The organism is Clostridium acidisoli DSM 12555 (genome assembly GCF_900176305.1).
Taxonomy (GTDB): domain Bacteria; phylum Bacillota; class Clostridia; order Clostridiales; family Clostridiaceae; genus Clostridium_I; species Clostridium_I acidisoli.
Genome location: NZ_FWXH01000002.1, coordinates 115,344 through 230,686, shown reverse-complemented (window position 1 = coordinate 230,686; position 115,343 = coordinate 115,344). Strand labels below are relative to the sequence as shown.

Here is a 115,343-nt window from a genome sequence, read left to right as displayed (position 1 = left end):
AGGTTGTTTATATTAAGCTTACGGATGGATTAACTTATAATAATCCAAAAGTAGAGGAACAGTACAAGGCAGCTAAAGCAGTAGGTCTTAAAGTAGGTGGATATCACTTTGGAGAAAAGAACGCTCCTCAAGCAGAATATGAACATTTTAAAAGTATCTTAGATAAATATGACTGGGATCTCAAACCAGTACTAGATTATGAGGTTGGCATTCCAGACATGAATTTTGTAACTCAGTTTATGGCTCAAAATCCTAATTTATTGCTTTATGCTTCACACAACGTAGCAGATAAATGCGGCCTACCTAAAAATAAAATATGGGTAGCAGAACCCAATACTAATCCAACGTCTACAGGAGAATATGCAGGAATTCAGTATGCATGGACAGGCCGAGTTAATGGACTTCAAGGTGATGCAGATGTAGATTTATTTTCAGATTTAATTTTAGCTGGTAGTGCTTCCATAGTAGCAAAAGTTCAAGCTACTGGACCAGTGCAAAGTGGTGATCCAACTGTAAGGATAATTCAGCAGCAGTTAAATACTTTGCTTAAAAAGGGACTAGCAGTTGATAGTATAAATGGTCCTGCAACAATAGCAGCAATAAAAGAATTTCAAGGAATAATGGGACTTGTACCAGATGGCATTTGGGGTCCAAAGACAGCAGGAGCAGTAGGACAAATCTATAGTAGGCCTACTGATGGTGTTACTTATGCACATATGGAATATGCAACTAGGTATATTCAGTTTAGGTGCGGTGGATCTATTGACGGCACTTTTGGAAATCAGACTAAGATTAATGTTCAAAACTGGCAGGCAAAACATAGTTTGAGTGCTGATGGTGTGGTTGGTGCTGCCACATGGGAAAAATTACTTGATGAAAATGTATAGAGCTTAGAAAATCTAGGTTCTTTTTTAATTTAAAAAATATTGGAGGAATGAAAAAATGTTAAATCAATCAACACAAATATTAATAAATGAAATAGTAATACCAGTAGTAGGTGCTGGAGTAATAACTATTCTTGCGCTAGTAAGAAATGAAATAAAAGCTTTTTTAAATGCACATAAAGCATTTATAGAAAAGCAAGAAGTAGTATTGCAAGCTTCTATAGGAATAGAACAATATAATAAAGATAAGCAAATAGTTAAAGATGCAGTTTATGCAGCAGAGCAACTTGGCAAGGAATTTGATTGGAGAGGTGAACTTAAGCATAGTAAAGTGTTAGAAATGATAGAAGGAAAGACAGGGTTAAGTGATGAGGAAATTTATAATGTAATTAAATCTACAATTTTAGAAGTCAATGGTTTAGAAGATTTCAATATTGGTACAAAACAAGTAGCAGGAGTACAATCTACTAATAAATAGTTGAATTTTATTAATATGTTTTTTTAAAATAAAAAGTTCCATGGGAGATAGATCCTTTGGAACTTTATTAAAATGTAAATAAGAATCATGCAATAACTCAACTAAATATTTTTATGTAAAATAATAAATAGGTAAAGTTTAAGATAACGTTACCATGTATTACCAAGGATAATATGGTTTAGCAGCTATGAAAACTTGGTGATTAGAGTATACTGTCATTAAAAATAAGACACTTATTAATAACAATACACATAATACTTTATGTTTATTGAAAAACATATTTATCACGTCCTTTATTATAATATATCATATAAATTTTTCGCCAAAACTAATTAATTCTCTAGTACTCTCAATATTCCCAATTTTCAAATATAAATCTATTAGTTTATATATAAGTTTGTTATCTGTTTTTTCTTGTTTTGAAATAAGTATAGATACCTCATTTTTTATATTAGTAATTTTTTGTAGATTATTAGTAAATGTATATATATAAATTAATTCAGAAAAAAAATATTGTGCTTGTTTTTTAGCCAATGATAATGAGGTTAAAAGACATTTTTCGGATTTATTAAAATATTTAAAACACTTAAATATTTTACCTAATTCAAAATATAATCCTGCTAGATATTTATTTTCTTCATTAATATTAATCATATTATTAAGTATTATATTTAGATATTGTTTTGATTTATCGTATTCTTTAAGTTCTATATAAATTTCAGTTGCATTTATTAGAGTTATTATATACTTTTCATAATCTTTTTTATCTATACAACTTAATATTCTATCATATATATCTAAACTTTTTTGATATTCTTTTAAGTATTGAAAACAAACAGCTTTTTGTCCTATTAAGTAAGAATTCAACATATGTAAGAGTTTCCTTATTAATATCTCCGTAAGAATTTATCCAACCTAGATTTTTCATTCCAAGTAATATGTATTCTTTTATATTGTTAGGTTTATTATTTTCTCGTTTGTCTAAGTAGCCAGCATAAATTAATAACTGTTCATTATTAAGATTTAATCCAGTAGCTAATTTGACAATAGTATCTGCATCTAAGTTCCGTATGCCTCCTTTCTCAATTCTTGAAATTGTAGTGTTGCTAAGATTACTTAATTCTGAAAGTTTCCTTTGAGAATATCCTCTAAGTTCACGTATTCTTTTTATATATTCTCCGAAAGTTTCGGGTGGTAGCTTAATTAAATTATTATTCATATTAATTACCTCTAAAATATATTTTGTTAAAGTATATCATAATTTAGTTATAATAATTAAATATGATATACTTATTACAAGTTATGTATTGTTATAATAATAATATGTATTTAAGTTTGAAAAAGGAATTGATAATGTTAATGAATTTTAATTAATACATTTCTGCATAAAAATTATGAGGTTAGTGTTATTAAAAGAATTAAAAGTGCATTTCAAAAGGATAATAGTATTAAATTTAAGTGTACAAGTTATATAGATGACTTGTATATAAGTGTTAATATGTAAAATTTAATTTTTTTCTGGGAAATTAAAATAATTGTTAGTGAGGGTGATTATTTGAATAAATTTGAGACTATAATTGTAATACTTACTTCTATTATTGGCGTTATATGTACAGTTGGAAATTTTTCATTTAATTTTGGAAGATGGTTTCTAATTAAAAGAATTAACTTTACTATAGAAAATATGATAAAAAGGGGACAACTATTATAAGTTTATTTTTTATTGAATATATAGCTTTATTAGTAATAAGTGTGTTAGTACCAAATTCTAATAATAACATAAATGCAGGTATGGATATATCGACATATATTATGATGAGCTTAATATTTATATCGGTAATTTTATTTTTTGTTAGTATGATAATATTTATTAATAAGGTTAATAAATTTGTTAAAATAATAAATTTTAATAAGGGGAAATAAAATTTAATACTCCAAATTTGTGGGTTAAATATGCTATTGAAAAAGGTGAAGGGCGCGGAGACATGTTAGAGGGGACAATGGCAACATTTAATGTGTTTGACGTTGAACATGTAATGAAATTAAACAAAAAATATGAAAATTATTCACACCTAATACGGTTAAGAATCGGGGAACATATTTATTTAAAGAAAGCTCGAGATATGGAATTACCATGTTTTTGCTTTTATATATTAAAACAAAGTATGCTTCCTTGTCAAAATAAAGAAGGTAAATGTGAATTAACAACAACTATACCATCAGCATATTTTAGAGATTTTATGGATAATTTAGATGCTCATGATGTAGAAAAATAAGATGAAGATGATAAAACAGCTATTATTATGATTAAAAATTATAATGAGTTTGAACGAAGACTTATAAAAGGACTTATGAAGCTTGGATTAAAAATAAAAGAAATAATTATTACTAGTGTTAAATATATTGATTTTGAGAAATTTGGACAATATGGATGGTGGGATTTTGGTCAGAGTTCACCTATGGAGTTAGCTATTAAAGATGAAAAGCGATTTAAATTTCAAAGTGAGGCAAAGATAATAATAAATACAGACAATATAAGAATTAGAAAAATTTTAGAAAATCCAATCAAAATTGCTCCTTTAAAAGACATTGTATCAGTCTGCAATAATTATTTTGATGAAGGAATGTTAATAAAAATTCATGCGGAAATAAAAAAAGCAAATTAGGTTAGGACAGAATTTATTATTCATATCTTACAAATTTATTTTATTAAAAAGGTAGTGATTAAAATGGGGAGAATTAAATTTTATTCAGTTAGGGATATGGCTGTAGGTTATAACTTGAAAAATATAGAATCAATTTTAAAGAAGTACAATAATAAAATACTAAAATATAATATTAATGATATTGATATTAATAATATTATTGAATGTTATAATATAAAGCAATATTTTGATAGTGGTCTTAAATTGAACAGTTGGAATGTAGAGCAAATTAACTTTTTTAATTCAGTTATTAAAAAATTTTATGATATTATAGAGAAGTTTTGGTCTTTAATAAATAATGATAGTATAATTGGAGAGTATTTAAAAATAGATATTGAATACAGAGAAGATTTTTGGAAAATGTTTTCTCAATATAAAAAATATAAACATATTAGTAACCATGTATTCAAACAATTATTAAAACTAAAAGAAGTCAATATATATTCAGTCTTATATGATCAACAAATTGTAAAGTATTACGGAAATGTAATAAAAGAATATTTAATTGCAGATTCATCTATGGCAAAAATTATTTTGGATAAATATGAAATGAAAAATAATAATGAAAACATAATCTATTTGCCAAGTGAATTGACTAATTCTGAAAAAGAGGAATTAATTTCAAAGTATATTGATTTACCAATAGCACATATTAACATGTTAGAAATTATTCAAAATATAAAACCGTCCAAGGAATTAAGATTATCAGACAAGGTGAAGCTTAAGGCAAAGAGAAAAATAGAAGAGGAAAAATGTAAGTTATTTAATAAAAATTCAGGCATTTATATGGAGACAGACGTTTGCTTTTCTAATAATCAATGTGAAGCCAGAAGTATTGATATAAAGGGCAATAATTGGAAGTTTTCTTATAGTACTAAATGGATAACTGAAAATAGTGATTTTAATACATTATTGAATAATTTTATATATGTTTTTGAATTTGTTGATATGCAAATGCGTGTTAAATTTGTAAGTAAAAAAAGTGAATTGAGTGTATTTGGAAATATTTTTATAAGATCAAAACATGACTATCCGGTTGGAGTTGTATTTAATCGTAAAAATTTATTAGCATTAATGCAAATTTCAGCTTATTATAAAGAATTACAAAGAATAGGAATTAGATTTGAAGATAGTATTGAATGGTTTTTCAAAACGTATTTAAAAAATGAGTTTGGAATTAATGGTTTTACATTGAAAATGCCATCTGAAAAGGCTACATATTTAGAAAAAGCACGTAGTACATTTCCTGAATTAGAATCAATATTAAAACAATATAAATTATATGTTCAAAATGGAGAAATAGATAATGAACTTCTAGAAATGTCATCAAGAGGTGAAGATTACGGCAATTTAACTAGTTTGGTAGATAAAAAATATGTTTATGGAAAAGGAGATATTTATAAGAAGATAAAATATTTTCTCTCATCTGATCAATGTATGTTATGTTATATTAGAAGAATTGAAGATAGATATAATTGCTTTTTTGATTTAGTAAATAATGAAGAAATTTATATGAAAGATTATCAGGAATATCAAAATAACGATTTGCAGTGGCTTATTGAGCATGAAATTATAGAAGTTGATTTGTATTATAGAATTAAATGGAAAAATCCTAATATAGTACTTATTTTATATGATTTGAGTGTAAATGATGTTATAAGCTATTGGAGTTATCCATTAGAGTTTAGAAAATATTTTGATGAATTAGAGAAGAAAGGATTTATTGAATATTCGAATAAATTGTTTACATTACCAGAGCAAGAATATATAAGCTTTATCTTAAATAAGAAAAAATTTAATAATGGATATGATATTAGAAATAAATGCGAACATGGTACTCAAGCTAATAGTGAAACAAAGGAAAAAATTCACGAACAATATTATATGTATGCGTTATTGATATTTGTTATATGCATTATTAAGATTAATGATGATGTGTGTACATATGACTTAATTGAAAATGATTGCACTTAGAATATTTTTATAATAAAAAGTATATGTTAAAATAATAAAATTTTAGAAAATAGTATATAATTTTAGAAATATAAAAATATAACTTACGATATTCTTCCAACAGTCTATAAAATAATCTAAGATATATTATAATAAAGTAAAATATATCTTAGATTATAAAGTTAGAATTTGTAAGGCTTTGAAGATACATTAAGATAAATTTTAAAATTTAATGTTTTTAACATAACATATGTAATAAAATCTACAAGTTTAGTGAAGTTGTAGTATAAATATATTAGTACAAAATACAAATTGTTCAAAGTAAAGAAAACAAAAGTATGGCAAAAAATAATTTGCCATACTTTTGTCATACTAAAAATAAGAACTCTATTTTTATGCAGTTTTATCACGTTTACTGAATATGCTTATAATTCTAGTTTTATCAAGCTTTACAAGAGACTTATTTCTATTAATAAGTATTTATTTCTACAACCAATTTTTAATACAGAACTCGGCTTAAAGGCGTGGTCGCGACATGGAAAACACTAGGGTTTATAACTTAGTGTTTTTTATTTTTAAAAAGTATATCTATAGTGGATTTAAATTTTTAAAAAATAATTAATAAAACCGAAAACAAATAATTAAAAGAGGCAGCTTAATAGTTACTCCCGCAACTCTATTTTAATACAAAAAAGAACGCACCTTTCGGCACGCCCTTATATGGATAATGAATATACAAATCATGCATTTTAATTCTTGCCAATATTCAAAATTCTAAACAATAAAGTTAAAAATATTACACATATAGTAAGTATAGTAGAAACTGCAGCCACATCAATTCTAATTAAAGATTTAACTTTCATATCATCACCTCATCTGTATTTTTTACAGATAATTATAAATGTATTCACATATTGTTAATTTGTAAATTATTTATTATAATATAATAAAATATACAAAAGGTGTAAATTATGGGAAAATTAAAACAAAAAGAATTACCTAAAAATATAATGGAATCAATTAATTTAAGCAATGATGAAAAAGTGTTGCTGTGGTTAAAAGGGACTAATAAAGAATGGCTTATTTGTAGTGATAAACAAGTTTTTATTATTAAAAAAGGATTCATGACTGGACATACATTCGGTAGTGGCGTCTTTCAAATGCCATATAAAAATATAGCTGGGGCAACAGTGAATTACCACCTATTAAGCGGATATTTCGAATTAAGTGCAGGAGGGATGCAAAACACAGCTAAAAGTTATTGGTCGAATGACAAAGGCAGCGATCCAAAACAAGCTCCGAATTGTATATCTATTACTAGTAAATCATTAGCAAATGAATTCAGAGAAGCTTGTACTTTTATAAATAATAAAATAGGAGAGTCGTCAACCTCTCAAACTTCGCAAACCCCGCATTATAGTAATAATATACCTGAACAAATTAGAAAACTTGCAGAACTAAAACAATCTGGAATACTAACAGATGATGAATTTGAAACAAAGAAAAAAGAATTATTAGACAAAATTTAAAAAATAATGAGTGTTATTTGAATGTATACATGCTTTAGAATCAGTAATATGGAAAAAGGAGTAGCTTAATAGTTACTCCTTTAACTCTATTTTCACACAAAAAGAACGCACCTTCCGGAACGCTCTCTTTATGTTTGAAAGTGAAAGTTGAATTACATTTTAATTCTTACCATAATTCAAGAATATAAACAAGTATTTATAATAATATAGCAAGACAATTTTAAGTTTATTCAATTTCTTCAAAACAAGAAATTATTAATTTATCTAGTGACGCAATGCCCTTATAAGAGTTTTTATATATATTCTTGATTCTCCAATACCTTTAGGAGCTTTTTCAATTTTGTAAGCAGTAAAAAATTCTTGAACTTTTTCTACAAAAATATAGAAAATCCTCTAAAGTTATGAAATTTTTAAAAGATTTTATACCAAGTAAAATATTTATGTAGATTAACTAAGAAACTTTATTAATATCTGAAAATATGTTCTGTCCATAATAGTACCATTTTCCCAATTTTGTATGCTTCTAAAATCTATACCAGTAATTTTACCAGCTTCCCAAAGAGTTAGGCTATTGTTAGTTCTCCACTCTTTAATTCTTTTACCAAAATTACTAAAAATGAATTTATAATAATCATCATAAAAATATTCTATTGGTTTTTCTAATGTTTTAGCTATTTTATTTAAAATATTTGTGGAGGGATAGCACCTAGTTGATTCATAATCATCGATAGTTGAATGTGATAGGTCTAATAATTTACCTAAATAGTTTTGACTGTAACCTTTTAGTAACCTTAATTTTTTTATTCTATCTCCAATTGTAACTTCACTTAGATTCTTATATAATGATTCATACAAGTTAATCTTTAAAATTCGTGTAATTGCTGCACTTTGGTGGTTCATGCTTCTGTATGACCTACAAAAAGACCTGCTTTTTCTCCAGCGCAAAATAAATTATCAATTCCTTTAACCTTCATATCATCTGTTCTAGGTGCAACGGATAAATATCTAATAGAATTGCCCTTGCCTCCCGAATATGGATCAATAAATTTAACAGTTTCAAGTCCTGGTATTTTTCTTAATTTCTCTAATGGATAAAAAGTTGTCATTAATTTTGCATGTGCTAGTTGAACTAAACTGCAACTTACTTTCTTCTAATTCCTTGTCAGTAAAATTCATTTCCTCATAGTCGTTATCCGTACCAATAAATTTAATTTTTATTCTGCCATTATTACTGTTATTGCTTTCTCCAAACCAATATATAGTTTCTATAATGGTATCAATTATTTGTTTTTGCCTTTCACGTGGAAGTTTATCAATTATCTCACAGTCATTTAAAATATCTTCAATAATCTTTAAATTAATTTCGTTAGTTTTTGATTTTTTAGTTTCAGTTTCTAGAGATACTAATTTATGTTCAAGTTGCATACATTGTTTTTTAAAGGGTTTAATCTTATCACGAATTAGACCTTTCATATATTCATCTTCTTCTTTTGAAAGCTCATTTAGTAAATTACTAATTTGTTTCTTTTTATCAGAAAGTGCCTTAGTTAGCATTAATTTTTCATCTAAGCCATTATTCTTCCATTCAGAATTATATTTTTTCTTAAGGTCACTGATAAAGGATAACTTAGCTTTTGAAAGTTTCTTTAAACTAAGCAGCACTAGATCCTCTAGTTTTGATGCATTAGCATTTGCACAATCACAAAGCTTTTTATGAGATTTTCGCTTTAGAGAACATACATAGTAGAATGATTTTTGCCCAGTAGTTTTTGAAACTTTTCCATGTTGAATTAGCATATATTCATTACATTTACCACATTTTATTTTCCCAGTTAGTAAAGCATTATTGGTTTTGCCAAGTCTAGGAAACTTATCTCTATTTTCATCAAACTTCCGCTGAACATCAAGCCATAGAGCAGGAGGCAGGGCACCTTCAATATTACTTATAGCAGCAAGCCTATCTTCTTTAGCCTTTTTAATTTTTACATGCTTACCATTCTTCATTGATTGTTCTGTTTTATTGTAGGTTAGAAGTGAATGAATGCCGTCAGGCTTTCCATAAACATTATAATCATGTTCTTGTAAATAGTTTAGCACATCATCATTGGCTTTTACATATATAGGGTTTTGAAGAATTAATTTTAAACTTGATTTTTCTAACATAACATCATTTCTTGATTTTAACTGGTTTTCAGTTACGTATACTTCTAATTTGTGTAAGCTTCCAAGCTCTAGATATTTATTATATAAAAGTTCTACAAAGCTCATTTCTTTCTGTTCTATTTCAAGCACAGGGAACTGTCTTTTTAAACCTTCTTCATCAATATATACTTTTTTATTTGAAATAAAACCTAATGGTATTTTACCACCAGTCCATCTGCCATTTTTAGCTAGTTCCATCATATTATCCTTCACTCTTTCAGCAATGGTTTCACGCTCTAACTGAGCAAAAACAGAGGCTATGTATATCATTGCACGGCCCATTGGAGTAGAAGTATCAAATTGCTCGCTTATGCTTATAAAATCCACGTGATAATTTTGAAGAATTTCTAGGGTGGAGGAGAAGTCAGCTACATTTCTACTTATACGATCTAGTCTGTAGCATACTAATTTATCTATAGTATTAGCTTGAACATCATGCATTAATTTTTTGAATTTAGGTCTATCAATAGTGCCACCACTAAAGCCTTCATCCTCATATATAATGAATTCTACATTTTTATCTACATATTTTGAAATATAGTCTTTACACATTTCAATTTGATTTTCTATTGAATCGCCTTTGCCAGTAAATTTGGATTTACGACTGTAAATTGCTATTTTCATTAGAGATATCACCTTCAGAGACATGATATTAGATATAAAGATACCTATAGTTAATATATTATTATAGGTATTCGTATTATATACTTAATTTAAATTTGTATTAATGTAACATCACGGCATCAAAATGAATATTATATATGGGATGCTCTTTTAGAAAAGAGAGGATATATTATGTACTCTGTTACATTAATACTACCTAAAAATCGAGAAGTGCTTGAAAAAAAATATGCAGAAGTTTTAGCTGATATTGTAGCTAATGAGTTATCACATGAGGAACTTGAATACTTAATTAATGAATTGGAAAAGCAACAAAAATTAGTACAGTTTTACAAAGAAAAGGACAAATAAAGACGCTGTATTTCAGAACTAAATAATATGGTAGTTTAAAACATATCCTATATTTTAAACTACCATATTATTTAAGGAAATTATTTTAAATGCTTTTATTGGTTTCACTTACAGAATCGCTTTGACTTGGGATGCCATTTTCATTAGAAATTTGTCCAAAGGGAACGCCAATTCCTTGAGCATATTGAGTAGCTTCAATCTTAAGCTTATTTAGAGTTTCTTTTTCTGATACTTCAATACCACTTTGAACTGGTTCAATTTTAAGTTTATTTAAAGTTTCTTTTTCGGTTGTTTTATCCATACCTTTATTTGTCAAATATAACAGCTCCTTTTCATTATATTATGAATTTTATTAGTATACTCATTTTTGCGAAAAATACACTCATATCTTTATTTTTTTGTAGTAAGACATTGAGTATATCCTTATTTTGATATTTATGGTATATTATTAGTGTTATAGATTAGAATCGTATTTTATTAAGATAGAAGTGGTTATAACATTGGAAAATCAGTAGAAGAAAGTAAAAAGAAAAATAATTAACTTCATATTAAGAAAGATTTTAGTTGAGCAGTAACAGATAGGTATAGTTATTTAATATATGGCAAACTTGTAAATCATCAAGGTACATCAACCACACAATTATTATACAATGGAAAAGACAGACTAAAGGAGCGTGTATTGAGTCTTAGAGTCAGTGAGAAAGGTGTTTCTTATGATGGTGTAGTTGCTCACTTTAAGATGAAAATAAAAGATTAAGAGAACAATTAGATAAATTAAAAAGTATTAAGTAAGTCGCAACAGTAGTTAAATGCGAATTAGTATTGTTATTAAAGGGGGAAGCATATGAAAAATTTTATGATTGGAATGTATGGGAAATACGATAATATAAAATTTAATAGAGATTTTAGAGAAAACTTTTATGGAATAGAAATGTGTCTTTTTGAAGATGAAAGAGACATAGAAAAACTAATTAACGAAACTGAAAGAAAAGGCATTAAATTTGGTATACACTTTCCTTTAAGGTCTGGAATATCAAATTTAAGAGACCAACAGTTTTTATCATTAGATAAAGAAACAAGGGAAAATGCTTATAAGTATATTGAAGGAGAATTAAATTATATCAAGAAGAAGGGACTTAACCCTGAATATATCCTATTTCATTATCCTAAACCAGTTATTTTGAAAAATGATTTCGATATGAGTAACTGGAGATTTGCAGATAAAAGTGAATATACATATGAATCAGATTATCCAACTATCGAATTAAAAAAATACAGTGAAAATCTCTTTTCTTGGTTATCAGAAAAAAGTCTTGAATATAATTTTATTCCTGTATTAGAATTTGATGCTTTAAACAAATATGTTTGTGAGGATAACTTTCTTGAAGCCTTATTAGAAAAATACAAAGCAATAAAGATATGTTTGGATACAGGGAGACTTCATTTACAAAGTAAAATAGATTTAGATTTTAATGAAAAAGAGATTATCAAAAGATTTGCAAAGTATACTGAAGTAGTACATTTATGGAATGTTAAAGTAACTGGAAATTTAGAAAATAATCATTTTCCTACTTTACCAAATTTAAAAGTAGAAGATGGCTGGGCACCTATCGAAAATTACTTAAAGATTATTACAAAGGAAAATAAGAATGTAAAGATAATGTTTGAACATAGGTCAGATTTAATAAGTGATAAAGAATTAGATAGTTGTTATTCTTGGATTAGTTCCTTATTAGAATAAGAGAATTGGTTCGGAATATTCTTATATGGCGAAGTATCAACAAAGTTATTAACGTGTTATACATTGAAAAAAGTATAAAAAGAAAAGAGGTGAGTTTTAGTGGGGGGTGGCACTTGTTATACACTTTCTCACTAAAGATAATTAGTGAGAGTTTGGTACTGTTATACACTCTCTCGCTAAAGATAAAATATGAATGCGATGCTGTATCGCTTTAAACCTGGTGAACCAATGGAAACCATTGCTGCTGTTGCAGAGATATTTGATTTTGATACTAAGGTTAGTTAGGTATTGATTGTATAAAAATAAATAAGTTATAATTGAATTCAAGACAATGACACCCTTTCATGTGATTTTTGTGTTTTGAGAGATTCAATTATAACATGAAATTATGGGGTCATTGTTTTTTTCGTTGAAAAACTCTGTAACCCTTGATATATAAACAAAAAACTAAACAAGTAGTGTAAATAAATTTACACTACCGAAATAAATCAGAGGAGGATTATAATGAAAGTTTCTGTAAACGAACTACTAAACATTGAAGAATTAGATGCAAGAGCCGTATTTGATGGGGTTAAGTATCCTTGGGAAGCTCTTACAGAAATTAAGGATTTTATTTTTGAATACGCAAAAAATCTGCCAAGCGATTTTCAAAGAATAAAGGAATTTGTATGGGTTGGCAAAGGCACTACTATAGAAAAAAGTGTTCTTATAAACGGTCCAGCGATTATCGGTTACAATTGCGAAATCAGGCATTCTGCTTACATTAGAGACAATGTTATCATTGGTAATGATGTTGTAATTGGAAACTCAACTGAAATTAAAAATTCAATCCTCTTTAACAAAGTTCAGCTTCCCCATTACAATTATGTTGGTGATTCAATATTAGGGTATAAAGCCCATTTGGGGGCAGGAGCAATAACATCCAATTTAAAGTCTGATGGAACATTAGTAAAAGTAAAATATGGTACAGATATTGTTGAAACTGGTTTAAGGAAATTTGGCGCAATCGTAGGCGATTCAGCTGAAGTAGGATGTAACTCAGTTTTAAACCCAGGGACAATAATAGGAAAAGATAGTATTGTTTATCCATTAAGTTCTGTAAGAGGTTATATTGCAGAGAAGAGTATTTTGAAGAGTAATGGTGAAATTGTAGAGAGAAAATAAAGTAGAGGAACCAGGATATCGTATTAATTCAGAAGTGAATTTTATTGTGTTTTAATTCGTATTTTTTTATATGGCGAAGTATCAACAAAGTTATTAACGGGTTATACATAGAAAAAAGTATAAAAAGAAAATTATCAACCTTGGAATTTATTTAAAAGAAGAGAATAATAAAATGGTTGGTGTTGCAGAGATATTTGATTTTGATACTAAGGTTAGTGCTGTAACCATAGGATATATCTTAAATCAAAATTACTGGGGAAAAAGTATAGCTTCTAAGACGACGTCACTACTACCTGATTATCTTTTTAACGAAATTGAGGTAAATAGGGTACAGGCTTTTGTGATGACAGAAAATGAGAAGTCTAAGAATGTACTTTTAAGAAATAATTTTGTGAAAGAAGGAACTATAAGGCAAGGAAATTTTTGGCAAGGTAGAGGCGTTGTGGATTTAGTATTGTTTTCTATTTTAAAAGCAGAGTATGGAGCTAAATGAATATCATAGATTTTACAAATAAGAAAAGTCTGTGATATAGAATATTTAATAACAGTACTGTAAGAGAATTGTTTTTTAGGAGGAGGATATTATGTCAAAAGTTACACTTTTGGTAATAGACATGCAAAAAAATTGTAAAGAAGCTACCCATTGTAAGGCGTCGTTTGAAAAGGCAGTAGAATATATTAATGGAATTCATTTATTAAGATCTGTTGTAAGCTATGAAGCCCTTGAGTATTTTTTGTAGGAAACTTACAGATCATAATAATATGACTAAAAGTATAAACCTTAAGATGGAATAATAAAACAAATAGTTTTGTGTAGAGCTATTTGAATGTTAAAGATATAAAAAATAGTAAATATATAAGGTGGAGAGATAAGAATTATGTGCTTAAATACTTCTTCATAGGTTGCATTTCTGTTCACCTTGCATGACCAGTATCCAATAGAATTACATTTTCAGCAAACTCTCTTAAAGCATATTGTTGACAGACTTTTAATTTTAGTTTATCTAGGTTTATGTCCTCTGGTGGAATTTTTAAAATAACAACTCCATCTTTATCTAATTTTTCTGAAATCTCACTACTTAAAGATTCTTTTGCCAGCTTGCAGGAACCACTAAATGCCCCAAGACCACCATCATCTCGTTCGCCTTGTAAGTCATCAACTCCAGCTCTACTGCTTATACTTACTCTTGGACCGAAAGAAGGGCATCTTAAAACGCACATTGAACATCCGTTACCGTAACGTAAACAGTTTCCCATAGGTCCTGTTGAACCGGTGGTTTCAATAAAAACATCACCTTCAATATAAGTACCATCAGAAAGATAAATACCTTCAATATGATCTTTTGACTTTTTAATGTCAATTACTCTGCTAATCAAATTAACTTTAATATTCATATTCTTTATATGCTTTAGAACTGCAGGTTCAATTTTATTTACATCATATAAAGAGGCGTGTTTGTGTCCAGGAAAATCAATATTTTTATGCCTTGTATTTTCGTCTGTAATATTTATTAAATCTCCAGCACCTAAGGCTATAATTTCTTCTGAGGCCGTATATCTACCGTTATTCCTCATTATTCCTCCGACGTTTCCAAGTCCTAAAATCATATCAGTCTTTTCAAAAATTTCTACTTCAGCTCCAGCTTTTTTAGCTGTAATTGCAGCAGCACAGCCAGCCCAGCCAGCACCTATAATAATAACTTTCATAATAATCCCCCTTGAATTCCTTGTAATGTTTAAATAATTTATTTATACGTTTTTATAAAAGTCTTCTTCCTTTAAAAATGTATCTTGGATCAATTTGCATTTTACAAAGCTTTTTGACTACATGACCTTTGTATCTCGTGCTACAAGTACCACAAACACCTTCGCCACAGCACATTTTTGCATTATTGCTGCAAGCTACATTTTTATCATCAGAAATTACATCTAAAACATTTCTTATAAAGATATCTGGTCCAGAACAAAATACTATATTGGAACTCTCTGAATATTTTTTTATAATTTCTACAAGTTCAGGAGAAAGTTCACCAGAAACCATAGAAGTACATTCTATAAGCTCAGCATTACACATACTTAAATAATCTTTTATAAAAATATCCTTAAAGTTTGCTTTATCTATGGCTACTATAATTTTGTTACCATTTGCATATAATTTTTTCATTACAGGAATCATCGGAGCCATGCCTATGCCTCTAGCCAATATAAGTGAAGTGCCATTTTTGCTATTGTTTACATTTTTAAGCCCCAAAACTCCATTCCAATAAGGTCCACGTACGACTAAATCATCCTTCTCACTAAGTTCATCTAATTTTTTGGTTTTTATACCCTTTAATTCCACTGCAATAGTTAAAGTGTTTTCAACTACATCTGTATCCATTATTGATATTGGAGCATCAAAATAAGAGTTAGTCTCTGGATTTCTAATGAAGATAAAAGCTCCTGGAACTGACAACTCTTGAACTAATTTATGTTTAGCAATTATAGTAAAAGCTATGATATCTTTATCTATATTTTGTTTTTTTATTATTTTACAAAGAGTTATTTTTCTCTGCTTATTAGGTTTATTACCATTCCAAACATATTCTTGATATATACATACTCCCTTCCAATTTGTACAGTCACAGAATTTTTTGCCTTGCATTTGTGAGCATAAAATGCAGTCCCCAGTTTCAGCTAGATTGCAAGGACAATATTCTGTTCCAGCATCAATACAGTCTTTAATCTCATAATTCATAAATAATCCTCCTGTATTAGTTTATGGACTATTATTAATATATTTATAAATTTTATTTCTGTTACTCTTATATGCTATAATTTATTTTGGAGGTAATTACATATGGAAAAGAACAAAACAAAAATAGCAAAACCTAAAATAAATGATGATTTAGATAGTATATACATATCAAGGGAAAATGTAATAGATGAAGTTATGTTTTCTTCTGGAATAATTAGTGAATGTTCTTTAGAAAATCTTCAAGGAAATAGGGTAGAGTTTAAACAGGTAATATTTAAAAATGTTATTTTTAATAACATAACTTTTAGAAATATAGATCTTACGGATGTAAAGTTTCAAAATTGTGATTTATCAAATGTAGATTTCATTGAAGCTTCAGTATATAGAGTAGAATTTATAAATTGTAAAATTATTGGCATTAATTTAAGTGAAGCCACTTTAAGAGATGTAATTTTTGATAATTGTAATGGTGAATATGCTTTTTTTAGTCATTCTAATTGTAAGCAAGTTGCATTTCTTCAATGTCAATTAAGATCTGCAGATTTTCAGAATTCAATGTTTTCTAAGGTTGAGTTTAAGGAGTCTAATTTGCTTATGGCTCAAATGAATTTCACAAAGCTTAAGGGCATAGATTTTACTAGCTGTGAAATTGAAGGTATAGGCGTAAATATTGCTGATGTTAATGGGGTTATAGTTACACCAATGCAAGCAATTTCTATTTCCAGCATATTAGGTCTCATTATTAAATAAAAAGTTGGAGGTATATATTTATGGATAAAATAAAACTTGGAAGAACAAATTTAATGGTGACTAGAAGTGGTTTTGGTGCCTTACCTATACAGAGAATTTCGTTTGAAGATGCTAAAAAGATTTTACGCAAGGCTTACGATAATGGAATAAATTTTTTTGATACTGCAAGAATGTATTCTGACAGTGAAGAAAAGATAGGATATTCGCTTAGCGATGTGCGAAAAGACATTATAATAGCTACTAAAAGTCATGCAAATGATAAGGAAACTTTACTAAACCATTTACAGACAAGCTTGAAAAACTTAAAAACAGATTATGTGGACATTCTTCAGTTACATAATCCGGAAAAGCTTCCCAACCCTGAAGATCCAAATGGGCTTTATGCTGGACTATTAGAAGCTAAAAAAAGAGGTTTGGTTCGATTTGTAGGAATTACAAATCATAGGATAGACAATGCTATGGAGGCAGCAACTTCTGAGTTATATGATACGATACAGTTTCCTTTAAGTTCTTTATCTGCTGACAATGATTTAAATCTCATAACAGAATGTAAGAAAAGAGATATTGGAGTTATTGCAATGAAAGCACTTTCGGGTGGACTAATAACTAATGTTGCATCTACTTTTACATTTTTACGACAATTTGATAATCTTGTTCCAATATGGGGAATACAGAGAGAAACTGAATTAGATGAATTTATTGCTCTTGAAAAAAACCCACCAGTATTAGATGATAATATGTGGTCCATTATTAATAAAGATCGCCTAGAACTCGCAGGAGATTTCTGCCGTGGCTGCGGATATTGCCTTCCATGCCCTGCAGGAATTGAAATTCCTACATCTGCAAGAATAACTTTACTTTTAGGAAGATCTCCATATGAAGGTTTCTTAGAGGATGATTTTAAGGAAAAGATGAATCTAATAAACAATTGTATAGAGTGTGGACATTGCAAAAATCATTGTCCGTATAAACTAGATACACCAAATCTCTTAAAACGTGAACTTAAAAACTACAATGAATTTTATGCCAAACATGTAAGATAAAGTGAAACTAACACTCAGGTGGAGTTTTGGTCTTGACCCACCTGAGTGTTAGTTATGCTTAAAAAAGATCACTGACATAATTAAGGATTAAATAATACTAATATTGAACTCTTTAATAACATCTGTAATTTCTTTATCTGGAAGTTTGTCAGAAATAATAGAATCTATATCATCTATTTTGGCAAACTTGTAGTTTCCATCAAGATGAAATTTTTTGCTTTCCATTACTAGGAATGTTTTTTTACTAGATGAAATTATTGAACTTTTAGTTATACCATCATCTATATCAAATGTAGTGATGGTCCTATCAAATACATCTACTCCACAACTTCCAATAAAACATTTATCAAACTTATATCTAGATATTAGATCAATAGTAGGGGCACCGGTGAAACCATTAAGGTTTTTGTTTAATATACCACCTGTGGCCACTACAGAAATGTTATTTTGTTTTGAAAGTATATTTAATATTTCAAGCATATTAGTAACCACTGTTACACGTTTATTACTTTCAGCTAGTAGTTTTGCCAATAAGATGTTTGTAGTAGATATGTCTAAAAAAATGGTTTCCCTATCCGTTATTATATTAAATGCCTTTTCAGCAATTATAGTTTTGTTAGATACATCTATTTCTGAGCGCTCTTGCATATCATAAGCATTAGAAGATTCTCGTATTTGAACAGCACCGCCATAAGTTCTCTTTAAATTACCTTGAGATTCTAAAACCTTTAAATCTTTTCGAATGCAGTCTTCTGTAACATCAAATTTTACACTAAGCTCTTTAACTTTAACTTTTCCTTTAGCTTTTAATATATTTAATATTTCTTGTAATCTTTCTTCAGCAAACAAAATTAATACTCCTTTCTAACTTTAAAACATTTAGAACTTTAAATATTATTATATCCTACTTTTTATATTTCTCATAAATATTCTTGAACTAAATCCATTTTTATATTGAAATAATGCTAAAATTAATATATAATAATAATAAACAATAAACATTAATACCAAACAATAATAAAAATAAGATGAATAAGTATAAAAAATGAAGGGAGGGAGTATAGATGCTTAGTGATCGTATTCAGTATTTGAAGGATGAACTTTTTAAAGAAAAAAGAGAAATATCATTAGAGAGATCGAAAATTTATACTGAAAGTTGGAGAAAAACCGAAGGTGAAGCTGTAATAATAAGAAGAGCAAAGGCACTCAAAAACATACTGGACAAAACTAAAATCACTATAAAACCAGGAGAGTTAATTGTTGGTGATAGAACAGTAAAACCAAGATCAGGAGTTGTTTCACCTGAAATGTCACCGTATTGGATTTTGGATGAACTTGATTTATTTGCAGAAAGACAACAGGATAAATTTGAAATATCAGAAGAAGATAAGAGCTACTTTAAAAATGAACTCTATCCATATTGGAAAGGAAAATCTTTAAAAGATTATTGTGAAGAGCATATTTCAGCTTATGTAAAAGAAGACACCAAGTCTGGGATATTTGCTATCAATCAAACTGATAAGGGACAGGGACATATTATACCTGATTATGAGATAATATTTAAAAATGGTTTAAAAGGAATGATTGCTTCTGCTAAGAAAAAGCTAGAAGAAAATAGTGAAAATAATTTTTATAAGGCATCTGTAATTTCACTGGAGGCAGCAAGAAGTTATATTTTACGCCATGCTGAACTAATAAAATCTATGCTTATATGTGAAAAAGAGGAAGCTAGAAAAAATGAACTTAATGAAATCCTAAAAATAACCATTAAAGTAGCTAATGACAAACCAGATAGTTTTTATGAAGCTGTGCAACTTTTTTGGTATATAAGTTTAATTTTTCAGCATGAGTCAAATGCTAGTTCTATTTCTCCAGGTCGTTTCGATCAATATATGTATCCATATTTTAAAAAATCACTGGAAGAAGGTATAAATATTGAATTTATGAAAGAAGTTCTAAGGGCTCTTTATATAAAATTCAACACAATTGTAGCACTAAGGAGTACTGAAAGTGCTAAATACTTTGCTGGTTTTCCTATAGGATATACTATTGTACTTGGTGGCGTAGATGAAATGGGAAGAGATGTTACTAATGAGTTATCCTATATTATGCTTGATATTCTTGGTGAAATAAAACTTCCTCAGCCAAATTTGAGCATTAGAGTGAGTGAAAAATCCCCAAGAGAATTTTTAATGAAAGCTGCTGAGACAATTAGAATTGGTACTGGAATGCCACAAGTATTTAATGATGAAGCAAATATCATGGCTTATGTTAATAGAGGTGTTTCACTGAAAAATGCTAGAAATTATGCGGTGGTTGGGTGTGTTGAACTTTCTATTCCAGGGAAAACCTATGGACTACATGATATAGCTTTATTTAATTTGTTAAAAATTATGGAAGTAACCTTAAAGGAAAACCAACATGGATTTGAAAGTTTTAATGATTTATTAGCTTCAATTAAAGACAATATTTCAAAGTATGTTAAAGATATGGTGGAAGGTTCCAATATAGTTGATAAAGCTCATAGGGAATGTGCACCTATACCATTCTTATCAAACTTTATTACTGGATGTTTTGAAAGTGGAAAAGACGTAACAGAAGGAGGTGCAATGTACAATTTTTCAGGTGTGCAAGGCATAGGAAGCCCTAATCTAAGCGATTCTTTATATGTTATTAAAAAACTTATATTTGAAAATAAAGAAATGACTCTTGAGCAATTGGTAAACATCTTGAATAACAATTGGAAAGACAATGAGGTTTTAAGGCAAAGAATTATAAATAAGTATATAAAATATGGCAATGATGAGGACGAGGTAGATTACTTAGGAGCTGAGATATTATCCTATTATTGCAATAAGGTTTCAGAATATAAAAATATAAGAGGTGGGATTTTTCAGCCTGGTTCGTACACAGTTTCTGCTCATATTCCTTTAGGAGAGATCGTAGGTGCTACGCCAGATGGAAGAATGGCAAAGGAGCAACTTGCAGATGGAGGACTATCTCCAATGGTAGGCAGAGATAAAAAAGGCCCTACGGCTAGTTTAAAAAGCGTGAGCAAACTAGATAATTATTTAACCTCAAATGGAAGTTTATTAAATGTAAAATTTTCTCCAGCTACTTTAGAAGGTGATGAAGGGTTAAGAAAACTTGTAGGTTATATACAAGCCTTTAGTAGGCTGAAAATACAGCATATTCAATTTAATGTGGTTTCACAAGATACCTTAAGAGAGGCACAAAAACATCCAGAAAAATATCAAAACTTAGTTGTGAGAGTTGCTGGATATAGTGCAATTTTTATAGAACTGGATAAATCTATACAAAATGACATTATAAACAGAACTGAACATTTATTATAGGATGTGGTCAATTTGAATACAGCTACAATTTTTAACATACAAAGATATAGCCTCCATGATGGAGGCGGCGTAAGAACAGTGATCTTTTTTAAAGGATGTCCATTCAGATGTCCATGGTGTTCAAACCCTGAATCTCAAAGTTTTCAAAATGAGGCAATGAGGAAGGAAGTTTTGTGCATTAAGTGTAGCAGCAGCAGTGCCTTAAAATGTACAAGGTCACCTGAAAATTGTCCTACTGGTGCGATAGAAACCATTGGCATAGAATACACTGTTCAAGAAGTTATTAACGAGGTAAAAAAAGATTTAATATTTTATGAAACAACAGAAGGAGGTGTTACACTTTCTGGTGGAGAAGCTCTTTGTCAAGGCAAGTTTTGTATTGAACTATTAAAAGAATTGAAGAAGCTAGGAATAAACACTGCTATAGAAACTACTGGAGTAGGAAATTGGGATACATTAGATAAAATTACTGAGCTTTTAGATACAGTATTGTGGGACTTTAAGATTATGAATAAAGAAGAATCTGAGCAAATTTTGAACTTAGATGTTGAACTTATGAAGTATAACTTTAAAAAGATTATGGATAAAAATGTGAAAGTAATTCCAAGAATTCCGTTAATTCCAGGATACACAGCAAAAGAAGAAAATATGAAGCAAATAATTGAATACCTATGTAACTTTAATATTAATGAGGTGCATATTTTGCCATTTCATCAGTATGGAAGCTCTAAATATAAGGCTTTAGGTAGGAAATATAAATTGGATTGTTTAAAGCTGCTTTCTGATAAAGAAATAGATAACATAATTTCTTTATTTAACGGTAGAGGAATAAAAACAGTCTTAGGTGGTTATTAAAATAGAGGAGGCACAGGTATGGAACTTATATTAGATACAGGAAATGTAAATGAAATAAAGGAACTTTATACAATTTTACCAATCGACGGGGTTACAACCAATCCAACTATTGTTGCAAAAGAAAAAAAGAAATTCATTGAGTTAATTAAAGAGATTAATGACATTGTAGGGGAAGAAACTCCAATACACGCTCAAGTTATCTCCACAAAATATGAGGAGATTATTAAAGAAGCGGATTTTATTAGTAGCATTCGTGAAAATATCTATGTTAAAATTCCAGTAACATCTGAAGGACTTAGAGCTATAAAGGAATTAAGTAAAAGAGGTAAAAAAATTACAGCAACAGCAATTTTTACAGCTCATCAAGGTTTTCTTGCTGCTAAAGCTGGAGCAGCTTATGTAGCTCCATATGTCAACAGAATAGATAATATTTCTGGTGATGGAGTAAATACTGTTAGAGATTTAGTAAGCATAATTGATAGATATAATTTAAACACTAAGGTTTTAGCTGCGAGCTTTAAAAATGCTCAGCAAGTGCTTGAACTTATGAAAGTTGGTGTTCATAGTGTAACAGTGCCACCAGATATTGCAAAAGCTATGATGAATCATCCCTTAACAGAGTGGAGTGTAAATAAATTTATTGAAGATTGGGAAGATGCCTTTGGTGGAGGTATTAAAACTTGGGATTAGAAAGTTATTAAAGCAGAGAGTGGGAGAGCGCTATGAGTTAAGCATTAAATTCAACGCTCTCTTTGTTTTTGTTAAAAGCGCTATAGATCTATTTATATTATGAAATCAGAATTTATATTAGAAACTATTGACAAGCCATTTAAAATCTTATATTATTGAACTGATAATGATAATCAATATCAAATGCTTTAAATAAGCATTTATTTTTATATTATACTGATGCTGATTATCGATAAAAATATTTAGGTGGTGTTGTAATGTTAAGAGAAATCGGTCTAGATGAAGTAGAAATTAATTCTAAAGTTAAAGTGGTTAGGGTTGATCCTAATAGTAGAACTAGAAGAAGGATAATGGACATGGGCATTGTAAGGGGTACAGAAATATTAGTATCTGGAAAAGCACCAATGGGGGATCCAATTGAGCTTCAATTAAGGGGGTATAATCTAAGTCTTAGGAAAAAAGAAGCTAAGGATGTTATTGTAGAATTATTATAGGAAAGGGGCAGCGAGCATGGATAATATTTGTATGCCACTTAATGCTTTTTCAGTTGGTACCTTGGCTAAAATAGATAGAGTTGTTGGAGGAGAAGCTATTTGTAAAAAACTTATGGAGATGGGTTTTAACAAAGGAGCAATTGTAGAAATAATAAATAACCAAGTTGGACCTATGGTAATTAAAGTTGGGGAAACGAGATTAGTTCTTGGAAGAGGTATGGCACAGAAGGTTATGGCAATTGAAGTATAAATATATATTGGAGGTAAGCAATGAGTAAAGATTTAGTATTCGCATTAGCAGGTAATCCCAACTGTGGTAAAACTAGTTTGTTTAATGACTTAACTGGAGCAAAACAACATGTTGGAAACTGGCCAGGTGTTACAGTAGAAAAAAAAGAAGGAAAAATGACTGCTGAAGGCAGAAACATTACGGTGGTAGATTTACCTGGCACCTATAGTTTAGGCGCATACTCAGAAGATGAAGTTGTAGCACGTGATTTCATACTTAAAGAGAATCCAGATGTTGTGGTAAATGTAATTGATGCAAGTAATGTTGAAAGAAATTTATATTTAACAACTCAAATTTTAGAAACTGGTGTTAAGGTTGTTTTGGCACTAAATATGATGGATGAAGCCCAAAACAAGAATATAAAAATAGAAGTGGAAAAATTATCGAAACTTTTAAATATACCAGTAGTTCCAACTACAGCGGTTAAGGGAGAAGGAATTAAGGAATTAGTTATAGCAGCCATAAATTTAGGTGAAAAACATGAAGAAAATAGAGTACATAAATACAAGATTGATTACGGTACGGAAGTAGCAAAACATGTTGAAAAAATTGAAAATAGTTTTAAAAATAATAACATAAAATTAGAATATCCGACCTCCTGGACTGCAATAAAATTACTAGAAAATGATGAATTTATAAAAAAGTACATACATGAAAAAGAAAATACAGCTAATGTAGAGGCTGAATTAAAAAAGAGTAATGATTTATTATTAGAATCAATTGGATATGATGTAGATGCATTTATTGTTGATAAAAGATATGAATTTATTGGCAGCGTTGTAAAGCAATCAGTTAAAAGAAGTAGTGAAAGTAATAAAAAAACGCTTTCTGATAAAATTGATTCAATAGTAACTAATAAATGGCTTGGTATTCCAATATTTGCTATTATTATGTTTGTTATGTATCAAATAACTATGACTATTGGTAATGGAATACTGACGGATCTTGTTGGAAGGTTTTTTGATTTTTTAGGTGGCTGGGTTGGAAATAATTTAACATATCTTGGCGCACCAAATTTAGTTAAGTCATTCTTTGTAGACGCTTTAATAGGTGGAGTTGGTTCAGTACTTGGATTTACCCCAATGATTATTATAATGTATCTTTTAATATCAATACTTGAAGACAGTGGATACATGGCAAGAGCAGCTTATGTAATGGATAGACTTATGAATGCAATAGGCCTTCATGGAAAAACAGCTGTATCACTCATAATTGGGACAGGTTGTAACGTTGCTGGAGTAATGTCTGCAAGAACACTTGAGAGCAAAAAGGATAGAATGGTAGCTATTTTAATTAGTCCGTTTATGTCTTGTACTGCAAGACTTGCAATTTATGCATTATTTGTAAGTGCATTTTTTTCAAATACAAAAATTGGACCTTTTAATGCTGGTGGAATTATAGTTTTTGGGCTGTATGTGTTAGGTATTTTAGTAGCAATTATTATGGGTAAATTTTTCAGCAGCACTGTATTTAAAGGGGAGGATTCATATTTTATAATGGAATTGCCACCATATCGTGTACCAACTGTTAAAGGTACATTAATACACATGTGGGAAAAAGCAGGGGCCTTTGTTAAAAAAGCAGGGACTATAATATTAGCTTCTATTATACTTATATGGGTACTTTCAAATTTACCATTTGGAGTAGCACCAGGATCAAAAGATAGTATAGTTGGAATGATAGGTGCTGCTATAGCTCCATTATTTGTACTAGCAGGCTTTGGTACATGGCAAGCAGGTATAGCACTTATAACAGGTTTTGTAGCGAAAGAAGCCGTAGTTGGAACCATGGCAACAATTTATGGCGTTGAGGAAGGTAGTAAACTTATTACCGCAATTCATGGTGCATTTACTCCACTTTCAGCATTGTCATTTATGGTTTTTACACTTCTTTATGTGCCATGCGTTGCCACGATAGGTGCAATAAAAAGGGAAACAAATTCAGGAAAGTGGGCATTTATTACTGTAGTATATACTTGTGTAGTTGCTTGGATAACTTCAGTTTTAGTATTCCAAATAGGGAAGCTAATTGGTTTTAATTAAATAGTGATAATGATATTCAGTATCACTATTTGATAGAGAGGATGATTGAGAATGTTAATGAAAATATTAAAGAAATTAGCAGCAGGAGGTTTATACTCAAATAAAGCTATGGCTAATGAATTAGGCGTTGACGAGGGTATGGTTGAAGCTATGATATCACAATTACAGCAAATGGGGTATATTGTGCGAGATAAGATGAACGGAACTTCATCTTGTTGTGCTGGCGGTTGTGATTGTAGCAAAGAAGTTAAAAAATCTAAACATAGCTGTTGTGATGGAAATTCAAATATAGAAATTGAAATGTGGAAGTTAACAGATAAAGGAAAAGTTACTCTAAAAAAGTGTTAAATTAGTGAGAAATAAAAGGATGCATGACTATAGAAATCTGTTTATAGTTGTGCTTCTTTTTTTCACAATTGAAAAAAGAGCAATAAGCTCTTTTTAAATTATTTTAATTGATAAAGTTTCTTCGTCATTAACTAAATAATATGCAGTATCTTCTTCAATTTTGTAGTACACTTTTAAATCTTTTATTTCTGACAGCTTATGGGATTTTGTCCATTCTAATTTAAATCTTTCAACCAACTCATCTTCACTGACCTTTTTTCCGTAATATTCAATATATAGTTTTTTATCAAAACCTATTATATTTGAAATATTAGTTTTAACAGCTTTAGCTAAATCATCTGAAGTTTTTGTGATTGTTTTTTTTGCGGATTCAGATACCTTTTTTACTGTTTTGGCAGTTGTTTTAGACACATCCGCTGCTGCATCCTTTAGTTCAACTATGTTTTTCTTCAAGTTTTCCTTTGAAAGATTTAAAGAAGTTTCTACAGTTTCTTTTATAGGTTTAGAAGTTTTTGTAACTCTGGGTGTCCTCTTAACTGAGCTTTTTGGCTTGGGTTCAGTTTTACTATTAGTGGTTCCTTCTAGTTCCTGTACTTTTGTTTTTCTATTCATCAAAAGCCCCCCTAAAATATTATATGAGTTTATTTTAACATTTGTAGTAAATAATTACAATGTATATTGCTACCTGAAGTAAATAAAACTTGCTTTTGTGTAATTTAACTTTTAATAAAAATGATATTATTTTTTTGAAAATGAGCCCCTAAACAATATATATACACCAATTAATATAAATAATATTGGGATAATTAAATTGAATTTTATCCATGAAAACCACGTATTGTATATCATGGAAAGAAAGCTTAAGAGTGCTATAAGAAATAGCAAGGTACTAGAGAAAAGCACTCCTTTGTTTTTGTTTCCAAATAAATAAAATTGAAATAAACCTAAAGAAACCGAAAGAATATAAATTGGCCAAGTATATTCAGAGTATGTCCAATTGGTAAATGTTTCAAAGAAAAATAAAATACCTAAGGTAGTTAATATTCCTCCAGGAACTAAAATTCCTGCATTTCGCTTACTAACAAAATAATCAAATTCAAATAATAAACCTAATACTAATATAATTATTGGCCACATATTAGATATGCTAAAAAAATTAAAATTAAAAAATCTGTTTACTAGAATCGTAATTCCTAATAAAATAAAAATTACACCCCAAAATATATTTTGTTTTTTCAAAATTTAACCTCCATAAGAATATAAATTTTATTTAAAATTCAGCAAAGTGTACAGGTCCTTGATTTCTTATTTTTGCACTTGAAGGTGGTAATTGTTTTTCTTTTGCACTATATTTTTTACCATTAAAAGTTGTTCCAGGTCCAAATTCCAAATAGTTTTCACAATAAACATCTCCATTTATTACACTTTTATCACCAACTCTTATATAATCTTTAGCTTTAATATTACCATTTATTATAACACAATTATCCATAATTAATTTATTACCAGACATAGAATTTTTAGATTTAAAATTGTCATCTGTGTGTAATTCTAAAAACTGTCCGCCATTTATATTAAGGCCATTTTGAGAATACAAATAATCAATAGTATTTTTGCCCATAAGTTTACTGTTTTCTCCAGTCATAAATTTAGTACACTTTATATTTCCATCTGAATAGAAATTAGAACCTGCATAAATTTCATTTGCAGTAATTGTTCCACTAACTCGTGCATTTTCCCCAATACGTAATTCAGTACATTTAATGTCCCCAGTTATAATCGCGGAGTTTCCTATCTCAAATTTATCTTTTGCTTCAAAATTTCCATTCAAAGAAGTATTGTGACCAAAATAAACATTTAATGCGTTTATATCTCCAGTGTAATTAATATTATTTCTAGCTTTAAAATCCTCTACTAATATCAAATCTCCCTCTATTGTTGTGTTTTCTAAAAGCCATATTTCTTGTAGTTTTATCCTATCTAATAGTTTTAATTTGACAGCTTCTGTTAGAACAAGTGAATCAACATCTTTTAAAGCATCATTAGAAATGGACATATTTTGATTAATTGTTTTTGTCTTGTGTGCTAATAAAAAATCCTCCTTTACGACATCCTCATACCAAAATAAATCTCTAGAACTCATTTTTATTCCCCCTTAATAAAAACCATTATATTACTATAATATTCATTAATTTGAGAAAGTACAATATTTAAGTGAAAATAACTATAAATTACAATGGGCTGCTCTAGAATAACTAAAACAGCCCATTGCAATTTAACTTCTCTTTTTTGATTTTTCACCTTCTGATTTTCTATCATTTGTTGATTTTGAATCAGTTTGGTTGTTGTTTGAATTTTTCTTTCCCATTTTTAGACACCTCCTTTGTTACCTAAATAGTATTATTAACCTAATATTTCTTTTTATACTTAAAATATCTAAATATATTTGCTTTTATTGTATATTATATATATAATTCTTATGTAAATTGTTATCAACATGAGAAGAATTAATAACTTATATATTAGTAATGTATATAAAATTTAAATATAATTAGGTGAGTATTGTGGAAGAAAGATTGCAAAAATTTATGGCAAGATGTGGTGTTGCATCACGAAGAAATTCTGAAAAGCTTATACAAGCAGGAAAAGTTAAAGTAAATGATACTATTTTAACAGAACTAGGCGTGAAAATAGATACTGTTAAGGATAGTGTATATGTTAATGGTGTAGAGATTTTTTTGGAGGAAAATAAAGTTTATATAATATTAAATAAGCCCGAAGGATATTTGTCTACATTAAAAGATGAGAGAGGCAGAAAAACAGTTTTAGATTTAACAGAAGATATTGAGGAAAGAATATTTCCTATTGGAAGACTTGATTATGATACTTCAGGACTTTTAATAATGACTAATGATGGAGATATATATAATAAAGTAATTCATCCTCGAGAGAAGATAAATAAAGTTTATGAAGCAACTATAAAGGGAATTCCCTCTGCTGATGAGATTAATTTGTTTTGTAGTGGTATTGATATTGGCGGTTATGTAACGGCACCAGCTGAAATTGTTATACTTAAAAAAGATACGGAAACTTCAAAGGTAAAAATAACAATACATGAAGGAAAGAAAAGACAAATAAGAAAAATGTGTAAAATGATTTCACACCCTGTAATTACTTTAAGAAGAATATCCATTGGTAATATTGTTTTAAATGATTTGGAAAAAGGAAAATGGAGATACTTAACTGACGAAGAAGTAGGATATCTAAAAAATCTGTAGGTATGAAATTGGTTCATAATAAAAATAAATTGCAAAGTAACATTGAAGGGTTTTAACGCTTGCTTCGCAATTTTTTACTATTATGTATAAAGAAATTATCAATGTTACAACGATATACAATAATTTATTGATATGTTTCTAATTTGATGATAAAATAAAATAAGATTTGACGTCGGTTTGTATGTTCCGGAAAGGATTGATATACTCAATGGATAGTGTCGTAGAAAATAATAAACAAGATTTAATGAGAACGATTCAGCTAAAATTTTCAAGATTAAGCAAAGGCCAAAAATTAATAGCTGAATATATTTTAAAACATTACGACAAGGCTGCATTTATGACTGCTGCAAAACTTGGCATAAATGTTGGGGTTAGTGAATCTACAGTTGTTAGATTTGCAAATGAACTAGGATTTAGTGGTTATCCTAAATTGCAAAAAGCACTTCAAGAGTTAATAAAAAACAAATTAACTACAGTTCAAAGACTTGAAATTTCAAACAATCTAATATGCGAGGACAATGCATTAAAAGGTGTTTTGAAATCAGATATAGAGAACATTAGGACAACTTTAGAAAAAATAGACCATAAAACTTTTGATGAAGTTGTGAACAGTATTTTTGCTGCAAAAAAAATATACATAATTGGGCTTAGAAGTTCAACTGCTCTTTCAGAGTTTTTAGGATTTTATTTAAATTTAATACTTGATAATGTAAACATTGTTGCTTATGGCATGAGTGATATTTTTGAGCAACTTATTAATATTTCTAGTGAAGACCTTGTAATCGGCATTGGGTTTCCAAGATATGCAGCAAGAACCATTGAAGCTCTTAGTTATGCACAAAGCAGGGGAACAAAGGTTGTTGCTATAACAGATAGTTTACTTTCTCCACTTGCTACAAAGGCAGATTTTACATTAATTGCACAGAGCAATATGGCATCTTTCGTTGATTCTTTGGTTGCTCCACTAAGTGTTATTAATGCTTTAATAGTAGCTGTAGGCTTAAGAGAAAAAGAAAAAATATCTACTACTTTTGAAGCTTTAGAAAACATATGGCAAGAATATCAAGTGTATTCTTTTAAAGGTAGTGAAGAAAAGTAGGAGTTGCCTACTTTTTTATTTTGCACTTAAAGCATATTAAAAAATTTAAGGGAAGTGATTATATTGAAAGAAGTTGTAGTTATTGGTGGCGGCCCAGCTGGAATGATGGCGGCTATTGCTGCTGCTGAAAAATATAAGGTTACACTTATAGATAGAAATGAAAAATTAGGTAAAAAACTTTACATAACAGGCAAGGGAAGATGTAATGTTACAAATGCTAAAGACATTAGTGAATTCTTTGATTATATACCTGGAAATCCAAACTTTTTATACAGCTCTTTATATTCTTATACTAATAATGATGTAATGAGTTTTTTTGAAAACTTAGGGGTGCCATTAAAAGTTGAACGTGGAGATAGAGTTTTTCCAAAATCAGATAAATCTTCTGATATCATAAATGCATTAATCAGAGAACTAGACAATAAAAATGTAAGCATTGTCCTTAATACTAGAATAGAGAAGATAAATGTTAAAGCTGGTTTCATACAAAATCTTATTACTGAAAAAGGGGATTCTATAAAAGCAGATTATTTTATAATTTGCACAGGAGGACTTTCGTATCCACAAACAGGTTCAACTGGTGATGGATATGAATTTGCAAAAGCCGCTGGACACAATATAAAGAAAACAAAACCTTCTCTTGTACCTATAGAAATAAAAGAAGATTTTGTAAAAGAACTTCAAGGTTTATCATTAAAAAATGTGGAGTTAACATTATATAAAAATAAGAAGGTGTTATATAAAGAGTTTGGAGAGATGTTATTTACTCATTATGGCATATCAGGGCCTATAGTTTTAAGTGGAAGTAGGTTTGTAGAAAAAGATGTAATTGCAAGCATTAATCTTAAACCTGCACTTACGGAAGAAGAACTTGATAAAAGAATTCAAAGGGATTTTTTGAAGTTTACAAATAAGGATTTTAAAAATTCTTTAAATGAGTTATTGCCACAAAAATTAATTGATACAATAATAAAACTTTCTAACATAGATGAAAATAAAAAAGTTAACTCTATTACTAAGCAGGAAAGAAAAGTTCTTGTACAATTGATGCAAAACTTAAAAATGAATGTTAAGGGTTTAAGACCAATAGCTGAGGCAATAATAACGGCTGGTGGGGTTGATACACATGAAGTTGATCCATCAAGCTTAAAATCAAAAGTTGTTAGTAATATGTCTTTTGCAGGTGAGATATTAGATGTGGATGGTTACACTGGAGGTTTTAACATGCAAATAGCTTTATCTACAGGTTATGCAGCAGGGAAAAACATAGAAGAATAACTTCTGTTATAAAGAATGTAATAAAAATTCATATTAATATGTAAAATTAGAGGATTTTTTTATTTTTTATAGAATATATAGTTTTTGACGGACTTTTTAAAGAAAGGCGGATTAAAATTGAAATTATCTGTAGCAGTAGATGGTCCTGCGGGAGCAGGGAAAAGTACTATAGCTAAATTACTTGGGGAAAAATTTAATTTAATGTATATAAATACTGGTGCTATGTACAGGGCAGTGACAGTTATGGCTATTAGAAATAACATATCTCATGAAAATGTTGGAGCCTTATGTGATTTAATAGATAACTTAGAGATGCATTTTGAAAATGATGATATTATTGTAAACAATGAAAACCTAAGTGAAAAAATAAACACTCCTGAAATAAGTAGTAGGGTGTCTAGTTATGCAGCTGTATCTAAAGTTAGGGAGATACTTGTAAAAATACAAAAAAATATAGCTAAAAAATACAATGTAATAATGGATGGCAGAGATATTGGAACTGTTGTATTAAAAGATGCAAATTATAAATTTTATTTAACGGCTTCAGCAGAAAAAAGAGCTGAGAGAAGATTTAAAGAACTTATAAATAAAGGTATAAATGTAGAGTATAATAAGATATTAAGTGATATAATAGAAAGAGATTATTTTGATAGTCATAGAGAAATTGATCCTTTATCAAAGGCAGAAGATGCCATTGAAATTGAGTCTTCAAATATGTCTATTGAAGAAGTTGTTGACTTAATGGCTAGTTACATAAAAACAAAGTAATAGTTTTCTAGCTACTAGTTTGAGGTGATAGATAAATGAAAGAAATCGTTTTGGCAGAGAGTGCTGGCTTTTGCTTTGGAGTAAAAAGAGCTGTTGATATGGCTCTTAATGCAAAAGAAAACAGTGATACCAAAATATATACACTTGGACAGTTGATTCATAATAATGATGTGGTTAAGCATCTAGAGAGTCAAGACATACATTCTATTGAAATTGAAAATTTGGATTCATTAAACACTGGTGATACAATAATTATAAGATCTCATGGAGTGACTGCTGAGATAATAAATTTACTAAAGAAAAAGGGCTTAAATATAATTGATGCTACTTGTCCTTATGTAAAAAACATTCATGAAAAAGTAAGAGCTTACAGTGAGAAAGGTTATACAATAGTAATTGTTGGTGATAAAAATCACCCAGAAGTTATTGGTATAAATGGTTGGTGTGAGGACAAAGCTATAATTTCAAAAAATGGTGAAAACTTAGATGTTTTACCAAGAAAAGTATGTGTGGTTTCTCAAACAACAGAAAAACAAGAAAATTGGGAAAAGGTTTTACAAATAGTAATTAAAAATGCAAAAGAGTTAGTTGCTTTTAATACAATATGTAATGCAACAGAAGTGAGACAAAGAAAAGCAGAAGAATTATCGAAGAACTCCGATGTTGTAATTGTAATTGGAGCTCATCACAGTTCTAATACAACAAAACTTTATGAAATATGTAAAGATAACTGTGAAAATACAATTCATGTGGAAAATTCGGGAGAAATTCCTGAAGATTTATATAAAGGTAAAAATAATATAAAAATTGGTGTCGCAGCCGGTGCTTCTACACCAGATTGGATTATAAAGGAGGCAATAAATAAAATGAGTGATGAACAAAATATTGAAGGTATGAATGAACTTCTTAAAATGATGGATGAAAATGAAAAGAAAATTTACACAGGTGCTGTTATTAAGGGTGAAATAATACAATTAAATGATAGAGAGGCTTATCTAAATATAGGTTATAAAAATGACGGCATATTACCTATAAATGAGGTTACAAATGATGTTAGTGTAAAATTAACGGACTTGTTTACATTGGGACAGGAAATAGAAGCAAAGGTTATAAAATTAAAAAATGAAGACAATTATGTAGTACTTTCAAGAAGTGAGTTAGAAAGAGATGCTGGCTTTAATGCAGTTAAAAAAGCATATGAAGAAAAAACAGTAATTAGAGTAACAGTTAAAGAAGCCGTTAATGGTGGTCTTGTTTCAGCATATAAAGGAATAAGAGTATTTATACCAGCTTCTCATATAGAACTTTTTCATGTGGACGATTTAACAAAGTACATAGGAGAAGAGATAGATGTAAATATAATTGAGTTTTCGAAAAAGAGAAACACAATAAGAATTGTTGGCTCTAGAAGAGATATCTTAAAGGCAGTTAAAGAAAAAGATGAAGAAAAAACTTGGGAGTCTTTAGCCATTGGTGATGTAATTGAAGGTGAAGTTAAGAGATTAACAGATTTTGGTGCCTTTGTTGAAGTAAATGGAGTTGATGGTTTATTACACGTATCAGAAATATCTTGGGGAAGAATCAACAAGGCTTCAGATGTGCTTGCAATAGGCGAAAAGGTTAAAGTTTATGTATTAAACGTAGATAAAGAAAATAAAAAATTATCACTTAGTCTAAAAAAACTTGTAGAAGATCCATGGATAAGTGTTGAAGAAAAATATCCAGTTGGTTCAGTAGTTTTAGGTAAAGTAGTTCGTTTTTCAAACTTTGGTGCCTTCATAGAGCTTGAACCAGGGGTAGATGCTCTTGCACATATATCTGAGATAAGCCATAAAAGAATTGTGAAACCTTCAGATGTACTTGCAATAGGTGAAGAAATCAAAGCAAAAATCATTGATGTTAATAAAGAAACTAAAAAAATAGGTTTAAGCATTAAAGAAGTAGAGGATACAGTAGAATAAAAAACTTATCAAGGGATGTCCTAACAATGTTTAGTACATCCTTTAATAATATAGTAATATTTTAAAGATTAAATCACTAATATATACTGTATTAAAATATTTATATTAAGAGGTTTAATATGCTAAGTTGTGTTAATTTAAATAATAATAATATTAACAACTTAAAAAAATTAAATGACGATAGAAAAATATTTAATAACATAAATAAAGATTTTTTTAAGTTTTATAATGATTTAAATTTTATTCAAAAACATTTCAGAAAGAAATTGGTAAAGCTTTTAGAAGACAGCGGAAAGTATGTTGGATACATATGGATTAATAATGATTCCAGAAAATATTATAGAATCGAATCATTAAGTATAAACATAAATGAGGATTCTGTAAAGTGTTTTAAAATGCTATTGAATTCCATATCCTTAAAAGGCAGCTTTATATATGAATGTGAAAAAAACAATTTTAATTATAAAGTTTTAAAGGAAATTGGATTTAAGAAAATTCAAGGAACACTTGAGATGTGTTGCAATTTAATAGGGACAAAACATTTAGAAATTAGAAAAGATATAAGTATTACTAAATTTCTATCAAATCAGGATGAGAAAATACGTTGCTATATTCAAAATAAAATTTTTGAAAAGGATGACCGAATACCGCTTTCGATTCAAGACATATATTTTGATGAATCTCAAGATTATTATTTTGAAGATGGATGTTACTTTATAAATATAGACGATAAACCTATAGGTTATGGACAAATAATTGTAAATGATTCAATGCCCATAGTTGTTAATTTTGGTATATTAAGTGAATATAGAAAAAATGGTTATGGTAAATATTTTATAAAGTTTTTACAAAATGTTGCAGTTAAAAATGGATTTAAAGAGATTTACATAAAAGTAGATTGGGATAATAGAATAGCCTTTGAGCTTTACAAATCTGTTGGCTTTAAGGTTGATAAAGAAATATACAAATGGAAGTTGCAAAGATAAGCGGCTAAAAAGCCGCCTTTATTATCTTTTTAAAGCACTTTCTATAGGAACATATGAAGTTGGAATACTACCTACACTGTCGTAGGAAATTCTATTAAAATAACCTCTATCTGCTATGGTATTGTATTTTAGGTTCTCGTCTTTGGATTCCTTTTTAGCATCATACATATTATCATCTCCTTAATTTTTATTGGTTATAAAAACCACTATGAGTAGCTTTACCAAAAATATTAAAAAAATTCGTTTAAAATATATATGAAACATTTTAAATGTAAAAGAATAATATAAATAAAGAGCCCTAGTTTAAAGAAGTTACTGAGATATTGGATTCAGAACTTACTTATGAAACAAAGGCTCTTTTTTATATATGCAAAATATAAAAAAATAATAGGAAGTAACTAAGATCACTCGAAGATTACTTCCTATTATCTGCTTTACAAGGCACGTTCTAAATTAGTAATAGCACTGATATGCAGCTGATTAATTGTTTTATTCACATGGATATATATAATTAGCTATTACACGAACATTTAAGTTACAAGGATCAAATATATCATCATCTGGTATTACAAATGTTAGGGTACGTTCAATGGTACCACATTTAGAATTTCCATTTTCTCTACAAAGAATTGTAGTAAAAGCCTTAAAAGCAAGTATTTTGTCATATTTTCCATATATAATGCATGCTATAGATACTTTTTTGTCATAACATACGTTATTTACTTTTATTTTTACAGTTAATAATCTACCTCCATGCTTTGACATGTTTGTTGGGTCTGCCTTAATAGTATGGCATAAGTCGCATGGACCGCATTCTTCACAGGATTCACTTGGAACACTTAGTTTATTTACGTTCTCTAAAGTACTGGAAACGCTTATTTCACTTGAAATACTTGGATCACTAAAAGCACTTGAATCAAAATGAATACGGTTATTTTTTTTATCATGATGATAAGAACTACTCATTTATCAAGACTCCTTATTTTTATATTTACATATATAAAAAAATATATGTTGAAAATAAAGTTTAACTTTATTATGAATCTATAATTAGTCTTATTAATGAACTCATCCTTATATAGCATTATATTCAGTTATAAATATTGATGTGAATAATTTGGATATGTTAAATAAAAAAACTATAGGATTGAGTGGATAAACAAGTTATTGCTAAATTAGAGGCGTTTTGTTACAATTATATGTGCTAAAAGATTAAAACGGAGGATTAATATATATGGAAAATAATAAGAATAAACTCTTCTTTATTGCTACATATGGATGTCAGATGAATGAGGAAGATTCCGAGAAACTTTCAGGAATGTTAAAATTAAATGGATATAGTAGAACACAAAACAAATTAGAAGCAGATTTAATTATATTCAATACATGTTGTGTAAGAGAAAATGCAGAACTTAAGGTTTTTGGTAATGTTGGAGCCTTAAAAAAAGAAAAAGAAAAGAATCCAAATTTAATTATTGCAATTTGTGGTTGCATGATGCAACAAGAAGGTATGGCTAAAAGTATTATAGATAAATTCCCTTTTGTTGATATAATTTTTGGAACACATAATTCTCACATGCTGCCAGAATATTTAAATAGAGTAAAGCATGAAGGACAGTCCATTATTGAAATATGGGATAAAGAGAAGGAAATTGTAGAAGGTTTACCTGTTGATAGATTAAGTGGTATAAAGGGTTTTGTAACAATCATGTATGGCTGCAATAATTTTTGCACCTACTGTATTGTGCCATATGTTAGAGGAAGAGAAAGAAGTAGAAATCCAGAAGACATAGAAAATGAAATAAAGGATTTAGTAAGCAAAGGGTATAAGGAAATTACCCTTCTTGGACAAAATGTTAATTCCTATGGAAAAGCACTTGAACCTAAAATAGATTTTGCAGATTTACTAAGAAGAGTAAATGAAATAGAAGGTATTGAGAGAGTACGCTTTATGACATCACATCCTAAAGACTTAACTTTTAAGGTGATTGAAGCAATAAGGGATTGTGATAAGGTGTGTGAGTACATACATCTACCTGTTCAATCAGGCTCATCAAACATTATTAAAAAGATGAACAGACATTATACAAAGGAATATTATATTGACTTAATTAAAAAGATTAAAGAAGAAATACCAGGTATAGCTTTAAGTACTGATATTATAGTAGGTTTTCCTGGAGAAACAGAAGAAGATTTTAATGAAACTTTAGATTTAGTTAGACAAGTTGAATATGATTCTGCATTTACATTCTTATATTCTATAAGAAAAGGAACACCAGCTGCAGAAATTGAAAATCAAATAAGTGATGAAGTTAAACATGAAAGATTTAATAGACTTGTGGAGACTTTAAATGAGATTAGTGCTCGAAAAAATAAGGAATATGAAGGTAAAATAGTTGAAGTCCTTGTAGAGGGTCCTAGCAAAAATGATGAAAATAAACTTATGGGGAGAACTAGAACTTCAAAATTAGTTAATTTTATTTCAAGCGATGATAATATAGGAAAACTTATTAAAGTAAAGATAACAAAGGCAAATTCATTTTCACTTCTTGGAGAAGAAATATAAGACACATTTTAGGTTTGGCATAAATATGTCAAACCTAAAATTTTAAAAGGAGAGTTTAGACATGGGATTAACACCAATGATGCAACAATATATGAGTGTAAAAGAAAACTGTAAGGATTGCATACTGTTCTTTCGGTTAGGCGATTTTTATGAAATGTTTTTTGAAGATGCAAAAATTGCAGCTATGGAACTAGAGCTAGTTCTTACAGGTAAAGATTGTGGACTTTCTGAAAGAGCCCCTATGTGCGGTATTCCTTATCACGCTGCAAATATGTATATTACAAGACTTATAAACAAAGGTTATAAGGTTGCCATAGGAGAGCAGCTTGAAAACCCAGCAATGGCAAAGGGTATTGTAAAAAGAGGCATTGTAAAAATAATAACTCCTGGAACATATACAGATTCATCATTTTTAGATGACACAAAAAATAATTATATAATGAGTCTTTTTATTGACAATGATACTTTTGGAATTTCTATTGCAGATGTATCTACTGGAGAATTTAACTGTACTAGAGAAACCATTGATCATGAAGTAATTATGAATGAAATATCTAAATATAACCCAAAGGAAATTTTGGTTCAAAAAAGTTTAGATGAGAAATTACTAAAAGAAATCAAAGAAAGATTTAAATGTGTTTTCTCAAGTTTTGATGATGAATTTTTTTTAGATGAAAGAGAAGAAAATTTAAAAGCACAATTTTCTAATTATGAAGATGTTGAAAGGGATATATTAATAAAAGATTCCGCCAATGGGCTATTAAAATATATAATAGATACTCAAAAGGTCTCACTTGATCATATAAACACACTTAAGAGATATTCTGTTATTGATTATATGAGCATTGATATGAATTCAAGAAGAAATCTAGAATTAACAGAAACGCTTAGAGAAAAAAGTAAAAAGGGCTCCTTATTATGGGTATTAGATAAAACCAGTACTGCTATGGGTGCAAGGCAGCTTAGACGGTGGATTGAAGAACCTCTTGTAGATAAAACCGCTATATGTGATAGACTTGATGCTGTTGAAGAACTTACTTTAAACATATCGCTACATGAAGACTTAAAAGCTTCTTTAAAACAAATATATGATATAGAAAGACTTGTTGGAAAGATATCAACTCAAAGTGTTAATGCTAAGGAGTTTATATTCTTAAAAAATTCTATAGAAAAGCTTCCAAACGTAAAAGAAATATTGGAAAAGTTTAAATGCACACTTTTAAATAAAGTAAACATGAAATTAGACGACTTAAGGGATATATATGAAATTTTAGATAGTGCAGTATTAGAAGCTCCTTCTATATCTGTTAAAGAAGGAAATATAATTAAAGACGGCTATAATGAAGAAGTAGATGAACTTAGAAAGGCAAAAGCTCATGGCAAGGAATGGATTGCAAACTTAGAGAGCAAAGAGAGAGAAGAAACAAATATAAAATCTTTAAAAATTAGCTACAATAAGGTTTTTGGATATTATATAGAAATAACTAAATCAAATTTAAACATGGTTCCTGAAGGAAGATATATAAGAAAACAAACCCTTGCAAATTGTGAGAGATACATAACAGAAGAACTTAAAAATATGGAGGAAAAGATACTTGGAGCGGAAGAAAAACTAGTAAGTTTAGAGTACGAACTATTTACTAAATTAAGAGATGAAATTTCCTCACATATAGATAGAATGAAAAAAAGTGCAAGGTTATTATCTGAACTTGATTGTCTTTCTTCGTTAGCGTCAATTTCACTAGAAAACAACTATTGTAAGCCTAAAATTATTAATAATGGTATTATAGATATAAAAGAAGGTAGACATCCAGTAGTAGAAAACATGCTTTCTTATGGTACCTTTGTTGCAAATGATACAAAACTAAATACTAAGGAAGAACAACTTATGCTTATTACTGGTCCTAATATGGCAGGTAAATCCACATATATGAGGCAAGTTGCACTTATAGTTATTATGGCTCAAATAGGTTGTTTTGTACCAGCTAAAGAGGCACAAATTTCAATCTGTGATAAAATATTTACAAGAATAGGTGCTTCTGACGATTTGGCTGCAGGTAAAAGTACCTTTATGGTAGAAATGTGGGAAGTATCAAATATACTTAAAAATGCCACACCAAACAGTCTTATAATATTAGATGAGGTTGGTAGGGGAACTAGCACATACGATGGACTAAGCATTGCCTGGGCAGTGGTTGAATACATCTGTACAAATAAAAAACTTAAATGTAAAACACTGTTTGCTACTCACTATCACGAGCTTACAAGCCTTGAAGGGGTTATTGACGGTCTTAAAAATTATTCTATAGCTGTAAAGCAAATAAAAGATGATATAGTATTTTTAAGAAAGATAGTAAAAGGTGGAGCTGATGAATCATATGGAATTGAGGTAGCAAAATTAGCTGGGCTTCCCAAAGAGGTTACTAAAAGAGCTAAAGAAATCTTAGAGAATCTTGAGAATGAAAACTCTAAAGAAATTAGCTATGAAAAAATTCTAGAGGAAAAACCTAAAAAGGTAACTAGTGCAAAAAAACAAAAAAATGATACGGTTCAAATTGGTTTTGCAGATATAGGAAAGGACAATTTTATAAAAGACCTTTGTGACATAGATGTTATGAATATGACACCTTTAGAATCTATGAATAAACTATATGAAATTATAAAAAATGCTAAAAATTTATAATTTGGTGAAAAGGGTGATGTTTTTTGAAGAGGATAAATTTATTAAATGAAGAAACCTCAAATAAAATTGCGGCAGGAGAAGTTGTAGAAAGACCAGCCTCTGTAGTTAAGGAGTTAATTGAAAACTCAATAGATGCAGGTGCTAAGGTTATTAGTATTGAGATTGAAGAAGGTGGGCAAAAACTTATTAAAATAGTAGATGATGGCTCAGGTATAAATCCTCTTGATATTGAACTTGCATTTATGCCTCATGCTACAAGTAAAATAAGTTCAATTGAAGACATATATGCAATTAATACTTTGGGATTTAGAGGCGAAGCACTTCCAAGTATTGCGGCTGTTTCAAAAATTACATTAAAAAGTAGAATAAGTGGCAATGAATTTGGAAAAGAGATTTGCATTAATGGAGGCATCACAGAATATGTAAAAGAAGTTGGCGCTAGTATTGGAACAACTATAGAAGTTAGGGATATATTTAATAACGTTCCTGCAAGACAAAAGTTTTTAAAATCTACTCAAAGGGAAGCGTCACTTATTAGCGATATAGTTAGTAGACTTGCCCTAGCAAACTCTAAAATATCCTTTAAGTTTATAAACAACGGTAAAAAAGTTTTAAATACCTATTCAACTGAAAATTTGAACGATACCATAAGAACCATATATGGGAAGACTATAGGGGATAATATTATTAAATTTGAAAAGCATACGGATATCGCTTCAGTATATGGATATGTTGGTAATGCAGAAATAAGTAGAGGCAGTAGAAACAATCAAAGTGTTTTTGTTAATAATAGATACATAAAAAATAAGCTTATTGCAACAGCTGTAGAAACTGCAGTAAAATCTTTTATGATGATTAACAAATACCCATTTTTCGTTTTATTTTTGGAGATATTTCCCGAATTCATTGATGTTAATGTACATCCAACAAAAGCAGAGGTTAAATTCCAAAATGATAGAGAAATCTTTAAACTGGTATTTGATACTGTGCACGAATCAATAAAAGAAAGTCTTAAAAACAATTTTGAATTAGAACTTGAAAAGCCAATTGAGAACGACATATACGATATTCCTAGTAAAAGAGAAACTGTGCAAATTCCACTGGACCTAAAAACAATAGAGGAAAAAACCATTGCTTTAAATAATTTTACTCCTAAAACTGAAACTCCTAAGAATTTTGTTGTAGCTGAAAAAGATAGTAACGAAGCTAATTATGTAATACAAGAAGAAAAGAGTACAAAAGAAACTGCTAAAGAACCTAAATTCCCAGCATTAAGAATAATAGGTCAATTTCATAGTACGTATATACTAGCAGAGACATCAGAAGATTTTTATATTATTGATCAGCATGCAGCACATGAAAAAATATTATTTGAAAAATATACAAAGAGTATAAAACAGGGGGAAGTAACAGCCCAAATACTACTCACACCTGTTGTTATAGAACTGACTCCAGAAGATTTTATTTATTATATTGAAAATAAAGATATATTCCTGTCAGCAGGTTTTACAATTGAAGTTTTTGGCGATAATACTATAACAATAAGAGAAGTACCAAACTTTTTAGGTAAACCAGAAATGAGAAGTCTTTTTACTGAAATACTAGATAACCTTAAAAATTTAGGCTCTGGAGAGACTCATGAAGTTAAATACAATAGGATAGCAACTCTTGCTTGTAAAGCTGCAATAAAGGCAAATGACACATTAAATATAGAGGAAATGAAGGTACTTATAGATACCTTAAGATTTATAGATGATCCATTTAATTGTCCACATGGAAGACCTACTATTGTTAAAACTTCACTTTATGAAATGGAAAAAAAGTTTAAAAGAATACAGTAATTTTCACGTGAATATGATTTAAGATAAGGAGATAGAATGACGGACATATTAATTTTAAGTGGTCCTACAGGGATAGGAAAGACAGCAATTTCTTTAAAACTTGCAAAAGAATTAAATGGAGAGATTATCTCCTCAGATTCAATGCAAATTTATAAATACATGGATGTAGGTTCTGCAAAGATATCAAAAGAAGAAATGCAAGGAATACCTCATCATCTTATAAATGTTGTAGAGCCAGATGAAGAGTTTAGTGTAGCAAAATTCAAAACTCTTGCAGAGGAAGCTATTGAGGATATATCTATAAGAGGAAAATATCCAATAATAGTTGGAGGAACAGGTTTATATATAAATTCATTAATATTTAACTACAGCTTTACAGGAACTTACAAGGACAATGATTACAGAAAAAGCTTAGAGGCTTTAGCTAATGAAAAAGGTAAGGAATTTGTACATGATCTACTAAAAGATAGAGATGTAGATTCCTATAATAAACTATATCCAAATGATCTTAAAAGGGTTATAAGGGCATTAGAAGTATATAAATTATCCGGCAAAACCATTGGAGAATTAAATAAAGAACAAGATATATATGACGTTCCCTATAACATTCATTATTACGTATTAAATATGGATAGAGATAAGCTTTATGAAAGAATAAATAAGCGTGTTGATGAAATGATTTCAAGTGGTCTCATTGAAGAGGTTATAAATCTTAAGGAAAAGGGATATAATTCTAATATGCAATCAATGAAGGGCATTGGATATAAAGAAATTTTGTATTATTTAGACAATAAAATTTCCTTAGAGGAAGCAATAAACATGATAAAACAAGGAAGCAGAAACTATGCGAAGAGGCAGCTTACTTGGTTTAGGAAAGACAACCGAACTAAATGGATAGAAAAAGATAATCTTACTGAAGATGAAATTGTTAAGTTTATAATAAACGATATAGGATTAAAAAAAATGTAACTTAATAAAAGGATTTTTATATTTTTTATAGAATTAATATATATAATGAACGGAGGGTGAAGACTATGAATAAAACTACTAATAATTTACAAGATATTTTTTTGAATAACGCGAGAAAAAATAGAATACCAGTAACAATTCATCTAACAAATGGATTTCAACTAAGGGGAAGTGTAAAAGGTTTTGATAGTTTCACAGTAATTCTTGATAATGATGGCAAGCAAATGATGGTTTACAAACATGCCATTTCAACGATAACTCCATTAAAACCAATATTATTTAATCAAGATGTAGATAATGATAATTAAGGATAGGCTATAATTTGCCTAGTCCTTTTTTAAGTGGTAATATAATATTGCCTAAAGAAAATAGACTTAACTTTCGAGGCAGCATAAGTAACAGGAGGAAAAAACATGATTTCAACTACAAAAAAATTACTAGCTTTAAAATATGGCATAAAAGAAGAGGTAATGTCTTTAGCAGAAAGGGCATTAGAAGATGTACAAAAACAATTTGAAATGTACGATGGTATAAGAGAATATAATCAACTAAAGGTTTTAAATGCTCTTCAAGAAGAACGAATTAGTGAATCACATTTTACAAATAGTTCAGGTTATGGATACGGGGATATAGGTCGTGATAGTCTTGATAAGGTTTATGCAAGAATCTTTGGCACAGAAATGGCTTTAGTAAGACCTCATTTTGTAAATGGCACTCATGCCATTGGAGCAGCACTTTTCGGAAATTTAAGACCAGACGACACACTTATGTCAATATGCGGTACACCTTATGATACACTTCATAGCATTATTGGAATAAGCAGCGAAAAGAACATAGGTTCTTTAATGGAGTATGGCGTTAAATATAAAATGGTTGATTTACTTTTTGGCGGCAAAATTGACTTTAATAGCATAGAAACTGAACTTAAAAATGACAGTACTATTAAAATGATTCATATACAAAGATCAACAGGTTACGGTTGGAGAAAGTCTTTAACTATAGATGAAATAGAAAAAATAATAGGTTTCATTAAAAATATAAGAAAAGATGTAATATGTTTTGTAGATAATTGTTACGGTGAATTTATTGATACAAAGGAGCCAACAGAAGTTGGAGCAGATCTTGTGGCTGGATCACTAATAAAAAATATTGGCGGCGGAATTGCTCCAACTGGGGGTTATATAGCTGGTAGAAAAGATTTTGTTATTCAAGCTTCATATAGATTAACAATACCAGGTATTGGTGGAGAATGTGGTTCTACCTTTGGAGTGATGAGATCACTTTATCAAGGCTTATTTCTAGCACCACATGTTGCAATTGAAGCATTAAAGGGAGCAGTATTTTGTTCAAGGATAATGGAGCTTGCTGGATTTGAAGTCCTTCCTAAATTTGATGACAAACGAAGCGATATAATACAAGCTGTAAAATTTAATGATAAGGATAAGTTGATTAAATTCTGTAAGGGAATACAAAAAGGTTCACCAATAGACTCCTTTGTGGAATGTGAGCCATGGGCTATGCCTGGATATGAAGATCAGGTTATAATGGCAGCTGGAGCATTTATTCAAGGTTCATCTATTGAACTTTCAGCAGATGCACCTATAAGAGAACCTTACATTGGATATTTACAAGGTGGCTTAACTTTTGATCATGCCAAGATAGGAATAATGATATCATTATCAAATTTGATATAACAATAAGTTTTTACATAAATTCCAGTAAAATTTTTATTTTTACTGGAATTGTGTTTTAAATGGGTGGTGTGATAATGTATAAAAATAAATTAACAGTTTTTCTTAGTATTCTTTTTATAATAATGCTTAATGGGTGTAGCAATAGTAAAATAAATGTCCCGAATCCTAATAGTAAAAATAGTACCTCTAAAACTCAAATTGATCCAATAGATAATTTTTTAAGTAATCAAAAATTTGATGTTTCTAAAGACTCAAATAAAAAAATAATATATATATATTTCCCTAACACGAGCAATAATACAATAAAAAAGTATGAGGTTACAAATAACGGTGTTATAGATGTAAATACTAAAACTAATCAAGAATTTGTTATATCTCTTCCTGAAAATAGCATTATTTCTGCCACTTGGAATATACAAAATAATATAGATAATTCAGATGTAAAACTGTTAAAAAAATCAAAATTAAAAGTCCCATTTAAAAACAATGAGAAGTTAATTGGTATAAATTATGATAGACGAAATTTCTATTTTAAAACATTAAAAAAATCTACTCAAGCCATAGTCCTAACATATTCCAATAAAACTTTAGATAATTCAGAATACTTTCGAATTACAATTAACACAAAAACAAACTAGAATCTAGAATATAGTATATTTTGGATTTGCACATTAAATATAACAGTATATAAAAATATACAGGTAGGAGGCATTGATCAATGAACAAAAAAGTAGCTTTGGTAGTTTTAATTACAATTGGCGTTTTGCTTACGGGGTGTGGAAATAAGCAAGTAAAAACTGAGGGAACAAACAATACTCAAAATAATGCTATTAAAAAACAATCCACAAATACCACTGCGAATACAGTTAATACAAATAGCACTATAGCAGCAAATACAGTTAACTCAGGAAGCAATATTTCGGCTCAATCATCAACTAATGTTTATACAAAATATTCAGGGACATGGATAGATAATGACACTTTAAAAACCGACAGACCATTTGGAAGGGCAATTAATATTAATATAGATAAAAATGCTAATTTAAAAGGTGTGGTGAGTAATTCATCTAATGGATTTTCACATATATCAAATGTTAACATTTCCGGAAAGATTGAAAACAATAAATTCACTAGCAATTTCAATGATGATGGTTGGGGACATAGTGGAACAATAGAATTAGAATTTAAGAACAATGAAATAATATGTGCATTAAATTATGATGCTAAAAGCCTTAAAATAAATTCTGATTGGGGAATTAGTTATGGTACCTTCAATCTTGTAAACAGCAATACCCCGATTAGCAGAACAATAACCGACCTAAGAAATGGTGGTTGGAATGATATATCAAATCAGTGTTTTGATGTTAATTTAAATAAATATGGTAAAGTGAAGTTCCTTACAGAAACTAATTTTAATACTGGCTTATATAATTTTTATTTGGAGGACAGCAAAGGTAATATAGCATGCAAATTTCCAGTTGATTATAGGAATGATATAGGCCAAAATAGCTTAGTAGAAGGTGTAAGTGCAATATCTTTGGCGGACGTAAATAATGATGGACTAAAAGATGTAATTGTTCTGTTTAATGGCACGGATAGTAATAAAAATGTTCCTATTTCTATATGCATTATATTCTCACAAAAAAATAACGGTGTTTTTATATATAATAAAAGCCTATCTGAAAAAGTAAATAAATCAGGAAACAATAAAGACATTAAATCAGTTTTAAACTATCTAAAATAAAGTTAAAATTTTACGGATGGTATGGAATGGATAAAAAAACACCTCTTTCCAGGTGTTTTGAATTTTAAAAAATAATATTCGTGGAATTTCAATTAATATTTTCTATAGATACCAACTAGTTCGCCAATTATCTGACAATCATCTACTATTATAGGTTCCATAGATGAATTTTCAGGTTGCAATCTTATGTGGTCTTTTTCTTTAAAAAATCTCTTGATGGTAGCTTCATCATCTATTAAGGCAACTACTATAGTTCCATTTTCAGCAGTATTTGTTTTTGCTATTATGGCAAAATCTCCATCATAAATTCCAGCTTCAATCATACTTTCACCAGAAATTTTAAGCATAAATAAATCTTTGTTACTCTTTGTATATTGAATAGGGAGTGTAAAAGAATCTTCTATGTTTTCAACTGCTAAAATAGGTTGACCAGCTTGGACTTTGCCAACTATAGGTATACTTATAAGTTCCTTTTTAGGAAGCGTATCTCTTAATAATTCAATGGCTCTTGGTTTCGTTGGATCTCTCTTTATAAGGCCCTTTTTTTCCATTCTAGAAAGATGACCATGTACAGTAGATGTTGAGCTAAGTCCAACTTTTGCACATATTTCTCTAACTGAGGGTGGATATCCTTTATTAATAACTTCAGACTGAATAAAGTCGTAAATTTCTGCCTGAACGTCTCTTCTTTTATCCTTTACCATTAGTAACACCTCTAACTATTATATCATTATCATTATTTAATAAAATTATAACATATAAAAAGAACACATGCAAACCTATGTTCTATACGCTTAAAATAATGACATTTGTTCAACTGTTTCTTCTTTAAAAGATGAGATTGAGACCCCAATCAGCCTTATTTTTTCTTGAAATTCTAAATTATCTAAAATATTGCATGCTTCTTTATAAATATCATCTTCAGTACATATATAATAACTTAAAGTTTTACTTTTAGTGTGATTAACAAAGGAGGCAGTTTTTATTTTTATAGTAATATTTTTTCCTCGTAAATTTTTGCTTTTCATAATATCTGAAATGGATTTTGAAAAGCTTTTAATATATGGCTTTATATCATTTTTATCATCTGTATCATTGCTCAAAGTTGTTTCCTTGCCAATAGACTTTCTCTCTCTGAAAATAGTTACCTCTCTTTTATCTATGCCCCTTATTCTCTCATATATTTCAAGCCCGAATTTACCGAAAAAATCTAATAACATAATTAAGGGAAGGTCATATAATTCTTTTACTGTAAAAATACCAATATCATTAAGTTTTTTTACAGATTTTTTACCTAAACCATAAACTTTATCTACGGATAAAGGAAATAAGATTTCAGGAACATCACTTTTTTGTATTACCTTTAAACCATTAGGTTTGTTCCAATCAGAAGCTAATTTTGCTAGAAACTTATTGTAAGATAAACCAACAGATATGTTAAGTCCGGTCTCTTTTTTTATTTTATTTTTAATAAAGCTTGCTATATCTAATGGATTTTTATTTACATGTGTTAAATCTAAATACGCTTCATCTATACTTAAAGGTTCTACAAAAGGGGTTATCTCATGAAAAACATCAAATATTTTATTGGATATTTCTTTATACCTGTCATATCTTACAGGAAGAAAAATACCATTGGGACATTTAGCTTTAGCCATATATATTGGCATAGCACTTTTTACACCAAAAACTCTTGCTTCATAAGAGCAAGTAGAAACTACACCTCTTTCGAATATACCACCAACTATTACAGGTTTTCCTTTAAGTTTTTTATTATCTACCATTTCCACCGATGCAAAAAAAGCATCCATATCCACATGCATTATTACTTTATCCACTAAAAGAACCTCCATAAAAACTTAATAATAAACATTATAACATATAAGACTTAGAAATTTGTAATATTGTTAATTTGCACGTTATGTATCACGTTTAGTTTACGTATTAATTAATATGTAAACTAAATGTGATATAATTAAGGAAGCTAAAATTTTTATTGAAAGTTATTTAGTTATTTGATATAATAAGTTTTACTGTCTAAAACAAAGTAAAGAAGGTTAGTTATATGGAGAAAATATGTATACTGGATGAAAATAAAAAGTGTAATAACTGCGGAGAATGTGACAAATGTGATTTAGATCCTAATAAAATCTGCGATAACTGCGGGAAGTGTCTTGATTTAGAGGGATACGAGCATAAAGAAGTTATAATTGATAAAATAATAGAAGATCCAAATGAAATAGAAGAATATGAACAAGATGCTGAAATAGAAGAAGCAGATGATAACGCAGCAGATGAGTTTTTAAATGACTATGATGATGATTATGTAAGGGATGAAAGAGATGATCTGCCTTATGAGTTGGAACTTATTGACGATATCGATGGGTTATCTGAACTTTTAGAGGACGAAGAAAAAAGGCATAAAATAATAGATGAAAAAGCTCCAGGAATTTTTGTTATAAAAAACCCGCAAAATTAATAAAAAAACGAAACCTCATATTTATAGATAAGAGCTTCATTTTAAAAGATTAACGTGCTAATTGAAAGTATAATTAGCACGTTATTTTTTCTGATTGCCATTTTATATATGTGGAATATAATGTTATACTATAAAAAGATTGAGGGGATAATATGATTGAAATAAAAGGCACATGTAAGACCTTCAAATTGATGGAGGTGTATTATGGATTTAAATGAAATAAAACAGTATTGTCATAACAAAAAAGGTGTAAGTGATAAATTCCCATTTGATGATGAAACACTTACTATAAAAGTAGGTTCTAGGATGTTTCTCCTTACAAACATTAGAAGCTCTGTATTAAAAATAAGTTTAAAGTGTGAACCGCTTTTTTCTATAGATTTAAGACGCGATTATAAAGCTGTAGAACCAGGGTATCACTTAAATAAAAAACATTGGAATACTGTAACTGTAGGTGAAGATGTTGATGATGATAAAATTAAGTTTTTAATTGATATGTCTTATGATTTAGCATTTAAAGGTCTTAAGAAATCTGAAAAATTAGAAATACTAAATGACTTATGATGGGGGGGAACAGTATGAATATTAGAAGGGCAGAAATAAGCGATAGTGATGGTATCGCTAAAGTTCATGTTGATGCATGGAAAGAAACTTATAAAGGATTAATTAATGATGATTACTTAAACTCATTGTCATACGAGAAAAAAGCTAAGATGTGGAAAGAAGTTATTAAGGACGATACACAACCTCAAAGAACATTTGTTATTGAAAATGATTCAAAAACCATAGTTGGATTTGCTTTTTGCGGGATAAATAGGGAAAAAGAGTATGAATATGATGGAGATTTGCATGCAATGTATATTCTTAAAGATTATCAAAATCGTGGCTATGGAAGTAAAATCACAAGAATTGTAGCTAAAGCACTAGTTGATTTAGGATGTGGTTCATTAATTATTTGGGCACTAAAAGATAATAGCTATTGTAGGTTTTATGAAAAAGTAGGTGGAATAAAAGTAAAAGAGAGATTGTATACATACGGAAATCAAGAAGTTAAATTGGTTGGCTATGGTTGGAAAGATATTGGTTCTATTTATCAAAATGCTATAAATGAATAGGGTCACCACATACATTTTTTAGACTATTAAGTACTTTTTTATAACAAAAATACTTCCTATAACCTCTATAATTATACCAATAAGTATAAAGTGCCATGATATAGTTGTTAATACAAATGATGGATTTATAAAACTAATGTGCGTTGTTGTCAAACAATATCTATATATAAAACTATAAAATAAATAAATTGCTATTACTGCGAACACTGCTCCTAAAAATCCAATTATTATTCCATAAAAAATAAAAGGCCATATAATAAACCAATCTGTTGCACCAATTTGTTGCATTATACTAATTTCATTACGTCTTGGGTATATAGCAAGTTTTATTGTATTTTTAATTAAAAAAAATGATGCAATTATGAGTATAGGGAAAAGTATTACTCCGACCCATTGAATCTTTTCAGCAATTGATGAAACATTTCGCTGAACATTTTGTATAACATTAATTTTATTTATACCTTTTAACCCCTTAATCCGAGAAATTATTTTAGGTATATCATTTGGTTCATTAACTTTAATTATATATGCAGCTGACAGGGGAGTATCATTGCGAAAGGTAAAAAAAGTTACACTATTTTCCGCCTTTATTTTATTATATATATTTTGCTGATCTGTAATCTTTATATTATACTTTAAAGTCGCCTGTATTTCAGATTGGGTACCAATACCAATAACCCCCATTTTAAGATTCAACATAAATAGCAAAAATATTCCCAAAACAAATAACGTTGCCATTACTGTAGTAATGGTAGAAATGCTACTAGTAGCATTTCTTTTAAGATTTTTTAAAGCATCTTTTAAAAATAAGTTTAAAGTAATAATCCTCATAATTGTAATTACCCCTTTCTTTATATATTAAAAAATTATACCATTAAACACCATTTTTGCAAGGAGACACATTGGCTAAATATATATTATTCTTCATCCTTTTGATTTAAAGGATTTGATTTAACAGCTTCTCTTAACTTATCATCGTCTATGTGGGTATAAATTTGTGTTGTTGAAACACTTTCATGGCCTAGTATTTGCTGTAGACTTCTGATATCAACATTTCCGTATTTGTACATTAAAGTAGCTGCTGTATGCCTTAATTTATGGGGAGTATATTTGTCACTATCTAAATTTGCTTTTTTTACATACTTTTTCACAAGGACTTCTACAGTCCTTTTACTAATTCTTTTGTTCCTTTTACTTAGAAATAATGCGTTTTTATCGGTATCCAAACATATGTTCTGCACCCGTAAATTTCGCACTGGCATGTAATTTTTTATAGCTTCCAGACAAGCGTCATTTAAATAAACCGTTCGCTCTTTGTTACCTTTACCAATGATTGAAAGGGTATCGTCTTTTATTTTAGATATATCAATTCCAACAAGCTCTGATAGTCTAAGACCACAATTTAAAAACAACATTAATATACAATAATCTCTTTCTAAGTTTTCCCCATCTACAGCGTTTAGAAGTTCTTTGCTTTCAGTAAGACTAAGATGAACAGGGTTTCTACTATAAATTTTAGGAGACTCAAGCTCTACTGCTGGGTTATAGGTTATAATTTTAGCTTTGCTGCTTAAATATTTAAAAAATGATTTTATTGTAGCTACTTTTCTAGCTCTTGAATAGTTTCCGTTATGTCTATAGTTCTCTACAAATGATAAAAATGCAAATAAGTCTTCTAATGTTATGTTCTCAATAAATTTATTATCTATATCCCCAATAAATATATCATCAAAATCTGCATCTTTTTTAACAAGTCCTTTATATAATTTCATAAATCTGAAAAGAAGGGTTAAATCAACTTTATAATTATAAATTGTGTTTTGTGATTTTCCTCGTATTGTTCCTAAATAATTTAAAAAATTGCTTACGGGTACAGGTATTTGGTTATCCATTAGCTTTTGTATATCGTATTTCATAATAAAACCTCCAATTTTACTTATAATTGCGTCAAATTCTTATTTTACGCAATTATAATTCGACGTGAGGGGGTCAAAATCCTTCTTTTTATATATAATATTTTTTAATGAATTTATTTGTCAATTTCAATAAAAATCATTATACTCATTGTGCTGAAAATCAGAAAAATAGTTTTTCACAAACGACCAAATGTTAGTTTTAATAAATTTTATTTTCTTGTTTTCTGTATAAATCCATTTATATATTTAAGTAATATTAACTATATTATGGAATTTAAATTTGTCCCCTATTAACTTCATTGATAATCATATGAGAAGGCATATCAATTATATATTTTAGGGAACCTATTTTTCTGGTAATTCAATTGGAAATTTGCAAAAGTCCTTTTAACGTACTTTTAATCTTGGAAAACATGCAAAAATAAATATTTTACGTTATAATAATAATTGGATTCATTACAATTTTAATTATTAGTTTTAATTTTGAGAGGAGTTTATATATGAAATACCCTATCGATATGCACACACATACTATAGTAAGCGGTCATGCATATACTACATTACTTGAAAATGCAAAATACGCCAGTGAAATTGGCCTTGAGATTTTAGGAACCACAGATCATGCTCCAAGTATGCCTGGTGCACCTCATCATTGGTACTTTGGAAATTTTAAAGTACTTCCTAGAAAGCTTTATGGTGTTACAATGCTTTATGGATCTGAAGCTAACATTATTGATTATGATGGAAATTTAGATTTACCTTTAGAAATTCAAGAAAAATTAGATATAATGATAGCTAGTATGCACGATCCAGTTATGAAACCAAACCCTGATCGTGATTTAAATACTAGAGCAATTCTTAAAGCTATGGACAATAAAAATGTTATTATGGTCGGTCATCCTGGTAATCCTAGCTTCCCTATTCATGAAGAAGAATTAGTAAAAAAAGCAAAAGAAAAAAATATTCTTATTGAAATTAATAACAGTTCATTTGTAAGATCCAGAATTGGAAGTGATAAGACTTGCAGTACAATTGCTCGCTTATGTAAGGAACATGGAGTAAGAATAATACTAAACAGTGATTCTCATGTTTGCTTCACCATAGGAAACTTCGATGCTGCAATTAAAGTTTTGAAAGATGTGAATATGCCAGAAGAATTAATTATAAACAGAAGTTCTGAAGTGTTCATGAAATTTTTAAGAGAAGAAAAAGGCAAGGTTATTGAAGAAAGATGACCTCAAATACCTGCATTTAAATGCAGGTGTTTTAGGTTAGTTTGTTGCTACTTGATTCCTCTTTAGTTTACTATTAAAAATAATATATAGTATTACTCCAATTAAAAAGGTAATTATTTCTGTAATGGTCATAGACCATATAACACCATGCAATCCCAAGAAATTATTCAATACTATTATAACAGGAATAAAAAGAATTCCTTGTGTAATTGACATAATTGTTGATGGTGTTCCTTGACCTGATGCTTGAAAAATCCCTATAAATAATGTTGTAAATCCATTGAAAAATGCGGAAATAAGCATGGCAGTCATGATATAAACTCCAACATTTAATACTGCTGCATCATTAGAAAACAGATGAATAATTACATTTCTAAAAATATAAACTAAAGTAACAACCCCGCCTGATAATCCCAAAATCCATAAAGCTGATTGTTTTATACTGTCTTTTAATCTCTTAAAGTTTTTATTTGAAAAATTATATGCAATTAAAGGAATAATTCCTAGCGCCAGGCCCATTGCAAGAAATTCTGGTACTTGTACAATTCTCAAAGCAATCCCAAAGCTAGCTACTACACTTTCTCCATATCTAATTGAATAATTATTCAAAAGAAGAGTTGTAATAATTAGAAAACCAGCTAATAACAATTCAGAAACTCCAATTTTATATATCTCTATTTTATCTTTAAGAGAAATATTAAAATTCTTAATAAATCCTTTTAAATTCTCACTTTTTGTTTCCAAGTAGTAAACATAGTAAATACATGAAGCTATATTAGCTAAAATCATTGATAATGCTACACCTACAACATTAAATTTAAATAATAGTATAAATAATGGGTCAAGGATAAGACTAAAAATTGTACTTACAACCATTCCGAACATTGATTCTTTTGATGCTCCTTCTGCCCTCACAACTTGCTCCAATGCAAAGTTCATTACAATTGCAAAACCACCAATAAACATAGTTAAAGAATAACTTTTTGTATAATTAATAATAGCAGAAGTATCTGCCCCCATAATCTTAACCATAGGAGTAAGTGATATTGTTAAGATTATTCCAAGCAAAATTGCTATGATAATACTACTATAAAAAGTATATCCTGCTATCTTCTTAGCTTTCTCTATATTTTGTTTTGCAACAAGACGAGTTATAAATGTTCCGCCTCCAGCTCCTAACATATTTCCAAAAGCCATCAATATAGTGAAGATTGGTAGTCCTAAAGTAATAGCAGTTAACATATCTGTATTGTTTAATAGTCCAATAAAAAAAGCATTAATAACGTTATATATTGTACCTACTGACATACCAATCATCATAGGAATAGATAAGTGTGCAATTGCCTTAGTAATTGGTGCATTTTCTAAATAATATTCGTTTGACAATTTTTGTTTCATAATTTCATCCTCCACAATAAGAATTCTTAGAATTCTTATTATTAGAATTCTAAGTTTTTAAGTATAAGTTATTATATTAATAACTTATAAATTTCTATCTACTTTTAATAGCAAAGCTAACAACGTCTCTTTTTCTTGCTTAGTCAAGCTTGCAATAATATTTTCCTCTGCCTCAACCACTGATTTATTAAAATCTTCAATTAATTCAGCACCTTTGGGCAATACATATATATATTTTTGTCTCTCATTCTCTTTAGGAATTCTTCTTTCTATATATCCTTTTTTCTCTAACCCCTGGAGCATACTTGTAATGCTTGCTTCTGTACGTTGAAATGCTCGTGCCAAATCTTTTTGAATAATACCACTGTCTTGATGTTCATAAATATAACCTATCATGCGTCCTTGTTGAGAATTTAATCCTAACTTTTTTACTTTTTCATCAGAACTGAGTTTCATTTTTATCGCAATACTTCTTATTAATTGTGAATATGGTGTTTGTATAGAGTATCTAGAATTAGTCATTCAAATTCCTCCTAAAATTTACTTAGAATTGTAACTGTTTATAGTTTAACAATTATAATTCTAAGTGTCAATATTTATTTTATTTTTGTTCAATTTGATACCTCAGCACTGTTTTAAGTTTATGAGCTTCAGTTTTACGAGGATCTGAAAGGTATATTTCTCTATGCATATGAGAAGTTCTCTTATAATCATTGTCCTTACAAAATTTATTCATCATTTCAAAGCTTGCAGGTTCATCATCATAACTTCCTATGTGTAGCATTTGACAACATAATCCATCTGATATTGTGCCGAATATTACTTTATCCAAATATGCATTTGGCTTTTTCTTTTTTGTTTTTTCCAAAAATGTTGTGAACAAATCATACGTTAGAAAATCTGGTTGACGTATCATAATTTTATATTTTAAATTGCTTTTGATTGTTGATGGCAAAGTTTTATTTATTAAATCCCATAAACCTTCTAGTGGAAAAACAGTGTAGTCATAATAATTGTTTGGCACCGTATCGCTTTTATAGGACATTTTTATTGCATAACTAAGACTATAAAGTGCTGCAGTTGCAAGAGTAAATTCCTTTCCATTTGGATCACCGGCACCATCAATCATAATAAAATTTATATCCGGTACATTAACTACAACTGGCTCTTTTTTGGGTACATATAAAGCTTTATATTCTTTTTTATAATCTAATTTTCCCATTCTACCCTCCTCCAATTAATTTAAAGCAATATAAACATGTATATCACAATTTTCCATATCACTATTTTGATATTCCTCAAAATCACTACTAAATTTTCTGTCTAGATCCATGGACCACAGTTTTTCCCAGAATTCTGACACAGCTTTTTGCATATGCCCGTGTACTACAAACTTTGCATATTTACCTGAAGGTATTGTTTTAACATTAACTCCATGTGGCAAATTATCGCATGTACTAACCTCGCAGCAGACAGTTGCATCGTAAGAACCATTAACACCGTTTTCATAGTTAGAATATAAACCAATAATATAATTATTTTTCTTATTTGATATAGATGTATATATGTTACGATCAAAAAAACTCTGCCATAGTCCACCTATGATTTGTGTCATATTTTCGTCTTTGTTACTTGTGGTGGCTGTTATTCCAGCTACCAATTTTTCATTTACTTTTACTATTTCATAATCCATAATTAGCACCTCTTTCAATTTAATGAATTCAGTATAACATTCATAAATTGACAAGAGCATATCATGTTATAAATACTTTTTTAGGCCTTCTTTGAATTTATTTACAATGGTTTCTCTAATATGTATTGGTTCTAAAACTTCTGCATATTCACCGTAGGACATGATATATCCATAAATCCAATCACTCTCTGGTATAGTGGACTTTACAATAAAACTCCCATCAGCATTTCTTGTAATATTTTCAGTGCTAAACTCATCAAAAACTCTATATGCCATTTTGCTATGAATTTTTAGAACTATTGTAGTCATTTGGGTTTTATATGAATCATCTGAAGTGTCCAAAATATCTTTGGGCAAATCCCTATTAAAACGCTCATTTGAAGCTGCAAGGTTCTTTATACGTGTAACTTTAAACATTCTATAAGCAGCTTTTAGTTTACAGTAACCATAAACATACCAACTTTGTCCTTTAAAAACAAGTTTCATGGGTTCTACAAATCTTTGTTTTGATATTTCGCCATAAGAGCTATAATAATCAAAAATTATAACGTTTTTTTCTAAAATAGCGTTTTTTAAGAGCTTAAATTTCTCTTTTTCACTATCATCACTGCCCCAGTGTGAAAAATCAACATCAATCCAACTTGCATTTTTTTTATTAAATATTGTTGCAAGTTTATTTAAAACAGGATCAACACTTGGAACATTTAATGCGCTTAAACTTTGTAATCCTGATAATATTTCATCTTGTTCTGAACCTGAAAGCAAAGATTTATTAAGAATAAATTCAGGAAGTATGTTAATTCCTCCACCCTTCCCCTTATTTGTATAGATTGGTATTCCAGCCATGCTAAGCGTTTCAATGTCACGATAAATTGTCCGTTTGGAAACTTCAAAATGTTCTGCTAGTTCTCTAGCGGTAATTGTTTTTTTATCAAATAAGATATATACGATTTCAAATAATCTGTTTATCTGCATTATAATCACCTAAATACATTGTATTGTTTTCTATTAGGGTTATCATATCATATTTATAATATTCAAACAATCTAACTTTCATGTTCATAAGGAATATGTATAAAAGCATGAATAAAAACAAAGATATGTTGTTAAGCTATGTTATGAGGATCTGAAACTATTCTGAAATAACAAGGAGGAATTTTATATGACTGTAAGTTCTAAGTTAAAACAAACATTAGCAAGTGTACGTGGAAGTCAAAGTACTTTAAATATATATTCATTACAAGAAAAAGATAAGGAAACCATGAATGCCTATAAGAAAGCCCTATCTGTAACGGATAAAATTATAAATGACTTAGAAAAACGAATAGAAACTATAGAACTTGAGGAACCACAATATAAAGGTAATTAAGAGAGGAAAAGCGATGAATAGTGGGTTAGTAATATTGTTGAGGTCAATATTTTTATTTTTTTTTACTTTAGTTTTAACAAAAATCATAGGGAACCGGAATATATCTAAGTTACCACCCTTTAATTTTATCAGTTATGTAGTTATCGCTGTTATGGTTTCTTTGATTTCGTTAAATATTATTACAAATTTTTTAGTTGGATTTGTTGCTATATTAGCTTGGATCTTACTTCTTATTGCATTAGATTATGCATGTATGAAAAGCAAACGGGTGCATGATGCAATTAATGGTAAAAATAGAATGGTTATAAAGAATGGTAAGGTTATGGAGGAAAATTTAAGCAAAGTAAAATTTACTGGCGATGAACTTTTAAGAGAATTACGTTGTAAAAATGTATTTAATTTAGCTGATGTTGAATTTGCAATAATGGAAACCTCAGGAGATATTAATATTGGTTTAAAATCTGATAAGAACCCTATTACAGCTCATGATTTAGGAATAAAGGTTTCACCTAAAATAGAATCTGAAACAGTAATATTGGATGGTAATATTGTAAATGAAGGGTTAACAAATATGGGATTAAGCCAAAGATGGCTAAACACTCAATTGGAGATTACAGGAGTTTCAATAGAAAATGTTTTTATTGGTCAAGTAAATTCTTCAGGCGATTTATATTTAGATCTCTTTGATGATAATATTGAAATCCCCCAACCCAAAGTTAAAGAATTACTCTATGCCAATTTGCAAAAAAGTCAGGCAGATTTAATATCTTTTGCCTTAGAAACAGAAAATGCAGAAGCAAAATCTATGTATCTACATAATGCACAGCAATTAAAAGAAGCTATGAAAAAGTTAAAACCATATTTATTAAATTAGAGGGTGATAAAATGTCTGATAAAAAAAACAAAAAATTAACCCCTACTCAGCAGGAATATCAAAAACTTGAACAACAAATAGAACCTAAAAGACCTGTTCTCATTAATTGCATTAGAGCTTTTCTTGTAGGTGGACTTATATGTACAATAGGTCAAGTATTGCAGTGGATATTTATTACTTATTTCAATTTTAACGAAAAAACCGTTGGAAGTCCTACTTCAGCAGTATTGATTATAATTTCAGTGTTATTCACTGGCTTTGGAATTTATGATCATATTGCTCAATGGGCTGGAGCAGGAACTTCTATTCCAATTACCGGTTTTGCTAATTCAATAGCCTCTGCTGCTATTGAACATCGAAGTGAAGGTTATGTGCTAGGCACAGGTGGAAATATGTTTAAATTAGCAGGCTCTGTTATTGCTATTGGTACATTCTCAGCATTTATAGTTGCAATTATAAAAATCACCTTAACATGGTTAGGGGTGATGTAAATGATAAAAGGACATCAATCATGGATTTTTAATTCTAAACCCGTAATAATTTCATCTGCTGCTGTAGGTGGTCCATTTGAAGCTAAAGGTCCATTAGCTGAAGACTTTGATATACTTCATGAAGACATCTGGTTAGGTCAAGATAGTTTTGAAAAAGCAGAAAAAGTTTTCTTAGAGCATGCCTGCGAGAGGGCCATCAAAAAGTCTGGTATAAAAAAAGAAGACATTCAATTTTTTATAAGTGGTGACCTAATAAATCAAATTGTTCCAAGCAGCTTTACTGCTCGAACTCTTGGAATCTCATATTTAGGTATTTTTGGTGCATGTTCTAGTTCTATGGAAGGATTAGCATTAGCATCGTTAATGGTAGAAAGTAAATCAGCCAATTATGTACTGGTAGCTGCCTCTAGTCATAATGCAGGTTCAGAAAAACAATTTAGATATCCTACAGAATATGGTGGTCAAAAACCCCCTACTGCTCAGTGGACGGTAACTGGAGCTGGAGCAGCAGTAGTGGCTGAAGAAGGTATTGGTCCTAAAGTTACTTCTGCCACTATAGGAAGAGTAATAGACATGGGAGTTTCTGATCCCTTCAATATGGGAGCAGCCATGGCCCCTGCTGCAGTAGACACTATCGAAGCTCACTTTAGAGATTTAAATATTGATCCATCATACTATGACATCATTGCTACTGGTGATCTAGGCAAGGTAGGACACGAAATAGCTTCAACTTTATTAAATAAACATGGATTAAAAATACCACAAAATAAATTTAAAGATTGTGGGCTGCTAATATATAACAAAGATCAACCTGTATTTTCAGGAGCTAGTGGTTGCGGCTGTTCTGCTACTGTAACTTATGGACATTTTCTTAATCGTATGCGAAAAGGAGAATTAAAAAGAATATTAATAGTTGCAACAGGTGCATTAATGTCACCAATGTCATATCAACAAAAGGAAACTATACCTTGTATTGCTCATGCAGTATCTATTGAAATCTAAAAAGGAGTGTTAGTATATCATGGAAAAATTTGTTTATGCCTTCTTAATAGGTGGACTAATATGTGTTATTGGGCAACTTATGATGGATGTATTTAAGCTTACTCCTGCTCATACTACATGTACATTAGTTGTAATTGGAACTATTTTGGGGGGACTAGGGCTATATGATCCTCTAGTAAAATTTGCAGGTGCCGGTGCATCTATTCCAATAAGCAGTTTTGGAAATTCCTTAGTAAAAGGTGCCTTAGTGGAGGCCAATACCTATGGAATAGTTGGTGTACTGACCGGAATTTTTGAGATAACTAGTTCAGGAATCTCTTCTGCAATAATTTTTGGATTTATGGCCGCTTTGATATTTAAACCAAAGGGTTAACATTTGAAAGGAGGTGAATATAATGACTGTAGGAACTCAAATGCAACAAGCTATTGCAGGAGTGCAAAGTGCCTCCGCTACAATGAAAACCTTCGCTTTAGAAACTGAAGATAAAGAAGCAAAGGAACAATTTCAGCAATTGTCTGAACAACTTGATAATGCCCTTGGAATTTTAAAAGGAAGACAACAATATATAGAAGAACAAGAACCACAATATAAAAAATAATTAGTATTTCTATATAAAAGTATACGCCGTTACTTGTGACATAGTTAAACATAAGTAACGGCGTAAATAGTTTAATGAATGAAATAAATCTTCACTCATTTATTATATAAGGTAAAGTTGTAAGTGCAATATTTCTTCTCTTTAATAGATTACTCTTAATAAATAATGAAGTTTGATTATGAAGAATATTTTGCCACCACTTTTTAACAACAAGTTGAGGCATCACAACTGTTATTGTATCTTCTGGCATTACTACAAACTCTTCTGACTCTATAAATTTTACAAGTGGTCTTATTAAACTTCTATATGGTGACTTCTTTACTACAATAGGAATTTCCATACCGTATTCTTCCCAGCTATGTAGCAATTTTTCAGTAGCCTTTTCATCTACAGAAACATGAAAAACAATAATGTCTTCAGTAAAAGTTTCTGCATAATTATATGATTTTAAAAACGACTTGTTAAGTGAATCAATGGGTATTATCATATAATTTTTTTGAGTAGAATGGTCTATATGTTTTGGCTTTTGTGCTAAATCAAGCTTTAATTCGGTTGAAACTATATTGTAATGCATCTTAACTCTCCACATTGTAAATACTAAAGCTGGTATTAGGATACATACAATCCAAGCACCTTCTTGAAATTTTGTTACAGCAAGAACTATAGTTGTAATGCAAGACAAAGTTCCTCCGATTCCATTAATTAATGCCTTATGTCTCCAAGCACCATTCTTATTTCTTAACCATTTTAATACCATTCCTGTTTGTGCAAGGGTAAATGATACAAAAACACCTACTGCATAAAGTGGTAAAAGACTATGATTATTACCTTTAAAGTATAAAAGAAGTATAATTGCTGTTAATGACAAAAACATTATTCCGTTAGAATAGCTGAGTCTTGACCCTCTTTTGGAAAATTGTCTTGGAACATATCCATCCTTTGCTATTATTGAAAGTAAAAGCGGAAATCCATTATATGAAGTATTAGCAGCCATAATTAGTATTAAAGCGGTAAAACCTTGAACAATATAAAACATAAATCCTACCCCAAATATTTGCTTAGCGACTTGTGCTATTACAGTTATATCCGGGTTGTATGTTGCTTTATATATTGTAGAAATATATGACATACCTCCAAACAAAACAAGTGCAACACAGCCTAATAATAACAACACGATTTTTGCATTTTTTTGAGATGGCTCTTTAAAACTAGGTATTCCATTACTGACAGCTTCAACACCAGTAAGTGCTGTACAACCTGCTGCAAACGCCTTTAAAAACACTAAAAGCGAAATTGCATTTCCATAACTTGGTATTCTATAAATTGGCTTAGGATGAATTCCCATTATATTATATTTTACAAAACCTACAACAATCATTATGATCATTATGCCGATAAATAAATAAGGTGGTATTGCAAAAGTTTTAGCTGACTCACTAATACCTCTTAAATTTCCTATAGTCATTAAAATGATAAGCACAACACATATAATTACATTATATGGTAGTAAACTTGGAAGCGCCGATGTAATTGCATCGGTACCTGCTGAAATACTAACTGCAACAGTTAAAATGTAATCAATACATAAGGCCGCTGCTGCAACTAAACTTGGCGTTACTCCTAAATTGTCTTGTGCAACAATATAAGCGCCTCCGCCCTTTGGATAACAATCAATAACTTGTCTATATGAAAATACTAGTATAAATAATAGCAGTATAACCATTAAAACAGCATGGATCATGTCGGTGAATGCCATAAAACCTACCGCTGGCACAAGTATATAAAGTATTTCCTGCCCTGCATAAGCTACTGATGATATAGCATCACTAGATAATATGGGCAGACCCCAAAATACATTAAATTTTTCTGATTTTAATTGCTCTGTTTTAAGAGATTTTCCAATCAAAAATTTTTTAACACTATCAATCATAAGCACACCTCTAGTAAAAATTTACTTTTAAACCATTATATAATTATATATTACAAAAACTTATATTTCAAATTATTATTTATATTATGTTAATAATTCTATCTTTGAAAATAGCCAATCACTTAATAAAATTAGTGCTATAATAACTAACACTAAAGTACCGCTATAAATAAACAAATTTGCTTGCATGGATTTTGTAATAAATACTTCCGATAACACTACTGTAATTATTGCTGGTGAGAGAATAATTGCATCAATTATATAAATAAAAATAGTATTTTTTCCATCATCATAAGTTGGCATTAAAAGTGTAAATATAAGCACAGAGAGGAATATTGTATACAAAGTGGCTACCAAAGCTGAGCATACACTAAACATATCTAAAACGCTAATATGCTTTGCAAAAACACATACCGAAATCGTTGCAAGAATACAGTTTATTAATGTAGTAATTGCAGTTATGGAATACACAGAAAGTATTTTGCTTCTAGCCCTTCCAGGAAGTAAAAAAATATACTGTTTTCTAAGTTCTGTCTTAAGAGGAGAAAGTACTGAAGGTGCAATGGTTGCCACTCCAAAAAAGCCTGCACAATACAGTATTGCTACATTTGTAAATTTACTATCCTTCAGTGCAAAACCAATAATTAAACCTAATCCTAAAGTAAGAATATTTGTCCAACTTAAAAACACTGTACCTTTTGTTCTTTTAGAAATTAAAGCTTGTTTCCAAATGAATGCCGTAGCACCTTTAAAATTACCACTAACATCTAAATCAATTCTTTGTTTTTTCTTTTTACTCTTCTCATTATTAGGAAGATTTTGAATATCATCACGTAAATTTTTCTTAGCTAAGTCTCTTATTTTTTGATAATGTTCTGTACTAACGGAAGCTTCTTCATAGTAATTATCTGCAAAAAAAACTGCAAAAAACAACATTAAAATAGTAGTAAGAAGTAATAACAAAGTTTGGACTGTAAGGTTATTAACACTTGTTATTGGTGATATAATCATATCTTTAGCCCAGCTTATTATTGGTATACTTGAAAAAAAGCTATCATTTAAAACTCCCACAGCTCTTACATATATATTTTTTGCGCCTGTCAAAGAAAATATAAAATATATAACTAATAATATAGTAAAACCCTTTACTAATATTTTTAAAAAGCTGCCTATATGAAATCTAGTGGATAAAGAATATATCAAAAAAACCATTGATTTTCTTATTATAGATATAAGAAAAAATGCAACTAAAACATATATAATTTTATTAGACTGTAAGGCAAAAAAATCATATCCTATAAAATATACGTACATTATAGTAAATAAGCCCATTAATATCCCAAACAGAGACTTTTTTAGAATGGTAAAGGCGTATAAAGTTCTAGGGTTTATAGGCGATGGAAAAAGATAATTAACATCCGATACTGAAAACTCTGTAGGATTATATTTTTCTACTGCGCTGTTTAAACTTAATAATACTATAAGGAATAACAAGATAATTACTATAGCTCCAACGGTGTTAACTTGAATATTGGTGTTTATCTTAGGTATGTTTTTAGCTTTGCGATTAAATCTACTGTAAAATGAAAAAATTATGAGAGCTAATGGAAGTGCAAATTTTACTAAAGATTTAATTGTTGTCAATGGATTTTGAAACGAATCTATTAATCTGTTTTTAGACTTTAAAAATTCTATGTAAAATAAGGTTAAACAATCCTTAAAGGCATTATTTCTCATCTTGAGTCACCTCTAAAAATAAATCTTCCAGTGAAGAATTTTCTGACCCATGAACCTTGGACCGTAATTCCTCTATTGTGCCCTCTGCTAGCAACTTTCCATTTTTAAGAACTATAATTCTATCACAAAACTCCTCGGCAGAATCTAGCATATGCGTACTAACAAGTAAACTCTTACCATCATCTCGCAATTTTTTAAAAGCATCTTTTAATTCCCTAATTGCCTTAGGGTCTAATCCAATCAAAGGTTCATCTACAAGAAAAACATCAGGTTTATGTATAAGTGCACAACATATTGATACCTTTTGTCTCATTCCTTTTGATAAATTTTTACCTAATTCATTTTTTTTATCAGTTAAATCAAATTTTTTTAAAATCTGTTCCGCTGTACTCTCCCAATCTTTAATATAATAAGCTAATGACATGAATTTTAAATGCTCCCATACTGTAAGCATAGGATATATATCTGGAGTTTCAGGAATATATGCAAGCTTATACTTTGATTTTTTAAGTGTGCTATCAAAACCATCTACTAAAATTTCTCCTTTTGTTTTTCTAAGAAGTCCTAAAATACATTTAATTGTAGTTGTCTTACCTGCACCATTTGGTCCTGTAAGTCCAACAATTTCTCCCTTTCTGAGGCTAAAAGATATGTTGTCTACAGCTGCATCTTTTTTAAATATTTTTGATAAGTTTACTACTTCCAAAACATTGGATTCCATTACATTCACCTCTTGTTTAATATTTTAGTGTTCTACTTATATAGTAAGCCCTTTGGGTTATTATGTCAATTCAAGAAAAAATAATAAACATCCACATTTATCTAGTTAAGATTTTTTTCATAATTATGTTACCTTTTTTATTTTTGGGTATAATAACTTTAAATAATTAATGAAAGGAATTTATAATATGACTAGCTTAATTGGAACAAGCAATAGATTAATAAACGAGAAGTCTCCTTATCTATTACAACACGCTCGTAACCCTATAAATTGGTATACATGGTCACCTGAAGCATTTGACAAAGCTAAATCAGAGGATAAGCCTATTTTTCTTTCTATAGGTTATAGTACTTATCATTGGTGACAATCAAGTTACTGCACCCAAATAAACTAATTTAATCTACTGAATTATAATAAGGTGTATAAGTAAAACAATTCAAACAACACGTCAAGAAGTTTCTCTACTAATTTTGTAAAACTAGTGGCGCATTTTTGATTCTGAAAAATGTTTTAGGTTGAACCATCGATATGCCTGGTGGTATCATATGGATAGAAGTTTAAGAAAGTGGTGAATCCAATGGTAAAATAGCTAAATGATTCTCTAAATACTCTAAGCATATTATATGACAAAATTATATATTAAAAGGAGGTTCCAAAATGTGTACAAGTTTTGCAGTATACAGTCAAGAAAAAGCTATTTATGGTATGAATTTCGATACTGATGATATTGATTTAAAACTGAAAATTAATAGTTATAATGATAAAAATATTTTTAATTTTTCAGGATTAATAGAAAATAAATACATTGATATCGCTGGTGTTAATAGTGACGGTCTTTTTATCTGTACTCAAGCAGTAGAATATAGTCCAGGTCTTAAATCAAGTTGTAACGAAAATGATTGGTTTGCTTTTGATATTTTTGATGAGGCGTTAAAGAAAACAAGAAAAACATCTGAATTTTTTGAAATTCTTAATAAAAGAGTAATCTCTTATCCTAGAAATCCATTATTCCCAGATTTAGGGCTACATACTATTATCGCTGATAAAAGTGGTGATGCATTTATTCTGGAAGAAGGAAATGATACAAATATAGTAAGTCCTATTCATAATGATTTTATTATAATGACTAATTTTCCAAATGGGGATTTTAAGGAAGCAAATTATAATAATGTATATGGTATAGGTGCTGATAGATATATTTGTGCTCATGAATATATTCATAATAATATTCATAGCTTTGGAATAAATGAAGCTTTTGAGGTTTTAAAAAGAACTTCTCAGGATACAACTTCTCAGTCTCCAACTTTGTGTTCAATTGTATTTGAACCATTAAAAAATGAAGCTTATATTAGTTTAAAAATAGATTTCGATAAAAAATGGAAGATTTCTATTATTGAAAAAACAATTCAATCATTGGATGGATTTTTAAACAATAATAGAATTGAATTTACAAATGGAGAAATACTAGTGAAGGACCTTATTAGCTTGTATAAGTGAAAATCATTTAAATAAAGAAGATCAATTGGTAAGACAGACTTTTTTAGGGTATCCTAATTACATTTTACTAATTTCAACGTTATCGTATATCACATCTTATAAAATCCACTCTTTATTGGCATAATAATTAAATAAGTTTATCTTGTTATAACAAATATGCCAATAAGGAGCGTCTATATGAATACAATCGAACATGTAACTAATAAAGATCAAGGTACTACCAGAATTCCAAATAAATTAATGGATGAAAAATCCCCCTATCTATTACAACACGCCTATAATCCTGTCAAATGGTACCCATGGGGCGACGAGGCATTTACGAAAGCTAAAGCGGAAAATAAGCCGATTTTCCTAAGTATCGGCTACTCTACCTGTCATTGGTGTCATGTAATGGCTCATGAATCTTTTGAAGATGAAGATGTTGCAAAACTAATGAATGATAACTTTATAGCTATAAAAGTAGATAGAGAAGAAAGACCTGATGTGGATAGTGTGTATATGACAATTTGTCAAGCCTTAAATGGTCAAGGTGGTTGGCCATTAACAATATTAATGACCCCTAATCAAAAGCCATTTTTTGCAGGAACATATTTTCCAAAACAATCAAAATATAACACACCTGGTATTATTGAAATTTTAAATTCTGCTGCTAGACAATGGAAGGATAATAGAGAAAATTTAATATCATCAAGTGAAAGCATTTTGTCAGAATTAGATAGATGCTTTGATGCAGAGGCTGATAAAGTAGTATTAACTTCAAATACATTGGTAAATGGCTATAATCAACTTTTGAGTATCTTTGATAAAACCTATGGTGGATTTGGAACCGCACCTAAATTCCCAGTTCCACATAAATTAATGTTTTTACTTAGATATTATAACTATAATAAAAATTCCAAAGCATTAGAAATGGCTGAGAAAACTCTAGATTCTATGTATAGAGGTGGAATATTTGATCATATAGGCTTTGGCTTCTCTAGATATTCTACAGACGATAAATGGCTAGTGCCCCACTTTGAGAAAATGCTTTATGATAATGCATTACTAACAATCGCATATCTTGAAGGTTATGAAGTTACTAGGAATCTGTTATATAAGGATATAGCTGTAAAGACATTAGAATATATATTTAGAGAACTTACAAGTGAAACTGGTGGATTTTATTGTGCTGAAGATGCAGATAGTGAAGGAGAAGAAGGAAAATATTATGTATTTAATTCTACAGAACTTATAAAAGTCTTAGACGAGAAGAATGCAATATACTTTAATGAATATTTTGATATAACCCCAGAGGGAAATTTTGAAGGAAAAAGTATTCCTAATCTAATAAAGAACGATGAGTTTAATAAAATTAATTCTAAGATAAATGTTTTAAATAAAGATGTTATTAAATATAGAAGTAATAGAATGAAACTACATAAAGACGATAAAATTTTAACATCTTGGAATGGACTTATTATAGGAGCGCTTGGAAAGGCTTACAAAGTCTTAAGAAATGAAAAATATTTAAACTATGGGAAAAAAGCTTTAAACTTTATTTTTAATAATTTAATTAGTGAAGATGGAAGATTACTTGCTAGATATAGAGATGGAGAAGCTAAACTTAAAGCGTATTTAGATGATTATTCCTTTCTTTGCTTTGGTCTAATAGAACTTTATGAGAGTAGCTTTGATGTTGAATTCCTAAAAAAAGCTCTTGAGCTAAACAAAGATATGATTAATTTATTTTGGGATAATGAAAACCATGGATTCTTTCTTTATGGGAAAGATGGGGAAAAGTTAATAGCTAGACCTAAGGAAGTTTTTGATGGAGCAATACCATCAGGAAATTCAGTTGCAGCATACAACTTAACAAAGCTCGCTAGAATAACCGGAGATTCAAAGCTTGAAGAAATGGCTGAAAAACAACTTGATTTTATTTCTGGACATATACTTAGTGAAGAAAGCAACCACTCATTTTTTTTAGTAGCAGCTTCCTTTGCACTAAATGAATCAAAAGAACTGGTATGCCTTATTAAAGACAAAAGTGATGAAAATCAAATTAAAGATTGGCTAAGTGAAAACCAAACCTTTAATTTAACAACTATTATAAAAAATGATGAAAATAAAGAACAGGTAGAAAAAATCATACCATTTATTAAAAATTATCATTACATAAATGATAAATCTACATACTATTTATGTAAGGGAAAGTCTTGTTTAGCACCAGTTAATGATATTAATGAATTAAAAACATTATTGTAAAAGATTAGCTTAAAAAATAAAAACAAAGTAAAAATGTTTCTTATTTTACTTTGTTTTTATTTTCATGATAATTATATTATTGTTTATGGTAAAAAATCAAACTTTAATGGATTTCTCTCTACTAATCTAGGATAATTATATTTTGGATAACCGACCATAACAGCTCCAGTTATTTTTTTATCTTTAGGTATATTGAATAATCTAAGCATTGGAGAATTGTCTTTAAGCGCAATGTTTTCAAATACACCTGCCCTGCATGAGCCTAATCCAAGAGTTGGTGCATACAGCTCCATATATGCAAGTGAAAAAATGGAGTTTTCTCGCCCTCTTCTAAAGTCTACATCTGCAATTGCCAAAATAATACTAGGCGCTCCTCTTAAAATAGTATCTATTCCCTTTTCAGTATACACTTTAATAAAATCATTAAATCTTACACTCAAGGCTTTATCATTTTTTATATTCTCAGCTGCTACTTCAACAGCCTTATCAAGTATTTTTCTATCATCTATAATAATATAGGATATGCCTTGTAGATTGTGACCTGAAGGTGCATAATGCGCTATTTTTAGCCTCCTTAAATTTATCTTATTTTAGCGAATAAAATTAGTAAATATTTTTGTTTCCATTTCAGGCTTTTCCACAAATCCAGTACCATTTTCTATAAGCTTCATAATCCATGCCATATTTTTGCCAAGAACTCTCATTATTTGAATTCCTTCCTCATCCTGCATTGCCTCCCCTGGGGTTGTACCATTAATGACATTCCAGTAATTCGAAGTTGGTATAATCATTTCAGAATGATTAATGTAATTATTTAACTGGTCGAAAGTTGGAATTCCACCTGCACGTCTTACTGCTACAACTGCAATACCAACCTTATGCCTTAACATACTATCATTGGCTTCTGCTACGCGAAAAGCTCTATCTAAAAATGATTTCATTCCTCCAGCAATTGAAGCATAGTGGACTGGAGAGCCTAAAATTATTCCATCAGCTTCTTTCATCTTTTCAATCCATTCATTTACTGGGTCTGTAGTAATAACACATTTTCCATTTTTGTTTTTGGTGCAACTTTTGCAAGCAACGCATCCTCTAATAGCCTTATTACCTACATGAATTATTTCTGTGTCTATACCTTCCTTTTCAAGTTCATCAACAACTATTTTTATTCCATGATAAGTGTTTCCTGCTTTAGCAGGACTTCCGTTAAAAGCTACAACTTTCATTAAAATTTCCTCCCTTTGTAAGTTTAATTTATTTGTAATACTAAACGTTTAGTTTATATTTATATAATATACTAAACGTTCAGTATTGTAAAGCGTTTTTTTTTAGTATATAATATATTTATAGTTTTAAATTTAATTTATAATGGTAATAAAGGAGAGTATTTATAATGGATAAAAAATTAGGACGCCCTCGTAGTGAAAAAACAAAAACTGATATTCTTACCGCCTCATATGATTTATTGATTGAAAACGGATTTGACTCAGTAACCGTTGAAAAGATTGCTGAGAGAGCTGGGGTTAGCAAAGCTACTATTTATAAGTGGTGGCCCAATAAAGCCTCTGTTGTTATGGATGGGTTTTTAAATGCTACGAGTGTGACGCTGCCAATACCAGATACAGGGTCAACTATTGATGATATGTTTATTCAAGTCAATAATTTTGTAGAATTTATAATGAGTAGAAAAGGAAATGTAATTACTGAAATAATAGCCCAGGGGCAGCTTGATTCAAAGCTAGCCGATATTTATCGTAATGCATATTTTAAACCTCGCAGAAATATTTCAAAGCAAATTTTAGAACGTGGAATTTTAAGAGGTGAATTAAGAAAAGATCTAAATATGGAGTTAAGTATTGATCTAATTTGGGGACCTGTGTTCTATAGATTATTGATAACTGGAGAAGTACTTGACGATATTTTTGTAAGAAATTTGATAAACTATGCATTTGAAGGAATTAAACTTAATCGTTAAAAGGCTGTTTATGATTGGAGATGTTACATTGCTTAAAATTGAAGATATTATATCGGGTAATTATTCTGAATACCCTGAAGAAATTCAAAAATATATGAAAAATTATTCAGAGTTACTGAGAGAAAAAATTAAAGCTGAATTAGTTAAAAGTAAAGCAGACAAGATGCTTAAAGACATAAACAAAAGTAATGAAACCTTTATAGCTGTTTTAAGTGAAATATTAGAAAATGGAACAAAAGGTTATAACAAAATGTCCACTAAGACACTTATAGATATGTACCTAAACATAAAAAGTCCAGAGGATTTTGCTGTAATATTGGAAAGTATAAATAATGAAATTTAATTTTCATCGGATAAAGTGGATCAAAAAACGCACTGTTCTAAAAATTTAATTAAATAGAAAAGTGCGTTTTTTACACAATATTTTATTTTACATCATACATTCCATGACTATTCATATAATTAAAAAGTTCTTCGCCGTGTTTTTGCTCATCTTCTTGAATATGCTGCATTGCCTGCCTAACCACGGGATTAGCAGATTCAAAAATATCAATATCATAGGTACCAGAAACATACTTTTCTGTAGATAGCAGGTCACTGCAAAGCATTTTATCCTGCTGAATATTTGCAGCTGCTTTTGGAGTACTTTGAGACGACGGTTGTTGAGTTAAATTAGCATGGCTTAGATTGGGCTCCTTACCTTGAAGCAGTTCATTAATAATATTCAAGTGATGTTGTTCTTCACCAGACAGTTTATTAAAAAGTTGATTTAGCTGAGGATCTTGGGTCTGCTGAGAATACTTTTTATATTTTTCAACACAAATCTCCTCTTGAATTTTTCCATCTTCCAAAAACATTCTTTCTTTTTGACTAAGTTGTATTTGCATATTATTATCACCTCTAATGCTTATTTTGTACAATAATTCTTCACATTATGTATATAGGTAAATAAAAATAAGTATAAAACCTTAATTTCCAAGGCTTTATACTTATTCAATACAATGATAACATAATTCTATTTTATCTTTGACCTACATTATATTCTATATCGTGTACTGTTATTGTAATATCATTCATTAACACCTGATCCCACTGTGCTACAATTGCGTTGGCAGCCTCAAGATACCAGGCTGCTTGATGTTTATTATACCATCCATCCTTATGTTTATCTGGTCTAAATTTTAGATCCAAACTATCCGTACTTTGTGTATTAGTTATTTGAATTCTCCTCCCATGTTCTCCATAATTATATGTTACACCATTATAGATAATGCTGCCATTTATTATACAAACATCTTTTATTTCAGTATCTTCCAAAAATATCATCCTTTCTTTACGTTTTTAACTATATAAATTCTAAGAAACATGGCTATAGGTATAAACAATATATACCTATAGCCAATAAAACATGATTTATTTTACCAGTTAGCTGTAAAGAAACCATTAATTAAGCTTACTCCACCATTAACATTTTCAGGAGTTACTTTAACAATTATTTCAGATTCATCACCATCATCTTGTCTTCTAAGATCTTTAATTAAAGTATTATAGGTTACCTTTGGATCATCAGTTAAAACATTTTTCTTAAAAGATTCAGAAAACTTCATAGATATATCTACATATCCTAAGTCTTCCACCTTAATTCTACGCACAATTGTATCGTCAGCATTCATAGCTGCTAAAGTTTGTTTTGGAAGTACGTAATCGGCTACTGATTCTAATGCATAGGTTAAACCAGTTTGAGCTAATTTTAATCCTAAATTTTTTAATTGAAGAATTATACTGTCTGAACTATTTGTAACATTTGATGTATTCATGATTTTTGTTTCTCCTTATAATTTAAATTTAAGCATCCGGATACTTATAATGATAGTATTAGATATATATTTTTTTAATATAATCATTTACAGATTAAATGCAAAAAACAGTATGTAAACTGCAAAATAGATAAATAAAATACACTCTACCATCCTACCAAATTCTTAAATTTTTTTATAAAAGTTCTCCCAACAGGAATATTTTCAGTACATCCTTTGAGTTTTAGTGATAATGTAGAATTAAAATAAGGTATTATCTCTATTACTTTTTCCAAATTTACCAAATAACCTTTTTGACATCTAAAAAAATTGATATTAAGAAGCCTTTTTTCCCAGAAAGTAAGTGTATGATTTACACAATACATAGCTTTGTCCTCTGTTATAACATTTACTTTAGTATCATTTCGATAAAAATATAGAATAGAATTTAGATCTATTAGAAAGGTTCTATTATTCTTTGATACTGCTATTTTGTTTTGAATTACTGGAAGCATTGAATTTTTAGTATTTGAAGCTTTAGTACGATTTATTTTACCTATATTTTTATATGTCTCATTAGTATCCAGTAAGATAAGCATTAAATTTGTTTTTGAACATATAACTGTTTCTGCATCAAGTTTTTTTTAAAATTTCCACCAACTCATTATTTTGTAAGTTCTCCTTATTAAAGGCCAATACTTTTATCATAATGTAATCCTCCTATAATGTGTTAAATTTATTTTCAAAGTAAGCTTTTAGAGTTTTTTATAGATTTACATAAACTAACTTTTATGATAATGTTATCACTAATAAGGAGAATTTTTCAACAGGCTAGTAGTAATAAATACAGTGTATATAAAATGTAGTTTGGGAGAATTTTATTATTGAATCTAATGGCAAGATTACATTAGAGAGAGCTACTCCATACTTATATACAGGAGCAGGAATTCTTATAGGGGTAGCACCAACATAGATATATATTGATTTTATATAATTTTATCGATTAAATTTTATTAAAATCATTTACTAAAAAATATGTTCTAGAAAAGATATTTTGAGATGATATTACATTAGCTGTATAATTTCAGATGATTTTAAAGATTAGTTTACTCTTTAGATCCCTGTATAGGCATTTCTTTATATGATGCTGAGGAGAAAACTAGACTTAGAGATAAGTTTAGTATCTACTCTGAGTATCGTAATGTTTATGCTTTATTTTCACATATTACTCTTTAATTAGAAATACCAACCATTATTATTTTAAGAACTCTATTATAATATCTTTATAAAACTCAATACTTTTAAGATATATATCTTTATCAACATATTCATTAATCATGTGACTAGTATTATTCCCAGGGCCAATCACTGCCACTTGAAGATCTGAATTAGATTTAATAAATGTAGCCGCATCTGTTCCACCTGCTACATGCAATAATGGATAAGGCTGTTCTAAATGCTTATTTCCTAACTTTTTAACTAATTGGATAAAGTCAGATTTAGGATCACTTTTAACAGAGAGTTTGTTATTCAAAACCTCCATTCTTAGATTAGTACCATAATTATTATTCAAATCTGTTATAATATTGTTCATATCTTCGGTTATTTTTTCACCATTATGAGTAGGTGTTGTTCTAATTCGTGCGGTTAAACTTGCTTCACCAGGAACAGAATTTATTTGTTCTCCGCCACTAATCAACGTGTTTACAGGTATGATTTTTCCTAGCACCTCATCCACGAGATCAGTGTCATTAAAATATTCTCGTTGCTTATTGCAGAAGAGCAAGAGATTATCAATAGCTTTGACTCCTAATTGAGGCATAGAACTATGTGCCGTTTTTCCTAAAGAAGTTACCTTGTAATCATATGAACCATTATGTGCATAAATCAAGAAATGTTGCTCGTTTGTATAATTCCTATTCAACATATCTTCTAATTTATCTTTTGGATAGGTTAGTCTTCCGATATCTTTTTTACTAATTCCTGATGGTTCAGCTACAATCAATGCATCTAAATCTGATGCATATCCTAGTTGAGTCAGAATTTCAGCTCCTGTTTCATTTTTTTCTTCATCTACAGTAGCAAGTAATTTTACCTGACCGTTAAGTCTAACTCCTTATTCTTTTAATTCAATCATAGCAATAACTAATGCTGCTAAACCACTTTTCATATCAGAAGTACCACGACCATAGAGTTTTCCGTCTTCTTCGTACATATCGAAAGGGTTATGAGACCATTCTGATTTGTTTCCTATGTTGACTACGTCCATATGACCGGTAAGTCCTAAAACTTTTTGCCCTCTCCCATAAATGCTACAAGGTTTTCTCTATTAGGAGCAACTGCTATTTTTTTTGAAGAGATGTTGTGGGTATTAAATAAGTCCGAAAGATAATCTGCTATTTTCTTTTCATCTTTATCTTGAGTGTCAATAGAGACAAGTGCTGTGAGTATTTCTATTTTTTCTTTTTCTTTCATAGATCATTCCTTCTTTCTTTATATTATTATAACCTATCAAATGTTGATTATCCACTCTTTCCGGAATGTCGAAACCCGATCAAAGCCTACAATAATCTTTCCATTGATATCTATAACAGGAACGCCCCTTTGACCTGATTTTTTTATCATTTCGGTAGTGCCTCTCTGTTTATTGATACATCAAGATCTTCAAAAGCAAAGTTTTTAGATTTTAAGTAATCCTTGGTATCTGTGCACCATGGACATGTAGGTGTTGAATGGTAAACATTAAATTAAAAACTATGATTTATTTTTCATTGCAACTAGCTACTTACTCATATCATATAAATTAAGTATTTCATTAACCCCCTTTTTAAACCCGCCAGCTTCTCTGAGTGATTTCCCGATTTTTTTACTGTTTATTGTAAAATTATTGTCTGAAAGAATCTTAACTACTGACTGCTTCAATATCTCGGGGGTAACTTTATCCTTTTCAATAATAATACCTGCACCGAGTTGTGCTACTCTCTTTGCTACAAAAGGCTGATCTCCAGATTGAGGAATAAGAACCAATGGAACATCATAATACAAACCTTCATTTGTACTGTTCATACCGGCATGGGTGATAAACACATCCGCTTGTTTTAAAATCTCAAGTTGAGATACATAATTCCGAACAATAAAATTGGATGGAATGGATTTAAATGTATTAACATTTATATTTTCACCTATAGACATAATGATCTGTACATCCATATTATCAAAAGCTTTAAAGCAACTTTCATAAAACTCAATAGAAGTATTAAATATGGTACCTAAAGATATATAAATAACTTTCTTCTTATCATTAGTTTCTAAAGAAATACTCATATATTCATTTCTATCTGCTATTGATGGGCCAATGAACTTATAGCTTTCATCAAAGTTTTCACCACAAAGTTGGAAATACTTAGAAGTATATACAATTTTAATCATGCCTGTGCCAGCAGCTGCCATCAGCATGCTAGGGAACTTTATATCATATTTTTCTTGTAAATTCTTAACAAAATCCATGTAATCTGAATTAGTTAAAAGCTGCTGTATGTTAGGGCGTATGTGCCTAAATATATCAAAAACATCTATACTTTCGTTCGAAGCAAAAGTGGTAATAGAACAAATTGTAGGTATTTTTAATATTCTCCCCACTTCATTACCTATAATAAAATTTGAATCGTAAATAATATAATCGAATTTTTCCTTTGTATTAAATACAAGTTCAAGTATTTCTTTAAAACTACTAAATGGTAACATGGGTGTCTTACTATCTTTCGTATTTGATAAATTCTTAATGCCTTTAAATTTAGCTCCTGTCCTTTCTATTTTTCCTCTAAATTCCTCACTAGAAATATAGGTGACCTTTTCTCCTCTATCCATTAATTCTTTGACTAGGAATATGGTAGGGTTAACGCGCCCTGTACCGGCCATAGTTATAAATAATGCATTTGACATTTTTATCATCCCTTCGTTTTATAATTAGCACCTAAAATACAAGATAGTGAGTAAGACAAAAGCATTGCCTAAAGTTTTCTCAGCATCATTTTTTCGATTTTCACCCAGTCGTATGGAAATAATAGCTGCAGCACCGACTCCAACAAGTGGAGTAAAAGCCATAATCAATGCCCTAAATGGTAAATTGATACCAATTCCGGTGATAGCCAGCGCGCTAATCTTTCCAATAAAAAAACGGGCGACAACGTTGTAGAGTCCATTTACCATCATGCCGACAATTGCTGGCACTGAAAATTTAAGAAGAAGTTTACCAATAGATTCTGTTCCAAGTGGATTATTATTTGTTATCATAAATATATCCTAATATAAAAACTCATATTTTTTGTAATAATCATATAATTTGCGTGTGAGGACTATATCTTGCATGTTTAAATTCTCTTTGACTATCTTACTTTTTAGCAGTAATTATATATATTTTTTTTCTTAAAAATATCTTTTGTGTTATATTTAATCCGGCATTTTTCAATTCTTGTTCCATTACCAATGAAGGAACTCTGATTTGCATCGGAGGGCCCTCTATAGCACTTTCGTTTTTTTCATATTCCAAACACATAAATTGCCCGCCATCTTTCAGCACACGTTTAATTTGCTGCAACGTAGTGGATAAAGGTTTTATTTCATGTAAAACCAAAGAAGCAAGCACAATATCAATTGAATCATCTGGTAGTGGAATGTTATCAATGCTTCCTTTAACCAATTGAATATTTGTAATACTTTCATCCTGTGCCTTACAATCTATAATCTCTAACATCTTTTCATCCATGTCTAGCGCATAAACTAATCCATGGACCATTTGCGCTACCGGGATTGTTAAATATCCTGTTCCTGCTCCCAAATCTAAAATATTATCAGTTTTTTTAATAGCTAGCATTTGAAGTACCTCTTCGGGTGGAAACTCCTTTCTTCTTTCAACCCCGTTTAAAAATTTAATTTTTCTTTCTAACTGTTGTGTTTCTTTTGAATTGCATTGATGCTTTTCCATACTTATCCTCCTTTTTGAAGGTTCTTCAATTTTACTTGCTTAGAACTTTCATTTAATATATATTAAACATATTAAATGTATTAAATACATTTAATATCTATAATTAAGCCATAAAAAGGTGCAAACCATGATATAATAGGCTAAAATATTGGTTTTTACCTATTATATTGGCTCTTTTATTTCAATCACTTCATAAAGCTTTTTATTTTGAAGATAATTTCTCATAACATTTTCTGCTTCTGCCATTACTTTTACTATAGGACAATTATCATCCTCTTGTAAGTCACAGTTAAATAATGCTCCAGTTCCTTCAGTTGCTTCGATTATATCGAGGAATGAAATATCATCCTTCTTTTTACGAATGGAATAACCACCATTCACTCCTGAAGTGGACTGGATTATTCCGGCTTTTACTAACTGTGTTAAAATCTTCGAAAGATAAGTAGCAGATATATTGAAGTTGTTTGCTAATGGCTGTAAACTCAAATTATCATTCTTATTATACTTAATCATATATAAAACAATATGAAGTGCATAGTTAGTCGCTTTTGAATATTTCAATGTAAAACCTCCTTAAAGATATTGAAGACTGTATTTGTCTTTAATTATACTCATAATAATTATTTTTGTCAATTATTTAAAAATAAAAAGATAATGGAAATTTAAATCTACAACTCACTACTGAATACGTCACCCATACAAATGATGTTCAACTACATGAGTCTGGAAAAATCACTTCCCACACTAAGCCAAAATTTGTTGTTCTAGCCCACATTTATTTGAATGTTACTTTCGATGTAATCTCTAACATCTACGTCATAACCCTCTATACAATATTATTATTATTCACCGCATTTTGTAATTAATTTTTATAAATATAGGTTATATTTACATTCCACTAGCCTAAATTAGAAGGAGGATTTAAAAATGTACCAACGCCAATTAAAGCAAATATTAAACAAAACAATCTTAAGTCCTTTGCCAAAAGCAAGTTTAAAAAAGCAAATCAACCTAAGTCAGATAAATCTTGTAGATTAGGTGTTCATTCTGTAAGTAATGAACTTACAGAAAAAACTATGAATATTATTGGAAATATATGTTTCAATAAGCTTTCATCAAGGTTATAGCTTTTCTTTAAATACTCAATTGCTTGTTGCAAACATCATTATCTACTGCAAGCTTGCTATATTTGATATAAACCTAACTTGTTAAATTTATACCATTCGTCAATTTTTTCTACAGGATTAACATTCAAATACAACATAATTTCCCTAGCGAATTCTAAAGAAGCCGTACCATTTGCAGTTATAATACCTGAATCACAAACTGCTTGTTTCTCAACAAAATTGATATAGCCCTTGTAATGTGGCGCTTGTGACTTAATATATTCTAAAGTATTGCCTGAATGTATGATATTATCCAGGTATCCATTGTCTGCCATAAAATTAACGGCATTGCAGATTGCTGCAACTGGAATATGATGCTTGATGGCATACTCTATAACAGGTTGAATGGAATTGTTTTTCTGCTCTATCCAAGCGTGACCACCAATCAAAAGCAATATCTCGAAATTTTTGGGGTAATCACTTACAGAATAATCAGGGATGATTCGAAAACCTCCCATAGAAATTTTAGGTTCCTTGTTCAGACTTAAAGTTTTTACAATATAATTATTTTCTGATTCATTAAGTTCCGAACAAATATAAGCACTTTCCCAATCTGCATATCCATCAAAAATAAACACAAGTATTTCTTTTTTCATTGTAACACTTCCTTTTTTAACTGTATTGTACAACGAAAAAGATGACACCTATATGTCATCTTTATAGAGTTCATTTATTCTTTTTATTCTGGTTTTTATTGCTTCTTTTAGTTCAAGGGGTGCTATAACTTTAACTTTGTCTTGCAGACTGAAAACTAAATTAGCAGCCCACTCTAAGTCAGAAACAGAAAATATAATCTGTCCATTTTCTTCTACATCGATGATCCTATGAAAAAATTTAGCATCTATCTTATCTGTTAAAAAGAATTCATTAGTAACCTCATATTCTAGTATAACTTCAAACAATACTGTTGGATCTTGTGAAGAAAACAAACCAGTGCCAAAGTCTTTTCTAAAATCTATCTTTTCAACTGACTTACAATTGAAATTTTCACCCATAATTTTATAACTAACAATTCTATTGACTTTAAACATACGGAACTCCTGATTATCCTCGCAAAAAGCGTATAAATACCAGTATGATTGCTTAAAAACTAGTTTATTTGGGTGAATAATTTTTGCTGAACGTGACCTCTTTGAAATATATTCTATATAAACACAATTTCGATTTTTAATTGCCTTATGCAAAACAGCTATCTTTTCTTGTGTAATGCTGTCTTGAAACCAAGAGGACAAATCAATTACATAATCACTTTTTGAAAATACCGTACTTGTTTCTTCTGGAATTAGTTTCGCTATTAGATTTGTTAAATCGGTTCTTTCATCAATACTTATGAGTCCATTAAGTGCAATAAAAATATTTTTTATATCCTTCTTAGAAAGAATATTGCTATTGAGTTTATATCCATCAATGATTGCTACACCGCCACCAATACCTGAATATGTAACAATTGGAACTCCAGATTGGTTTAAAGTATCAAGATCTCGAAAAATTGTGCGTTTAGAAACTTCAAACCTTTCTGCTAGTTTTGGTATTGTCGTCCTATCTGTATTAGCAAGCACATTTAAAATTCCTAGTAATCTATCAATCTTCATTATAACACGCTTTCTCAATTTTATGAGTAACAGTAGTTCTTTGTTCATTTAATGTCATTATACAATTTCTCCCTGAATTTTTAGCCTCATATAACGCCTTGTCTGCATTATTTATTAGATTATGTAAATTTTCATTCTGTTTCTGTTGCACTGCAACGCCTATACTGACAGTAACTTTAATTCTTTCATTATTGTTATAAGAATAACTGTTGTTTTCAATTTCTCTCCTTAATTCTTCAAGTAACTGCCAAACAACGTCAAATTCTATATCCTTAAAAAATATTATAAATTCTTCTCCTCCATAACGACCAATAATTGAATTTTTAGGCATACATTTCTTGCATATGTTAGCAATTGTCTTTATTATTACATCTCCAAACAAATGGCCATATGTATCATTAACTCTCTTAAAATAATCTATGTCCAGCATTGCTGCACTAAAATTACTAGCTAGATTAAATTCTTTCGTACCTAGTTTCATTAGATACCTTCTGTTATATATTTTAGTAAGTTCATCATACATAGCAAGTTCTTTTATTTTTTTATAAGATTTTGCATTCTGCAAAGCAAGGCTAGATTGCTCACTATATATATTTATTAATTGCATAATATCATTATTTATGATTTCTTTACTGCAACTTAGTACAAGTTTAATTACACAAAGCAGTCCTCCTTTATTATAAAGAGGTTTAACAATTAAATTCTTTTCATTACCATTTAAAGTATGAAGTTTTATTATTTGAACTTGTTCAAATTTCGTTTCCTCATAAATTAAATTATCATTGCTAAAGTTTATTTTGCCTTTATATTCAACACATTTTATACTGTTATTCCCCACTTTATTTGCTATAATATTAACATTTTCATCTACATTCAAAGTTATTACAATATTATCAAATTCAATAATTCGTGACAAGTTATCAGCCATACCAACAAGCAATTCTTGAATATCCAATGTAGAAACCATAGCTTTTAAGCCATTATTGAGTTTTTCCGTTAGGGCTCTCTGTCCTATTTCATATTTAAGTTTTAAATTTTTAATTTCAATTTCATAAGCCAATCTTTCATTTAACAATCCACTTTCTCTAAATTTGCAAACTTGCAGAAAGGTCTGTATAAAGGTTATTATAAGCATGGCAATAGGGGTGTAATAAATGTTCGATTTTATTATTTCACTATTATTTAAAACATCAACGATTGCTAAAAAGCATAACAGTAATACGCTTAAAATATTTATTCCAACTTCCTCACACTTATTGCGATAAGCAATATAAAACAAATATATGCAAATTAAAACTACTATTGGTATCATCATTTCTAATAAAATTACAGTATACATCATATCTTTTGCTGGAAGTATAACTCCAACAATAATAATTAATATTAATGGCCACCCAATAATATGTAAAAATTTTTTACTTAATAGATTTTGATATTGATAATAACAATAAAGAAAGAATAACTGTATTGCTATAAAACTTACAAGATAAATTTTAGAATCAATTTCAAAGTTTATATTTGGAAACAGATTGTTAAAATAACATTCTCCATAAAGTAATGGTCTTATAGCTATAGCAATTGAAAACAATGCTAAATAAAAGTAGGATTTGTTATGAGTATGTAGAATGTACAATAGAAAAAAGAATATAGCCATAACAGATAAGGCTGCAAAGATAGAAGAATCTAAAAAAAGTCCATCATATTTTAATTTTTGTATCTGATTCTCTGTACCTATAATTATTGGTGTTGTTATTCCTGCTCGAAAATAATGAAAATTAGAAACCTCAAACATAATTTCCGTGTATTCTTTTTTTACAGTAAAATTTACTACTTTAGTTGTCCATTTAGGCTTTGATTCACTAGCATCTTTACCTACTTGTCCACTTGAGTATCGAATTTTTCCATTAAGCCATAAATTATATGAAGATCCTATTTGAGGGATTTTTAATGCCAGATTATCTCCTTTTGAAGCTTTAATAACTATTCTATAAACTCCATAGCCATCAACTGGTAAATTTTTATTATCCTTACCTTTGTATTTAGTCCAACTAGAAGGTACTTTAACAAGTTGCTTGTTTTTTGTATTCTGAATTTTCCCGTCAGATGAAACCAATTGTCCCAAGTAAAATTCCCATTCACCATTAAGGTCAATAGCTGATCCTTTACTACTAATATTGCTTGCATCTAAAACTCCATTTTTAATCACATCATTATTTTTATTCAACCCTGCAATAATTGAAAATATTATTATACAAAATGACAATATTATTAGTCCATTCGCAAATTTAATGAAATTTTTCATCTATGTCCTCCGATAGTTTTATGATTTGTATAATAAATCTTATTATTTATTATACAAATAACAATTTTCATAAATTTCATTAATATTATATCACATATAAATTAAGACAATATTATTATTCATTAACTTTTTTCATGAATAAAAAAATAGCATTTGGAGTTAACCAAATGCTCAAAATATATTTAAAAGGGGTAATCTTTATGTTTATATTATCGGTCTTATTTATGACAACCATATGTCTATTTTAAGTATTTCTTGTAAAGAATTAGTTATATATTATTAACAATTCATATAATTTTTAATTAAAGAGCAAATAGACAGACTTAGATGATGGACTACCTATTTGCTCTTTAATACTTTTTCAATAAATACTTTTACTAGTTTTGCATCAAATTGTGTACCTGCATTTACTTCTAACTCGTGAATTGCAGTTTCTTGTGACAAAGCACAATGATAACTTCTTTCACTAACCATAGCATCATAGCTATCTGCTATGGTAATTATTCTTGATTGAAGTGGTATTTGTTCAGCTTTTAATTTTTTTGGATATCCCATGCCATCAAATCTTTCATGATGAGCAAGCACATATTCTGCCATTTCTGACATTTCATTTACAGTGCTAAGAATTCTATAGCCTATTTCTGGATGCCTTTTGATTTCTTCGTATTCCTCAGGTGTGAGTTTTCCAGTTTTATTTAATATGTTGTCTTCAATAGCTATCTTTCCTATATCATGTAATAAGCCAACAGTTTTTAATTCATTTATATCATCTTTTGATAAATTTAAAGCATAACCCATATCTTCACATAATTTTGAAACTCTAAGGGAATGTTCTTCTTCTCTTTTATTTTTTTCGTTGAGTGTGGAGATTATTGTACTTATAGTTTTTCCTCTTATACCTGGACTTTCAAACAATTTTTTCTTGTACATATAATTCTCTGCTTTTTTTAATACTTCATCAAGACTTTCATCTTTTTTCGTCTTAGTTTCATGTCCAAAGGAAATGGATACATCAATAGACCCTACTTTTTCCTTGAAAGTCAATTCTTTGATATGATCTACTATTTGTCCAGCTTCAACAGTGTTTGTTCTTTTCAAAAAAACAACAAATTCATCACCTGCAAGTCTTGCAACAATATCATCTTCTCTGCAGCCATCTTTTATTACTTTGGCCGCCCTTTTAATTAGCTCATCACCAATTGCATGCCCAAAAGAATCATTCACAAGTTTTAAACCATTAACGTCTGCCATAATAACAGTTAACGGCAGATTTCTTTCATTATCTATTCTTATTAATTCTTCCTCAAAAAATCTTCTATTATATAAGCCTGTTAATTGGTCATTATAGCTTAGATATTCCAATTTTTCCTGAAGTTGTTTTCTTGCAGTAATGTTATTAACAATTACTGCAAGCTGCAGTTTTTTGGGTTGATATGCTGTTACTCCATGAAACAAACCAGTAGTTAAATAATAATTCTCATAATAAACAGATTTACCGTTTTTAACAACATACCTTAATTGCTCATAATATTCATTGCCAAGTTTAGGAATTAATTCGGATATAGTCTTTCCAATAGATTCTTTCGTATTTATTCCAGTTAATTTTTCATGACTTTTATTTGCACTCACAAGTTTATAATTTGTAACTTCCTCATCTTCAGAACTTCCTTCATAAAGTGCTACTCCCTGAAGCATTTCATCTACAAGAGTTTTATATCTATTTTCACTTATTTTTAAATCTAATTCATTTATTCTTTCCACTGTAATATTTCTTGATATTGCTAAGACTTCATTGTCGTTGTTCTTAACCATTCTGAGTTCAAAATATTGTCCTTCTAACATATACTCAAAGTTTTCTAATGTCCCCTGCTTAAGAACCAATTGTATTTTTTCATAAGCTGTTTCTACAATGTTCTTTGGCATAACCTCACTAATTGTTTTTCCAATAAATTGCTCCTTAGGGACATATAATCGACTTTCATCGTTTGTCATAGAATCAATAAATTTACCATTCTTATCAATAACAAATAATAAATCTGGAATTGCTTTAATAATTGCAATGTTTTTTTGTTCACTTTTCCTTAATTTTTCTTCACTTATTGTAATTTGGTCGTATTGAATTCTTAACTCTTCCTCTGATGCAGTCAACTGCTCTACATATGCCTGAAGTTCTTCATTTGATGCAGTTAATTCCTCATAACTTTCGTTAAGCTTGTAGTCCATATACTCAAATTTTTTTAAAATATTTCTTACTAATACGTATAGAATAGTTGCTGTTATAAGTACGAACACCCATCCTTTATAAATATTAATTGTAACTAGCATCTGGTCATTTGCGGCAAGCTTATAAGCCAATTTGTCAGAAAAATAAATCCAAAATGACCCTATAGCTAAATATATTAGAAATATTTTAATACTTTCATATTTATATTTATTAATGTTTAAGGCTAAATGAAATTTTCTTTTAATAAAGCGTAACATTTTTCACCTCCTACCATCGTAAATGTGTCTTACTAAAATTGTAATTCAACACTATTAATACCTCACTTATAATATTTATTGTACACTAGAATCGATAATATTCAACAAATTTTTTATACAATATGCAAAGTTTTATATTTTGTGATTAACTTCTCTCTAGCTTAACTTTACTGCCTCCAAGTCCAGCCTCAGCAGCAGTTACTATAAGTTTTATTGGAACTCTATTTTTTATTGCTTCAACATGGCTTATTATACCTATTGATAATTTGTCATTATGAATTTTTTCTAGTGAATCCATAACAACCTCTAATAAGTTATCATCTAAGGTTCCAAAACCTTCATCTAAGAAAAACAGTTCTAAGGGCGCTGTTCCTTTTAATTGTATTTGAGCTGATAATGCCAATGCTAATGCTAAAGATGCTACGAAAGTTTCTCCGCCAGATAAAGTAGAAGCATCTCTTTTAGCACCACCATTTTTGTAATCTCTTATTAAAAATTTACCATTTTCATCAACTTCTAATCCATAATTTCCACAAGTAATTTCTTTTAGCCATTTACATGCTTCAATTGATATGTATTTTAATTGATTTGCTGCAACAAATTCAACAAATTTTTTACCTTTAAACAATTTTTCTAAATCATCTAAGAGACCCAATTTATAATCTAACTTTTCCTTGTCCTTTAGGAGTTTGTTTTTTTCTAAAAGTTTTTTACATATAGTTTTAACTTCTGTTTCTAATTTGATTTTTTTCTCCTGTAAAGCCTTTAATGCCTTAGTTTGAATATCTTTTTGATTTTGAACTTCATTCCATTGTTCTTCTGTAAGGTTTCTACTGCCAATTTTCATCTTTAAGCTTTCTATAGTACCTGATAATTTATTAAGAGCTTTGTTGTACTCTTCTATTTCATGTTTTAATTTTTCAATTTCTTCTTTAGGCATAAAGTGATTTTTTACTTCTTCTAAACTTTTAATATTCTCCTCAAGTAAGGAACTTTTAAGCTTTTCTCTGTCACTAATACTTCTTTCCTTCAAGTCTGATAGCTTACCATGAGTTGTAATTATTTCATTATTGCATTCGGTATACTGTTTTTCTGTTTCATTTTTATTTTTTTCTGATTGCTCATACACTTTATTTATTCTAATTATTTTTTCAGCTATTTCGTTTTTAAGTTTATCTAAGTCCTCTACATCTCCCACCTTGTTTTTGATGGATATTTCTTTTTCCTTTATATACGTTATTTTTTCATTAAGTTTAGTTTTATTTTCTGTTAAAATTTCCTTTAGATTACTCTGTATTTTGTTCAAATCATCTCTTTGTTGTTGCTCAATTTTTAAATTATCTCTTAATGCTTTAATTTCCTTTTCAAGTATTGATTTTTCTCTTTCTTTTTTTGCAATCTCTTGGATTTTTAAATTAATATCCTCAATTCCTAATTCAGTTTTTATTGCTATTAATTTTTTATTTATTTTTTGTAATTCCTCTTCTATGTTCTTAAGGCTCTTTTGTTGTTCTACTAACTGTCTTTTGTTTTCAATTAATTTAGTATTTTCTTTATTATATTCTAGATTTAATTTGTTTTTTTCTTCATTTAAAGCTTTAAGGTTCTTTTCTAAATCCGCTTTTTTCGTATTGAATTCACTTATTTTCTTCTTTAAATTTTCAAATTTATTTTCGAGTGCCGTAGCTGTTGTAGCTTTAAAATCCTCCCCTAAAGCATTAATTTTCAGCTCTTTTTCTTCAATATTTTTTTCTTCATTATTTAAAGCAGCTTCAGCTTTTATTATTTTTTCACATAACAAACTATATTTTTGTTCCAAATCTTTTAAATCTATTTTTAACTTTTCTAAACTTCCAGAATCATGAACAATAACTTCTCCTAAATGATGATTTGTTGATCCACAAACTGGGCAGGCTTCACCTTCCAACAATCCATTTCTTAAAGTAGAAGCTAAGCTTTCAATTTCGATTTTTTGAATACTCTCTTTTATCTTCTTAATTTCAAAATCTAGTGAAGTTTTTTCTTTATAATCATTTTGGAGTTCATTTTTTGTTACTTCTACAGTTGCTATACTCTTATCTAGATTATCAGTGTATTCTTTATGCTTGCTCCACTTATTTCTTGCAATTAATAACTTGTCTTGCAAATCTAGCAGTGTGTTTTGATCTCCTGGGCAGTTATCCTCTGATTTAGTAAGTGCTTCAGTAAAGGCTGACAATAACTTTTCTTTTTCAGTTAATTTCTTCAGTAAATCCTTACTGTTTACCTCTACTGCTTCAATAATAGTTAATATGTTTTTATTATTTAAAGTTAGTTGTTCTTTTTGTCTTGCAAAATTATTGTAATTAATTAAAGCTAATTTACCTTCAGTTACCTTTTGTTTATATTCCTCAGAAATTTTTAAAACTTCAATTTTTTCATCCTTTATGTTTATATTACTAGTGATTTGTTTGATACCGTCCTCACTTTTCTCTATTTTTATACTTACAGTTTTAAAATCTTCCTGAGTTTTACTAATGCTGTTTTCTAAGTTGTTTTTATCCACTACTAATGAATTTAATATTGATTTCTCTTCTATAGCTTCAATAACTTTCTGCTGACTTATCTGTAATTGTGGAAGTTCCTTATCTTTTCTTTCTTTAGCGTGTGTTAATGCTATTTCAGCCATATTCTTTTTTTCTTTAATGCTTTCCACGTTACTTTTTAAATATTGAAGCTTTTCATTTACAGAATTAATTTCACGTATAGTGCTTTCATAATTATCAATATATGGTTTTACTTTTAAAGCACTTTCTCCTAAATTAACTTTTTTAACACTCTCAGTTATTTCTCCTGATTTTTCTTTAAGTTCATTTTCTCTTTGTAATTGAGAAATTAATTCATTTTGAAGATCCCATAGTTCTTTTCCCTTGTTAAACTGTTCCTCTATATACTTTAATTCCGTTTCACCTTTGGTACATTCCTCTTTTTTATGTAACAAATCATTATTTTTTTCACTTAAAATTTCATCACTAATATCTTGGTAGCCCTTTAGTTCTCCGTCTAATACATTAGATTGTTCTTTCTCTATTTTAATTTTACTGTTTAATTTAATAGAAAGATTGTCACCATACTTTTGAAGATTAAATAACCTCTCTAACATATTTCTTCTTTCTTTTCCCTCTAATTTTAAGAATTCACTAAACTTTCCTTGAGGCAAAACTACTGTTCTCGTGAAGTCCTCTAATTTTAACCCTAGTATTTCTTCACATTTTTTAGTTACAAGTTTTGCACCTTCCTCTAAAATTATTTCAGTTCCATTTGTTATATCAATTATCTTAGCAGCTTTACTTTTTATACTTTCCGTTCTATTATCTCTCTTAAATTCTCTTTCAACTCTATATCTTTTTATCTCTTTTGATGATATTTGAAATTCAAAACTTACATTTAAGCTATCACAATTTGTATTCATGAAGTTTGTACTTTTTCTAGATACTTCTCCATACATTGCTAATGTAATTCCATCTAATATTGTAGATTTACCACTACCTGTAGGCCCGAATATGCCAAATAAGCCTTTGTCCGTTAGTTTTTCAAAGTTTATTTCTTGACTTTCAATAAAACTATTTAATCCTTTAATTTTAAGTTTAATTGGCTTCATCTTCTTCGCCCTCCTTTACTATAGATAATAGCAAATCAACAATCTCTGAAGTAGCTTCAACCTTTCTCTCCTTCAAATAAAATTCTTTAAAAATATCTTCAAAAGATTTTTCGGAAAAACTGTTTATTTCTATTTCTACATTATCTTCACCTATTATTTTAGGCATTATTTCTAAAATATCTTTTTTTGAACTCTTCATTAGTTTTATTTCATCTTCTCTTATGTATCTATCTGTTTCTATTTCCAGATAAACCCAGCAGTTTTTTTCGCTATTTGCTTTGCATTTATCAATAGCCTCTTCTATACTCTTACACTTCCATACTTCTATAGGCTTATACACTTTAAATTCAACTTCTTCAATTTTACACTGTTCACTTGCTTTTACGTCTATAATAAAGCACTTTTTCTTAAAATTAATTTCTTTTTTATTATAGTGAATTGGTGATCCAGCATATCTTGCCCTCTTATTTGTACCTGGTACTATTTGTGGCTTATGAACATGACCTAAAGCAATATATTGAGCATCTTTAGGAAAACAGCTTCCATCTACAATAAAACTTCCACCTAATTGAATACTTCTTTCAGATCCTCCTTCTTCACTTCCCATAGCAAATAAATGTGATACTGCAATATTTATGGTGTCCTCTCTGTAATTCTTACTTAAATTTTCAAATAATTTTTTTATTCTATCGCTATAAGATTTTGCTCTATCTTCTTCTTCATCCATATCACTATATAAAACTTCATTTAATCTTTTTTCACTTGGATATGGAACTGTAAGAATCACGGCCTTTTCACCATTTATTTCGACTTCAATAAATCCTTCTCCTGAATTAAGAATTCTATTTTGCCCGTATTCTCCAATAGGAACAACTGACTTTGGTGTTCCAACCATAATAATTCCATGATCTCTAGCTAATGGCCCAGCAGCCACCAATCTATCTGGGTTATCATGATTACCAGCTATTACTAGAGTTATTCTCTCGCCACTGGCAGATAACCTTTTTAATGTATTATAAAACATTCTTTCAGCTGCAGCTGGTGGATTTGCACTGTCATAAATATCACCAGCTATAATTATTAAATCAATGTTATTATCTTCAACTATTTTTATGAAATCATTAAGAAAAGCCTGCTGCTCATTAATTCTGCTATAGCCTTCCAAGTTTTTGCCTAGGTGCCAATCAGATGTATGTAAAATTCTCATTATTTCTATTCCTCCCACTTTTGAAAATTTTATTTTGTTTTTTATAAAATATCTTGTTCCCTAAATAGATTTGAAACAACTTCATCATAATCACGTAGTGTTTGCGCTTTCTTAATTCCCTTTGCATATTTTGCATTATTAGAGAAAGATTGAATCATATAAAACCATAATTCCTTCATTTTAAATAATGCGTTTTTTTGTCCAAAAAGTATTCTTTTATAATCTTCATAAATTTTATCATGAAAGTTTCTTAGCACATTTTTATCTAATTTGGTACCATTTTTAATATTGTCACTTAAAGCTGGATTAGCTATTAATCCCCTTCCAAGCATAAAATCCCTTACACCTAAAAAAGATCCAGAAAAGTTCTCATAATCCTTAACTGTAAAAATGTCACCATTATAAATAACTTTGTTTTTACTTAAAGTCAAAGCTTCCCTGAAAATATCCAAATTAGGCTTGTTTTTATAGAAGTCTTTCTGTATCCTAGGGTGAATGATAAGTTCTTCTATAGGGTACTTGTTAAATATTTTAATTAACTCATAAAATTCATTAGGGTAATCTTTTCCTATTCTAGTCTTTATGGAGATTTTTGTTATGGACTCGGTAAAAATTTCTTCTAAAAATAAATCAAGCTCTTCTCTTTTTGAAAGAAAACCAGCTCCCTTATTTTTCGAAACTACAGTTCCAGAAGGACATCCCAAATTTAAATTAATCTCATTATAGCCAAGCTTTTTTATTTCCTTTGAAGTATGGATAAAGTCCTTTGCGTTATTAGTTAATAACTGTGGAATCAAAATAATTCCCTTGTTGTTTTCAGGCAAAATATCATTTAATGTCTTAGTTTTAAAATTTTCACCTTGATTTGCAACAATAAAAGGTGAAAAGTATTTATCTATATTATTGAAAAAAGTGTTATGAGCATTTCTATAAATATACCCAGTCACTCCTTCCATAGGTGCAAAATAAAAATTCATATATAAATTAGCTCCTTTTTAAATGTAAAATCCTTTATTTAATTGTCTATATATTTAGATAATAAGTCAACAGCAAAAATCACGTTACATGATTATGCAACGTGATTTTTAATATATAACTATAAATAAATTATAACATTTTTTCAGATATAGGTTGGGTTCCTCATATTTTATGGACTACATAAGGTTCACATTATAATAGAAATATTCTTCAATACTATCAAAACAAGTATTTACCATGAATTCAATTTCTTGTTTAGAAATAATATATGGTGGAATAAAGTATAGCACATTTCCTATAGATCTTAACAACAATCCTTTTTTAAGTGCTATTTTATAAATTCCATATCCTATTCTTATATCCAAAGGATAGCTCTCCTTTGTTTCCCTATCTTTTACTATCTCAATAGCTGTTATCATACCTATACTTCTCACTTCTCCTACATATTTTAAAGTTTTAGCCCTTTGTAACGTAAGTTTTCTTATAAGTTTACCCTTTTCTCTGTTGTTATCAATTATGTTATTATCTTTAAAAATTTTTAGGCTCTCTAATGCTACGGCACATGCCATGGCATTACCTGAATAAGTATGGCTATGTACAAAAGCCTTTCTTTCGTTATAGTCCCCATAAAAGCAATCATAAACTTCATCTGTAGTCATCACTACTGACATCGGCATATATCCGGCGGTTATGCCCTTTGATAAGCACATAAAATCAGGATTTATTTCTGCATGATTGCAAGCAAACATCTTTCCAGTTCTGCCAAAACCCATAGCTATTTCATCTGCAATTAAATGTATATCATATTTTTTACAAATGTTACGAAGCTTTTTTAAGTAAATTGGTGAGTAGATCTTCATACCCGCAGCACCTTGAACCATAGGTTCAACTATTATTGCACTAATCTCTTCACACATTTTTTCGATACACTTTTCCATGTTAATAAAGCACTCTGCGTTGCAACTACATCTTTCATAGCCATATTTACATCTATAACAATCTGGCCCCTCTACCCTTATAGTATCTAATAGCAGAGGCTTGTACACTCTATTAAATTCATCTATATCACAAACAGACAATGCGCCTAAAGTTTCCCCATGATAGGCATCGCTTAATGCTAAGAATCTTTTCTTTTTTATCTTACCTCTTTGCATATTATAGTGAAAACTCATTTTTAGTGCTATCTCCACCGCTGAAGAACCATTATCAGAAAAAAATACTTTATTCAATCCATCTGGGGTTATTTCTACTAGCTTTTCTGCCAATTCTATAGCAGGTTTATTTGAAAAATTTGCAAATATAACATGCTCAATATTATCTATCTGCTTTTTTATTGCTTCATTGATTCTTTTATTACTATGCCCTAAAGTATTTGTCCACCAAGATGATATACAATCTAAATATTTATTTCCATTAATATCATAAAGCCAAACACCTTTACCTTTTTCTATAACTATTGGCTTTAGATCCTCATAGTCTTTCATTTGTGAACAAGGATGCCATATGTATTTTAAATCACTTTCTACATAATTATCCATAAATTATCCTCCTATTTGTATTCTTTATATAACATCCATATAGTCTATTATTTCATTAGCATTGAAAGACTTATCTGCATTTTTTCTTATAATTTCATTCATGGATCCTTCTAAAGTTTCCATATGTTCAAGTTTACCTATAATAGGTACTTTAGTTAGCTTTTTTATCATTTTAATATTATCTTCACATAATAAACCTTTCTCATAGTTGTTTACTATAATGCCCTTAATTTTTATGCCTAAAGCCTCTATATATTTTACTGTTAATATTGTATGATTTATAGTTGCGAGCCCTGCTCTTGCTACAATGATTACCGGCATTCCTAAATCTTTAATGAGGTTTTCAAGTAAATATACTTCATCTCCACTATATATTAAAGGACACACTATACCACCACTTCCTTCAGCAATTATATAATCATATTTCTTTTTTAAGTAGCTATACTTCGCTTCTACTACATCTAGATTTATAGGATTATTATGAATCATTCCTGCAAGATGAGGTGAAACAGCAGTCTTATAAATATATGGTGTAATATTCTCATAAGCTTCTTTTAAATTGCTTACTTCACTAACAAGTTTAGTGTCTCCTGGAATAAGATTTTTTCCAACTTCTAAAGCACCACTTAATGCAGCTTTAAAGTAAGTAGCATTATAGCCATTACTTCTTAGAACATGCATAAGCGCTGCGGTTACAACAGTCTTACCTACATCAGTGTCTGTACCCACAATAAATATGCCTTTAGTCATTTTTTCTCACCTCTAGCTTTAGACTACTTATCATTTTTTTATCGTTAATTGTACTATTTCCAGATGTTGTTAGGTAATTTCCTGTTATCGTAGCATTTGCTCCAGCATTAAAACAGTATTTACCAAATTCATCAATTTTATTTCGTCCTCCAGCAAGCCGTATAAAAGTTTCAGGATTTACAAATCTAAAAATTGCAATAGTTTTCATTATTTCATTCTGACTTAAACTTTTTGAATTTTCTAGCGGTGTTCCTTTAATTGGATTCAGTACATTTATAGGAATAGACCTAACCCCTAGCTCATTTAATTTAAAGGCAAGCTTAACTCTATCCTCTAATGTCTCTCCCATTCCTATGATGCCACCTGAACAAACATCCATGCCAGCCTTCTTAGCTGCATTTATTGTATCTATTCTTTCCTCATAGCTATGGGTTGTACATATTTTATTATAGTACTCCTTACTAGTTTCTAAGTTGTGGTGATACATTGTTACTCCCGTTTCTCTAAGTCTAATCAACTGCCTATAGTCTAATATACCTAGTGATGCACATAAATCAATTTTTATTTCTTTACTTAGCTCTTTATATATGTCTAAAACTTTTTCAAAATCCTTACCTATAATACCTTTACCACTGGTCACTAGAGAAAATCTATTTACCCCTTCATCTTGATTTTCCTTAGCTAATTTTAAAGCTTCCTCCTTTGAAACTAAATCATATACTTCCGTTCCCGTTTTATAATGACTTGATTGAGCACAAAACTTACAGTCCTCAGGGCAACTTCCTGACTTTGCATTCATAATTGTACAAAGATCCACTTCCTTGCCACAAAGAACATTTTGTATGTTCTTTGCACTATTACAAAGCTGCTCTAAATCTTTCTTTTCTTTTACCAAAGTCAATTTTATAGCATGCTCAAAATTTATTTTTTGTCCCTCTAAAACTTTTTTTTCTAAACTTTTTATAAATTTTATCATCTCTTATCCTCCAATACATATAAGTTAGTGTACTAACTTGTACACAGATTGATTTTGTTTAAACTATATATAATTAGTTTAAACATTTCATATTATTAAATATATCCACTTTTTTTTAATATTGGTAATATTTTTACTGAAATATATGCAGTAAAAATTGTTATAAGTATATCTCCACTAATACAAACTAAAAACCCGTAAAAAAATGCAAAATACAAAGAGATTTTTTGTCCTAGAAACAAATTGCTGCAAAAATATAAATATATAACCCCAAATAAATATATGAAAAACAAACCTGAAAGTAATGTTAGTATAGATTTAAATAAGTTCAATTCCTTAATATTTTCTCTTATTTTTCCTATGACATAAGCTGCTACAATAAAGCCTATAAGATAACCAAAAGTAGGCTTAAATATATAGTAAATTCCACCTCCTTCAGTAAAAACAGGTACTCCCATAAGACCAATGCTCACATAAACTAATTGAGATAATGCCCCTAACCTTGAACCTAAAATCATTCCAGCTAACGCACAAAATAAATATTGAAGTGTGAAAGGTACATATGGAATAGGCACCCTTATAAATGCTCCTAGTGCAGTTAGTGCTGCAAATAATGCCACTAAAATTAAATTTCTTGTATTTGTCACAAACCATCCTCCTCTTACAAATTTATCTAAACATTCTAATAGTAAGTCACTTCATCATAATTGTCAACCGATGTTATTAAATTGGTTGACAATTATGATGAAAACGATCGCTTAAACCCATCAAATAGAATGGTAGTTGACTGTTTTTCATTTTGAATTATTTAAGAGTGCGTAACCAAATACATTCATATCTTGTCCAGTTTCACCATCAGCTTTCACTATTTTTGATATAATGTAACTTTCATCATTACCAGTAATTTTACTAAAGATATCTATTTTATCCCATTTTTCTGCATTTATTCTAGTTGCTACATTATCGCTCAAAATAATTGAGTTATCTTTTAACAAATCAGTTTTTATGTTAACTTGATTTTTTTTATCTTTGTACAATGGGTATTTATTTTTGTCTATGAATCTTAAAACTATAACGGATGATTTTCCTTTTATGCTTATATTACTCGTATCCCAAACAGAATCAGTAAACTCAATATGTCCTTTTGCTTGTAATGCTTTTAAAGTATTAAGCTGATAATTTGAAATTATAGCATCATTAGGAGATATATTAATATTATCGCTATTAATTCCACAATATTACACCTCCTGTTTTATGTAAAATAGCTTCATCCATTTCATATGGATAACTATGTTAATTTTATCATTTGTTTCAACATATTCCAATTATATTTGTAGTGCTTTTTTCTCCATAAATCTTTTTTCCCCTACAAATATTATTACTACTTTTCAGAGTAGCTATCCAATCAAAAAGATTTAAGTCAACTAAATAGAATACATTGACAAATAGAAAAAGGTCCTATACAATACAAATAGGTAATGTGTTACCTATTTGTATTGTATAGGAGGTACTTATGAGCAAACTTGAAAGCATGAGCGATAGGAAGTTTTTATTTGGATCGATTTTTATAATCTCTAACAGGATGGACACACTGCTCCAAAGAGAATTTAATCAATTTGATATTACAACAAAACAGTGGTTTTTATCAGTTGTTATAGACAATTTGTTTGATAATCCACCTACAATTAAAGAAGCTGCAAAAGAAATGGGCAGTTCCCATCAGAATGTGAAAATGGTTGCTTCAAAGTTAGAACAAAAAGGATTATTGATTTTGGAAAAAGATAAAAAAGATGCTCGGACAACTAGACTTAAATTGACAGAAGATAGTTATGACTTTTGGAAAATGATTAAAGAGGAAGGTGCTGTTTTTACTGAAACATTGTTTAAACATATAGATAAAGATGAATTAGCAATTGCACGAAGAGTAATTCAGAAAATGATGTTAAATATTAATGAGATGGATAAAGGAGATAAATAATATGGATAACGCTAGTGTTAAAGCCAAAGACGATAAAACTCTACTATATTTAACAATTCCAATAGTTATACTCATTGCAACATGTAGCAGTATAGGAATTTGGCATGAACAATTATATTTTAAGGAGACTGTGGATTGGTTGTCACAATGTATTGGACAAGATATTTCAAATCTGTTTTTTGTTTCACCTATTCTTTTAGCTTCCGCTTTTTATTCCTCAAAAGGAAATAAAATTGCAAAAATTATTTGGATTGGCACCATAATTACTAATATTTATTCTTACATTATCTATTGTTTTGCCGTTCATTTTAATTTTTTATTTCACATTTATTGCTCCATATTAGGACTGTCAATTTTTTCTGGAATTATTTTTTTTACTAAATATATTAATGAAGACTTCAAAAATTGGTTTACACAAAAAGTACCAACTAAAACATTTGGATTCTTTTTATTTACAATAGCTTCCATGTTTACTGCTTTGTGGCTTTTTGATTCCCTTCCTTCAGTCTTAACTAATGCAGTACCAGAGAACATAATAAAGGATAATTTACTTACAAACCCAGTTCAAGCTTTAGACTTTTCTTTTTACTTACCATTGATGTTTATTTCTTCTGTTATGCTGATTAAAAAGAAATCTTTAGGTTATCTTATTGCACCGATGATGATGGTTTTTGCTATATTAACTAATATAAATATTATATGTTTAATGTTTGTTACAATGAAAAAGACCTTTTCTAATAATACACCAGTAATTATTATTTTCTGTATATTTACATTTATTTGTATATGTTTTTTATGTTCACTCCTGAAAAATATTTCAGAACGTTCACGGTTTTAAGCAATTAAGTCATAGAGTTAACTCCTATTTTTATAACTATTGCTCCTATAAAAAGACATATTATTAAAGTAGTTGTAATTACAAGTAATATGAATAAAAGTCTATTATATTTTTTTAATGATTTAAGTATGAGTATTGAAAAAATTGTATCTATTAACCAAACTGTATATCCAATAAAAGTGGCTAAAACAGCCCAGTTAAATATCCAAAGATATGAAATAATAAAATCTAAAACTATAAATATAATACTTAGAATTGGTATAATGCTTTTTTTCATATATTCTCACCTATTACATAATTTAATAAATATGATTGAAACTGATTTAACAGTTCTTTGTGTATTCGCATTAAAACATCAATATCTTCCTTGGGTATTTTATCTAATGCGAAAATCATAGCTCTATATGATAACGCATTTTCAGAGGATTTTTTTGATAAAGCTTTACCTTTTGGAGTTGAAGTTAAATGAATCTCTCTTCTGTCTTCTTCTATAACTTTTCTGTCAATAAGCTCTAGGTTAACTAGATTATCCACATTAACACTAACCGTACTTTTAGAAATATTTAACTTGTCTGTTATCTCTTTAAGCGTTATTTCAGGGCTAGCACTGATTAAATTTAAAATTCCCATCTGTAGTAAAGTAAGCCCTAGGCTCTCAGCATTTTGGGAGGTTAATTTTGTTAAAACTTTACTAATATCCATAAAAGATTGAACTATGTCCCCCGCTTGTTTTACCTTAAAGTCGCTGTAATCCATTAAAAACATCTCCTTAAAATATAGTTCATATATGAACAGTTTTTATATGAACTATATTAAATTATTTATAAGCAAATGTCAATTATTAATATATTTTCTTTTTCAAGCTTACTCTTTTTTAAATCTTCTTCTCTTAGACCTTTAATACTCCCATTAGATATCAGCTTTTCAAAAACACTTTGAGAAATTTCTAATTTTTGCCGTATTATTGTACCTATTTTAATCTTGCTTGCACAAATTGTATTTATATGAAGCTCTACTTTCTCTTTAAAATCAATGTTTTGTCCCACGATTTTGTAGTCAGGAATGCCAACTTCTACTCCATTTTTGCCTATTACATCTATATTCCTAGCATATTTTTCTGCAAGTTCTTTACTATTACTGTGAAATCCTTCTAACATCGCTTTTGAGATGCTAGAAGGATTTATTCTAGAATATATAGTCATGTTCCAAGTAGTATTGCACTCAGAGCATTTGTATATTAGCCATATATCTAAATATTTACGTTCTGCATTAACTCTAAACTTATTTGAGCATACAAACTCCATCTTTTTGGAGCATTTTTTACAATATTTAATTACAGGTGGCACAGATGTATACTGTACATCCCATGTTACCTTTTTCATGAAATTTACTCCTTCCTATTAAAATTTAATAGGAAGGATAACAGGTGGATTATCACACACTCTTTTCATAACTTCGCCTCCAATCTTTCACGATTCGTCAGCTTTATAATAACATCTGTCCACAGTAAACTTAAACCTTAAACACATTTACTAAAAGAAAATGAGCCACTCTCATGGCTCACTTGTACTCTTTTCTTCTCTAATTATTCTCTGTATACTTTTTACAGAAAGAAAATATTTTTCTCCTAAACACCTTGCACTAATTCCTTTTAAATAAGCTTCATAAATTTCTTTATTTCTATTATCAAGTTCAAGACGAGTTGTAGTTTTAGTACCCCATTCTTTTTTATTTTCTGACTTTATTGGAATATAAATACACTCTCCATCTACATATTCTTGAATTTGCTTTAATAAGTTATTTGGTAATATTTTAACTGCCGTTCTATAGCTCATTTCCCACTCCTAAAAATTTTTTTGATTAGGAATAGCAAAGACTATAATCTTTGCTGACATAGCCCTTGCTATGCAGTAATAACGATTGGATTAAGCATATAAAAACTCCCCCTATTCTCTAGCTACAGGTAATTTATTAACTGTATATGTAGTACAATCTTATTAATATTCTTCATATTTATTAAAAATCCTTTAACTAACATAAAAAATAAGCCAGTTGCAGTAATAAAATCACTACAACGACTTATGATAATCTTAATAAAAAATTTACCTTCTTGTTCCTGCAAAACTTGGTTCTGTTGGGTTAGGTTCACTAAAATACTTACCAGGAGTTGATAAATCAAAATTTAATTTGGAATCTTCCGTTACACCAAAATCTTTACTTTATCTTTCTTTCACAACTTCTTTTAAAATATTAGTTCCATTTATAGCAGGTGGAAAACCAGCATATACAGTCATTAGAATCATGATTTCTTTAACCTCATCAGTAGTTAATCCAACATTAAGTCCTGCATTTATGTGAAACTTCAATTGAGGTTTAGCATTACCTAAAACCGTTAATGCAGCGATTGTAGCTATTTGTCTATATCTCTTATTTAAATTATTTCTTCCAATAACATCAGCATAACTGTGAACTATTAATTTGACAAGATCTGGTGAAAATTCATCATATGCATTTTTGAGAATTTCTACTTGATTGCTGTCTAATTCTGAAAGTTCATTTTCACCAACTTTATATCTATCTTCAGGCGCTATTTCATTTGTTACTTCTTCTCCTATTAAATCTTTGATTCCATCTGCTTCACGATTCTTCAGAACTTCCTTTAGTGCATTCATTGCATTAATAGTTGTTGGAAATCCTGAGTATCCAGACATTTGAATTATTATTTCTTTAATATCATTGATTGTACAGCCTACATTTAATGCTCCATTAATATGAACCTTTAACTGCGGCTCTGCATTTCCAAGTGCAGTTAATGCAGCAACAACAGCTATTTCCTTTGACTTTAAGTCTAGTCCATCCCTTGAATAAATATCTCCAAAGGAATATTCAATCATGTATTTGACAAGATCTGGTGAAATATCACTTAAACCGTTTTTAACCTCTTCACCAGCACTGCCATCGATTTCCTGTAATTTCTTATATCCTCTTTCTAACCTATTTTCTGTTTTCATTTAATTTTTCCTCCATTTTAGTATAAATTTCAATCTTCTTTGCAACATATTCTCTAGCCTCCTGCAATTCTTCAATTTTTCTTTCAATTGAAGTCAAGTGCTCCTTCATAATGTTTTTTCTCTCAGTAACAGTCTCATCACCCATATGCCTTAAACTTGCATATTTTTTCATTTTATTGATATTCATCCCGGTTGCTCTAAGTCTGTTGATTACCTCAAGCCATTTCAAATCTTGTTCACTGTAAATTCTTTTTCCTGAAGAATCTCTTTTTATATCTTTAATTAATCCAATGCTTTCATAATATCTTAGCGTATGCGCTTTTAATTTAGTTATATTTGCAACTTCACTAATCTCAAATTCCATGGAATATCCACCTCTTATTACCTTATTTTCCTGTCGACAACTAAAGAATATCACTTAAAGTGCACTTTAAGTCAATAGTAAATTTAAATTTTTTGATATGTGGGGAGCAGGCATCAAAACGAGGAAATTATACTCTAATGATTTAGAAATCTAGAAATTTTCTTGATATTACTTGATTTATAGTAGTTTTTTGTTCCTGTTGGTGTGAATAAGAGAAATGTTGGCTGTACCCTTATAGCGTTCTTTTAGCCTTTGAAGAAGCATAGATATATTTGGTTCATAAGCTTTCAGAGTAGTATTAACTTCTTCCAATAAATAAACTCCATGACTTATATTTGTATAAATAACTTTGATATACTCAATTTTCTACTATTGAATCGAGCTCATCAACTCAAAGAAATATTTTGCATCTTGAGTTTTATAAAGATTGTACCAGGAATCTAATGTTTGAGGCAAGAATAACTCTAGAATTTTCAATATATGCAAAGTAAATTCAAGAGGAGCTATTCCAGAAGCAGTAATTAAACTTCCATCAGTTACTACACATTCCTGCTTATAATACTTCTCTCCATCATAACTAGGGCAGACCATTTTAATATACCCCAAGTCATTGCTTGTATGGGCTCGCTTATTCAATACTCCACCCATAGCAAGTCCTATTGTAGCACCACAAATTGCCCCTACAACAATACCTTTCTCTAAATATTTTTCAGCCATTCTTATAATGGGAGCATGAATTGCTTCTGTCCATGTATTCCCACCAGGTAGAATTAAAGCAGCAGTATCTTTAACACTACACTCCTTAAGTTCAATTTCTGGCAATATTTTCAGTCCCCCCATTGTAGTAATAGGAGTCTTGGTAATTCCTACAGTTACTACTTTTAGCGGCATTAATCCCTTTTTGTAGTACCTTCCCGAATTGATTTCAGTGCTTAAATAGCCTATTTCCCAGTCTGCCATTGTATCAAATACATAAAGATATACTGTATTCTTCATTTTCTATTCCTCCACATTCATTTTATTGTTGCTATTTGTTACAGGATGGTCTCAAACTCTATCTCGATCTATTATATATTATCTTCACTGACAAATTCAGTCAGTGAAGATAATGGTCCATCAAATCTCTAAGAATTGCTGCCATAGCATCTTTAAAACTATTTGGTTCAAGCACATTTATTGATTTACCATATTGAAGTAAAATATGAGGAACATAGGTATTGATTGAGTTTTCATCCATTAAAAAATTAGCTCTGCATTCAGTTCGTTCTATCAGATGATATCCTAAAAACCAATGTGAACAAAGGTCATTCAACGCTTCTGATTTGCCCTCAATTACTAAAGTGCAAAGTCCTACGTTGCTTTCCACATTCGATAATAAGTTTTTTGTAAAAAATTCACGTGCCGAAAAAGCTTCAGGACGCTTAAACGTATTTTTAGTGCTTATAATATTTACTATTCTATCTATCCTAAAACTACGAATTTCATTCCTAAGATGGCAAAATGCAATAGCATACCATTTATCGTTCCAGTAAAGCATCCCATAGGGATCAACAACCCTATGCTTGGGATGACCTTCATAACCTGTACAGTATTTAATTTCCATAGAGCATTCATTTGCAACAGCTTGCTCGAGTTCCATTAATATAGGTTTGACAGCTGGATCACAAATACGGCTCACTACTTCAAATCCAACTAAATGACGATTGAGAACTTTTTCTTGTTCTTGATTCGAAAACATCTTTAACTTTGATGTTGCACTGTTTAGTGATTCCATAAAAGGATATCCTGATTCCATTGCAAAAACAGCAGCATGCAAAAGTGATTTCTTCTCTTCAAGATCAAAAAACAGGGGTGCTCGGATAAAATTGTTAAGCAAACTATATCCGCCGTTATGACCAGGCTCCGATATTATTGGCACTCCACTAACACACAGTGCATCCATATAACGATAAACTGATCGTATGTTTATTTCTAACCTTTCGGATATTTGCTTTGCAGTTATTTTTGTACCTGAATTCAGCATCCATAAAATTGCTAGCATATTATCATTTTTTGGCATAATGCACCCCCTAATCTGGTTAACAATTAAATTTTATTGTTTAGGAATATAATATCATTAAACTATTAATTTTTAGACATTTCAACACTGTATTAAAACATACCCAAATTTTTTAATAAACATATTTACATACCTACCAAATAAATGGAAGTACACGGTATTTAACCTTTAAACAATACTCTCTATACCCAAGTAATTCTTTAAATAACAATTTTTCTTCATTTTGTATTCTTAGTATTGTAGCTGGAACTGAAAATACAAAAGGAATCAATGCCCAAAATGAACCAAGTGCAAGCGGTGAAAATAGAGTAATTAGTAGCATTCCCAAATACATTGGATGACGTACTATTGAGTATATTCCAGTACTAATAACGTATTGCCCATTTTCAATTTTTATCGTAGTTGAAGCATAACTATTCTCTTTGAAAACCAAAATTATTATTATTAAACCTATACACACAATAATGTTAGATATTATAACTAACGATGTAGGTACATTAGACCAATGATTACGGTAATCAATACCAGGTACAGAGAAACCTATTATATATAAATTTAGTAGAGATTGAATTTTTGACATTTTTTCTTTTTCTTTAAACTCCATTCTTTTCTTCAGTAGTTCAGGATTTTTTTTGAATAAATAAATACTGGTGTATACCATCATTAAAAAGAATTCACCAAGCCAAATCCATGCTTCAAAAAACTTTAAAGATCCAGCAGGAATGAATAAGATTGCACTTAAAATAAGCATGATAATTATTGGTATTAAAACGGTTTTAGTTATAGATACTTTTTCGTATTTTTTCACAATAAACATCTCCTCTTTATTGTTATTGGTTCCTTAACAATATTTAATCATTAAGAAATTGTTGAAGAAGCTGATTAAATTTTATCTCAACTGGCGAAAGAACATTTTCTGACATCTTGTTATATAAACTTTTAAATGGATATCCTAATCCAGAATTGTTACATAATATCTCCTTTAATTTAGGTATACTTTTAATAAAATTTGCTGAATCCAGAGCCAATATTTCAATTTCTGAATTATCTTGTGATAGTTTAAGTAGCTCATTAAGACGAACTCCTAACTCCAAGGATTTTTGATATTTCTCTGGATTATCCTTGAAATACTGCGCCAAAGCTTCGTACGTAGCTTTGTAATTCTCTCCCCACTCAAAATCTCCAAGAGTATTATGAATCTTTTTTTGTTGTTCAAAGAGTTCAGGGCATTTTTGTTCATAAACTTCTGTTTGATCTATTCCTATAGTTTCAGTAATTTTTTTAAAAGAAGCCTGCCCTAATATATCTTCATCTAAGGAAATTGTCTCTGTTTTTAATAAATTATCAATCTTTGTTAACCTCTCTTCTAGATTTTCTTTTTCCACTTGAAGCTCTCTGCGTAACGAATTTAAAACATCACGCAAACTACTTTTATTGCTACTTTCTCCTAGTAATTCTTTAATATTTTTAAGGTTAAACCCTAATGATTTAAGACGTTTAATTGATCTCATTCGATTTAATTCTTCAGGACCATATAAACGATATCCACCTGATGATCGCATTGGTTCTTTCAATAATCCAATCTTATGATAATAAATAACAGTTTTTAATGTAGTCCCAGTTAGCTTGACAAAATCTTTGATTTTTATTTTATTTTCCACTGTACTCACCTTCTATCTTCATTTTAAACCATACCCTAAGGGTTGAGTCAATCAATGTTTTTTCTAAATATCCACACAAGTTGTTATTTTAAAGCTAAGCCTTTCCACTAGAAAAAAACCGAACACGTACTATAAGGCAGCGACAAAAAAACATGCCTTTTAATGACGAAAATCCAGTCTGATAATTAACATCTTAAAATCAAAATGTATGCTTCTTTAATTATAGTTTTATTATATGCTTTTAACCCCACACCTCTCAACTCTGTTTCTTCCATTTGCCTTAGCTAAATATAATGCCTTATCAGCAGTCTTAAAGCAATTTTGAAAATCTTCTTCCGTGGTTCCCATAACTTTAGTTAACCCAAAACTCGCTGTAACTTGAATGAAATTGTTGTCAAATGATATTACATTTTGTTCTATTTTTTCTCGTATTGTGTTAACAATTATTTCTGCATTTTCTATTGATATATTGGAAAACAATATAATAAATTCTTCTCCTCCCCATCTTGCTGCCAAATCAATTTCTCGTATATTTTCAGAAATTATTATTGCTATTTTTTGTAGCATCATATCTCCAGCTTTATGACCGAACCTATCATTAATAGACTTGAAGTAATCAATGTCCATTATTGCAATAATTTTATCTTTCTTTTCTTCTGTAATATTTTCCTTTATAAAAGTTTCAAAATATCTTCTGTTAAATAAATTAGTAAGCCCATCGTAATTAGAAAGATACTCCAGTTTTTTATTATTTTCTTCTAATATTATATTTTTTATCAGAATATTAACTTGATTTTCATAAGTTAATTTTGACATAACTAAAACACTAAAATATAATATTGTACCATTAATGATATTACTAATAATAGCTCCTTGATTCTTTTGAAATAAAAAACATCCAAATATAAAGACAATATGTGATATTGAATATATTATATAGTTCCTTGGAGGTTTTATTAAAGCCAAAACTCCACATAACATCAATACTGAAATATATGAAGTTATCTGCCCAATTTTAATTTGGTCAAGTACACCTATACAAGCCATAAATATCATAAAGAATAATATAGACACCTCAATAATTAAATAAGGTACTTTGCTACTTTCATTTCTTCTATAATTATTTAATATGAAAAATACGGTTAAACTAGTAATAAGAATTAAAAAATGAAAGACAAAGTACATTATGGAAATATGTAAAACAGCGTTGTATTTATTTATGGCTGGAATATCATAAAAAACAATCAATAATAATTCAATAATGGTGACAACAATACTAAATATAAAAAAACGTCTATAATTTATTTTTCTTACTTCGTTATTTACTTCACGTATATGTGCTGAAGCTACGCCTATATCGTCTGGTGTTGTACTAATCCTAAAAAAGTTATTGGTCATTCAATCTTCACCCTCATAATTAAAATTTTTGTAACATTCTTTAATTATACATAATAATGAATTTATTTCTACACTTTCTCCATGTTTAATAAAAAATGTTACATAGACTATCCTTTTGGACATTCATTTGTAAAAATTGAAGCTTTAAATGTAAAAAGTAATTTTAGCAAACAAGATAATGTGTAGTTTTTTATGCAAAAATTTCACCATTGTATTCCAGGATCATTTGCCATATCATCAGCTGTACTACGTGGATCTAAAACAAAGTAATGATTTAATATAGGATCACTAGTGGCCTTCACAGGTTTCGAAAACACAAATTCAAGTTTAATCTTATATTTTTCTTTTGTGCCATTGTTTTCAGCAATTATTGTATATCCAATAATTCTTTCACCATTAATTACAGCATTATATTCAGGGTGTCCCAAAAACTTATTTACCATTGAAAAAGGCAGTTGTTTTAACCTATTGTCAAATGATCTCACTTCAAAAACTTGGTCCCTTTTAACTCCAAAAACCAAATTGTATTTAGAATAAGTGTAAAACTTGCTATTTTTAATCTGTGGTATGGAAGCTGCTTTATCTGATTTTCCTATTTCTGCTTGTATATGCTGAATGGAAGTTGAATAAACTGGAAAATCACAATTAATAACTTTTCCTTGTAATGCAGCCTTTTTAATGCTCTTAAGTAGGTCATTTTGTAAATTAACTTTTGATTTTAGATTACTTGACTTATCTACTGATCCTTTTAATGTAACGTTACTTGAACAACCCACCATAAATACTAGACACAAAGCTATAACAGTACCTGAAATTGATTTATTTATAAGTTTTAAAATCATAATACTACCTCCTTTTGATATTTGCAAAAATACACTCATATATCTTTTTTTCGTTTGTATATTGCATAAAATAAAATTCCACACAAAAGCATTAAAGCACTAATGTTAAACAACCATGTATATCCTAATGAAGAAGCAATTCCTCCTCCTATTAAAGGGCCCACTCCTTGACCAACATTTGCACCAATAAAGAAGGTGCTTGACGCCAATCCCCTTTTTTCACTTCCCATTTTATTAAAGCACTCTGCCTGTAGTGCTGGTTGAGCAAAGCCTTGTCCAAATGCTTTAAAAATTGCAGCCAATATTATCATCCAAAGTGCATTTGCATGACCTAGAAACAGCGCTTCTGCAATACTAAACAATAAGGCTGGATATAAAACCATGGAAAGTCCCTTTTTATCATATATCTTCCCAGATATTGGTCTTGTAAAAATAAGAAACAATGCATTTACTATAAAATATATTCCTACTCCTCTTATATTACGCTTATCTCCCATTAAAACTAAAAATGAAGTAACAAGTCCATTTCCCATAAAAAACAATCCGCCTATAAAGGATAGTGGCAATATTTCAAATGCAATTATTTCTTTTAACTTAATCGTGTGTTTTTTAGTTTCTGTATTTTTTTTAGGTGTATTATTGGTATTAGGTAAAAAGTTCATACAAAAAGATGCCACTATAATTAATACAGCAGCTACCATAAATGTTTTTGAAATTCCAAATCGATTTGCACCTTCAATTCCTATCTCTGGACCAAATGCAGTTGCAATAATTTGACTAATTCCAAGATATCCTATACCTTCTCCAATCCTGTCTTTTGGTATAAATTCTGTTGCCCAAGCAACGCTGGTTGCACTAGTTATACTAAAACTGGCTCCATGTAATATTCTAAAGAAAATTATGACTCCAATATTAGGTGCCAAGCTATAACCAAGTGTTGCAATACCATTTATAAGAGTACCAATTTCCATTACATATTTTTTATTTGTTTTATCTGTAAGTATTCCACCAAAAGGTCCAATAATAAGCGCTGTAATTGAAAATAAGCCTACAATTACACCTGCCATGCTTAAAGACGCTCCTAAATTTATAGCATACTTTGATAGAATTGGATAAACGAGATAAAAAGCCATAAATGTAAGAACATTAATCCCTAATAAACTAATAAAATTAATATTCCATAACTTCATATTATTTTTTGATTTTAAATTTAAATCTTTTCCACTCATTTATATTTCCCTTTCATTTTACTATAATAAAAAATTGTTACATTTGAATTACCCATATAATTAATTATACAACATATAATAGTATAACTTCAATTTTTTAACATGCACATTTTTTATTATGACATCTTATCATTTTAAAGTTAGACTATGTTATAATAAGTGTTATTAAAAACTATCGTTTAGTAAACAATAGTAGATAAGGACGAGGTAATGATTATTTATATAAGATGCACATGGAGGAATGTAACGATGAATAATATAAAAATTCCAAAGCATATTGCGATTATGATGGATGGGAACGGACGTTGGGCGAGAAAAAAATTTATGCCCAGAACATTTGGACATAGGCAAGGTGGGAAAACATTAGAAAATATATGTAAAGATACATATGATTTAGGAGTAGAATATTTGACAATCTATGCTTTTTCAACAGAAAATTGGAGTCGTCCGAAAGGTGAAGTTGAAGGATTGCTGAAATTATTGAAAGAATACTTGAATAGGAATGTTGAAACATTAATTAAAGATAATATGAGAGTAAAGATAATAGGCAATATAAAAAAACTGGATAATGAATTTCAAAGTTCAATAATTAACTTAGAGAAGGCAACAGCAAATTGTACAGGACTAAAATTTCAACTTGCATTAAATTATGGTGGGAAAGATGAAATTATACGTACAACTAAAAAGATAGTCTTAGAATGTTTAAATAACAAGTTAGATGCTTCAGCAATTAACGAAGATTTATTTGCTTCACATATGGATACAAGTGATATTCCTGAACCAGATTTATTTATTAGAACAGGCGGAGAAAAAAGATTATCTAATTTTTTACTTTGGGAAATGGCCTATACGGAATTATATTTCACTGATGTATTATGGCCAGATTTTAAAAAAGATGACTTAAAAAAAGCAATTTATGATTTTTCTAAAAGAGATAGAAGATATGGCAATGTAATTGAGTAATTTAGTGAATATACTATCAAATTTATTAAACTGGAAATTTCTACACATATTCTTATATTGAGAATTATAGGTGGACAATCCTACCTATAATTCTTTTAGGCTATATTTCAACACTATATTAAAACATAGCCTAAAGTTAATTATTCTAATCTACTCTTTTATCAAATTATTTACTGTTTTTTCTATATTATTAATTCCTTTGTTAATATTTATAATTGCTTCTGAATTATTTTCTGTGCTGGCTGTAAGCTGTTCAGTACATGCTGTAAATTGTTGAAAAACTGAGACTACATTATCAATTTCTGATGCTACCTCATGAGTTTTTTTCAAGCAGTTTTGTGTTCTATACGAAATATTGCTGTGAACATCAGCAAGCTTGTACGACTCTTTAATAGAAACAGAACCAAGATCTGACAAATTCGATAATTTGTTGTTTTCTTCAGATAATTGATTATTACTATTATTTAAGTCACTACTTATATTATTTGTTCTTTCAATAATGCTTTCTGACAAAGTGTGCATATTGTCCAGAAGACTCTTTGTTTCATTTGACAATTTACGTATTTCTGATGCAACAACCTGAAATCCCTTTCCTGCTTCACCTGCTCTTGCAGCTTCAATACTTGCATTTAAACTTAGAAGATTTGTATTGTCAGATATACTTCTAATACCACTTATTGCATCTTCTATTTGTACTATAATATTTTTAAAGTCATTAAAAGAAGCTAATATTATGTTATTAGAATTATTCAAATTTACTAAAGCCCCTTTTGAATCACTAATGCTAATATTAATTTCTTCAGTTAATTTTGAAATATTATCTTTTACGGATGTTAAATTTTCTACATCTAACTGAATCATTTTGTTATCTGAGGCTATTTCATTTATATGATTTGATATTTTTAAAACACTTTCATTCTGATTTTCAATGCCAGAACTCATTTCTTTCATTGCACTGGCAGTATCCGTTGTTCTAGTTGAAACTGCTTCTGTGTTTTCACCTATTGATAACAAACTATCCTCTAATTCTTTTACTGACAACCTTAAGTTTTTATATAATTCAGTCTGCTGTTTATTTACAATCTCTACTCGTTTCTTCTCCTGTTCAGTAGCATTAAAGGCCTCTTGTCCCCATTTTGTTAATAAATATAATATTATTGTTATTACAATAAAAGCTACATAATATATTGATGAAGATGCAGTATTTCTAGATTGTCCCAATATATTAAATCCATATTTAATAAAATTACCAATTAATAACGCTACTATTATAATTAAATATTTTCTAAAATTGTTAATATCAATATATATACATGCTAAACACATACAAGTTACTAGGGAAAATATTATATTGACATCTCCACCTGTAAGCATATTTATTGCACCAACTGCTATTGCTGGATAAGCTGGTAATAACAATGCCTTATATTTTTGTTTTATTGGAATAAAGTATGTAATAAAACTAAAAATTACTGCTGAGATTCCAAAAATCAATTGATAGTGTAAATAAATACTTTTTCCTATCACTGAAGAAGCTACTATACCTAGACATGAAAAAACAGATATAACAACTATAAGTTTATTTTTTTTTCTATTTAGCAACTCCATTGAAATCCTCTCCTCACAATTTACTATTAGACTTATCTATGTATTCGATATAATAATGCACAATCCTTTTAGATAAGACATACTTTAACATGATTTTTACATTGTCATAATAAGTTGAGGATAACAAATGGATACAATTGCCTAATATTCACATAGAAGTTAATAACAAAGAGAAAAGCACTAAATCTTTATAAGACTAGGGCTTTTCTCTTAATTAAATATACAATTTAAATCTTTATCTAAAAACATTTGGCATTCCTAACTAAATTAAGTTAATTTTCGTAAAGCATTAAAAGCATCTTCAGCTATATCTATTGATTTTTTGATATCCTCTTCTGTTAAAGCAGCATTTATAAAATGGTTGTGATGGGATGTTATAAAAATCCCCCTCTTTACACATTCCGCAACCCATTTTTGATGAAGCATTAAAGAGTTGTCATCTGCAAGTCTCAGATAGAACAAAGAAGGATGTCCAGAAACTACTAAATTAAAGCCATTATTTTTAGCAGCTGCTTTAAAACCATCTGTAACCTTAGTTCCAAGTTGCTCAAAAAGTTTTGGAGTATTTAAAGCCTTCATTTTATTAATACAAGCAATACCAGCCGCAAATGGTACTGCACTCATCCAATAACTTCCTGTATATGATAAACTGCTCACTGTATCTTTCAAGGAAGCAGTTCCACAAAGAGCAGAAACATTATATCCATTGGCAAGGGCCTTGCAAAAACAAATTAGGTCTGCTTTAAAGCCAAAATAATGATCTGAACCAGCAAGATCCATTCTAAAACCAGCACGAACATCATCAACAATTAGAACTACATTTTGTTCATCACACAGTCTGCGAACTTTTTGCCAGTAGCCTTCGTCAGGATAAAAATTATCTGCAAAATTTCCGTGCATATATGGCTGTGCAATTATTCCTGCAATTTCTCCTTTGTATTCAGAAAAAAGCTTTTCCAAAGCTGGGTAATCGTTAAAATCTACATATAAATTATTAGAAACTTCTTCCTCCAAAATACCAGGATAATCAAGCTTTTGTGCCCAAGGAGAAACACCATGATAATACCCTTTAAAAAATACTATTTTTTTTCTATGAGTTGCAGCCCTTGCCGTCATAATAGCTAGAGAAGTAACATCATTGCCGTTTTTAGCAAAAAACGCCCAATCGGCACAAGCAACAGTATCAACTAAGAGTTCAGCAAAATCAACCATTATAGTTGAAGGAATAGTAACACAATTTTCTTTTTTTAATTGCTCAAGTGCTGCAGAATCTACATCTGGATCACAATATCCAAGGACATTTGGACCGTAGCCGCACATATAATCAATATAATCATTATCATCTAAATCCCAAAAATGAGAACCTTTAGCTCTAGATGAGAATAGCGGAAAAGCATCATGTGGTACATAACAGCCTTCTGATGGGCCTTGATGTCCATATATTCCAGATGGAATTACCTGAAAGGCACGTTTAAACATTTCTTGGCTTTTTATATATTTATTAATAGGAAAACTCATAACTCTACCTCCTAACTTAAGTACTGGCCAACACGATCCAGTATTCTGTTCATATTATCAATCATATTAAGCATTCCACACATACTAATGCTACCGTCACATATACAAGCCATAGCACTTACTTCACCATTTAACAGCTTACCTGCAAGTTCAAGATTTGCAAATTCCATAATAGCTCTTGGATTTTCACATTTTTCTTTTATAGTTGTTAACGTATGGTCTTTTATTCTTACAGTAACTCCCATACCGTCCTTAACATTTATTGCAATGTCACCATCTGGCATAAGATCAGCACTAAATTTTCCACTCTTATCTTGATTTCCCACCTGTGTAATAGCAGCTGCTGCTGTATATAATGTAAGCTTAGTGCTAATTTCACTGAAAACTAAATCCTTTAAATTTTCTTTAGATGGTTTAAGATATTTTGTTAGAATATCCGTTAGTGGAACCAAGGTTTTCAAAAGAAATGATACTTTTGTAAATCCTTTCGTTGGAATAGGTGTCACCTTTCCATCAATAAAGTCATTAAATTTTTCACAAGATGAAAACGGAAGTTTAATAGTACATGCACTGCAGCCTTCTTTAATACTGCAGGAACCGTCAACAAATGTTAATGTAGCACTTGGTCCATTTTTCACTTCAAATCCAACTGATATTGGAGGCTTTCCATTTAACAAGTCCTTTGCCTCTTTGGCCAATTCACATAGGTTTTCTAAAGTACCAAGTACAGCAAACAAATTTACGTAGGCTAAAGTTTTACTATCCTTTTGTGTTAACAAAATACATTCCTCCTTACTAGACAATTTAAAAGTACATAATAATCTTGCTCTGTTATTGCTAATATGATAAAAATTTAATTAATTTTATATATATTTTACAACACAAATTTCATTAAGTATAGTAAAAAAGGGAACAACGCAGTCTGTTGACAATTATAAATATACCTGTATATAATAGCAATATATATTATATTACTAAAAATTAATTAATTTTTTTATTATTTTTTTAATAAAACAGGCAAAACTAATATAATTTTATGGGAGGGTCATGATCCTATGGAAAATAGTTGTCTAAAACCTCATTTTTATAAGCCATATCAACCCGGGTTTGAAAAAAAAATAAATTATAAAAATTTTGTTATACCAATTAATCATCCATTGTTTGGTATAGTATCTGATTTTTATCAATTTGAATCAAACACTACAATAAATAATGAAATATGTGTGATACCAGATGGATGTATAGACCTTTTATTTACTTACACTGAAGAAGGAGTATCAAAAACAGTAGAAGGATTTTATAGAGAAAAGATTATTGTTCCAGTTTCTATAACAGGTTGCGCCTTTGGTGTGCGATTTTTCCCTGGGTCAATTACAAATATTTTAAAAATAAATACTTCAGAATTAATTGGAAAGCAAATACCTCTTATGGATCTACTAAGCTCTGATTATGATTTAGAAAAGATGAAGGAAATATCAAACTTTAATGACAGAATTGTACTTATGACAAATTACATTTTAAAAAAAATTAATAAAGTTTATGATTCTTCTAAAGTTGTGCATTATTGCACTAAAAAAATAATTAGTTTTGGAGGTAACATTTCCGTATCTGAATTAGCCAGTGAAACTAGCTACACTATTAGATATTTAAGAGAGATTTTTCACAAACATGTAGGTGTTTCACCTAAAGAATTATGTGATATTATAAAATTTCAAAACTCGTTTGCTATACTTTCAAAATTTCAAAATGATAATATTGCATTATCCCTGAGCAATTTTGCTATACAATCTGGATATTATGATCAATCTCACATGAATAAAAGCTATAAAAAAATAGCTGGAAGTTTACCAAAGAAATTATATATTGAGATGTTTTCTCAAAAGAATCATTAATATATGGGGGTTAATTATGAAAATAGCAATCATAACAGGTGCTTCCTCAGGCATGGGGAAAGAATTTGTAAAACAAATAGCTTCTTCAGAGGTCTTAGATGAAATATGGGTTATTGCAAGAAGAGAAGACCGTTTAAACGAAATGAGACAAGAAATATCACCGAAAGTGCGTCCAGTAGCTTTAGATTTATTAAAAAAAGATAGTATACATGCTATTAAACAATTGCTTGAAGAAGAAAAACCTGAAGTTAAAATATTAGTTAATTCAGCTGGTTTCGGAAAATATGGAACATATAGAGATTTAAGCGACGATGAAATTGACAATATGGTTGATTTAAATTGTAAAACATTAATTCACATGACATATGCGTGCCTTCCATATATGAAAGAAAAAGATAGAATAATAATGCTAGGTTCTTCTTCTGCTTTTCAGCCACTACCTGAATTTAACCTGTATGCTTCTACTAAAGTTTTTGTCGTTCACTTCAGTCGCGCACTTAATATTGAATTAAAAAATCGTGGAATTTCAGTAACATCTGTATGCCCAGGTTATGTTCGAACAGAATTTTTTGATGTAGCAAAAGATACAAAAAATCCTGATACATGTAAAAACTTTAAACCAATGTATGAACCAGAAGATGTTATAAAGAAAGCGTTAAAGGATAGCGTTAAAGGAAAAGACATGTCTGTGCTTGGTCTACACGTAAAACTACTTCGTTTAACGTCAAAATTATTACCGCACAGTTTCATTATGAAAAGTTGGATGAAGGTTAAATAAATAAAAATAAATAAGCGAGGTGTTTTTTATGACTGATACTGGAAGGATAACTTATAAATACAGATGGGTAATACTTGCTGTTTTTTCTATTATTAATGCAGTTATACAAATGCAATGGTTAACCTTTGCATCAGTAGCAATCATTGCTCAAAAGGTATATAAAGTATCCTCATTTCAAATTGATAGTCTTTCAATGATATTTATGCTTGTCTTTATAGTTGCCTGCATACCTGCCTCATATATAATTGACAGATTTGGAATTAGAATCGGAATTGGAATTGGTGCAATCCTTACAGGTATATTTTCTCTTATAAAGGGAATTTATGCTGACAATTACAGTATTATCTTCTTTGCCCAATTTGGACTTGCAGTAGCACAACCTTTTATACTAAATGCCACAACAAAAATTGGTGCCAACTG

117 protein-coding genes and 7 pseudogenes (2 of these 124 cut by a window edge) are annotated in these 115,343 nt (G+C 29.4%); 56 read left to right on the top strand and 68 right to left on the bottom strand.

Annotated elements, in window-relative coordinates; all coding sequences use genetic code 11:
- Positions 1-887, top strand: the 3' portion of a protein-coding gene (locus B8978_RS01155) for a peptidoglycan-binding protein (protein WP_084113446.1). It extends 70 nt beyond the left edge of the window; the window shows 887 of its 957 coding nt (coding positions 71-957); its start codon lies off the left edge, out of view; its stop codon occupies positions 885-887.
- Between the two features lie 55 nt (positions 888-942).
- Positions 943-1,362 (top strand): hypothetical protein, encoded by a 420-nt coding sequence (locus B8978_RS01150; RefSeq protein WP_084113445.1) that lies wholly within the window; start codon positions 943-945, stop codon positions 1,360-1,362.
- A gap of 306 nt (positions 1,363-1,668) precedes the next feature.
- Here B8978_RS01150 and B8978_RS01145 read toward each other — a convergent pair whose 3' ends face one another.
- Positions 1,669-2,232 (bottom strand): hypothetical protein, encoded by a 564-nt coding sequence (locus B8978_RS01145; protein ID WP_084113444.1) that lies wholly within the window; start codon positions 2,230-2,232, stop codon positions 1,669-1,671.
- Complete coding sequence (locus tag B8978_RS01140) at positions 2,150-2,581, bottom strand: helix-turn-helix domain-containing protein (RefSeq protein ID WP_084113443.1); 432 nt, start codon at positions 2,579-2,581, stop codon at positions 2,150-2,152. Before B8978_RS01140 ends, B8978_RS01145 begins: the two co-directional genes overlap by 83 nt.
- 336 nt (positions 2,582-2,917) lie before the next feature.
- On the opposite strand from B8978_RS01140, the gene B8978_RS19605 reads away from it, so the two are divergent.
- The 5 genes from B8978_RS19605 (at position 2,918) to B8978_RS20050 (ending at position 7,549) form a co-directional block, all read left to right on the top strand.
- The gene (locus tag B8978_RS19605; RefSeq protein WP_176212565.1) at positions 2,918-3,073 is read left to right on the top strand and encodes a hypothetical protein; all 156 of its coding nucleotides are present in this window, start codon (positions 2,918-2,920) and stop codon (positions 3,071-3,073) included.
- A 289-nt stretch (positions 3,074-3,362) separates the two neighbouring features.
- Positions 3,363-3,638, top strand: coding sequence for a hypothetical protein (locus B8978_RS01135; protein ID WP_139795941.1), 276 nt, complete (start codon positions 3,363-3,365; stop codon positions 3,636-3,638).
- A gap of 27 nt (positions 3,639-3,665) precedes the next feature.
- The gene (locus B8978_RS01130; RefSeq protein ID WP_084113441.1) at positions 3,666-4,028 is read left to right on the top strand and encodes a hypothetical protein; all 363 of its coding nucleotides are present in this window, start codon (positions 3,666-3,668) and stop codon (positions 4,026-4,028) included.
- A gap of 63 nt (positions 4,029-4,091) precedes the next feature.
- On the top strand, positions 4,092-6,041 hold the full coding sequence (locus B8978_RS01125) for a hypothetical protein (protein WP_084113440.1): 1,950 nt from the start codon (positions 4,092-4,094) through the stop codon (positions 6,039-6,041).
- 950 nt (positions 6,042-6,991) lie between these two features.
- Complete coding sequence (locus B8978_RS20050; RefSeq protein WP_207651862.1) at positions 6,992-7,549, top strand: SHOCT domain-containing protein; 558 nt, start codon at positions 6,992-6,994, stop codon at positions 7,547-7,549.
- 447 nt (positions 7,550-7,996) lie between these two features.
- Here the strand turns inward: B8978_RS20050 and B8978_RS01115 are convergent, their stop codons facing one another.
- From B8978_RS01115 to B8978_RS01110, 3 genes and pseudogenes are all read right to left on the bottom strand, one after another.
- Positions 7,997-8,449 carry a helix-turn-helix domain-containing protein gene (locus B8978_RS01115; RefSeq protein WP_084113439.1) on the bottom strand — a complete coding sequence of 151 codons (453 nt, stop codon included), beginning with the start codon at positions 8,447-8,449 and terminating at the stop codon, positions 7,997-7,999.
- Positions 8,449-8,682: pseudogene (locus B8978_RS19375) on the bottom strand (FAD-dependent oxidoreductase); the annotation flags it as partial. The pseudogene B8978_RS19375 and the gene B8978_RS01115, both read right to left, overlap by 1 nt.
- Positions 8,606-10,375, bottom strand: coding sequence for a recombinase family protein (locus B8978_RS01110; RefSeq protein WP_139795940.1), 1,770 nt, complete (start codon positions 10,373-10,375; stop codon positions 8,606-8,608). The gene B8978_RS01110 and the pseudogene B8978_RS19375, both read right to left, overlap by 77 nt.
- A gap of 171 nt (positions 10,376-10,546) precedes the next feature.
- On the opposite strand from B8978_RS01110, the gene B8978_RS19600 reads away from it, so the two are divergent.
- On the top strand, positions 10,547-10,723 hold the full coding sequence (locus B8978_RS19600; RefSeq protein WP_176212563.1) for a hypothetical protein: 177 nt from the start codon (positions 10,547-10,549) through the stop codon (positions 10,721-10,723).
- An 85-nt stretch (positions 10,724-10,808) separates the two neighbouring features.
- Here B8978_RS19600 and B8978_RS01105 read toward each other — a convergent pair whose 3' ends face one another.
- Positions 10,809-11,039 carry a hypothetical protein gene (locus B8978_RS01105; protein WP_084113438.1) on the bottom strand — a complete coding sequence of 77 codons (231 nt, stop codon included), beginning with the start codon at positions 11,037-11,039 and terminating at the stop codon, positions 10,809-10,811.
- A 528-nt stretch (positions 11,040-11,567) separates the two neighbouring features.
- On the opposite strand from B8978_RS01105, the gene B8978_RS01100 reads away from it, so the two are divergent.
- The 4 genes from B8978_RS01100 (at position 11,568) to B8978_RS19595 (ending at position 14,368) form a co-directional block, all read left to right on the top strand.
- Complete coding sequence (locus B8978_RS01100; RefSeq protein ID WP_084113437.1) at positions 11,568-12,464, top strand: hypothetical protein; 897 nt, start codon at positions 11,568-11,570, stop codon at positions 12,462-12,464.
- A gap of 504 nt (positions 12,465-12,968) precedes the next feature.
- Positions 12,969-13,628, top strand: a complete 660-nt coding sequence (locus B8978_RS01095; protein WP_084113436.1) for an acyltransferase — start codon at positions 12,969-12,971, stop codon at positions 13,626-13,628.
- A 103-nt stretch (positions 13,629-13,731) separates the two neighbouring features.
- Complete coding sequence (locus tag B8978_RS01090) at positions 13,732-14,121, top strand: GNAT family N-acetyltransferase (protein ID WP_341435437.1); 390 nt, start codon at positions 13,732-13,734, stop codon at positions 14,119-14,121.
- A 91-nt stretch (positions 14,122-14,212) separates the two neighbouring features.
- Positions 14,213-14,368, top strand: a complete 156-nt coding sequence (locus tag B8978_RS19595) for a hypothetical protein (protein ID WP_176212562.1) — start codon at positions 14,213-14,215, stop codon at positions 14,366-14,368.
- 178 nt (positions 14,369-14,546) lie between these two features.
- On the opposite strand, the pseudogene B8978_RS01085 reads toward B8978_RS19595, so the two are convergent.
- Positions 14,547-15,335 (bottom strand): annotated as a pseudogene (locus B8978_RS01085) (FAD-dependent oxidoreductase); the annotation flags it as partial.
- Positions 15,336-15,387: 52 nt separating this feature from the next.
- Entirely contained in the window at positions 15,388-16,365 is a 978-nt protein-coding gene (locus tag B8978_RS01080; RefSeq protein ID WP_084113433.1) for a sulfide/dihydroorotate dehydrogenase-like FAD/NAD-binding protein, read from the bottom strand.
- Positions 16,366-16,467: 102 nt separating this feature from the next.
- Here B8978_RS01080 and B8978_RS01075 point away from each other — a divergent pair, with 102 nt between their 5' ends.
- Both B8978_RS01075 and B8978_RS01070 read left to right on the top strand, forming a co-directional pair.
- The gene (locus B8978_RS01075) at positions 16,468-17,115 is read left to right on the top strand and encodes a pentapeptide repeat-containing protein (protein ID WP_084113432.1); all 648 of its coding nucleotides are present in this window, start codon (positions 16,468-16,470) and stop codon (positions 17,113-17,115) included.
- Positions 17,116-17,135: 20 nt separating this feature from the next.
- Positions 17,136-18,158 (top strand): aldo/keto reductase, encoded by a 1,023-nt coding sequence (locus tag B8978_RS01070; RefSeq protein WP_084113431.1) that lies wholly within the window; start codon positions 17,136-17,138, stop codon positions 18,156-18,158.
- An 87-nt stretch (positions 18,159-18,245) separates the two neighbouring features.
- On the opposite strand, the gene B8978_RS01065 is transcribed toward B8978_RS01070, so the two are convergent.
- Positions 18,246-19,007: a DeoR/GlpR family DNA-binding transcription regulator gene (locus B8978_RS01065; RefSeq protein ID WP_084113430.1), complete on the bottom strand. Its 762-nt coding sequence runs from the start codon at positions 19,005-19,007 to the stop codon at positions 18,246-18,248.
- Positions 19,008-19,222: 215 nt separating this feature from the next.
- On the opposite strand from B8978_RS01065, the gene B8978_RS01060 reads away from it, so the two are divergent.
- The 7 genes from B8978_RS01060 to B8978_RS01030 all read left to right on the top strand — a co-directional run bounded on the left by B8978_RS01060 (position 19,223) and on the right by B8978_RS01030 (position 26,232).
- Positions 19,223-21,514 carry a formate C-acetyltransferase gene (locus B8978_RS01060; RefSeq protein ID WP_084113429.1) on the top strand — a complete coding sequence of 764 codons (2,292 nt, stop codon included), beginning with the start codon at positions 19,223-19,225 and terminating at the stop codon, positions 21,512-21,514.
- A 12-nt stretch (positions 21,515-21,526) separates the two neighbouring features.
- On the top strand, positions 21,527-22,369 hold the full coding sequence (locus tag B8978_RS01055) for a [formate-C-acetyltransferase]-activating enzyme (RefSeq protein WP_084113428.1): 843 nt from the start codon (positions 21,527-21,529) through the stop codon (positions 22,367-22,369).
- Positions 22,370-22,387: 18 nt separating this feature from the next.
- Positions 22,388-23,059 (top strand): fructose-6-phosphate aldolase, encoded by a 672-nt coding sequence (gene fsa / locus B8978_RS01050; RefSeq protein WP_084113427.1) that lies wholly within the window; start codon positions 22,388-22,390, stop codon positions 23,057-23,059.
- Between the two features lie 257 nt (positions 23,060-23,316).
- Positions 23,317-23,553: a FeoA family protein gene (locus B8978_RS01045; protein WP_084113426.1), complete on the top strand. Its 237-nt coding sequence runs from the start codon at positions 23,317-23,319 to the stop codon at positions 23,551-23,553.
- 16 nt (positions 23,554-23,569) lie between these two features.
- Positions 23,570-23,803 (top strand): FeoA family protein, encoded by a 234-nt coding sequence (locus B8978_RS01040; protein ID WP_084113425.1) that lies wholly within the window; start codon positions 23,570-23,572, stop codon positions 23,801-23,803.
- 20 nt (positions 23,804-23,823) lie between these two features.
- Positions 23,824-25,884: a ferrous iron transport protein B gene (gene feoB, locus B8978_RS01035; RefSeq protein ID WP_084113424.1), complete on the top strand. Its 2,061-nt coding sequence runs from the start codon at positions 23,824-23,826 to the stop codon at positions 25,882-25,884.
- A gap of 51 nt (positions 25,885-25,935) precedes the next feature.
- Complete coding sequence (locus tag B8978_RS01030; RefSeq protein WP_084113423.1) at positions 25,936-26,232, top strand: FeoC-like transcriptional regulator; 297 nt, start codon at positions 25,936-25,938, stop codon at positions 26,230-26,232.
- A gap of 93 nt (positions 26,233-26,325) precedes the next feature.
- On the opposite strand, the gene B8978_RS01025 is transcribed toward B8978_RS01030, so the two are convergent.
- The 3 genes from B8978_RS01025 to B8978_RS01015 form a co-directional block, all read right to left on the bottom strand.
- Positions 26,326-26,844 carry a DUF6465 family protein gene (locus B8978_RS01025; RefSeq protein WP_084113422.1) on the bottom strand — a complete coding sequence of 173 codons (519 nt, stop codon included), beginning with the start codon at positions 26,842-26,844 and terminating at the stop codon, positions 26,326-26,328.
- Between the two features lie 126 nt (positions 26,845-26,970).
- The gene (locus B8978_RS01020; RefSeq protein ID WP_084113421.1) at positions 26,971-27,471 is read right to left on the bottom strand and encodes a LiaF transmembrane domain-containing protein; all 501 of its coding nucleotides are present in this window, start codon (positions 27,469-27,471) and stop codon (positions 26,971-26,973) included.
- Between the two features lie 31 nt (positions 27,472-27,502).
- On the bottom strand, positions 27,503-28,375 hold the full coding sequence (locus B8978_RS01015; protein WP_084113420.1) for a polymer-forming cytoskeletal protein: 873 nt from the start codon (positions 28,373-28,375) through the stop codon (positions 27,503-27,505).
- A 421-nt stretch (positions 28,376-28,796) separates the two neighbouring features.
- Between B8978_RS01015 and B8978_RS01010 the strand changes: the two genes are divergently transcribed.
- The 6 genes from B8978_RS01010 to B8978_RS00985 all read left to right on the top strand — a co-directional run bounded on the left by B8978_RS01010 (position 28,797) and on the right by B8978_RS00985 (position 35,602).
- Positions 28,797-29,510: a pseudouridine synthase gene (locus B8978_RS01010; protein WP_084113419.1), complete on the top strand. Its 714-nt coding sequence runs from the start codon at positions 28,797-28,799 to the stop codon at positions 29,508-29,510.
- A 208-nt stretch (positions 29,511-29,718) separates the two neighbouring features.
- Complete coding sequence (locus B8978_RS01005; RefSeq protein ID WP_084113418.1) at positions 29,719-30,609, top strand: MurR/RpiR family transcriptional regulator; 891 nt, start codon at positions 29,719-29,721, stop codon at positions 30,607-30,609.
- 63 nt (positions 30,610-30,672) lie between these two features.
- Positions 30,673-31,887, top strand: a complete 1,215-nt coding sequence (locus B8978_RS01000) for a BaiN/RdsA family NAD(P)/FAD-dependent oxidoreductase (protein ID WP_084113417.1) — start codon at positions 30,673-30,675, stop codon at positions 31,885-31,887.
- 117 nt (positions 31,888-32,004) lie between these two features.
- Positions 32,005-32,655 carry a (d)CMP kinase gene (gene cmk, locus B8978_RS00995; protein ID WP_084113416.1) on the top strand — a complete coding sequence of 217 codons (651 nt, stop codon included), beginning with the start codon at positions 32,005-32,007 and terminating at the stop codon, positions 32,653-32,655.
- Positions 32,656-32,690: 35 nt separating this feature from the next.
- Positions 32,691-34,616 (top strand): bifunctional 4-hydroxy-3-methylbut-2-enyl diphosphate reductase/30S ribosomal protein S1, encoded by a 1,926-nt coding sequence (locus B8978_RS00990; protein ID WP_084113415.1) that lies wholly within the window; start codon positions 32,691-32,693, stop codon positions 34,614-34,616.
- A gap of 119 nt (positions 34,617-34,735) precedes the next feature.
- Complete coding sequence (locus B8978_RS00985) at positions 34,736-35,602, top strand: GNAT family N-acetyltransferase (RefSeq protein WP_084113414.1); 867 nt, start codon at positions 34,736-34,738, stop codon at positions 35,600-35,602.
- Between the two features lie 21 nt (positions 35,603-35,623).
- Here the strand turns inward: B8978_RS00985 and B8978_RS19590 are convergent, their stop codons facing one another.
- Positions 35,624-35,770 carry a hypothetical protein gene (locus tag B8978_RS19590; RefSeq protein WP_176212561.1) on the bottom strand — a complete coding sequence of 49 codons (147 nt, stop codon included), beginning with the start codon at positions 35,768-35,770 and terminating at the stop codon, positions 35,624-35,626.
- 321 nt (positions 35,771-36,091) lie between these two features.
- Positions 36,092-36,568, bottom strand: coding sequence for a hypothetical protein (locus tag B8978_RS20135; RefSeq protein ID WP_242950450.1), 477 nt, complete (start codon positions 36,566-36,568; stop codon positions 36,092-36,094).
- Between the two features lie 268 nt (positions 36,569-36,836).
- Here B8978_RS20135 and miaB point away from each other — a divergent pair, with 268 nt between their 5' ends.
- From miaB to B8978_RS00940, 8 genes are all read left to right on the top strand, one after another.
- Complete coding sequence (gene miaB, locus B8978_RS00975; RefSeq protein WP_084113413.1) at positions 36,837-38,168, top strand: tRNA (N6-isopentenyl adenosine(37)-C2)-methylthiotransferase MiaB; 1,332 nt, start codon at positions 36,837-36,839, stop codon at positions 38,166-38,168.
- Positions 38,169-38,229: 61 nt separating this feature from the next.
- On the top strand, positions 38,230-40,851 hold the full coding sequence (gene mutS, locus B8978_RS00970) for a DNA mismatch repair protein MutS (protein WP_084113412.1): 2,622 nt from the start codon (positions 38,230-38,232) through the stop codon (positions 40,849-40,851).
- Positions 40,852-40,874: 23 nt separating this feature from the next.
- Positions 40,875-42,692: a DNA mismatch repair endonuclease MutL gene (gene mutL, locus B8978_RS00965; protein ID WP_084113411.1), complete on the top strand. Its 1,818-nt coding sequence runs from the start codon at positions 40,875-40,877 to the stop codon at positions 42,690-42,692.
- Between the two features lie 36 nt (positions 42,693-42,728).
- Positions 42,729-43,661: a tRNA (adenosine(37)-N6)-dimethylallyltransferase MiaA gene (gene miaA, locus B8978_RS00960; RefSeq protein WP_084113410.1), complete on the top strand. Its 933-nt coding sequence runs from the start codon at positions 42,729-42,731 to the stop codon at positions 43,659-43,661.
- A 65-nt stretch (positions 43,662-43,726) separates the two neighbouring features.
- Entirely contained in the window at positions 43,727-43,969 is a 243-nt protein-coding gene (gene hfq / locus B8978_RS00955) for an RNA chaperone Hfq (protein ID WP_084113409.1), read from the top strand.
- 105 nt (positions 43,970-44,074) lie between these two features.
- On the top strand, positions 44,075-45,355 hold the full coding sequence (locus tag B8978_RS00950; protein WP_084113408.1) for a methionine gamma-lyase family protein: 1,281 nt from the start codon (positions 44,075-44,077) through the stop codon (positions 45,353-45,355).
- A 74-nt stretch (positions 45,356-45,429) separates the two neighbouring features.
- Positions 45,430-45,993, top strand: a complete 564-nt coding sequence (locus B8978_RS00945; RefSeq protein ID WP_084113407.1) for a protease inhibitor I42 family protein — start codon at positions 45,430-45,432, stop codon at positions 45,991-45,993.
- An 80-nt stretch (positions 45,994-46,073) separates the two neighbouring features.
- On the top strand, positions 46,074-47,099 hold the full coding sequence (locus B8978_RS00940) for a hypothetical protein (protein ID WP_084113406.1): 1,026 nt from the start codon (positions 46,074-46,076) through the stop codon (positions 47,097-47,099).
- Positions 47,100-47,191: 92 nt separating this feature from the next.
- Here the strand turns inward: B8978_RS00940 and lexA are convergent, their stop codons facing one another.
- Complete coding sequence (lexA, locus tag B8978_RS00935) at positions 47,192-47,803, bottom strand: transcriptional repressor LexA (protein ID WP_084113405.1); 612 nt, start codon at positions 47,801-47,803, stop codon at positions 47,192-47,194.
- Positions 47,804-47,893: 90 nt separating this feature from the next.
- Positions 47,894-48,937, bottom strand: coding sequence for a DNA polymerase IV (locus tag B8978_RS00930; RefSeq protein ID WP_084113404.1), 1,044 nt, complete (start codon positions 48,935-48,937; stop codon positions 47,894-47,896).
- Between the two features lie 227 nt (positions 48,938-49,164).
- Here B8978_RS00930 and B8978_RS00925 point away from each other — a divergent pair, with 227 nt between their 5' ends.
- The 3 genes from B8978_RS00925 (at position 49,165) to B8978_RS00915 (ending at position 50,693) form a co-directional block, all read left to right on the top strand.
- A complete protein-coding gene (locus B8978_RS00925; RefSeq protein WP_084113403.1) occupies positions 49,165-49,578 on the top strand; it encodes a hypothetical protein in 414 nt (137 codons plus the stop codon).
- 204 nt (positions 49,579-49,782) lie between these two features.
- Positions 49,783-50,142 carry an MmcQ/YjbR family DNA-binding protein gene (locus B8978_RS00920; protein ID WP_084113402.1) on the top strand — a complete coding sequence of 120 codons (360 nt, stop codon included), beginning with the start codon at positions 49,783-49,785 and terminating at the stop codon, positions 50,140-50,142.
- 14 nt (positions 50,143-50,156) lie between these two features.
- The gene (locus B8978_RS00915; RefSeq protein ID WP_176212560.1) at positions 50,157-50,693 is read left to right on the top strand and encodes a GNAT family N-acetyltransferase; all 537 of its coding nucleotides are present in this window, start codon (positions 50,157-50,159) and stop codon (positions 50,691-50,693) included.
- 18 nt (positions 50,694-50,711) lie between these two features.
- Here the strand turns inward: B8978_RS00915 and B8978_RS00910 are convergent, their stop codons facing one another.
- Positions 50,712-51,524 (bottom strand): FtsX-like permease family protein, encoded by an 813-nt coding sequence (locus B8978_RS00910; RefSeq protein WP_084113400.1) that lies wholly within the window; start codon positions 51,522-51,524, stop codon positions 50,712-50,714.
- Between the two features lie 86 nt (positions 51,525-51,610).
- Positions 51,611-52,609 carry a tyrosine recombinase XerC gene (locus B8978_RS00905; protein ID WP_084113399.1) on the bottom strand — a complete coding sequence of 333 codons (999 nt, stop codon included), beginning with the start codon at positions 52,607-52,609 and terminating at the stop codon, positions 51,611-51,613.
- A gap of 500 nt (positions 52,610-53,109) precedes the next feature.
- On the opposite strand from B8978_RS00905, the gene B8978_RS00900 reads away from it, so the two are divergent.
- Positions 53,110-53,844 carry a phosphatase gene (locus B8978_RS00900; RefSeq protein WP_084113398.1) on the top strand — a complete coding sequence of 245 codons (735 nt, stop codon included), beginning with the start codon at positions 53,110-53,112 and terminating at the stop codon, positions 53,842-53,844.
- A 36-nt stretch (positions 53,845-53,880) separates the two neighbouring features.
- Here B8978_RS00900 and B8978_RS00895 read toward each other — a convergent pair whose 3' ends face one another.
- The 5 genes from B8978_RS00895 to B8978_RS00875 form a co-directional block, all read right to left on the bottom strand.
- The gene (locus B8978_RS00895; protein WP_084113397.1) at positions 53,881-55,242 is read right to left on the bottom strand and encodes an MATE family efflux transporter; all 1,362 of its coding nucleotides are present in this window, start codon (positions 55,240-55,242) and stop codon (positions 53,881-53,883) included.
- Between the two features lie 84 nt (positions 55,243-55,326).
- Positions 55,327-55,764 (bottom strand): MarR family winged helix-turn-helix transcriptional regulator, encoded by a 438-nt coding sequence (locus B8978_RS00890; protein WP_084113396.1) that lies wholly within the window; start codon positions 55,762-55,764, stop codon positions 55,327-55,329.
- 79 nt (positions 55,765-55,843) lie between these two features.
- Positions 55,844-56,464 (bottom strand): GyrI-like domain-containing protein, encoded by a 621-nt coding sequence (locus B8978_RS00885; RefSeq protein WP_084113395.1) that lies wholly within the window; start codon positions 56,462-56,464, stop codon positions 55,844-55,846.
- A 15-nt stretch (positions 56,465-56,479) separates the two neighbouring features.
- Positions 56,480-56,935: a GyrI-like domain-containing protein gene (locus B8978_RS00880; protein WP_084113394.1), complete on the bottom strand. Its 456-nt coding sequence runs from the start codon at positions 56,933-56,935 to the stop codon at positions 56,480-56,482.
- A gap of 66 nt (positions 56,936-57,001) precedes the next feature.
- Positions 57,002-57,910, bottom strand: coding sequence for a helix-turn-helix transcriptional regulator (locus tag B8978_RS00875; protein WP_084113393.1), 909 nt, complete (start codon positions 57,908-57,910; stop codon positions 57,002-57,004).
- A gap of 187 nt (positions 57,911-58,097) precedes the next feature.
- Between B8978_RS00875 and B8978_RS00870 the strand changes: the two genes are divergently transcribed.
- The 6 genes from B8978_RS00870 to B8978_RS00845 are packed head-to-tail and all read left to right on the top strand — an operon-like array spanning position 58,098 to position 61,270.
- On the top strand, positions 58,098-58,304 hold the full coding sequence (locus tag B8978_RS00870; RefSeq protein ID WP_084113392.1) for a DUF1657 domain-containing protein: 207 nt from the start codon (positions 58,098-58,100) through the stop codon (positions 58,302-58,304).
- 13 nt (positions 58,305-58,317) lie between these two features.
- Positions 58,318-59,178, top strand: coding sequence for a DUF421 domain-containing protein (locus tag B8978_RS00865; protein WP_084113391.1), 861 nt, complete (start codon positions 58,318-58,320; stop codon positions 59,176-59,178).
- A gap of 11 nt (positions 59,179-59,189) precedes the next feature.
- On the top strand, positions 59,190-59,669 hold the full coding sequence (gene spoVAC / locus B8978_RS00860) for a stage V sporulation protein AC (protein WP_084113390.1): 480 nt from the start codon (positions 59,190-59,192) through the stop codon (positions 59,667-59,669).
- Positions 59,670-60,671, top strand: coding sequence for a stage V sporulation protein AD (gene spoVAD / locus B8978_RS00855; protein WP_084113389.1), 1,002 nt, complete (start codon positions 59,670-59,672; stop codon positions 60,669-60,671).
- 19 nt (positions 60,672-60,690) lie between these two features.
- The gene (gene spoVAE / locus B8978_RS00850) at positions 60,691-61,044 is read left to right on the top strand and encodes a stage V sporulation protein AE (RefSeq protein WP_084113388.1); all 354 of its coding nucleotides are present in this window, start codon (positions 60,691-60,693) and stop codon (positions 61,042-61,044) included.
- A 22-nt stretch (positions 61,045-61,066) separates the two neighbouring features.
- A complete protein-coding gene (locus B8978_RS00845; RefSeq protein ID WP_084113387.1) occupies positions 61,067-61,270 on the top strand; it encodes a DUF1657 domain-containing protein in 204 nt (67 codons plus the stop codon).
- A 91-nt stretch (positions 61,271-61,361) separates the two neighbouring features.
- Here B8978_RS00845 and B8978_RS00840 read toward each other — a convergent pair whose 3' ends face one another.
- The 3 genes from B8978_RS00840 to B8978_RS00830 form a co-directional block, all read right to left on the bottom strand.
- A complete protein-coding gene (locus B8978_RS00840) occupies positions 61,362-63,200 on the bottom strand; it encodes an APC family permease (RefSeq protein ID WP_084113386.1) in 1,839 nt (612 codons plus the stop codon).
- A gap of 84 nt (positions 63,201-63,284) precedes the next feature.
- Positions 63,285-64,937, bottom strand: a complete 1,653-nt coding sequence (locus B8978_RS00835) for a putative ABC exporter domain-containing protein (RefSeq protein WP_084113385.1) — start codon at positions 64,935-64,937, stop codon at positions 63,285-63,287.
- Positions 64,927-65,658 carry an ABC transporter ATP-binding protein gene (locus B8978_RS00830; RefSeq protein ID WP_084113384.1) on the bottom strand — a complete coding sequence of 244 codons (732 nt, stop codon included), beginning with the start codon at positions 65,656-65,658 and terminating at the stop codon, positions 64,927-64,929. The genes B8978_RS00835 and B8978_RS00830 overlap by 11 nt, the downstream gene beginning before the upstream one ends.
- Before the next feature lie 187 nt (positions 65,659-65,845).
- Between B8978_RS00830 and B8978_RS00825 the strand changes: the two are divergent.
- The 3 genes and pseudogenes from B8978_RS00825 to B8978_RS00815 form a co-directional block, all read left to right on the top strand.
- A pseudogene (locus B8978_RS00825) lies at positions 65,846-66,019 on the top strand (DUF255 domain-containing protein); the annotation flags it as partial.
- A gap of 296 nt (positions 66,020-66,315) precedes the next feature.
- Entirely contained in the window at positions 66,316-67,155 is an 840-nt protein-coding gene (locus tag B8978_RS00820; RefSeq protein ID WP_084113382.1) for a linear amide C-N hydrolase, read from the top strand.
- 177 nt (positions 67,156-67,332) lie between these two features.
- Positions 67,333-69,399 (top strand): thioredoxin domain-containing protein, encoded by a 2,067-nt coding sequence (locus B8978_RS00815; protein ID WP_084113381.1) that lies wholly within the window; start codon positions 67,333-67,335, stop codon positions 69,397-69,399.
- An 83-nt stretch (positions 69,400-69,482) separates the two neighbouring features.
- Here the strand turns inward: B8978_RS00815 and B8978_RS00810 are convergent.
- Together B8978_RS00810 and B8978_RS00805 are read right to left on the bottom strand one after the other, a co-directional pair.
- A pseudogene (locus tag B8978_RS00810) lies at positions 69,483-69,968 on the bottom strand (nitroreductase family protein); the annotation flags it as partial.
- Positions 69,969-69,989: 21 nt separating this feature from the next.
- Positions 69,990-70,625, bottom strand: coding sequence for a flavodoxin family protein (locus tag B8978_RS00805; protein ID WP_084113380.1), 636 nt, complete (start codon positions 70,623-70,625; stop codon positions 69,990-69,992).
- Positions 70,626-70,792: 167 nt separating this feature from the next.
- On the opposite strand from B8978_RS00805, the gene B8978_RS00800 reads away from it, so the two are divergent.
- Positions 70,793-71,374, top strand: a complete 582-nt coding sequence (locus B8978_RS00800; protein ID WP_084113379.1) for a TetR/AcrR family transcriptional regulator — start codon at positions 70,793-70,795, stop codon at positions 71,372-71,374.
- A gap of 10 nt (positions 71,375-71,384) precedes the next feature.
- Positions 71,385-71,717, top strand: coding sequence for a hypothetical protein (locus B8978_RS00795; protein ID WP_242950448.1), 333 nt, complete (start codon positions 71,385-71,387; stop codon positions 71,715-71,717).
- An 82-nt stretch (positions 71,718-71,799) separates the two neighbouring features.
- Here B8978_RS00795 and B8978_RS00790 read toward each other — a convergent pair whose 3' ends face one another.
- From B8978_RS00790 to B8978_RS00690, 23 genes and pseudogenes are all read right to left on the bottom strand, one after another.
- The gene (locus tag B8978_RS00790) at positions 71,800-72,261 is read right to left on the bottom strand and encodes a spore coat protein (protein WP_084113378.1); all 462 of its coding nucleotides are present in this window, start codon (positions 72,259-72,261) and stop codon (positions 71,800-71,802) included.
- Positions 72,262-72,394: 133 nt separating this feature from the next.
- Positions 72,395-72,691, bottom strand: a complete 297-nt coding sequence (locus tag B8978_RS00785) for a hypothetical protein (protein ID WP_084113377.1) — start codon at positions 72,689-72,691, stop codon at positions 72,395-72,397.
- Between the two features lie 101 nt (positions 72,692-72,792).
- A complete protein-coding gene (locus B8978_RS00780; RefSeq protein ID WP_084113376.1) occupies positions 72,793-73,191 on the bottom strand; it encodes a hypothetical protein in 399 nt (132 codons plus the stop codon).
- A gap of 146 nt (positions 73,192-73,337) precedes the next feature.
- Positions 73,338-73,769: a LytTR family DNA-binding domain-containing protein gene (locus B8978_RS00775; protein ID WP_084113375.1), complete on the bottom strand. Its 432-nt coding sequence runs from the start codon at positions 73,767-73,769 to the stop codon at positions 73,338-73,340.
- Positions 73,770-74,425: 656 nt separating this feature from the next.
- Positions 74,426-75,439: pseudogene (locus tag B8978_RS00770) on the bottom strand (M20/M25/M40 family metallo-hydrolase).
- Positions 75,440-75,453: 14 nt separating this feature from the next.
- Positions 75,454-75,645: a hypothetical protein gene (locus tag B8978_RS20040; protein WP_207651860.1), complete on the bottom strand. Its 192-nt coding sequence runs from the start codon at positions 75,643-75,645 to the stop codon at positions 75,454-75,456.
- 36 nt (positions 75,646-75,681) lie between these two features.
- Positions 75,682-75,905, bottom strand: a pseudogene (locus tag B8978_RS00765) (glutaredoxin domain-containing protein); the annotation flags it as partial.
- A gap of 46 nt (positions 75,906-75,951) precedes the next feature.
- Positions 75,952-77,112 (bottom strand): macrolide family glycosyltransferase, encoded by a 1,161-nt coding sequence (locus tag B8978_RS00760; RefSeq protein ID WP_139795939.1) that lies wholly within the window; start codon positions 77,110-77,112, stop codon positions 75,952-75,954.
- 24 nt (positions 77,113-77,136) lie between these two features.
- On the bottom strand, positions 77,137-77,463 hold the full coding sequence (locus tag B8978_RS19370; protein WP_139795938.1) for an MATE family efflux transporter: 327 nt from the start codon (positions 77,461-77,463) through the stop codon (positions 77,137-77,139).
- A 97-nt stretch (positions 77,464-77,560) separates the two neighbouring features.
- Complete coding sequence (locus B8978_RS00755) at positions 77,561-78,154, bottom strand: class I SAM-dependent methyltransferase (RefSeq protein ID WP_084113374.1); 594 nt, start codon at positions 78,152-78,154, stop codon at positions 77,561-77,563.
- A gap of 162 nt (positions 78,155-78,316) precedes the next feature.
- Positions 78,317-78,715 carry an RrF2 family transcriptional regulator gene (locus tag B8978_RS00750; RefSeq protein ID WP_084113373.1) on the bottom strand — a complete coding sequence of 133 codons (399 nt, stop codon included), beginning with the start codon at positions 78,713-78,715 and terminating at the stop codon, positions 78,317-78,319.
- A 622-nt stretch (positions 78,716-79,337) separates the two neighbouring features.
- Positions 79,338-79,949, bottom strand: coding sequence for a type 1 glutamine amidotransferase family protein (locus B8978_RS00745; protein WP_242950447.1), 612 nt, complete (start codon positions 79,947-79,949; stop codon positions 79,338-79,340).
- A gap of 15 nt (positions 79,950-79,964) precedes the next feature.
- Entirely contained in the window at positions 79,965-80,912 is a 948-nt protein-coding gene (locus B8978_RS00740) for a helix-turn-helix transcriptional regulator (RefSeq protein ID WP_084113371.1), read from the bottom strand.
- Positions 80,902-83,214: a diguanylate cyclase gene (locus B8978_RS00735; protein ID WP_084113370.1), complete on the bottom strand. Its 2,313-nt coding sequence runs from the start codon at positions 83,212-83,214 to the stop codon at positions 80,902-80,904. Before B8978_RS00735 ends, B8978_RS00740 begins: the two co-directional genes overlap by 11 nt.
- Positions 83,215-83,553: 339 nt before the next feature.
- Positions 83,554-85,695: an HD domain-containing phosphohydrolase gene (locus B8978_RS00730; protein WP_084113369.1), complete on the bottom strand. Its 2,142-nt coding sequence runs from the start codon at positions 85,693-85,695 to the stop codon at positions 83,554-83,556.
- A gap of 145 nt (positions 85,696-85,840) precedes the next feature.
- On the bottom strand, positions 85,841-89,335 hold the full coding sequence (locus B8978_RS00725) for an AAA family ATPase (protein ID WP_084113368.1): 3,495 nt from the start codon (positions 89,333-89,335) through the stop codon (positions 85,841-85,843).
- On the bottom strand, positions 89,322-90,542 hold the full coding sequence (locus B8978_RS00720) for an exonuclease SbcCD subunit D (RefSeq protein ID WP_084113367.1): 1,221 nt from the start codon (positions 90,540-90,542) through the stop codon (positions 89,322-89,324). The genes B8978_RS00725 and B8978_RS00720 overlap by 14 nt, the downstream gene beginning before the upstream one ends.
- 41 nt (positions 90,543-90,583) lie before the next feature.
- Positions 90,584-91,519, bottom strand: a complete 936-nt coding sequence (locus tag B8978_RS00715) for a tRNA dihydrouridine synthase (protein WP_084113366.1) — start codon at positions 91,517-91,519, stop codon at positions 90,584-90,586.
- Positions 91,520-91,696: 177 nt separating this feature from the next.
- Positions 91,697-93,058, bottom strand: coding sequence for an adenosylmethionine--8-amino-7-oxononanoate transaminase (gene bioA, locus B8978_RS00710; RefSeq protein ID WP_084113365.1), 1,362 nt, complete (start codon positions 93,056-93,058; stop codon positions 91,697-91,699).
- 24 nt (positions 93,059-93,082) lie between these two features.
- Complete coding sequence (gene bioD / locus B8978_RS00705) at positions 93,083-93,808, bottom strand: dethiobiotin synthase (protein WP_084113364.1); 726 nt, start codon at positions 93,806-93,808, stop codon at positions 93,083-93,085.
- Positions 93,801-94,784: a biotin synthase BioB gene (gene bioB / locus B8978_RS00700; protein ID WP_084113363.1), complete on the bottom strand. Its 984-nt coding sequence runs from the start codon at positions 94,782-94,784 to the stop codon at positions 93,801-93,803. Before bioB ends, bioD begins: the two co-directional genes overlap by 8 nt.
- A gap of 95 nt (positions 94,785-94,879) precedes the next feature.
- Positions 94,880-95,431: a biotin transporter BioY gene (locus tag B8978_RS00695; protein ID WP_084113362.1), complete on the bottom strand. Its 552-nt coding sequence runs from the start codon at positions 95,429-95,431 to the stop codon at positions 94,880-94,882.
- A 147-nt stretch (positions 95,432-95,578) separates the two neighbouring features.
- Positions 95,579-95,821 carry a hypothetical protein gene (locus tag B8978_RS00690; protein ID WP_084113361.1) on the bottom strand — a complete coding sequence of 81 codons (243 nt, stop codon included), beginning with the start codon at positions 95,819-95,821 and terminating at the stop codon, positions 95,579-95,581.
- Positions 95,822-96,297: 476 nt separating this feature from the next.
- Here B8978_RS00690 and B8978_RS00685 point away from each other — a divergent pair, with 476 nt between their 5' ends.
- Positions 96,298-96,762, top strand: coding sequence for a MarR family winged helix-turn-helix transcriptional regulator (locus tag B8978_RS00685; RefSeq protein ID WP_084113360.1), 465 nt, complete (start codon positions 96,298-96,300; stop codon positions 96,760-96,762).
- A gap of 1 nt (position 96,763) precedes the next feature.
- The gene (locus tag B8978_RS00680; protein WP_084113359.1) at positions 96,764-97,600 is read left to right on the top strand and encodes a hypothetical protein; all 837 of its coding nucleotides are present in this window, start codon (positions 96,764-96,766) and stop codon (positions 97,598-97,600) included.
- Between the two features lie 4 nt (positions 97,601-97,604).
- Here B8978_RS00680 and B8978_RS00675 read toward each other — a convergent pair whose 3' ends face one another.
- From B8978_RS00675 to B8978_RS00615, 14 genes and pseudogenes are all read right to left on the bottom strand, one after another.
- A complete protein-coding gene (locus tag B8978_RS00675; RefSeq protein WP_084113358.1) occupies positions 97,605-97,877 on the bottom strand; it encodes a hypothetical protein in 273 nt (90 codons plus the stop codon).
- The gene (locus B8978_RS00670; RefSeq protein WP_084113357.1) at positions 97,874-98,356 is read right to left on the bottom strand and encodes a MarR family winged helix-turn-helix transcriptional regulator; all 483 of its coding nucleotides are present in this window, start codon (positions 98,354-98,356) and stop codon (positions 97,874-97,876) included. Before B8978_RS00670 ends, B8978_RS00675 begins: the two co-directional genes overlap by 4 nt.
- A gap of 65 nt (positions 98,357-98,421) precedes the next feature.
- Positions 98,422-98,982 (bottom strand): DUF1062 domain-containing protein, encoded by a 561-nt coding sequence (locus B8978_RS00665; protein WP_084113356.1) that lies wholly within the window; start codon positions 98,980-98,982, stop codon positions 98,422-98,424.
- 171 nt (positions 98,983-99,153) lie between these two features.
- A complete protein-coding gene (locus tag B8978_RS00660) occupies positions 99,154-99,435 on the bottom strand; it encodes a CD3324 family protein (RefSeq protein WP_084113355.1) in 282 nt (93 codons plus the stop codon).
- A 267-nt stretch (positions 99,436-99,702) separates the two neighbouring features.
- Positions 99,703-99,819 (bottom strand): annotated as a pseudogene (locus B8978_RS19365) (manganese catalase family protein); the annotation flags it as partial.
- Positions 99,820-100,611 (bottom strand): carboxymuconolactone decarboxylase family protein, encoded by a 792-nt coding sequence (locus B8978_RS00655; RefSeq protein ID WP_084113354.1) that lies wholly within the window; start codon positions 100,609-100,611, stop codon positions 99,820-99,822. It lies immediately after the preceding pseudogene.
- The gene (locus tag B8978_RS00650) at positions 100,595-100,975 is read right to left on the bottom strand and encodes a MerR family transcriptional regulator (RefSeq protein ID WP_084113353.1); all 381 of its coding nucleotides are present in this window, start codon (positions 100,973-100,975) and stop codon (positions 100,595-100,597) included. The genes B8978_RS00655 and B8978_RS00650 overlap by 17 nt, the downstream gene beginning before the upstream one ends.
- Positions 100,976-101,344: 369 nt before the next feature.
- Entirely contained in the window at positions 101,345-101,971 is a 627-nt protein-coding gene (locus B8978_RS00645) for a type 1 glutamine amidotransferase family protein (RefSeq protein ID WP_084113352.1), read from the bottom strand.
- Between the two features lie 100 nt (positions 101,972-102,071).
- Complete coding sequence (locus B8978_RS00640) at positions 102,072-103,034, bottom strand: helix-turn-helix transcriptional regulator (protein ID WP_084113351.1); 963 nt, start codon at positions 103,032-103,034, stop codon at positions 102,072-102,074.
- Positions 103,035-103,167: 133 nt separating this feature from the next.
- Positions 103,168-103,851 (bottom strand): methyltransferase family protein, encoded by a 684-nt coding sequence (locus B8978_RS00635; protein ID WP_341435423.1) that lies wholly within the window; start codon positions 103,849-103,851, stop codon positions 103,168-103,170.
- Positions 103,852-103,885: 34 nt separating this feature from the next.
- On the bottom strand, positions 103,886-104,695 hold the full coding sequence (locus B8978_RS00630; RefSeq protein ID WP_084113349.1) for a helix-turn-helix domain-containing protein: 810 nt from the start codon (positions 104,693-104,695) through the stop codon (positions 103,886-103,888).
- A gap of 231 nt (positions 104,696-104,926) precedes the next feature.
- Complete coding sequence (locus B8978_RS00625) at positions 104,927-106,093, bottom strand: GGDEF domain-containing protein (protein ID WP_084113348.1); 1,167 nt, start codon at positions 106,091-106,093, stop codon at positions 104,927-104,929.
- Between the two features lie 203 nt (positions 106,094-106,296).
- Positions 106,297-106,935, bottom strand: coding sequence for a YjgB family protein (locus B8978_RS00620; RefSeq protein ID WP_176212559.1), 639 nt, complete (start codon positions 106,933-106,935; stop codon positions 106,297-106,299).
- A gap of 35 nt (positions 106,936-106,970) precedes the next feature.
- A complete protein-coding gene (locus B8978_RS00615; protein WP_084113346.1) occupies positions 106,971-108,164 on the bottom strand; it encodes an MFS transporter in 1,194 nt (397 codons plus the stop codon).
- A gap of 249 nt (positions 108,165-108,413) precedes the next feature.
- Here B8978_RS00615 and B8978_RS00610 point away from each other — a divergent pair, with 249 nt between their 5' ends.
- Positions 108,414-109,127 (top strand): isoprenyl transferase, encoded by a 714-nt coding sequence (locus B8978_RS00610; protein WP_084113345.1) that lies wholly within the window; start codon positions 108,414-108,416, stop codon positions 109,125-109,127.
- Between the two features lie 150 nt (positions 109,128-109,277).
- Here the strand turns inward: B8978_RS00610 and B8978_RS20315 are convergent, their stop codons facing one another.
- The 3 genes from B8978_RS20315 to B8978_RS00595 all read right to left on the bottom strand — a co-directional run bounded on the left by B8978_RS20315 (position 109,278) and on the right by B8978_RS00595 (position 113,032).
- The gene (locus B8978_RS20315; RefSeq protein ID WP_084113344.1) at positions 109,278-110,735 is read right to left on the bottom strand and encodes a methyl-accepting chemotaxis protein; all 1,458 of its coding nucleotides are present in this window, start codon (positions 110,733-110,735) and stop codon (positions 109,278-109,280) included.
- A 267-nt stretch (positions 110,736-111,002) separates the two neighbouring features.
- A complete protein-coding gene (locus B8978_RS00600) occupies positions 111,003-112,253 on the bottom strand; it encodes an aminotransferase class III-fold pyridoxal phosphate-dependent enzyme (RefSeq protein ID WP_084113343.1) in 1,251 nt (416 codons plus the stop codon).
- A gap of 11 nt (positions 112,254-112,264) precedes the next feature.
- Positions 112,265-113,032 carry a hypothetical protein gene (locus B8978_RS00595; RefSeq protein WP_084113342.1) on the bottom strand — a complete coding sequence of 256 codons (768 nt, stop codon included), beginning with the start codon at positions 113,030-113,032 and terminating at the stop codon, positions 112,265-112,267.
- 276 nt (positions 113,033-113,308) lie between these two features.
- Between B8978_RS00595 and B8978_RS00590 the strand changes: the two genes are divergently transcribed.
- The 3 genes in view from B8978_RS00590 to B8978_RS00580 are tightly spaced (at most 28 nt apart) and all read left to right on the top strand, a layout consistent with a single transcriptional unit that may run on beyond the window.
- Positions 113,309-114,145, top strand: coding sequence for a helix-turn-helix domain-containing protein (locus tag B8978_RS00590; RefSeq protein WP_084113341.1), 837 nt, complete (start codon positions 113,309-113,311; stop codon positions 114,143-114,145).
- A 16-nt stretch (positions 114,146-114,161) separates the two neighbouring features.
- Positions 114,162-114,923 carry an SDR family NAD(P)-dependent oxidoreductase gene (locus B8978_RS00585; RefSeq protein ID WP_084113340.1) on the top strand — a complete coding sequence of 254 codons (762 nt, stop codon included), beginning with the start codon at positions 114,162-114,164 and terminating at the stop codon, positions 114,921-114,923.
- A gap of 28 nt (positions 114,924-114,951) precedes the next feature.
- Positions 114,952-115,343: the start of an MFS transporter gene (locus B8978_RS00580; RefSeq protein ID WP_084113339.1), read on the top strand. 850 nt of this gene lie beyond the right edge of the window; the window shows 392 of its 1,242 coding nt (coding positions 1-392); it begins with the start codon at positions 114,952-114,954; the stop codon falls past the right edge of the window.

What these genes read in the sequence shown, in the direction of transcription:
- B8978_RS01150 (WP_084113445.1), top strand. Translation starts at nt 943, where the DNA reads ATGTTAAATCAATCAACACAAATATTAATAAATGAAATAGTAATACCA.
- B8978_RS01145 (WP_084113444.1), bottom strand. Translation starts at nt 2,232, where the DNA reads ATGTTGAATTCTTACTTAATAGGACAAAAAGCTGTTTGTTTTCAATAC.
- B8978_RS01140 (WP_084113443.1), bottom strand. Translation starts at nt 2,581, where the DNA reads ATGAATAATAATTTAATTAAGCTACCACCCGAAACTTTCGGAGAATAT.
- B8978_RS01135 (WP_139795941.1), top strand. Translation starts at nt 3,363, where the DNA reads ATGGCAACATTTAATGTGTTTGACGTTGAACATGTAATGAAATTAAAC.
- B8978_RS01130 (WP_084113441.1), top strand. Translation starts at nt 3,666, where the DNA reads ATGATTAAAAATTATAATGAGTTTGAACGAAGACTTATAAAAGGACTT.
- B8978_RS01125 (WP_084113440.1), top strand. Translation starts at nt 4,092, where the DNA reads ATGGGGAGAATTAAATTTTATTCAGTTAGGGATATGGCTGTAGGTTAT.
- B8978_RS20050 (WP_207651862.1), top strand. Translation starts at nt 6,992, where the DNA reads ATGGGAAAATTAAAACAAAAAGAATTACCTAAAAATATAATGGAATCA.
- B8978_RS01115 (WP_084113439.1), bottom strand. Translation starts at nt 8,449, where the DNA reads ATGAACCACCAAAGTGCAGCAATTACACGAATTTTAAAGATTAACTTG.
- B8978_RS01110 (WP_139795940.1), bottom strand. Translation starts at nt 10,375, where the DNA reads ATGAAAATAGCAATTTACAGTCGTAAATCCAAATTTACTGGCAAAGGC.
- B8978_RS19600 (WP_176212563.1), top strand. Translation starts at nt 10,547, where the DNA reads ATGTACTCTGTTACATTAATACTACCTAAAAATCGAGAAGTGCTTGAA.
- B8978_RS01100 (WP_084113437.1), top strand. Translation starts at nt 11,568, where the DNA reads ATGAAAAATTTTATGATTGGAATGTATGGGAAATACGATAATATAAAA.
- B8978_RS01095 (WP_084113436.1), top strand. Translation starts at nt 12,969, where the DNA reads ATGAAAGTTTCTGTAAACGAACTACTAAACATTGAAGAATTAGATGCA.
- B8978_RS19595 (WP_176212562.1), top strand. Translation starts at nt 14,213, where the DNA reads ATGTCAAAAGTTACACTTTTGGTAATAGACATGCAAAAAAATTGTAAA.
- B8978_RS01080 (WP_084113433.1), bottom strand. Translation starts at nt 16,365, where the DNA reads ATGAATTATGAGATTAAAGACTGTATTGATGCTGGAACAGAATATTGT.
- B8978_RS01075 (WP_084113432.1), top strand. Translation starts at nt 16,468, where the DNA reads ATGGAAAAGAACAAAACAAAAATAGCAAAACCTAAAATAAATGATGAT.
- B8978_RS01070 (WP_084113431.1), top strand. Translation starts at nt 17,136, where the DNA reads ATGGATAAAATAAAACTTGGAAGAACAAATTTAATGGTGACTAGAAGT.
- B8978_RS01060 (WP_084113429.1), top strand. Translation starts at nt 19,223, where the DNA reads ATGCTTAGTGATCGTATTCAGTATTTGAAGGATGAACTTTTTAAAGAA.
- fsa (WP_084113427.1), top strand. Translation starts at nt 22,388, where the DNA reads ATGGAACTTATATTAGATACAGGAAATGTAAATGAAATAAAGGAACTT.
- B8978_RS01045 (WP_084113426.1), top strand. Translation starts at nt 23,317, where the DNA reads ATGTTAAGAGAAATCGGTCTAGATGAAGTAGAAATTAATTCTAAAGTT.
- B8978_RS01040 (WP_084113425.1), top strand. Translation starts at nt 23,570, where the DNA reads ATGGATAATATTTGTATGCCACTTAATGCTTTTTCAGTTGGTACCTTG.
- feoB (WP_084113424.1), top strand. Translation starts at nt 23,824, where the DNA reads ATGAGTAAAGATTTAGTATTCGCATTAGCAGGTAATCCCAACTGTGGT.
- B8978_RS01030 (WP_084113423.1), top strand. Translation starts at nt 25,936, where the DNA reads ATGTTAATGAAAATATTAAAGAAATTAGCAGCAGGAGGTTTATACTCA.
- B8978_RS01025 (WP_084113422.1), bottom strand. Translation starts at nt 26,844, where the DNA reads ATGAATAGAAAAACAAAAGTACAGGAACTAGAAGGAACCACTAATAGT.
- B8978_RS01015 (WP_084113420.1), bottom strand. Translation starts at nt 28,375, where the DNA reads ATGAGTTCTAGAGATTTATTTTGGTATGAGGATGTCGTAAAGGAGGAT.
- B8978_RS01005 (WP_084113418.1), top strand. Translation starts at nt 29,719, where the DNA reads ATGGATAGTGTCGTAGAAAATAATAAACAAGATTTAATGAGAACGATT.
- B8978_RS00990 (WP_084113415.1), top strand. Translation starts at nt 32,691, where the DNA reads ATGAAAGAAATCGTTTTGGCAGAGAGTGCTGGCTTTTGCTTTGGAGTA.
- B8978_RS00985 (WP_084113414.1), top strand. Translation starts at nt 34,736, where the DNA reads ATGCTAAGTTGTGTTAATTTAAATAATAATAATATTAACAACTTAAAA.
- B8978_RS19590 (WP_176212561.1), bottom strand. Translation starts at nt 35,770, where the DNA reads ATGTATGATGCTAAAAAGGAATCCAAAGACGAGAACCTAAAATACAAT.
- B8978_RS20135 (WP_242950450.1), bottom strand. Translation starts at nt 36,568, where the DNA reads ATGAGTAGTTCTTATCATCATGATAAAAAAAATAACCGTATTCATTTT.
- miaB (WP_084113413.1), top strand. Translation starts at nt 36,837, where the DNA reads ATGGAAAATAATAAGAATAAACTCTTCTTTATTGCTACATATGGATGT.
- mutS (WP_084113412.1), top strand. Translation starts at nt 38,230, where the DNA reads ATGGGATTAACACCAATGATGCAACAATATATGAGTGTAAAAGAAAAC.
- miaA (WP_084113410.1), top strand. Translation starts at nt 42,729, where the DNA reads ATGACGGACATATTAATTTTAAGTGGTCCTACAGGGATAGGAAAGACA.
- hfq (WP_084113409.1), top strand. Translation starts at nt 43,727, where the DNA reads ATGAATAAAACTACTAATAATTTACAAGATATTTTTTTGAATAACGCG.
- B8978_RS00950 (WP_084113408.1), top strand. Translation starts at nt 44,075, where the DNA reads ATGATTTCAACTACAAAAAAATTACTAGCTTTAAAATATGGCATAAAA.
- B8978_RS00945 (WP_084113407.1), top strand. Translation starts at nt 45,430, where the DNA reads ATGTATAAAAATAAATTAACAGTTTTTCTTAGTATTCTTTTTATAATA.
- B8978_RS00940 (WP_084113406.1), top strand. Translation starts at nt 46,074, where the DNA reads ATGAACAAAAAAGTAGCTTTGGTAGTTTTAATTACAATTGGCGTTTTG.
- lexA (WP_084113405.1), bottom strand. Translation starts at nt 47,803, where the DNA reads ATGGTAAAGGATAAAAGAAGAGACGTTCAGGCAGAAATTTACGACTTT.
- B8978_RS00925 (WP_084113403.1), top strand. Translation starts at nt 49,165, where the DNA reads ATGGAGAAAATATGTATACTGGATGAAAATAAAAAGTGTAATAACTGC.
- B8978_RS00920 (WP_084113402.1), top strand. Translation starts at nt 49,783, where the DNA reads ATGGATTTAAATGAAATAAAACAGTATTGTCATAACAAAAAAGGTGTA.
- B8978_RS00915 (WP_176212560.1), top strand. Translation starts at nt 50,157, where the DNA reads ATGAATATTAGAAGGGCAGAAATAAGCGATAGTGATGGTATCGCTAAA.
- B8978_RS00910 (WP_084113400.1), bottom strand. Translation starts at nt 51,524, where the DNA reads ATGAGGATTATTACTTTAAACTTATTTTTAAAAGATGCTTTAAAAAAT.
- B8978_RS00905 (WP_084113399.1), bottom strand. Translation starts at nt 52,609, where the DNA reads ATGAAATACGATATACAAAAGCTAATGGATAACCAAATACCTGTACCC.
- B8978_RS00900 (WP_084113398.1), top strand. Translation starts at nt 53,110, where the DNA reads ATGAAATACCCTATCGATATGCACACACATACTATAGTAAGCGGTCAT.
- B8978_RS00895 (WP_084113397.1), bottom strand. Translation starts at nt 55,242, where the DNA reads ATGAAACAAAAATTGTCAAACGAATATTATTTAGAAAATGCACCAATT.
- B8978_RS00890 (WP_084113396.1), bottom strand. Translation starts at nt 55,764, where the DNA reads ATGACTAATTCTAGATACTCTATACAAACACCATATTCACAATTAATA.
- B8978_RS00885 (WP_084113395.1), bottom strand. Translation starts at nt 56,464, where the DNA reads ATGGGAAAATTAGATTATAAAAAAGAATATAAAGCTTTATATGTACCC.
- B8978_RS00880 (WP_084113394.1), bottom strand. Translation starts at nt 56,935, where the DNA reads ATGGATTATGAAATAGTAAAAGTAAATGAAAAATTGGTAGCTGGAATA.
- B8978_RS00875 (WP_084113393.1), bottom strand. Translation starts at nt 57,910, where the DNA reads ATGCAGATAAACAGATTATTTGAAATCGTATATATCTTATTTGATAAA.
- B8978_RS00870 (WP_084113392.1), top strand. Translation starts at nt 58,098, where the DNA reads ATGACTGTAAGTTCTAAGTTAAAACAAACATTAGCAAGTGTACGTGGA.
- B8978_RS00865 (WP_084113391.1), top strand. Translation starts at nt 58,318, where the DNA reads ATGAATAGTGGGTTAGTAATATTGTTGAGGTCAATATTTTTATTTTTT.
- spoVAC (WP_084113390.1), top strand. Translation starts at nt 59,190, where the DNA reads ATGTCTGATAAAAAAAACAAAAAATTAACCCCTACTCAGCAGGAATAT.
- spoVAD (WP_084113389.1), top strand. Translation starts at nt 59,670, where the DNA reads ATGATAAAAGGACATCAATCATGGATTTTTAATTCTAAACCCGTAATA.
- spoVAE (WP_084113388.1), top strand. Translation starts at nt 60,691, where the DNA reads ATGGAAAAATTTGTTTATGCCTTCTTAATAGGTGGACTAATATGTGTT.
- B8978_RS00845 (WP_084113387.1), top strand. Translation starts at nt 61,067, where the DNA reads ATGACTGTAGGAACTCAAATGCAACAAGCTATTGCAGGAGTGCAAAGT.
- B8978_RS00840 (WP_084113386.1), bottom strand. Translation starts at nt 63,200, where the DNA reads ATGATTGATAGTGTTAAAAAATTTTTGATTGGAAAATCTCTTAAAACA.
- B8978_RS00835 (WP_084113385.1), bottom strand. Translation starts at nt 64,937, where the DNA reads ATGAGAAATAATGCCTTTAAGGATTGTTTAACCTTATTTTACATAGAA.
- B8978_RS00830 (WP_084113384.1), bottom strand. Translation starts at nt 65,658, where the DNA reads ATGGAATCCAATGTTTTGGAAGTAGTAAACTTATCAAAAATATTTAAA.
- B8978_RS00820 (WP_084113382.1), top strand. Translation starts at nt 66,316, where the DNA reads ATGTGTACAAGTTTTGCAGTATACAGTCAAGAAAAAGCTATTTATGGT.
- B8978_RS00815 (WP_084113381.1), top strand. Translation starts at nt 67,333, where the DNA reads ATGAATACAATCGAACATGTAACTAATAAAGATCAAGGTACTACCAGA.
- B8978_RS00805 (WP_084113380.1), bottom strand. Translation starts at nt 70,625, where the DNA reads ATGAAAGTTGTAGCTTTTAACGGAAGTCCTGCTAAAGCAGGAAACACT.
- B8978_RS00800 (WP_084113379.1), top strand. Translation starts at nt 70,793, where the DNA reads ATGGATAAAAAATTAGGACGCCCTCGTAGTGAAAAAACAAAAACTGAT.
- B8978_RS00795 (WP_242950448.1), top strand. Translation starts at nt 71,385, where the DNA reads ATGATTGGAGATGTTACATTGCTTAAAATTGAAGATATTATATCGGGT.
- B8978_RS00790 (WP_084113378.1), bottom strand. Translation starts at nt 72,261, where the DNA reads ATGCAAATACAACTTAGTCAAAAAGAAAGAATGTTTTTGGAAGATGGA.
- B8978_RS00780 (WP_084113376.1), bottom strand. Translation starts at nt 73,191, where the DNA reads ATGAATACATCAAATGTTACAAATAGTTCAGACAGTATAATTCTTCAA.
- B8978_RS00775 (WP_084113375.1), bottom strand. Translation starts at nt 73,769, where the DNA reads ATGCTTATCTTACTGGATACTAATGAGACATATAAAAATATAGGTAAA.
- B8978_RS20040 (WP_207651860.1), bottom strand. Translation starts at nt 75,645, where the DNA reads ATGAAAGAAAAAGAAAAAATAGAAATACTCACAGCACTTGTCTCTATT.
- B8978_RS00760 (WP_139795939.1), bottom strand. Translation starts at nt 77,112, where the DNA reads ATGTCAAATGCATTATTTATAACTATGGCCGGTACAGGGCGCGTTAAC.
- B8978_RS19370 (WP_139795938.1), bottom strand. Translation starts at nt 77,463, where the DNA reads ATGATAACAAATAATAATCCACTTGGAACAGAATCTATTGGTAAACTT.
- B8978_RS00755 (WP_084113374.1), bottom strand. Translation starts at nt 78,154, where the DNA reads ATGGAAAAGCATCAATGCAATTCAAAAGAAACACAACAGTTAGAAAGA.
- B8978_RS00740 (WP_084113371.1), bottom strand. Translation starts at nt 80,912, where the DNA reads ATGAAGATTGATAGATTACTAGGAATTTTAAATGTGCTTGCTAATACA.
- B8978_RS00735 (WP_084113370.1), bottom strand. Translation starts at nt 83,214, where the DNA reads ATGAAAAATTTCATTAAATTTGCGAATGGACTAATAATATTGTCATTT.
- B8978_RS00730 (WP_084113369.1), bottom strand. Translation starts at nt 85,695, where the DNA reads ATGTTACGCTTTATTAAAAGAAAATTTCATTTAGCCTTAAACATTAAT.
- B8978_RS00725 (WP_084113368.1), bottom strand. Translation starts at nt 89,335, where the DNA reads ATGAAGCCAATTAAACTTAAAATTAAAGGATTAAATAGTTTTATTGAA.
- B8978_RS00720 (WP_084113367.1), bottom strand. Translation starts at nt 90,542, where the DNA reads ATGAGAATTTTACATACATCTGATTGGCACCTAGGCAAAAACTTGGAA.
- B8978_RS00715 (WP_084113366.1), bottom strand. Translation starts at nt 91,519, where the DNA reads ATGAATTTTTATTTTGCACCTATGGAAGGAGTGACTGGGTATATTTAT.
- bioA (WP_084113365.1), bottom strand. Translation starts at nt 93,058, where the DNA reads ATGGATAATTATGTAGAAAGTGATTTAAAATACATATGGCATCCTTGT.
- bioD (WP_084113364.1), bottom strand. Translation starts at nt 93,808, where the DNA reads ATGACTAAAGGCATATTTATTGTGGGTACAGACACTGATGTAGGTAAG.
- bioB (WP_084113363.1), bottom strand. Translation starts at nt 94,784, where the DNA reads ATGATAAAATTTATAAAAAGTTTAGAAAAAAAAGTTTTAGAGGGACAA.
- B8978_RS00685 (WP_084113360.1), top strand. Translation starts at nt 96,298, where the DNA reads ATGAGCAAACTTGAAAGCATGAGCGATAGGAAGTTTTTATTTGGATCG.
- B8978_RS00680 (WP_084113359.1), top strand. Translation starts at nt 96,764, where the DNA reads ATGGATAACGCTAGTGTTAAAGCCAAAGACGATAAAACTCTACTATAT.
- B8978_RS00675 (WP_084113358.1), bottom strand. Translation starts at nt 97,877, where the DNA reads ATGAAAAAAAGCATTATACCAATTCTAAGTATTATATTTATAGTTTTA.
- B8978_RS00670 (WP_084113357.1), bottom strand. Translation starts at nt 98,356, where the DNA reads ATGGATTACAGCGACTTTAAGGTAAAACAAGCGGGGGACATAGTTCAA.
- B8978_RS00665 (WP_084113356.1), bottom strand. Translation starts at nt 98,982, where the DNA reads ATGAAAAAGGTAACATGGGATGTACAGTATACATCTGTGCCACCTGTA.
- B8978_RS00660 (WP_084113355.1), bottom strand. Translation starts at nt 99,435, where the DNA reads ATGAGCTATAGAACGGCAGTTAAAATATTACCAAATAACTTATTAAAG.
- B8978_RS00655 (WP_084113354.1), bottom strand. Translation starts at nt 100,611, where the DNA reads ATGAAAACAGAAAATAGGTTAGAAAGAGGATATAAGAAATTACAGGAA.
- B8978_RS00650 (WP_084113353.1), bottom strand. Translation starts at nt 100,975, where the DNA reads ATGGAATTTGAGATTAGTGAAGTTGCAAATATAACTAAATTAAAAGCG.
- B8978_RS00645 (WP_084113352.1), bottom strand. Translation starts at nt 101,971, where the DNA reads ATGAAGAATACAGTATATCTTTATGTATTTGATACAATGGCAGACTGG.
- B8978_RS00640 (WP_084113351.1), bottom strand. Translation starts at nt 103,034, where the DNA reads ATGCCAAAAAATGATAATATGCTAGCAATTTTATGGATGCTGAATTCA.
- B8978_RS00635 (WP_341435423.1), bottom strand. Translation starts at nt 103,851, where the DNA reads ATGTTTATTGTGAAAAAATACGAAAAAGTATCTATAACTAAAACCGTT.
- B8978_RS00625 (WP_084113348.1), bottom strand. Translation starts at nt 106,093, where the DNA reads ATGACCAATAACTTTTTTAGGATTAGTACAACACCAGACGATATAGGC.
- B8978_RS00620 (WP_176212559.1), bottom strand. Translation starts at nt 106,935, where the DNA reads ATGATTTTAAAACTTATAAATAAATCAATTTCAGGTACTGTTATAGCT.
- B8978_RS00615 (WP_084113346.1), bottom strand. Translation starts at nt 108,164, where the DNA reads ATGAGTGGAAAAGATTTAAATTTAAAATCAAAAAATAATATGAAGTTA.
- B8978_RS00610 (WP_084113345.1), top strand. Translation starts at nt 108,414, where the DNA reads ATGAATAATATAAAAATTCCAAAGCATATTGCGATTATGATGGATGGG.
- B8978_RS20315 (WP_084113344.1), bottom strand. Translation starts at nt 110,735, where the DNA reads ATGGAGTTGCTAAATAGAAAAAAAAATAAACTTATAGTTGTTATATCT.
- B8978_RS00600 (WP_084113343.1), bottom strand. Translation starts at nt 112,253, where the DNA reads ATGAGTTTTCCTATTAATAAATATATAAAAAGCCAAGAAATGTTTAAA.
- B8978_RS00590 (WP_084113341.1), top strand. Translation starts at nt 113,309, where the DNA reads ATGGAAAATAGTTGTCTAAAACCTCATTTTTATAAGCCATATCAACCC.
- B8978_RS00585 (WP_084113340.1), top strand. Translation starts at nt 114,162, where the DNA reads ATGAAAATAGCAATCATAACAGGTGCTTCCTCAGGCATGGGGAAAGAA.